The following is a 115,343-nucleotide window of genomic DNA, read 5'->3' on the forward strand; positions in this document are numbered from 1 at the left end:
ACTTTTCAAAATAGGCGAAGGAGGGAACAAGATGGCAAAACAAAAAATTCGTATCCGTTTAAAAGCGTATGAACACCGTATTTTAGATCAATCAGCGGATAAAATCGTGGAAACTGCAAAAAGAACTGGAGCTGGCGTTTCTGGTCCAATTCCATTACCAACTGAACGCAGTCTTTACACAGTTATTCGTGCGACCCACAAATACAAAGATTCACGCGAACAATTCGAAATGCGTACACACAAACGTCTTATCGACATTGTGAACCCAACACCAAAAACAGTTGATGCTTTAATGAAGCTTGACTTACCATCAGGTGTTAACATCGAAATCAAACTATAAAAACTAAACTAATAATAATGGAGGTGTACTCATGACCAAAGGAATCTTAGGGAAAAAAGTGGGAATGACACAAATCTTCACTGAATCTGGCGAATTAATTCCAGTTACTGTTGTAGAAGCTACGCCAAACGTAGTACTACAAGTAAAAACAATGGAAACTGATGGCTACGAAGCTATTCAAGTTGGTTACCAAGACAAACGTGAAGTTTTATCAAACAAACCTGCGAAAGGTCATGTTGCAAAAGCAAACACGGCTCCTAAGCGCTTCATTCGTGAATTCAAAAATGTTGAGCTAGGAGAATATGAAGTAGGAAAAGAAATTACAGTTGATGTTTTCCAAGCAGGAGACATTATTGATGTAACAGGTACTACGAAAGGTAAAGGATTCCAAGGGGTTATCAAACGTCACGGCCAAAGCCGCGGACCAATGGCTCACGGTTCTCGCTACCATCGTCGTCCTGGGTCAATGGGTCCAGTTGCACCTAACCGTGTATTCAAAAACAAACGTCTTGCTGGCCGTATGGGTGGCAACCGCGTAACTATCCAAAACTTGGAAGTTGTACGTGTAGATGCTGAAAGAAACGTAATCTTGATCAAAGGTAACGTTCCTGGAGCGAAAAAATCATTAATCACTATCAAATCAGCTGTGAAAGCTAAATAATAGTAGGAAGAAAGGAGGAACTAAGGAATGCCGAATGTAGCATTATTCAAACAAGATGGAAGCCAAAACGGTGAAATCACTCTTAACGAAGAAATCTTCGGAATTGAACCAAATGAAAGTGTTGTTTACGACGCAATCGTTATGCAACGCGCATCATTAAGACAAGGAACACATGCGGTTAAAAACCGTAGCGCTGTTCGAGGCGGTGGCCGTAAACCATGGCGTCAAAAAGGAACTGGTCGTGCTCGTCAAGGATCAATCCGTTCACCGCAATGGCGTGGAGGTGGCGTAGTCTTCGGACCAACACCACGTTCTTACAGCTACAAACTTCCTAAAAAAGTTCGTCGTTTAGCAATGAAATCTGTATTATCAGAAAAAGTTGCAGAAAACAACTTGGTAGCAATCGAAGGATTAAGCTTTGATGCACCAAAAACAAAAGAATTCAAAGAAGTTCTTGCTAAATTATCTATTGACTCTAAAGTATTGGTTGTACTAGAACCTGGTAACGACTTTGCAGCTTTATCTGCACGTAACTTATCAAACGTTTCTGTAGTAACTTCTGACAACGTTAGCGTTCTAGATGTTGTATCAAATACAAAAGTTTTAGCAACACAAACTGCTCTTACTCAAATTGAGGAGGTGCTTGCATAATGAACTTACTAGACGTAATCAAACGCCCAGTGATCACTGAGAAATCAATGCTTGCCATGGATGACAAGAAATATACTTTCGAAGTAGACACTCGCGCAAACAAAACTTTAGTAAAACAAGCGGTTGAAGCTGCTTTTGACGTGAAAGTCAAAAACGTGAACATCGTGAACGTACGTGCGAAATTCAAACGTATGGGCAAATATGCAGGATATACAAAAAAACGTCGCAAAGCGATCGTTACATTGACTGAAGATTCAAAAGAAATCCAATTATTCGAAGCTGCTGAATAAGCAACACTCGATAACTGATTAAATTAGGAGGGGAAAACGTGGCGATTAAAAAGTACAAACCTACCACAAATGGCCGTCGTAACATGACAGGTTCTGATTTTGCTGAAATCACAACATCAACACCTGAAAAAACATTGTTACAGCCATTGAAAAACCATGCTGGACGTAATAACAACGGCCGCATCACTGTACGTCATCAAGGTGGCGGACACAAACGCCAATACCGCGTGATCGATTTCAAACGTAACAAAGACAACGTTGTTGCTACTGTTCAAACGATCGAATATGATCCAAACCGTTCAGCTAACATCGCGTTAGTACATTATGAAGATGGAGTGAAAGCTTACATCTTAGCACCAAAAGGACTACAAGTTGGAATGAAACTTGTTTCAGGTCCTGAAGCAGATATCAAAGTCGGAAATGCTCTTCCTTTAGAAAACATTCCAGTTGGTACTGTGATCCACAATATTGAAATGAAACCTGGTAAAGGTGGACAATTGATCCGTTCTGCTGGTACAAGTGCTCAAGTACTTGGTAAAGAAGGCAAATACGTATTGATCCGCTTGAACTCTGGTGAAGTTCGCATGATCTTAGCTGCATGCCGTGCAACAATCGGTTCTGTAGGTAACGAACAACACGAACTTATCAATATTGGTAAAGCTGGCCGCTCTCGTTGGATGCGTAAACGCCCAACTGTACGTGGTAGCGTAATGAACCCTAACGATCACCCACACGGTGGTGGTGAAGGTAAAGCTCCAATCGGACGTAAAGCTCCAGTTTCTCCTTGGGGTCAACCAGCTCTTGGTTACAAAACTCGTAACAAGAAAGCTAAATCAGACAAACTTATCGTTCGTCGTAAAAATAAATAATTACTTTGACCATGTGTCGCACATTTTGAGAGGAGGTTCACCATGGGTCGTAGTTTAAAGAAAGGGCCTTTCGTTGATGAGCATTTAATGAGTAAAGTTGAAGCTCAAGCAGGGGCCGAAAAGAAAAAAGTAATCAAAACTTGGTCTCGTCGTTCGACAATTTTCCCAAGTTTTGTTGGATATACCATCGCAGTATACGATGGACGTAAACACGTACCAGTTTACATCCAAGAAGATATGGTAGGACACAAATTAGGTGAATTCGCACCAACTAGAACTTATCGTGGGCATGTCGCTGACGACAAGAAAACGAGACGCTAATTCGAGGGGAGGATAAAAGCAAATGGCAGAACAAATCACATCAGCTAAAGCAACTGCAAAAACAGTTCGCACTTCACCTCGTAAAGCGCGTCTAGTAATTGACCTTATCAGAGGTAAAAGTGTTGCGGATGCAATTTCAATTTTGAAATTCACACCAAACAAATCTGCTGGGATCATCGAGAAAGTATTGATGTCAGCAATTGCAAATGCAGAAAACAACTTTGACTTAGATGTTGAGAACTTGGTAGTATCTGAAGCATTTGTTAACGAAGGACCAACAATGAAACGTTTCCGTCCACGTGCAAAAGGTTCAGCTTCACCAATCAACAAACGTACAAGTCATATCACGGTAGTCGTATCAGAAAAATAAGGAGGGATAATCTGTGGGTCAAAAAGTACATCCAATTGGAATGCGTGTAGGCATCATCCGCGACTGGGATGCAAAATGGTTTGCTGAAAAAGAGTATGCAGAGTTCTTACACGAAGATTTAAGAATCCGTAAATTTATTTCAACTAGACTTGCTGATGCTGCTGTATCAACAATTGAAATCGAACGCGCAACTGGCCGCGTAAACATTTCAATCCACACAGCTAAACCAGGTATGGTTATTGGTAAAGGCGGATCTGAAGTCGAAAACCTAAGAAAAGAATTAAACAAATTAACTGGTAAAAGAATCCATATCAACATCGTGGAAATCAAAAAACCAGATTTAGATGCTAAATTAGTAGGTGAAGGAATTGCACGTCAATTAGAAAACCGTGTTGCATTCCGTCGCGCTCAAAAACAAGCGATCCAACGTTCAATGCGTTCTGGCGCTAAAGGGATCAAAACTCAAGTATCTGGACGTCTAAACGGTGCGGATATCGCTCGTTCAGAAGGATACTCAGAAGGAACAGTTCCTCTTCACACTTTGCGTGCGGATATTGATTACGCATGGGAAGAAGCAGATACAACATACGGAAAACTAGGAGTTAAAGTGTGGATCTATCGTGGAGAAATTCTTCCAACTAAAAAAAACACTGAGAAAGGAGGGAAATAAACATGTTAGTACCTAAACGTGTAAAACACCGTCGTGAATTCCGCGGAAAAATGCGCGGTGAAGCAAAAGGCGGAAAAGAAGTAGCATTCGGTGAATACGGCTTACAAGCTGTTGAATCACACTGGATCACAAACCGTCAGATCGAAGCTTCTCGTATTGCTATGACTCGTTACATGAAACGTGGCGGGAAAGTATGGATCAAAATTTTCCCTCATAAATCATATACATCTAAAGCGATCGGCGTTCGTATGGGTAAAGGTAAAGGGGCTCCTGAAGGATGGGTTGCACCAGTAAAACGTGGTAAAATCATGTTTGAAATTGCAGGCGTTTCTGAAGAAGTAGCTCGTGAAGCATTACGTTTAGCTTCCCACAAATTACCAATGAAAACTAAGATCGTAAAACGTGAGGAAATGGGTGGTGAATCGAATGAAGGTTAAAGAAATCAGAGAATTAACCACTGCCGAAATGCTTGATCAAGAAAAACAATTAAAAGAAGAATTGTTTAATCTTAGATTCCAATTAGCAACAGGTCAATTAGAAAACACTGCACGTATTAAAGAAGTACGTAAATCGATTGCACGCATCAAAACAGTTTTGCGTGAACAAGCTAAGTAATTATGGAAGGAGGCCATTAAGCGTATGACTGAAGAAAGAAATCAACGCAAAGTTTATCAAGGTCGCGTGGTATCAGACAAAATGGATAAAACAATTACCGTTGCTGTCGAAACAAAGAAAAACCACCCTATCTACGGTAAACGTATGAACTATTCTAAGAAGTACAAAGTACATGATGAAAACAACACAGCAAAAGTTGGCGACATCGTGAGAATTATGGAAACTCGTCCATTATCAGCTACAAAACGTTTCCGTTTGTTGGAAATAGTCGAAGAAGCAGTTATTATCTAATAACACGAGATTTTCCTATATAGATTGAATGCAAAATCTGAAAGGAGGATACACAACGTGATCCAAGCAGAAAGTCGTTTAAGAATCGCTGATAATTCAGGCGCACGTGAAATTTTGACGATCAAAGTCCTTGGCGGATCTGGTCGCAAAACTGCGAATATCGGTGATGTGATCGTTGCTACGGTTAAACAAGCAACGCCAGGTGGGGTTGTCAAAAAAGGTGACGTCGTTAAAGCCGTTATCGTTCGTACAAAATCAGGAGCTCGTCGTGCAGACGGTTCATATATCAAGTTTGATGAAAATGCTGCAGTGATTATTCGTGATGATAAAAGCCCTCGTGGAACACGTATCTTTGGGCCAGTTGCACGTGAACTACGTGAAAACAACTTCATGAAGATCGTTTCTCTAGCACCAGAAGTTTTATAATCTTGAGACACTTAACAAAGGAGGTGCGAAACAGTTATGTTTGTTAAAAAAGGCGATAAAGTTAAAGTGATCACCGGTAAAGACAAAAACAAAGAAGGCGTTGTATTAGCAGCGTTTCCTAAACAGGATAAAGTAGTTGTCGAAGGTGTGAACATGATCAAAAAACACCAAAAACCTTCTCAAGCTGCTCCTCAAGGTGGAATTGTTGAGATGGAAGCGCCACTTCACGTTTCTAACGTGATGGTCATCGACTCTACTGGTGTAGCTGGCCGAGTTGGCTACAAAGAAGTAGACGGAAAAAAAGTCCGTGTTTCTAAAAAAACCGGTGAAGTTTTAGATAAATAAAAAGTTTAAGGAAGGAGGGTCTTACTGAATGAACCGCCTAAAAGAAAAATATCTTAAAGAAGTAACTCCATCATTGATGGAAAAATTTGACTATAGCTCTGTTATGCAAACACCTAAAGTTGAAAAGATCGTCATCAACATGGGTGTTGGTGATGCGGTATCAAACGCTAAAAACTTAGACAAAGCAGTTGAAGAACTAACTTTGATCACTGGACAAAAACCAATGATCACAAAAGCTAAAAAATCAATCGCTGGATTCCGTTTACGTGAAGGAATGCCAATTGGAGCAAAAGTTACCTTACGCGGAGAAAGAATGTACGAATTTTTAGATAAATTAGTATCAGTTTCTCTACCACGTGTACGTGACTTCCATGGTGTAAGTAAAAAAGCCTTTGATGGTCGTGGAAACTACACTTTAGGTATTAAAGAACAATTGATCTTCCCAGAAGTAGATTATGATTTAGTAGATAAAGTACGTGGTATGGACATCGTCATTGTAACGACAGCGAACACAGATGAAGAATCTCGTGAGTTGTTGACACAATTAGGCATGCCATTCCAAAAATAATTAAAGGAGGCGAACTACGTGGCTAAAAAATCAATGATTGCTAAAAACAAACGTCCTGCAAAACATTCAACACAAGCTTACACTCGTTGCGAACGTTGCGGACGTCCACATTCAGTTTATCGTAAGTTCCATCTTTGCCGTATTTGCTTCCGCGAACTTGCCTATAAAGGTCAAATTCCCGGCGTGAAGAAAGCTAGCTGGTAAAAAAGTAAATTCGCATAAGAAGGAGGTAAAAGTTCAATGGTCATGACAGATCCAATTGCAGATTTTCTAACTCGTATCCGTAATGCAAACATGGTTAAACATGAGGCTTTAGAAGTTCCTGCATCAAAAATTAAACGTGACATCGCTGAAATCTTGAAACGTGAAGGTTTCGTCCGTGATGTTGAATATATCGAAGATGACAAGCAAGGCGTGATCCGCGTTTTCCTAAAATTTGGTAAAAGCGGCGAACGTGTTATTACAAACTTAAAACGTATTTCTAAACCAGGCTTACGTGTTTATGTTAAAGCTGGCGAAGTGCCAAAAGTTTTAAATGGCTTAGGTATCGCTATTATTTCGACTTCTGAAGGTGTTGTCACTGATAAAGAAGCTCGTGAGAAAAACATCGGCGGCGAAGTTATCGCTTACGTATGGTAATCAAGTAGAATCTACAAGGAGGTGTCTTTAAGTGAGCCGTATTGGAAATAAGATCGTTGTGATCCCTGAAGGTGTAACTATCACTCAAGATGGAAACAACGTTACAGTTAAAGGACCAAAAGGGGAATTGACTCGTACATTTTCTGCTGATATCAAAATGAATATCGAAGGAAATGAAGTGACATTCACTCGTCCAAATGACAGTAAAGAAATGAAAACTATCCATGGAACAACTCGTGCTAACTTCAACAACATGGTTGTAGGTGTTAGTGAAGGTTTCCAAAAAGGATTAGAATTAATCGGGGTTGGGTACCGTGCGCAAATGCAAGGAACAAAACTTGTATTGAACGTTGGTTACTCACATCCAGTAGAAATCACACCACCAGCTGGCGTGACTGTTGAAGTCCCATCTAACACACAAGTAATTGTGAAGGGTGCGAACAAAGAAGAAGTTGGCGAATTAGCTGCGAACATCCGTGGTACTCGTCCTCCAGAACCTTATAAAGGTAAAGGTATTCGTTATGTTGGCGAATTCGTGCGCCGTAAAGAAGGTAAAACTGGTAAATAATCGTTTCGAAAAATTTCATAGAAGCCAGCAGCAGGAAAAAAGGATTTTGCTGAAGTATTTCTTCATTAAGAGAGAGTTTACTTGTGCCGCAGCTTCTATTTTTTCAAAACTGATCATTTCTACTGTCTGACAGTAGAAAAAATAAAAATAAAGAGGTGACAATTGTGATTACAAAACCAGATAAGAACAAAACACGTCAAAAGAGACACCGTCGTGTACGTAACACTATCTCTGGTACTGCTGAGCGCCCACGCTTGAACGTTTTTCGTTCTAACAAAAACATCTACGCGCAACTTATTGATGACGTAGCGGGTGTAACGCTAGCAAGTGCCTCTACCTTGGATAAAGAAATTTCAGGTGGAACAAAAACAGAAGCAGCACAAGCTGTCGGTAAATTAGTTGCTGAACGCGCAACTGAAAAAGGCATTAAAGTCGTAGTCTTTGACCGTGGTGGATACCTTTACCATGGCCGTGTGCAAGCTTTAGCTGAAGCTGCTCGCGAAAATGGACTAGAATTTTAGAAGAAGGAGGAATACCATTCATGGTTTATATCGATCCAAAACATTTGGAATTAGAAGACCGCGTTGTTGCAATTAACCGTGTAACAAAAGTTGTTAAAGGTGGACGTCGTCTACGTTTTGCTGCTTTAGTTGTTGTCGGTGACAAAAACGGACACGTAGGATTTGGTACTGGTAAAGCACAAGAAGTACCTGAAGCGATCCGTAAAGCAATTGAAGATGCGAAGAAAAACTTAGTTGAAGTACCTATGGTTGGTTCAACAATCCCACACGAAGTAATCGGTGCTTTTAGTGGTGGTAGAATCCTAATGAAACCTGCTGTTGAAGGTTCTGGGGTTGCTGCTGGTGGACCAGTTCGTGCCGTATTAGAATTAGCAGGGGTAGCAGATATCACTTCTAAATCTTTAGGCTCAAACACACCAATCAACGTTGTTCGCGCAACTGTTGAAGGTTTGAAACAATTAAAACGTGCTGAAGAAGTTGCAGCTCTACGCGGCAAATCAGTGGAAGAATTAATCGGATAAGGAGGACAAACATAATGGCTGAATTAAAAGTAACTTTAAAACGCAGTATTATCGGACGTCCTCAAAACCAACGCGATACTGTTAAAGCGTTAGGTCTTACAAAGATTAACAGTTCTGTGGTTAAGCCTGCTAATGAAGCAATCAAAGGCATGATCAACACTGTTTCTCACTTAGTGGACGTTGAAGAAGTTTAATTAAACAAATAAAATAAGAACTAGGACAATTAAGGAGGTGCCAAACCTATGAAACTTCATGAATTAAAACCCGCTGAAGGTTCACGCCAAGTACGTAACCGTGTTGGTCGTGGTACTTCTTCAGGTAACGGAAAAACTGCCGGACGTGGTCAAAAAGGACAAAAAGCTCGTTCAGGCGGTGGTGTACGTCTAGGATTCGAAGGGGGACAAACACCATTATTCCGTCGTTTACCAAAACGTGGATTTACAAATGTTAACCGTAAGGACTACGCAGTCGTTAATTTAGATGTCTTGAATCGCTTTGAAGACGGAGCTGAAGTAACTCCTGTTGCTTTAGTAGAAGCTGGAATCGTGAAAAACGAAAAAGCTGGAATCAAAGTTTTAGCTAACGGAGAATTGAACAAAAAGTTAACTGTGAAAGCAGCTAAATTCTCAAAAGCAGCACAAGAAGCAATCGAAGCGGCTGGTGGCTCTGTTGAGGTGATCTAATGCTTAAACTATTAAAAGACGCTTTTAAGGTCAAAGATATTAGATCGAAAATCCTTTTTACTGTATTTGTTCTCTTTGTTTTTCGTTTAGGGGCACATATCACTGTTCCCGGCGTAAATGCAAGCTCATTACAAGACCTATCTAGCTTACCGTTTTTCAACATGTTGAACTTGGTAAGTGGTAGTGCAATGCAAAACTTCTCGATCTTTTCGATGGGGGTTTCGCCTTACATTACTGCTTCGATCGTTATCCAATTATTACAAATGGATATCGTGCCACGTTTTGTGGAATGGTCGAAACAAGGTGAAGTTGGTCGTAAAAAGTTGAATCAGGCAACAAGATATTTGACGTTAGTATTGGCATTTATCCAATCTGTCGGTATCACAGCAGGATTTAACCAATACGCTCAATTAGGTTTTGTCAACAATCCAAATGTCTCTACTTATGTAACGATCGGTTTGATCTTAACTGCAGGAACGATGTTTGTTACTTGGTTGGGTGAACAAATCACTGAAAAAGGTATCGGTAACGGTGTGTCAATGATCATCTTTGCAGGGATCATTTCAAGATTACCGGAAAGTGTACGTGAAATTTATGAAGATTACTTCGTAAATATCAATTCTTCCGATATCTGGAGATCTGCAATTTTCGTTGCCATCTTACTAGTTGCGGTTCTAGCAATCGTGACATTCGTAACATTTTTCCAACAAGCTGAACGTAAGATCCCGATTCAGTACACAAAACGTATAGCAGGTGCGCCAACAAGTAGTTATCTACCGTTGAAAGTAAATGCTGCTGGGGTAATTCCGGTTATCTTTGCAAGTTCATTTATTGCGACACCAAATGCTGTGTTACAAGCGTTAAGTGGCCGATTCGGATCTGAAAATTGGTATAAAATAATGATGGAGATCTTTAACTATAATACGGTGCCTGGCGCAACGATTTATACGGTATTGATCGTCGCATTTACATTCTTCTATGCCTTTGTTCAAGTAAACCCTGAGAAATTAGCGGAGAACTTACAAAAGCAAGGAAGCTATATACCAAGTGTACGCCCTGGTAAGGGAACTGAAGAGTATGTCTCAAGCTTATTGATGCGATTAAGTACAGTCGGAGCACTATTCCTTGGTTTAGTGGCGTTATTACCAATCATTGCACAAATGATTTGGGATCTGCCACAATCAATCGGGTTAGGTGGTACAAGTCTGTTGATCGTGATCGGTGTGGCTTTAGAAACTGCGAAACAGTTAGAAGGCTTAATGCTGAAACGTAAATATGTTGGCTTTATTGAGTAAGAAAGCGTGTTGAGGTTTTTCCTCAACACACGTTCTCACATTTATTAGGAGGGAAAGCAATGAACCTCATTTTAATGGGGCTGCCAGGTGCAGGTAAAGGAACACAAGCTGAAAAAATCATTGACGCTTATGGGATTCCTCACATCTCAACAGGAGATATGTTTCGTGCAGCTATCAAAAATGAAACAGCTCTTGGCTTGGAAGCAAAGTCTTATATGGATAAAGGTGCATTAGTTCCTGATGAAGTAACAAATGGAATCGTAAAAGAGCGTTTAGCAGAACCCGATACAGAGAAAGGCTTCTTATTAGATGGATTTCCTCGTACAATCGAGCAAGCAGAAGCTCTAAATGCAATGTTAAAAGATTTAAATAAACAAATTGATGCTGTCATCGATATCCACGTGGGTGAAGAAGTTTTGGTTGAGCGTTTAGCAGGCCGCTTCATTTGCCGTAACTGTGGAGCAACTTACCATAAAATTTTCAACCCTACAAAAGTTGAAGACACATGTGATCGTTGTGGTGGGCATGAATTCTATCAAAGAGAAGATGATAAACCTGAGACGGTTAAAAATCGTCTGGCTATCAACATCAAAAATAGTGAACCAATCTTGGCTTATTATAAAGAACAAGGTTTGCTACACACTATCGATGGTGATCGTGAAATCGATGCTGTATTTACTGATGTCCAAAAAATCATTGAAAAATAGCACGATTGCCCGTAGCCGACTTGCATTAAGCAGTTACTCTTGTCAAGTTCAATAAATTATGATAGAATATGTCAGTCCGACTTCTAGAGAATCCTCTAGATGATCCATTTTGAGAATTTTGAGGTGGGAACTGCAGTTTCCGCCATTTTATCGTGTGAAAATGCGAAACAAGTACAAGGAGGTACTGTGCGTGGCAAAAGAAGATATGATTGAAGTCGAAGGTACAGTCGTCGAAACTTTGCCGAATGCAATGTTTAAAGTTGAACTAGAAAACGGACACCAAGTTCTTGCTACTGTTTCAGGTAAAATTCGTATGCACTACATTCGTATTCTACCTGGTGACAAAGTGACGGTTGAATTGTCTCCATATGATTTAAACCGTGGCCGTATTACTTATCGCTTTAAATAATTGTACTCCGTAAAACTACAGGAGGTATTATCATGAAAGTAAGACCATCAGTAAAACCAATGTGTGAACATTGTAAAGTAATTCGTCGTAAAGGACGCGTTATGGTGATTTGCCCAGCAAATCCAAAACATAAACAACGTCAAGGATAAATGGAGGTGCACTAAATATGGCTCGTATTGCAGGAGTAGATATTCCTCGTGATAAACGTGTAGTAGTTTCACTTACTTATATCTATGGTATTGGTAACACTACTGCGAAACAAATCTTAGCTAATGCTGGCGTATCTGAAGATGTTCGCGTTCGTGAATTAACGAATGAACAAACAGATGCTATCCGTGCAGAAGTAGATAAATTAAAAGTTGAAGGGGATCTTCGTCGTGAAGTGAACTTAAACATCAAACGCTTGATGGAAATCGGTTCTTACCGTGGAATCCGTCACCGTCGTGGATTGCCTGTTCGTGGACAAAACACGAAAAACAATGCACGTACTCGTAAAGGCCCAGCTCGCGCTATCGCTGGCAAGAAAAAATAATTCTTAAGTGAAGGAGGTTAAATCTTCATGGTAGCAAAAAAAGTGAATCGTAAACGCCGTGTGAAAAAGAATATAGAAGCTGGGATTGCACATATCCACTCTACATTCAACAACACAATCATCATGATCACTGATACTCACGGAAATGCTTTAGCGTGGTCATCAGCTGGTTCATTAGGTTTCAAAGGAAGCAAAAAATCAACTCCTTTTGCCGCTCAAATGGCAGCAGAAACAGCTACAAAAGCAGCAATGGAACACGGATTAAAAACTGTTGAAGTAACAGTTAAGGGACCTGGTTCTGGACGTGAAGCAGCAATTCGTTCATTACAAGCAACAGGTTTAGAAGTGACTGCAATTCGTGACGTGACTCCAGTTCCTCATAATGGTGCCCGCCCTCCAAAACGCCGTCGTGTTTAATGAGTGCCTCTCATTTTGAGTTCTATTAGTAACGTCATTGAACAAGACACTTTTCGTTTTGAAAGGGGTAAAGATAAGAATGATTGAGTTCGAAAAACCAAGAATCGCAAAAATTGATGAAGAAAAAGATTATGGCAAGTTCATCGTTGAACCTCTTGAAAGAGGGTATGGGACTACTTTAGGGAATTCCCTACGTCGTATTTTATTATCTTCTTTGCCAGGTGCTGCCATCACTAATATTCAAATCGATGGTGTACTGCATGAATTCTCTACCATCAAAGGTGTTAGAGAAGACGTCACTCAAATCATCTTGAACATTAAAGGTTTAGCACTGAAAATGTATGGTCAAGAAGAAAAAACCCTTGAGATCGATATTACCGGACCTGCTACAGTAACTGCTGGCGATATTATCGTTGATAGTGAGGTAGAAATTCTTAACAAAGATATGTACATCTGCAGTGTATCTGAAGGTGCTACGTTCCATGCTCGCCTAACGGTGAAACCAGGACGTGGTTATGTTCAAGCAGATGAAAACAAAAAAGAAGATATGCCAATTGGTGTTCTTCCAGTCGATTCAATCTACACGCCTGTACGTCGTGTCAACTACCAAGTAGAAAACACACGTGTTGGACATCGTGAAGATTTTGATAAATTGACAATGGAGATCTGGACAGATGGTTCAATCGAACCATTGGAAGCAATGAGTTTATCTGCAAAAATCATGACTGAACATTTAGACATCTTTGTCAACCTAACTGATGAAGCGAAAAACGCTGAAATCATGGTCGAAAAAGAAGAAACACAAAAAGAAAAAATGTTAGAAATGACGATTGAAGAATTAGACTTATCTGTTCGCTCTTATAATTGCTTAAAACGTGCAGGAATCAATACTGTACAAGAACTTACGAATAAATCTGAGCCAGAAATGATCAAAGTCCGTAACTTAGGACGTAAATCATTGGAAGAAGTTAAAGCAAAATTGCATGACTTAGGTTTAGGTTTACGTAAAGAAGATTAAACCTTTTACGAAGGAGGGAAACCAACGTGAGTTATCGTAAACTAGGACGCACATCTAGCCAACGTAAAGCGATGTTGCGTGATTTAACAACTGACTTATTAATTAATGAACGTATTGTGACTACAGAAGCTCGTGCGAAAGAAGTTCGCTCAACTGCTGAAAAAATGATCACTTTAGGCAAACGCGGAGACTTACATGCACGTCGTCAAGCTGCGGCTTTCGTACGTAATGAAGTTGCTAGCGTGCGTGAAGAAAATGAGGAAATCGTTATCGAATCAGCTTTACAAAAGTTATTCAACGATATTGCACCTCGTTATGCTGAACGTCAAGGTGGCTACACTCGTATCTTGAAGACAGAACCAAGACGCGGAGACGGAGCACCAATGGTTGTCTTAGAACTTGTCTAAAATCACACTAATAACATCACTTTATGGATGATTCTTTTAGAGTGTTATGATGTTGGAAGTTACTTATTCCGAGTCTAGCTCAGCGCTGCTCCCCAAGCGATTCGTTTGGGGAGTATGCACTCATCATAAAGTGTTTTTTTGTACCTTCAATTAACTGTCAAGACAGTCTTGAAGGTATAAAAAAACATTTTAAAAATCAGAAATGATTGAAAACTAAGCAGTTTTTTGATAGGGTTAATAGGAACTTTAGGATGAAGAGGGAGTACTTATGGAGCCGATTATTGAATTAGGAAAGATTAATTACAAATACCAACCAGAAGATTTACGACCAGCATTGAAAGATGTTTCTTTCACGATCAATAAAGGAGAATGGATCGCGATTATCGGGCACAATGGTTCTGGTAAATCAACGCTTGCAAAAACGATCAATGGCTTACTCCTTCCTGAGTCTGGGACGGTCAAAGTTGGTAATCAAATACTAAATGAAGAGAATATATGGACGATCCGCCAAAAAGTCGGCATGGTCTTTCAAAATCCGGACAATCAATTTGTTGGATCAACAGTAGAGGATGATGTGGCCTTTGGTTTAGAGAATCAAGGAATTCCTCGAGAAGAAATGATCGTTCGAGTGAAAGATGCTCTTGAAAAAGTTCGAATGTCTGATTTTGCGACAAGAGAACCGGTTCGTCTTTCCGGTGGACAGAAACAACGTGTGGCGATTGCCGGTGTTGTAGCCCTCCGACCAGAAATCATCATCTTGGATGAAGCAACAAGTATGTTAGATCCTGAAGGTCGTGAAGAAGTCATCACAACGATCAAAGAAATCAAAGAGGAAAGTCAACTGACCGTTATTTCAATCACGCATGATATTGATGAAGCAGCTAATGCAAATCGTATTTTCGTGATGAAAGAAGGCGAACTAGTGAATGAAGGAACACCGAAGGAGATTTTCTCTGCCGGACCTGAACTAATCAATCTAGGGTTAGATTTGCCTTTTCCTGAAAAACTAAAAAGTGCCTTGAAAGAACGTGGCATTGAAGTGCCTAAAGAATACATGACAGAAGAAAGGATGGTGGATTGGTTATGGACATCCGTTTTGAAAAAGTAAACTTTACGTACCAACCGAACACACCATTCGAGCAACGAGCTTTATTTGATATTGACTTGTTGATCAAAGAAAACAGCTACACTGCATTAGTGGGTCATACTGGAAGTGGGAAATCCACCTTGCTTCAGCATTTGAATGCGTTGATCAAACCGACGGAAGGAACCGTCCAAATCGGCGATCGTCAGATCAAACCCGATACAGATAATAAAAATTTGAAACCGATTCGAAAAAAAGTCGGTATTGTTTTTCAATTTCCAGAGGCACAGTTGTTTGAAGAAACGGTCGCAAGAGATATTGCGTTTGGCCCAAAAAACTTTGGTGTAAGTGAGGAAGAGGCGACTCTACTGGCAAAGGAAACCTTAGAACAAGTCGGCTTAGATGAGACGTATTTAGAACGCTCGCCTTTCGAGCTGTCAGGTGGTCAAATGCGACGTGTAGCGATTGCCGGTGTTCTAGCTATGAAACCCGAAGTTCTCGTCTTAGATGAGCCAACAGCTGGGTTAGATCCACAAGGAAGAAAAGAAATGATGGATATGTTCTGGCGTTTGCATAAAGAACAGCAAATCACGATTGTATTAGTCACCCATTTGATGGATGATGTGGCAAACTATGCCGATTTTGTTTATGTATTGGAGAAAGGTCGCATTGTTAAGTGCGGAGAACCAAAAGAAGTCTTCCAACATCTTGAATGGTTAAAAGAACGGCAGTTAGGGGTACCAACAGCCACTGAGTTTGCAGAGGAACTACGTGTAAAAGGCATCCATTTTGATGAATTGCCGATTACTGCAGACGCATTAGCGGACCAATTGGTCAAAATGGTGGGAGGTACTGCTCATGATGAATAAATTGATTTTTGGTCGTTATATGCCTGGAGACTCATTTATCCATCGGTTAGATCCACGTGCAAAGTTATTGGCAAGTTTCTATTTTATCGGCATTATCTTCTTAGCCAATAACTGGCAGACATATGCCTTATTAGCGGCGTTTACCTTATTTGCTGTTTTCTTGTCAAAAGTAGATATCAAATTCTTTATTCGAGGTATCCGTCCATTGATCTGGTTGATCCTATTCACTGTAGGCTTACAAGTACTGTTTACAAGTGGTGGAGAAACGTATTGGAGTTGGGGGATTTTCAATATCACTCAATTTGGTGTCATGAACGGACTATTTATTTTTTGTCGGTTTGTTTTGATCATCTTTATGTCCACTTTATTGACACTGACAACGCCGCCTTTAGAATTATCCGATGCGATCGAATATTTGTTACGACCATTGAAAGTTGTTCGCTTTCCAGTACATGAAGTATCGTTGATGCTTTCGATCGCTTTACGTTTTGTGCCGACATTGATGGACGAAACCGAAAAAATCATGAATGCACAGCGCGCGCGTGGTGTTGACTTTGGCGAAGGAAGTCTAGTGCAAAAAATGAAAGCGGTGATTCCTTTACTGATTCCGCTATTTGTCAGCAGTTTCAATCGTGCGGAAGATCTAGCTACAGCGATGGAAGCAAGAGGCTACCAAGGTGGGGAAGGTCGGACAAAATACCGTATCCTTCACTGGCACTTACAAGATACTATTGTTATGGTTGCTTTTGGGCTTATGACCATCGTACTAGTGTTTATCCGTAGCTAAACTTATCAAAGATGAATGAGAACAGGGGAAGATGAATGGTACGCTATAAAGCAATCATTGCCTATGATGGTACCCAGTTCAATGGTTTTCAGAAACAACCTAACGGACGAACGGTCCAAGAAGAACTGGAAAAAACCTTAAAGAAGATGGCAAATGGAAAAGAAATCACGATTTTTGGATCTGGACGGACAGATGCAGGGGTTCATGCAATCGGTCAAGTCATCCACTTTGATTATCCAGAAGAGCGACCTTTGGAACGTATGCGTTTTGGGTTAGATACGCAGTCGCCAGAAGATATTGCTGTAAAAAGTGTGGAGATTGTGCCAGAAACTTTTCACGCACGCTATCTAGTGAAAGAAAAAACCTATCAATTCAAAGTAGATATCGGAAAACCACGTAGTCCCTTCCGTAGACATTATGCAAGCTATTTTCCTTATCCAATAGATGTAGCAAAGATTGAACGAGCATTGCCTGATTTACTTGGTACGCATGATTTCACTTCGTTTTGTGCTTCTGGAAGTTCTATTGAAGATAAAGTACGGACTATCTATGAAGCCAGTTTACAGGTCAATGAAGCAGGCGATGAGTTGACGTTTACGTTTCGTGGTGATGGCTTCCTTTATAAAATGATTCGCATTTTAGTTGGAACGTTGTTAAAAATAGGCAACGATCGTTTGCCAGAAGATTGTCTGCCGGAAATCATTGCAAAAAAAGACCGCAATGCAGCAGGTCCGACTGCTCATCCGGAAGGGTTATACCTATACGAAGTAAAATATGAATAGCATACAAGAAAAAAGCGTTTCGGCAATCACCGAAACGCTTTTTTTATCTTACGCGACGACGTTCACGTCTTGGACGGTGATCATCGTTTTCGTTTATAGGATCAATAACGCCGCGAAACGGCTGACGTTTACGAAGGTACCATAGATACAAGATAAACAAGGCAATACATCCAATAAAGAGAAGTAAGCCAGGAATGAATCCTTTTGGCATGTAACTAAAAGTAATCGTATGTTCACCTTCAGGAACTTCCACCATCAAAAAGGCATCTTGGAATTTCTTCACAGGAACTTTTTCGCCATCGATTTTAGCGGTCCAACCACCATCATAAGGGATAGTCGTGGCTATCATCGTTTTTTCAGTCGCGGTTACTTTTCCTGTAGCTGTTCGACCGGTAGTAGTCATCTCTACACCGTTATTTCTGATTTGGTTGATTGCGGCTTGATACGCTACGACATCAAGTCCGACCACTTGTGGTTCCATAAAGCTGACTTCTTTGGTCCCATAGAAGCTTGCAGTGAAGGTAACTGTTGTGTCTTGTGGGTAATAACCTAAATCATAATATTGGCCAGTAATGTTAATTTGAGATTTTCTAGATACGCCATTGACGGTAATAGTTGCTGTAGAGCTTTCTAACTGTGCGAAATTCGTTGGAAACAGGCTGAGATATGCTTGGGTATTCGCAGGTACTTGGACTTCCCAAGTCAATTCTTTTGGTTGATTATTCGCTGTTTCACTATAAGTGACCCCATTTGTCGTTGTTGTGATCTTCGTGTTCTGTTGACTTTTTAGGGTTGGTTTGTAAAACGTAAAGAATGATTGATTCAACCCAGAAAGAGCATTCATCAAATTTGTTTGACTAGTTAGATTATCACCTATCGGCTGTTCGATCTTATTGATCGTCAAAGGTGCTTTAAAGGCTAATGGCACAGCATTACTATTTTCGTACAAAGTATAGTTGTCCGTTTGTTCGACGGATTGGAAGCCGTATTTATTAAAGCTACTGTCGTTTTTAGCAATATTGTATTTGATTCCCGTAAATCCATCCATCAACAAGGTGTTATTATTGTAGCGAATGTTCAAATTTGTTCCTCTAGAACGGAAGCCTAAAGTATCCAAGTAAGAGGAAGAGTTACGATTTCTGATTGAGGAGAACATACTGATTCCACTATAACCATAATTGATCGAATCATTCGGTGAAACAGGATCAAGGTTTTCTAATCGATAAAACGTATCGGAATCCTTTTTCGAGGCATCAACTAACGTTTTGATTTCAGGATAAGGTTCGGTATACAAACTTCTTGAGGCATAATTCCAATCATCGAGAATGCCATGGATCATACTGTTGGTATTGACTGCGGCTTCTGCTGTCATCAATAGTAACAGAAGAATACTCAAACGTTTCAGATCAAATGGGTGTTGTTGGAATAAACCAATCGTCAATGCGTAGAGCGCTAAAAAGACTAACGTCAAAACAAAGGATGTGAGCGTGACATACGTGTAACTGCCATCTGGTTTGATTCCCCATGCTGTAGCAAAAGCAGTAGCTAGTACAATGATGACGCCTAGCAATCGCTTCTGATCCTTCTCCTGTAGCTGTTCCCAACTATGAGCCGCTAACAAGAGTACGAGAAATGAAAAGAGATAGGCATAACGGAATAAGAACATATTTGGTGCGTGCATCCCATGCCAGAATAAATTCAAAGGAACGAAATAGAAGCTAGCAATCAAGATCGCGAATAGCCCACCGAACAACAACTTATTTTTCAAGGGGAATTTGCGACTGACAAAATACAAGAGGCATAATGCTAAAGGAAACAACCCAGCATAGATAAATGGGATCGATCCATATTTCGTCGTGTCATAAACACCCACCATGTTTTTCATCAATAAATCTAAATAAGAAGTTGCTTCCGTCTTCAATGAAGTGATCTGCGTCAACGCTTCGCCATTGGCACGTAGATCGAGAATGGCAGGCAGGATGATCACCATCGATGCACCTCCTGCTAATAAAGAGGTGATCCCATAAGGTAAAATCGTTCCTTTGTACCTCCGCCAATTCGTCAGTAGTCGTGTAACAAAGTATAAAAAGGAGAAGACCCCGACCATGAAGCCCATATAAAAACTGGATAAGAACAAAAGCAAGTAACTAACAAACAATAAAATAGGTTTCTTTTGGTCCATCACACGATGGATACCTAAAATGATCAGAGGAAGATAGACGAAGGTGTCTAACCACATGATGATCTCTGAATGGGCAGTGATAAATGAAATCGACGCATAACTGACACTTAATGCGACTTGCCCCCAATGTGGAATGCGATAGGTACGCGCTAGAAACCAGAAGGATAAACCTGCTGAACCAACCTTTAGTAAGGTGATGAGATACAAGGCATCTGGCATCAATTGATTCGGGAACAATAAAACGAGTGGTGTGAAAAGTCCACCTAAATAATAAGAAATCAATGATAGATAATTTAAGCCAAGTGAGGCATTCCACGTGTAAAAAATGCTTTGTTTCCCTAACAACATATTACGGAAGCTTGCATGAAAGTTTGAAAATTGTGAGAAAGCATCACTAGCCAAGATGCTCCGATCACTTCCTGGATAAATACCGATACTTAAATAAACCAATAAAAGAATCAGCAAAGGGATAAAGAAGCTAGCAGCTGCATAGCGGCCGTTTTCTTTTAAGAATTTTTTCAATGTTGTTTTCATTACAATTCAGTCACCAAATTTCTATTTGAAGTTATCATTAGTTTATCACATTCATGATTTTACTTGCTGAAAATACAACCAAATTCATAAAAAAATTACATTTGAAATTAAATAACATTTGTGAGTTTAAATTACATTTACATTAAGAAAATAACACAAAATAAGAAAACACTTTCTACTTTAAAATAAAGTGTTGACAGGCGTTTGCAAATACGTTACGTTTTATTTGTAACAATTATAAAAAAACATATACTTATCACTATCTGAGGGATAGTGGCACATAAAAGAAGACTTAAAACAATTATCTGGGTGATTGATTGTTTTAAGCCTTTTTTATTTTTTCTTCTTAAGTTTCATGTAGTTGAGGAAATGTCTCTCATTTGATAATGATTCGCAAAAAATAAAAACCGTTCATTTTGTTGAACGGTTCAAATCATTTCATTCAATTATACGCGTTCAACTTTTCCTGATTTCAACGCACGAGTTGACACCCAAACTTTTTTAGGTTTGCCGTCAATCAATACGCGAACTTTTTGTAAGTTAGGTTTAACTGTACGTTTTGTTGAGTTCATCGCATGTGAACGGTTGTTTCCACTTTTTGTCTTGCGACCTGTAAAGTAACAAACTTTTGCCATGTAAATTTCCTCCTTTGCCTTGATTTGGAGCAATAGTAAATTCAGCTCATACCAGAATAACATATCATATGGCGTAGGAATTTGCAAGCATATTTTCATAGAATTGATTGACATTTTCAGTGATTAATTGTAACGTGAACAAAGTCTTTTCCTAATTTTTTTCAATGGTTTTTGAGTACTTTAAGGGAACAACCTTTTATTTCGGTTGACGCTATGATAAAATGTGATAGTAGAAAAATGGGAATATTTTACCCGTTAAGGAGGCTCATTCATGGCTGTAAAAATTCAAACGTCAGCTGGAACCATTGAAATTACCAATGATGTCATCGCAACAGTTGTTGGTGGTGCCGCAACAGATGTATTTGGTGTTGTAGGAATGGCTAGCAAGAATCAAATCAAAGATAATATCACTGAAATTTTGCGTAAAGAAAATTACTCAAGAGGAGTAGTTGTCCGCCAAGAAGCTAATGGGATCGCAGTAGATGTTTATACAATCATTAGTTATGGCACAAAAATTTCAGAAGTTTCTCGTAATGTCCAAGAAAAAGTGAAATATAACTTGGAGACTTTACTAGGTGTTACAGCCAATTCAGTAAATGTCTTCGTGCAAGGTGTTCGTGTACTGCCAGACTAGGCAGGAGACTTGCTGACTGTTCAGCAGTCGATCTGAAGGAGGATTATCTAGGTGAGTGTAACAGAAATTAGTGCAAGCCAATTCCAGGAAATGGTTCAGTCCGGTGCGAATCGGCTACAAAAAAATGCAGAATACGTCAATTCCCTAAATGTATTCCCGGTTCCCGATGGAGATACCGGTACCAATATGAATTTATCAATGACAAGTGGTGCAAAAGCCGTTGTTGATTCTACCTCTGAAAAGGTAGGAGAATTAGCAGCGCTGTTATCTAAAGGTTTATTGATGGGGGCAAGAGGAAACTCTGGGGTTATTTTATCTCAGTTGTTCCGTGGTTTTTCAAAACAAATCCCTGATGTGACTGTTTTGACAGCAACAGATTTAGCTGCAGCTTTTACTCATGGGGTCGAAACAGCTTATAAAGCAGTAATGAAACCTGTCGAAGGAACGATCCTGACAGTCGCAAGAGAAGCTGCCAAAGCTGGTGAGAAAAAAGCAAAATCAACAGATGATGTGATCGAAGTCATGACTGCGGTCGTTAAAGGTGGGAAACGTGCGTTAGCAAAAACACCTGATTTATTGCCTGTATTAAAAGAAGTAGGCGTTGTTGATAGTGGCGGTCAAGGACTATTATTCGTATACGAAGGTTTTTTAACTGCGTTGAATGGTGAATACCAAGCAGACGAGGTCTATGAACCATCTCCTGCTCAAATGGACGATATGGTAAATGCAGAGCATCATCGTAGTGTGCAAGGTCAGTTAGCAACTGAGGATATCCATTATGGTTACTGTACAGAAATCATGGTGAAGATCGGTGAAGGTCCAACTGTAGATAGTACATTTGATTATGAAGAGTTTCGTAACTATCTAGATGGCCTTGGGGATTCCCTGTTAGTGGTCAATGACGATGAAATCATCAAAGTACACGTTCATACAGAAAACCCTGGGGAAGTCATGAATTACGGACAGAAATTTGGTTCCCTAGTGAAAGTCAAAGTGGACAACATGCGTTTGCAACATGAAACGATCTTAGAACATGACCAAGCCCCTTCAGCGCCGGTCGCACAAACGAAGCCTCGTGTACCTTACGGGATCGTTGCCATCGCAGCCGGAAAAGGTGTGCAAGAGTTATTTGAAAGTCTAGGAGCAAACTACGTGATCAGTGGTGGACAGACGATGAATCCAAGTACGGAAGATATCGTGAAAGCGATCAATGAAGTGAATGCAGATAAAGTCATCATCTTACCGAATAACAAAAATATCTTTATGGCAGCTGATCAAGCGGCTGAAGTGGCTGAACTTCCAGTTGCTGTTGTTCCATCAAAAACAGTTTCTCAAGGATTGACAGCGATGTTGTCCTTCAATGAACAAGCAACGTTAGAAGAAAATAAAGAAACGATGACAGATGTGCTTTCAAGTGTTGTCAGTGGTCAAGTGACACATGCGATCCGCGACACGATGATCGACGGAGTGAAAATCACAGAAGGTGATTTCTTAGGGATGATCGATGGGAAAATCGTGATCTCTAATCCAGAAATCTTAGCGACATCACTTGCTACATTAGAGCAAATGATCAACGAGGATACTGAGATCGTCACGATATTAACCGGAGAAGACGGGTCTGCAGAGCAAGCACAAGCATTTGCGGCTCAACTGAGCGACAAATATCCTGAGTTAGAAATCGAGATCCATCAAGGAGATCAACCTGTCTATCCTTATTTATTTTCTGCTGAATAATACAGCCTGAAGCCGATAGATAAAGCAGAAAATCATTTGAAAGGATCTTCGGTCAACGATTTGCAAATCGTTGACCAAGTTCCTTTTTTTGTTAAAGGAGGGAAATCTTATGCGTTCGTTAGCTGATCCAGTCACAGTGCTGGCAGGTGTTGGTCAAAAAAGAGCGGATAGCTTGGCTAGTCTAGGCATCCATACAATCGAAGACTTATTAACTTACTATCCTTTTCGTTATGAAGATATCCAAGAAAGAAATCTAAACGAAATCCAAGACCAAGAAAAAGTTACATTAAAAGGGTTAGTTGTCTCTCCGCCAGTAATGAGTCGTTTTGGCTACAAAAAAAGCCGTCTGCAGTTTCGAATGATGCAAGAACATGAAGTATTCAATGTTTCTTTCTTCAATCAGCCCTATTTGAAAGATAAAGTCATTTTATCTGAAGAAATCGCAGTTTATGGGAAATGGGATGCGAAACGTAAAGCACTAAATGGGATGAAGATCCTTGGTTCGCAAAGTCCAGATGATTTCTCTCCGATCTATCATGTCAACAAATCCATTCGCCAAACGACACTGGTCGATCTGATCCGTCGAGGGTTTAGTGAGTATGGTGATTTGATTGAAGAAAATTTACCACTATCTTTAATTGAAAAATACCGTTTGCTTGATCGTCCAACTGCTGTAAGAAGTATGCATTTTCCGCAAAATCATGAGGAAAATCATCAAGCCAAACGACGGATTGTTTTTGAAGAATTCTTTTTTTTCCAGATGCAGTTACAAGGACTGAAAAAAGCCGAAAAGTCTGAAAAGAATGGCTTAGAGATCCTTTATGATGTGGAACGATTAAAACAATTTACGAAAAAGTTGCCGTTTGAATTAACGACGGCACAAAAACGTGTCACTAATGAAATTTGCCGTGATCTCCGTAATCCACACCATATGCAGCGTTTGTTGCAAGGGGATGTGGGAAGTGGAAAGACCGTTGTTGCTGCGATTGCTTTATATGCGACAGTGACTGCTGGCTTTCAAGGAGCGTTGATGGTCCCAACAGAAATATTGGCGCAACAACATGTGGAAAGTTTATCCCAATTATTTGACCCAAATGAAGTGACCGTTGCGTTATTGACCGGATCAACGAAAGCAAAAGAACGTCGCGAGCTATTAGAACGGTTAGAAAATGGGGAAATCGATATCGTTGTGGGAACACATGCACTGATTCAAGAAGGTGTCGCATTCCAAAATCTGGGTTTAGTGATCACCGATGAGCAACATCGTTTTGGCGTGAACCAACGAAAAGTATTGCGTGAGAAGGGTTGGCGTCCAGATGTGTTGTTTATGACTGCCACCCCTATCCCTCGAACTTTAGCAATTACAGCATACGGCGAAATGGATGTATCTGTAATCGACGAGCTTCCCGCTGGACGGATTCCGATCGAAACAAGATGGGTCCGAACACCTCAATTAGATAGCGTGCTAGAATGGACCTATAAAGAATTGCGCAGAGGGCATCAAATGTATGTGATTTGTCCATTGATTGAGGAGTCCGAAGCGTTAGATGTGAAAAATGCAGTGGAAATTTACGAAAAACTTCGTGAGTTATTTGCACCAGAATATGAAGTTGGCTTGTTGCATGGTAAAATGAAGAATCAAGAAAAAGATCAGATCATGGAAACATTCAAAGAAAATCAACTCCAGATCTTAGTGTCAACCACAGTGATCGAGGTCGGTGTCAATGTGCCGAATGCAACGGTCATGTTGATCATGGATGCGGATCGTTTTGGATTAGCTCAGCTGCATCAGTTGCGTGGGCGTGTCGGTCGAGGAAGTGAGGCTTCTTATTGTATCCTCGTGGCAAATCCGAAAAATGAACTGGGTGTCGAACGAATGAAAATCATGACAGAGACCACGAATGGCTTTATCTTGAGTGAAAAGGATTTAGAATTACGAGGGCCTGGAGAGGTATTTGGCTTCCGTCAATCCGGCTTGCCAGAATTTGCGATCGCAGATCTAGTAACAGATGGGAATGTCTTAGAGGTTGCCCGTGAAGAAGCTGCGGCAATCTGGCAAATCAAAGACTGGCAGTTATTACCTGAATATCAACCATTAACAGCCAAGTTGCAATTAGGCGAACAAGATAATCGTTATTTTGATTAACAGATTATCAATACTTTCAAAATGATGACAAGGAGTGGAAATAATAATGAGAATTGCAGTAGATGCAATGGGCGGAGATCACGCACCACAAGCCATTGTGGAAGGAATCGCTCTAGCACAAAAAGATTTCCCTGAGTTGGAATTTGTTCTTTACGGTAAAGAATCAGAGATCAAAAAATATTTGACAGACGAAAAAAATATCACAATCGTCCATACTGACGAAAAAATCAATAGTGATGACGAACCAGTTAAAGCGATCCGTCGCAAGAAAACTGCTTCAATGGTTTTAGCTGCCCAAGCAGTTAAAAATGGGGAAGCAGATGCGATTTTTTCAGCAGGAAATACAGGAGCCTTACTAGCAGCTGGCTTGTTTATTGTTGGACGCATCAAAAACATCGAACGCCCTGGACTAATGTCCACATTGCCAGTTATTGGCAAAGAAGGCGAAGGGTTTGATATGCTAGATTTAGGTGCAAATGCAGAAAACAAACCAGAGCATCTTTTACAATATGGTATTTTAGGGTCATTTTATGCAAGAAAAGTTCGTGGTATCGGACGACCTCGTGTCGCATTGCTCAATAATGGGACGGAAGAGACTAAGGGCAGTGAATTGACAAAACAAGCCTTTGAACTTTTGCAAAATGAAACAAGCTTGAACTTCATTGGCAATGTGGAAGCGCGTGACTTACTAAATGGTGTGGCAGACGTCGTAGTAACCGATGGTTTTACCGGAAATGCAGTGTTGAAATCCATTGAAGGCACAGCGATGAATATGATGACCTTATTGAAATCTGCCATCTTGAATGAAGGCATCAAAGGTAAAATGGGTGCATTACTGCTAAAAGACGGTTTGCGCTCTTTGAAATCTGAAATGGACTATTCAAAACATGGAGGAGCTGTTTTATTTGGATTGAAAGCACCAGTTATCAAAACGCATGGTGCAACTGGACCAGATGCAGTTCGCTATACGATCCGTCAAATCCATACAATGCTTGAAACCAATGTTGTAGGACAACTGGTGGAGCAATTTGAGAAAAAAGAGGACTAAATTTTCTACGAATTGACAAGCTGATGGAGAAAAAAGGGTGGACATTCCAAAAAATTGTCAGTAAAATTAGCTATGGTGAAGAAAACGTAGTAGTTCTAAGAATTGTGGGGGTGAAAAAATTGACGCGCGAAGAAGTATTTAATAAGGTAGCTAAAATCATTTCAAATCACTTTGAAATGGATACAGACAAAGTGACAGATGAATTGAACATTAAAGATGATCTGAAAGCTGATTCAATTAGTATCATGGAATTTGTTCTTGAACTGGAAGATGAATTCGGTACAGAGATCTCTGATGAAGATGCTGAACAAATCGAAACAGTCGGCGGTGCCGTGGATTATATCAGCAAACACTTGAAATAAATTGAATAAATACACATCAACTGATGAATGAATTGGCAAAAGCCAATTTCAACTCAAAGCCAAGAAGTCAGAAATAGTTTAGCTATTTCATGGTTTCTTGGCTTTTTCAGTCATAATTATTTAAAAAAAAGAGTTTTTTTAAAGAGAAGAAATATGTCACAACATTCGATAGAAAGAGGTAGTTTCACAACATATCTATTTCGTATGTATTGTATAATTATGCTTTTATAAAATATGACACCTCTTAGGTTAAAACTGTTTTTTATATAAAAAGTGATTTTTGCAGATTTTTATAATGATTCTTAATTTATAAAAATAGTAGGATAAAGAGAAGGTTAGCCACATACCTCATTTTTTTTTAATCTTCTTTAGGAGCTGACATAGCTACGTAAGATTTTTCAGACAATTCTGGCAACAGTGTGAAATAATCTTGCAATATAAAACGGTTTTCTATATAATTATTAATAATTAATTACACACTCCTTAGAATGCTACTTATTTAATTTTTTTTGCTAAGTTGTTATTCAGTGTAGGATTATTTTTTTTATTAAAAACTTCCATCGAGGGAGCAGAGAGGGGTATTCGATTGTCAGATAACCAATTATTAGATGTTCAGAACCTACACACAGGCTTCCGTCTAAAAGATGAATACTACGATGCAGTAGACGACGTTTCTTTTACTTTAGATAAAAACGAGATCTTAGCCATCGTTGGTGAGTCTGGTTGCGGGAAAAGTACGTTAGCTACAACGATTATGGGATTATTAGATCCTAACAATACAAAGATCACAGGGGAGATCATGTACAATGATTTAAATTTAATTGAATTAAATGAAACATTGTATAACAAGATCCGCGGAAATGATATTGGGATGATTTTTCAAGATCCATTATCTGCACTAAACCCTTTGATGAGAATTGAAGACCAAATCAAAGAAGGTTTGTCTTACCATACAAAAATGACTGCTGAGCAAAGACAAGCACGTGCATTAGAATTACTAGAACAAGTAGGGATTCCGAATCCTGCACGAGTTGGACGTCAGTATCCTCATGAGTTGTCAGGTGGGATGAGACAGCGGGTGATCATCGCGATTGCGATTGCATGTAAGCCACCGATCATTATCGCGGATGAACCAACGACTGCCTTGGACGTAACGATCCAAGCACAGATCCTTGACTTACTGAAAGATTTACAAGAAGAAACTAAAACTGGGATCATCTTGATCACACATGATTTAGGTGTCGTAGCTGAAATGGCGGATCGTGTTGCTGTGATGTATGGTGGACAATTTGTTGAAGTTGCAGGAGTCAAAGAGTTATTTGAAAATCCAAAACACCCATATACACAATCATTGCTAAATTCGATTCCACAAGAAGGAAATCACGAGGCAGAGTTACATGTGATTGAAGGCGTAGTCCCTTCATTAAAAAATATGCCACGAACAGGTTGCCGATTTGCGCCACGGATTCCTTGGATCCCAGCAAGCGCTCACGAAGAAAATCCAGTCTTGCATGAAATCGCACCGAATCATATGGTACGTTGCTCATGTTATAAACATTTCCACTTTAGAGACGAAAAAGGAGAGGTGTAGATGTCAGAATTAATTACAATCAAAGATTTGAAAGTTCACTATCCTATTCGCAGTGGGTTTTTCAACCGAGTAACAGACCATGTCTATGCAGTAGACGGTGTCGATTTTATTATTGAAAAAGGAAAAACATACGGACTAGTTGGAGAATCAGGTTCTGGGAAGTCCACAACCGGAAAAGCGGTTGTCGGCCTAGAAAAAGTGACTTCTGGCCAAATCATGTATGAAGGAAAAGACGTCACGAAAAGAAGTAACCGCAAAAAAATCGGCTACAACAAAGACGTCCAAATGATCTTTCAAGATTCAATGTCTAGTTTAAATCCTAAAAAACGAGTACTGGACATTATCGCTGAGCCGATCCGTAACTTTGAACGCTTGAGCGATCAGGAAGAAAAGAAAAAAGTCAAAGGCTTATTGGACATCGTTGGGATGCCAGAAGATGCGTTATACAAATATCCTCATGAATTTTCTGGTGGACAAAGACAGCGTTTAGGGGTTGCCCGAGCAGTAGCAACGAATCCTAAATTGATTGTTGCTGATGAACCTGTATCTGCCCTAGACTTATCTGTTCAGGCACAAGTATTGAACTTTATGAAACGCATCCAACAAGAATTTGGTTTGAGCTATTTATTCATCTCTCATGACTTGGGTGTCGTAAAACACATGTGTGACAACATCGCGATCATGTACAAAGGTCGATTTGTTGAAATCGGTACACGAGAAGATATCTATAATGATCCGCGCCACATCTACACAAAACGCTTACTATCTGCGATTCCACGAATTGATGTAGACAATCGGGAAATACAAAAACAAAACCGACGAAATGTTGAACGTGAGTATATCGAACATCAAAAAGATTACTACGATACAGCAGGGCGAGTGTATGATTTACGTACACTAACCACTACACACAAAGTAGCGTTGAAAGATGGAGGTGCTAGCTAATGTGGAAAACGATTCTACGAAGAGTTCTTTTGATGATCCCACAAGTGATCATTCTTAGTGTGTTGATCTTTATGCTAGCGCAAGCCATGCCTGGAGATCCGTTTACAGGATTGATCAACCCAAACCAAGATCCAGCTGTGATCGAGCAGATGCGTCAGGCAGCGGGCTTGAATGATCCTTGGTATGAACAATATTTCCGTTGGGTCGGAAATGCCTTACAAGGTGATTTTGGACAAAGTTTCTTGTATAAGCGTTCGGTTTCCTCTTTGATTGGAGAACGAATCGTCAATACTTTATATTTATCTATTTTAACTGTTATTATTACGTACTTGATTGCTGTACCACTAGGTATGTTAGCTGGTCGATACCAAAATTCGATTTTGGACAAAGCTGTTGTTATTTATAACTTCTTCAGTTTTGCTGTTCCATTATTCATTTTCGGATTGATCATGTTGTTTGTTTTTGGCTATCGTTTAGGTTGGTTCCCAACAAGTGGTTCTCAGACTTTAGGTTTCCAGGGAGGATTTTTCGCTCAATGGATGGATCGATTGCAATACATTTTATTACCATCGATCACACAGGCCTTTTTAGCCACAGCAGTAACGATCCAGTATTTACGAAGTGAAGTCATTGATTCGAAATCCTTAGACTTTGTACGTACAGCTCGTTCCAAAGGGGTGCCGACAAACAAAGTATTCAGTCGTCACATTTTCCGTAATGCAGCATTGCCGATGGCATCTCAAATGGGGTATGAAATCACTTCATTGATTGCTGGTTCTGTCGTTATCGAAAAAATCTTTGGTTATCCTGGTGTCGGAAAATTGTTTATTGACTCAATCGGTCAACGTGATTATACCGTAATCACAGCCTTAGTCTTGATTTTAGGAATCGCAACGCTCGTCGGAACACTGCTGTCAGATATTATCATGAGCATTGTTGATCCGCGTATACGAATCCAATAAAAAAATCAAACAGAAGGGAGAATCGATCATGAGTGATAAAAACAAAGAAGTTGCGCAAGAAAGTATCCCACCAATGGGTATACGAATGATTGCACGAGAATTCAAAAAAGATAAAGTAGCCATTTTTTCACTGGCTTTGTTAGTTGTTTTACTATTAGTTATTTTTATCGGGGCGATCTTTATTGACCAAGATAAAGTAATGTTTGTTAGTATTTTTGATAAGTATGCTGAACCTGGCGCCATCTCTTCTCAAGGATCAAAATTCCTTTTAGGAGCAGATGAAGGTGGACGTGATGTCTTCGGTCAATTGATCATCGGAGCAAGAAACTCTGTGATGATCGGTTTTGCGATTACGATCATTACGTCGATCATCGGAGTAGGACTTGGAATTCTTTCAGGGTTTTATGGTGGGATCATTGATAACGTATTGATGCGTATTGTTGATTTTATTATGATTTTACCGATCATGTTGATCATTATCGTGTTTGTTTCGATCATTTCGCGCTATAACGTTTGGTCATTTATTTTTATCATGAGTGCATTTTATTGGGTTGCTAAAGCCCGATTATTCAGAAGTAAGACGTTATCAGAAGCTAGACGTGATTATGTCAGTGCTTCAAAAACGATGGGAACAAGTGATTTCAAAATCATGTTCCGTGAAATCATGCCAAACCTTAGTTCATTGATCATCACCAACTTAACAATGAACTTTGCGGCAAATATTGGGATCGAGACCACTTTGACTTTCTTAGGCTTTGGATTGCCAGCTAATGTACCTAGTTTAGGAACATTGATCGGTTATGCAAGTAATGGTGAAGTTTTAGTGAATCGACAATGGATTTGGTTACCCGCGTCAATTCTAATTTTAGTGTTGATGTTGAGTATAAACTACGTTGGACAAGCATTTAAGCGCTCTGCAGATGCGCGACAACGTTTAGGATAAGAGAAGTGAAGGGGGAAAATAGGATATGAAGAAAACGATTTTTGGATTTGTCACACTGCTATCTGTGGGAGCATTAGCAGCGTGTGGAAATGGCGGCGGAACTAGCTCGTCAGGTAATAATTCAGCAGATAATGGGGATAAAAGTGAATTGACTTTCCCATTAGCTACAACGAATAATGATGAAGCAATCGAAGATGGACAGCTAGATGTGGCAGTAGCAACAGATAGTCAGTTCAAAGGATTATTCCAATGGGAATTTTACCAAGATGCCTTTGATGCAGCGTTTATGGCGCCTTCACATGAACCATTGTTTACAAATGATGATAACTTCACGATTACAAACGATGGAGCAGCCTCATTAGAATTAGATGAAGATGCAAAAACAGCAACAATCACACTTAAAGACAACGTAAAATGGTCTGATGGTGTCGATGTCACAGCAGATGATGTTATTTTCCCTTATGAAATCATCGGAAACTCTGAATACACTGGTATCCGTTACGATGATACATTCCGTAACATCGTTGGTATGGAAGAATATAACAGCGGTAGTGCAGATACGATTTCTGGAATTACAAAAGTAGATGATAAAACTGTTAAAATCGAATATAAAGAAATGAACCCAAGCATGCTTCAAGCAGGTGGTGGAATTTGGACATATGCAGCACCAAAACACACACTTGAAGGAATTGCTATCAAAGACATGGAATCAAGTGATCAAGTTCGTAAGAACCCTGTGACATTTGGTCCTTACTATATGAGTAACATCGTTGCTGGTGAATCAGTAGAATTCTTACCAAATGAATACTACTGGAATGGTACACCACAATTGAAGAAAATCACAATGAAATCATTACCAACAGCAAGTGCAACAGAAGCATTAAATTCAAAATTATATGACATGATTTTCCAAATGCCAACAGATACGTATGACACATACAAAGATATCGCTGGTTATACGAATCTAGGACGTCAGCAAACTTCATACACTTACTTAGGTTTCAAACTAGGTAAATGGGATGCTGAAAGTGGAAGTGTAGAATATGATCCAAACTCAAAAATGGCTGACAAAGCATTACGTCAAGCAATGGGCTATGCTTTAGACAATGCGGCAGTAGGTGAACGTTTCTATGCTGGTTTAAGAAGCAATGCAACTTCATTGATTCCACCAGTATTTGAAAGTTTCCACGATGCAGATCTAAAAGGCTTCACTCAAGATCTTGATAAAGCCAACAAATTATTGGATGATGCAGGATATAAAGATGTTGATGGCGATGGTATCCGTGAAGACAAAGATGGTAACAAGTTGACAATCAACTTTGCGTCAATGGCAGGTGGCGAAACAGCACAACCATTAGCAGATTACTACGTACAACAATGGAAAGAGATTGGTTTAGATGTTCAATATACAACAGGTCGTCTGATCGAATTCAACTCATTCTATGATCGTTTGGAAAATGATGATCCAGAAATCGATATCTACCAAGCAGCTTGGAGTACAGGAACAGATCCAAATCCAAGTGGACTATGGGGTGCAAATGCAGCGTTCAACTACACTCGTTTTGAGTCAGAAGAAAACACAAAATTGATCAATGATATCAATTCAAGTGCAGCATTTGATGCAGATTACCAAAAAGAAGCTTACAAAAAATGGCAAGAATACGCATTTGAAGAAGCTTTTGCTATTCCAACATTGTTCCGTAACGAAGTATTACCAGTAAACGACCGCGTCAAAGATTGGAACTGGGCATATGATGCTGTCAATCCATGGGCTGTTGTATCTGTAACTTCCGATTCACGTTCATAATCAACAAATGATAAAACCGAATCAGTTCGAGATAGGATTCTCCTATTCTCGGCTGGCTCGGTTTTTTTTAATAAGTAGGTCTGTGAAAGTTTTGTCACCATCAATCATTAATACATAACGAATAAACTATGGATGTTTTTTAATTAGGAAAAACAAGGAAATGTTTGTTTTTTAAGGATGAAAAATATATAATAAATATGAAAATAAATAAATTTAAAGAGAGTAGAGGGTATGTTTCATATATATACTTACTTTATCGACATTTTGAAATACTAAATCAAAAATAAAACATACAAAGGAGAATTTTATGAAAAACAAAAAATTAGTTGTTAGTGTTATTGGAACTGTTGCTGCTATAGGAGTATTTGTCTCAATCGATCAAGTAAGTGCGTCAGAAATGAATGAACCTTTGATTATATCAAGCTATGCAAATATATTTGATATGGATATTGTGCAAGAACAAGCAGTAATGATTCAGCCGAAAATCACAATGGATACATTTTATGGCGGAGTAACCGGTATTCCTGGATTTGGTACAGTATGGGGAGAATTTACGCCATCTAGTAGAAGAGTCACAGTTCAGGCGAAGGGAACAAAAACTGTTAATGTCACAGGAGGACCTAGAGTAGAAGTAAGAGCAGAAGCTCCACGTGCATTTACGGGAAATACCTCTGGATGGTGGTGGGCATAGAGATTTAAGAACCTAAGACAAATTTTTTATACAGTATTACCCGAGCTATATAGAGATTACTGCTACGGTCAGGTTGTTACTAGAAGTCAACAATCTCTTCAGTGATATCTCAAATACAGTTCGGGTATTTAAATATTTGAAAACATATTTTAGGTCCTTTTTTTCTTTCATTATGAAAAAAATCTATCGAGGGTTATTTATAGTTACAGTGTTAAGTTTCCTTTATGCCATTTCTTTTATCGGAAATGAAGGAATCAAGAGTGCTATCCCAAATGCTCATTCGGGCATTGTGATTGAAGAAGCGAGTGGGACGATTGAGGAAATCAATCAAAAAATTTCTGCTTATGCAAAAAAACATCAAATTGCTATACATAAACTGGTTTTTAGAATTGGCGCTTCTGGTGAGACGACAAAGGAAATTTATACCTTTGACAAGGTGGAACGTTCGGAATACTTTTTTCCACCTATAAAATCGGATGTTGCCACCTATTTTTATGATTACACAGAGATGCAACATCAAGATGCGCTGGGTACTTATATTGTAACAGAAGCCCCTCCATCTGGAATGATTGCTGATTTTCATGATCAAGGAATCAAATTGGAGATTGAGGAGATAAAATGGTTCCAGTTATTGACAGCGGGTTTATTAATGAGTATTGGACAACTCTTCTTTATTCTATTTTTCTTTGTGATCTTAGCTTTACTGTTTTACAAAGCTTCTCTTCGTAAGAAAATTGGTGTGATTGAGATGTTAGGACATCGTTGGCTGATAGTGTCCTTCAAGGATAGTTTCATTGATAGTGCGATTTTTACTCTCTTGATGGTTGCTTTTTCTTGGTGGTTTCCACAATTACAGTTTCTTTATCGACCGATTTTTTTGGGGGGGCATTTAATGATTTGGATTCTTCAATTATTTACGAGTGGGATTATTTTTTCGTTCGGTACGATTTCAGATAAAATAAAAGGAAGGAAACCTTACCGATTATTATTTAGTTTGAACCTTTTATTAAAGATCATCATCTTCACGTTTGTTACGGTGCAAGCCAGTACATTATCAAATAAAGTAATGGAGACGCGTGAACTTGAACAACAGCTCTCCCAATGGACAAGAATTCCTGACTATTATCAGTTAGCATTTAGTAGAGACACAAGTCTACTTGTAGACCCGGCAAAAAGTAAAGACGTGCGAAAGAAAGCACAAGCGTTGATCAATTCACGGTTACTTCCCTTGTTGGAAAAATCAGAACAGTCAGGTGGGATTTTTCTAAGAGACAATGAACTTGGTCATAGTAGTCCGACACTAAATTATATTGAAAATGACGCTTTTTGGTTAAGTAATCATCATGCCGTACAAGAATTGGCTATCAAGGATGCTGAAGGTCAATCGATACACTCATTAGATGATTCTTTTTTCTATCTGCTCATCCCTGAAAATAAGCGAATGTATACAGAAATGATCATTCAAGAAGCAGAGAATGAACTTGATTTTTATCAAAATTCTTTTGAGTACGAGACGAAAGCATATGAGGGGGAATTAAAAGTTCTCTATACGCAAGCAAACCAAGTCCTTTTTAACTATAACTTCCAACCCTATGAAAAAAATTTTTCTTCCAATCCAATTATCGTTTCCATGTCATTGCCATTGATCCAACCAAATATTGAAATATGGATACAGGATATTTCAAATGGGACTTACTTGTTTCGAGACCCTCAACTTGTCCAAGCATTTATTAAAGAAAATCATATGGAACATGATTTTTATGGATTGATTGCTGTAAAAGAAAGCATCAATCAATCTCTTATGGGTGTGAAACGTGAATATTATACAACCCTTAGTATTTTGTTCTTGATCCTTATTGGTTTTGTTTTTATTCAAGTTTATTTGAGTTTACTGTATGTGGAAATGAATAAGAAAAAACTGTTTCTCAAATATATTGCTGGTTGGGCTCTGCTACAGAGGCATCACAGATATTATAAAATAATATTAACCATTTCTACCGTTGTTGCGTTGATCTTACTACTCATCAATCATGCTTGGTGGCAGATTTTAATTCTATTACTATTATTTGAATTATGTATACTTTTATTCACTACGTATTTATCAGAAAAAAGAAAACGTCTGGAGGTGATCAAATATGATTGAAGCCAAAGAAATCACTAAAAAGTACAAAGGAAAAGTGATTTTTGAAAACGTATCTTTACATGTAGAGACTGGTTCAATAACTGTGATTACTGGAAGCAGTGGTGTAGGGAAAACGACGTTACTGAATTGCTTAGGACAACTGGAGCCCATAGATTCTGGTGAAATATGGATAGACAATCAATTCCTTCACCGTAAAAGTAAAAAACGTTTCTTTCGTGAGTATGCAGGATTTTTATTTCAGAACTTTGCATTGATCGATAATGAAACGGTCAAGCAAAATTTACAGTTAGTAGTAAAAAAAGAGGAAAAAATGATTGCTGCGCTCCGCAAGTTCCAAATGGAAGATTCATTGCACCAAAAAGTATTTCGTTTAAGCGGTGGTGAGCAACAACGAGTAGCTTTAGCTCGCTTGTTTTTGCAAATCCCTAAAATCGTTTTTGCAGATGAGCCCACTGCCTCTTTGGATAAAGGAAATCGGCAACTTGTGATCGAAGCATTGAAAGAATTGAATGAGCAAGGAGTGACGATCGTCTTAGTCACCCATGATTTAGATTTGGCAGAACAACTAGGTGGGCAAGTTGATATGAATGAACTGATAAATAGAAGGAAGTTAGTGTAGGTATAAGCATATAATGAATTGCGATACAGCCAATAAAAATCAAGGGAAAATATTAACGATCGTCTTTTTACACTTGTTTAGTGAGGAAGGATTTCCTGAGTTTCGCTCGATTTCCATCACATATTGTAAAGCTAACTTAGAGAACTTCTTCTCGGAGATTAACCAGCGAATGACTTAATGGCATAAGCTGAATTGTAAAAAAATAGGATTCAAAATTAGGGAAAGATAGTCCAATTAAGTATCGATTAACGGATAAATTTTACAAGTATTCATAATAAAATACGACGATCTCACTCTGATAGAAAAAGAGATGAGATCGTCGCTTAAGTTTCTATTGATCTTTTGAGAGGGAGTGGTTTAGTATTGTACTGTTTAAAAAATTTTGTGTCATAGTTTATCTGTTCTCTAAGGCTGTGCTACTTTAGCTAAGATAAATAGTAGCTAAAAATGATTCTTTTCTTTTATTGTTTTTATTGCTTCAATCAACTCAGTCTCGATTTTACTTTTTGAGCGTAGCAAGCCAATTATTTCATTTAACTGTGCAACGATTTTTATTATACCGACAAAAACAACAACAAAAGTAAAACTAGATATTGAAAAAATTGTAATCACCAGCTTGCATTATATTTTGACGACCATAATTCGTCAGTTAACGTCACTCGAACGGTTCCGGCATTTCCGTGACTAGACACAAGACCACGGGCGCTCGCCGTTTTTCTAACTAATTCACCTGCAATTAAGTTACAAATAGCAACAATCACTGCACCAGCAACTGTAATTCCACATGTAACAGCAAGAGCATCTAATATGGCACTATACAATACACTACCTCCAGCTCCCATGACAAGTCTATCATAGAAATTATAGACAGACGTTTTACCAGTGCTAGTATTATAGTACATATTCCAGCCACCATTTTGCAGTTTGCCACCTACGCCTGCTACTGCACGAGAACTATAACTAGCACCATCAAACTCTTTCAGCAAATCATTGATGTTGTTCTTTACATCTTTGACTGTCATATTCATTACTTTCTTTTCAAAAGCAGTAGCAACGCTATTTTGAGTTGATGGTGTATTAGGTAGAGAACTAGAATATCTTAACTGTGCATCGTTCATTAATTCAGCAATTGTTTTGTCTTCAAATTTTTTTACTTGGACCACTTTTTGATTCTCACTATCTGATGCGTAAACAACAGAACTTAGTGAAGGAACTAATGGTGTTGCTAATGTTACTATTGCTATAGAGGTAGTTAAGAGCACTTGGAATTTGTTTATTTTCATACTATTCGACCTTCCATTATATGTAATTTTTTGATATTACGGATAGATTTTGAAAAAATTTTGTTCAACTGCTACAAATTGACAACTTCCCAACCAAATAATATCATTAAAGATGAAATCATTTTTCCTCCTATTTATAGTAGATTTAAAGTTTTTATCTTCCGATTATTGTAGGGAAACTTTACAAACCTTTGTTCTTTTTATTAATGTTTTCTCAAGTAATGTTCCTTATTTGGATTAGGTCAATTTCTAGTTTATCAAGATATGTGATTACCAAATAAATATGATTATCAGTGTTATAGATTAGATGCTTACTGCGTTATTATTTAGTGTATTACTAAATGTGATAATGTATCTTAGTTGTATAATAAGGTTATTTGATAGTTTGTACCAAAGTTAGTCAAAAATAAGTAGAAAATTTGGTGATTTTATATGGAACATGGGGAATTGATTAAAAAATTAAGAACCGATAGAAAAATAACGCGAAGAGATTTGAGCGAAGGGGTACATTCGATAAGCGCATTACAGCGGTTTGAAAATGATACCGCTAGAATTGACATAGATACCATTTGGCAATACTTGGAAAGAATGAATATCCAAATAGATGACTACTATTTGGAGTATTATAACTATCAATTAAGTAAAAAAGAGCACTTACGAAAAAAATTTAGGAGTGCAATTATTTCTGAGTATCATGCAAAAGAGTATCTAGACAACTTACAAGAAGAATATAAAAAAAGTAACGACATTTTTTTTCTGTATCTAATTGTTCAAATAAAAGCAGTTGCTGAAAAATTACCAAATTATAAACTTGGTAAGATAGATGAAAATGAATCAAAAAAAATTTTGGATTATTTGAACAGGATAGAGGAGTGGGGATATTTCGAATTAGCAATGTATACTAATTGTTTAGGACTCTTTAAAAAGGAATACCGATTATTTCAATATAAGGATGTGCTCAATCAGTTTAGGAAATTTAAAGGTATACCTAAATATCAACATGCATTAATAAAATTTATTATAAATTCAATCATTTTAGAATTTTCTGATAAAAATTACGATAGAATTTTGGATTTGTTAGGAATTTTGTATGATGAAACAAAGGACTCAGATTACTTAAAAGGAAGAATTTATTGGAAATTTTTTTTCCGATTGTATCAGTCTGTCGTTGGGGATTTGGAATTTGATGGCTCGATAGCTATTGAGATGCTAAGGCTGCTTGGATATGAAGAAGAGGCAGTAAACTTTTTGGATATTGAAAGAACAATCTTGGACGATCATACATAAATTAGTTTGTCGAGTTAACAAGATGCATTAATCAGATCAGATATACTTTCACACCTATAAAATCTGATGTTGTTCCTTATTTTTTAAGATTACATAGAAATGAAAAAGAACAAGATTTGTTCAGTGCTTATATTGTAATGAAAGTACTCCTATTAAAATATTTGGACATTGTTTAAATATACGTGTGCTAAATTATACTGACTGAATAATCGCTGATTCCAACTACAATTAATATAACTTTAAACAGGCATTTTCTGTTTTTTGGAAAGTGCTTTTTTTGTTCTTTGATAAGTAATTAGCTGGATTTAGGAACATTACAAGGTTTAGTATACTTTTATGAAAAAGAATCTTCAACAAGGTTTATAAAGCTTTTCATACCTTTTGTCTCAACCATTTCATATTTTATAAAAAACCAGTATAATAAGGAAGTATTGAAAAAATAGCCATAAAGGAATGTGGGAAATGGACAATCAGCTAACAAAAGAATTGAAAGAAAAGTATAGCATCGTTTTTCACGATTTAAACTTACTTGAACAAGCTTTTACCCATTCATCCTATGTGAATGAGCATCGCAATTTGCAACTATCCGACAACGAACGTCTTGAGTTTTTAGGAGATGCTGTATTAGAGTTGATGGTTTCTGAATATCTGTATCGTTTGTATCCAGATATCCCAGAAGGAAAATTGACCAAAACTCGTGCAGCTATCGTACGTGAAGATAGTTTGTCCAAATTTGCCAAGGAATGTCGTTTTGATCAGTACATCCTGTTAGGAAAAGGTGAGGAGAACTCAGGCGGACGAACCCGTCCAGCGCTTCTTTGTGATCTGTTTGAAGCCTTTTTAGGAGCGTTGTACCTTGATCAAGGATTTGACGCAGCACATGCGTTTATTGAAACGGTGATTTTTCCGAAGGTGCGTGCCGGTGCTTTTTCCCATGAGATGGATCATAAAACAAGATTACAAGAAGTATTGCAAAAAGCTGGAGACGTGTTGATTGAATATCGTTTGATCAATGAAGAAGGTCCAGCACACGAACGTATTTTTTGGATCGAAGTATACGTGGATGATCGGTTGATTGGAACTGGACAAGGAAAATCGAAAAAACTAGCAGAACAAGCTGCTGCTGAGAATGCTTTAGCAGCACTAAGTAAGTGAGGGAAAGACTTCGTGTATTTAAAACGCATTGAAATAGCCGGCTTTAAATCATTTGCAGATAAAACAATCATTGAGTTTGAAAATAGTGTCACAGCGGTCGTTGGACCAAACGGTAGCGGAAAAAGTAATATTACTGAGGCTATCCGTTGGGTACTAGGAGAACAGTCTGCAAAAAGCCTTCGTGGTGGGAAAATGCCGGATATTATTTTTGCCGGTTCTGATTCCCGTAAACAATTGAATGTCGCTGAAGTAACCGTCGTATTAGACAACTCTGATCATTACTTGCCACTAGAGTATAGTGAGATCAGTGTAACACGTCGTTACCGTCGGACAGGTGAAAGCGACTTTTTCATCAATAAACAACCTTGTCGTTTGAAAGACATCCAAGAATTATTTATGGATTCTGGCTTAGGGAAAGAATCATTTTCGATCATCTCTCAAGGAAAAGTCGAAGCGATTTTTAGTAGTAAGCCAGAAGACCGACGAGGGATTTTTGAAGAAGCAGCTGGAGTCTTGAAATACAAACAGCGCAAGAAAAAGGCGGAGCAAAAGCTTTTTGAAACAGAGGATAATCTAAGCCGTGTCCAAGATATCATCTATGAACTTGAAGAGCAATTAACTCCTTTGGCCGCCCAGAGTGAGGCTGCGAAGGAGTTTTTACGATTAAAAGAAACATTGACTAACACAGATATCTCTTTGATGATTGCTGAAATCAAAGCGGCAAAAAAAGAGTGGGATGAACGACAACTACAATTAGATCAGTTCAACCAATCACTAACATCCTTAACGACACAGATCCAAACAAAGGAACAGTTATTAGCCGACAAACGCAAACAAAATAACCAGGCCGACCGTATGATCGAAAAAAATCAACAAACGTTATTAGCGTTGTCAGAAAAATTAAAGCAAACAGAAGGACAAAAAGAAGTATTACTTGAGCGAACGAAGCATACTCAAAAGAGCTCAAAAGAATACCAAGCTTCTTTAACTGAAGTGCAAGAAAAAGTGGCTCATTTTGAAGAATTACAAGCGACTTTGACCCAAGAAGTCAGTCAAAAAGAAGCAGAGATCCAACAGGCTGAAAAAGCACTGATGAGTACGCAACAAGAATTGGAAAAATACCAAAAATCAACCAAAGAATTGTTGGCAGAATTACGCGATCAGTATGTCGATCTGATGCAAGAACAAGCAACTGTCGGCAATGAATTGAAGTACTTGGAGCGTCAATATGTTCAAGAGACATCTAAAAGTCAGCAAACACTAGCCAAACAATCGGAAGTGGAAGCGAATGTTGCGGAAATGTCCGCCAAGCAAATCGAGTTGACAGAGCGACATGAAAAGCTACAGCAAGCATTGAATGAGGTCAAAGCGTCACTTGAAGTTGTGCAAACAAAAGGAAAACAAGCACAAGAGCGCTTGGCAAAAGAACAGCCCAAAATGTATCAACTGATGAACCAAGTCCAACAATTACGGGCACGTCAGAAAAGTTTACAAGAAATCCAAGAAAATTACTTTGGCTTCTATCAAGGTGTTCGTTTGATCTTGCAACAAAAGCAACGCCTCTCTGGGATCGTTGGTGCGGTTGCTGAATTGATCGATGTTCCAGCTGATTATACATTGGCAATCGAAACAGCTTTGGGTGGTTCAGCGCAACATGTCATTGTTGAAAATGAAGGCGATGCACGTCAAGCGATCACTTATTTGAAACAACAAAAAGGCGGACGAGCAACGTTTCTACCATTAACGACAATCAAACCTCGTCAATTACCTGCACATATTTTTGCACAAGCGCAAACAGTTGACGGGTTTATCGGGATCGCTAGCGAACAAGTGACTTATCCCGAACAGATCCAGACAATCGTTCACAATCTATTAGGGACGATTCTATTAGCAAAAGACTTAGCAAGTGCCAATGCCATTGCCCAACAGATTCGTTACCAGTATCGTGTGGTCTCACTAGAAGGTGATGTCATGAATGCCGGTGGTTCAATGACTGGTGGGGCGACGAAGCGAGGCAATCAAGGAAGTTTATTTGCACAAAATCAAGAATTAAAACAATTGACGAGTGAGTTTCAACAAGCGGATCAGGAGTTGCAAAGTCAAGAAAAGAAAGTCCAAGCATTGCAACAAGAAGTCACGGTTTTGGCAGAAGAACAAGAACTTCTGCGGACACAATGGGAACAGTTACGCTTTGAAGAACAAGAAGTAGCAAATCAACGACAAAATGTGGCCAACGAACTCACTCGTTTTGAAAAAGAACAGCAAATCTCAAGTTATGAAACGCGTGAACTGCAACAATTCATGGAGAATTACCAAAAACAACAGGCAGAGCTTTTGGCAAAACAGCAAGAACTAGAAGTACAACGCCAAGAGATCGATGCTGAAATCAGTTCATTGAGTCAAGAAAGTGACAAGATGGAAGAACGTCGCGCGCAGATCCAGGAAAAACAAGCACAGGAGCAAGCCTCATTAGCCGTATTGAAAGAGCAATACAATCACTTACAGATCCAACTACGTGGCGCACGCGTACAAAAAAATGAGGCATTAGCCAAACAAGAAGGACTAGAACAACAACTGCATGCATTGACTGCGGACTTCTCTGATCACGAACTGACAGAAGAAAGTTTAGATCAACGAATTGCTGATTTAGCGACAGAAAGAGATCGCTTAAAAGCTTCTCTAGAAGACGCCAAACAGTCACGTGAAGAAATGCAAACGACTATCGATGCGTTGGATGCCGACCTATTAGCTGAAAACCGTAAACAAAAAGAACTTTTGACAGAGCAGTCACAGTTAGAGGTCCAAAAGAATCGTGCGGAAATGATTTTGGACAATCATCTGAATTACCTGCAAACGGAGTATCAGATGAATTATGAAAAAGCCTGTGAATCTTATGAAGAAACAACGGATGTAGCGAATAGCCGGGTAGAAGTTGCTTCGTTGAAACAACAAATCGATCGTTTAGGCCCAGTAAATCTAAACGCCATTGAGCAGTATGAGCAAGTGAATGAACGTCATACCTTTTTGGCTGCGCAACGGGATGACTTATTATCGGCTAAGGATCAATTATTTGAAACAATGGATGAAATGGATGATGAGGTACGGACTCGTTTCAAAGAAGTTTTTGAAGCAATCCGCCAAGAATTCAAAATCGTTTTCCCAAATATGTTTGGTGGCGGTCGCGCAGAGCTTGTGTTGACTGATCCGACTGATTTGTTGCAGACAGGGATTGAAATCGAAGTTCAGCCTCCAGGTAAAAAACTACAAAGTTTAAGTTTACTTTCAGGAGGAGAACGTGCATTGACTGCGATTGCGTTGCTCTTTTCGATTATTCGTGTCTGCCCCGTACCGTTTTGTATCCTTGATGAGGTCGAAGCTGCGCTAGATGAAGCCAATGTCAAACGCTTTGGTCGCTATCTCAGCGAGTTCCAAGACGATATACAGTTTATTGTAGTGACGCATCGTAAAGGGACGATGGTTGCTGCGAATGTCTTATACGGTGTGACCATGCAAGAGTCTGGGGTTTCAAAAATCGTCTCTGTCCGTATGGAAGACATCAATGAAGAAGGAAGAATGAGTGAAACGAAAGTGTAGGGGACGAAATGATCAAATTAATCGCTATCGATTTAGACGGAACACTATTGAACGAAGAAAAGAAAATCTCATCTGAGAATAAACAAGCTTTGGCTCAAGCAAAAACACAAGGGGTAAAAATCGTTTTATGCACGGGGCGTCCGTTAGCAGCGATGGCTCACTATTTACAAGAATTAGGTTTAGTCGAAGAAGGCGATTATAGCATTACCTTCAACGGTGGCTTAGTCCAGAAAAATGATACTGGTGAAATCATCGAGAAAAAAGCGATGTCTGTGTCTGATATCCATCGTCTTTATGCGTTGGCACAAGAACTAGACTTACCGTTAGACGTCTTATCAGATAATGTCGTCTTGCAATTACCTAGTGCGCCTCAAAAGCAATCGATGTACAATGTATTAAACAACTTATTGCAATTCCAACCAGCAGTACTAGCTGATATCACAGATGAGTTTGTGTTGAACAAAGCAGTCATTGCCTATGAGCAAGAAGAACTAGATGCAAAAATCAAGGAGATTCCAAGCGCTTATTATGAGTCGTATGAAATTATCAAAACGCGCAATGTTTTATTAGAATTTATGCCAAAAGGTGTCACTAAGGCATATGGTATTTCTTTATTAGCAAAAGATTTAGGACTTGAACGTAGTGAGATCATGGCAATCGGAGATGAGGAAAATGATCTACCGATGATCGAATACGCAGGACTTGGTGTAGCCATGGAAAATGCGGTGCCTTTTGTCAAAGAAGCCGCTGATCATGTCACGGCAAGTAACATCGAACATGGGGTAGCAAAAGCGATCCAACAATTTGTTTTAGTGTAAAGGAGGTATACTATGGGATTTTTTGATAAGATCAAACGAGCCTTTACTGGTGAAGAAGCACCAGAAGAAGTAGAAGTACAAGAGAAATATGATAAGGGTCTAGAAAAGACCCGTAAAACGTTCGGTGAACGAATGAATGAACTGTTTGCGAATTTCCGTACGGTCGATGAAGATTTCTTCGAAGAATTGGAAGAAACATTGATCGGTGCAGATGTCGGCTTTGAAACAGCCATCAAGATCACTGAAGCGTTACGCCAAGAAGTGAAGCTAAGAAATGCCAAGAAACCAGCTGAGATCCAAAATGCGATCATCGAAAAATTAGTTGAGCTTTATGAGCAAGAAGGCATCGATGAAGTCAATACATTGAACCTCCAAGAAGAAGGATTGACAGTGATCCTCTTTGTTGGTGTCAATGGTGTAGGAAAGACGACGAGTATCGGTAAATTAGCACATCAATACAAAACGGAAGGCAAAAAGGTATTGTTAGCCGCAGCAGATACCTTCCGTGCGGGTGCGATCGATCAGTTAGTCGTTTGGGGAGAACGTGCAGAAGTTGAAGTGGTTCGAGGCAAAGCTGGTGGCGATCCTGCGGCAGTCGTTTACGATGCCATCGAAAAAGCCAAAGAACAACAAGCAGATATTTTACTTGTTGATACAGCTGGACGTCTGCAAAACAAAGTCAATTTGATGAACGAATTAGAGAAGATCAAACGTGTGATCCAACGAGAATTACCAGAAGCACCACATGAGATCTTACTTGTGTTAGATGCGACGACAGGGCAAAATGCCATGGTCCAAGCGAAACAGTTCAAAGAAACCTCTGATGTGACAGGGCTAGTTTTAACAAAATTAGACGGTACAGCTAAAGGTGGAATCGTCTTAGCCATTCGTAATGAATTGCACCTGCCGGTCAAACTTGTTGGTTTGGGTGAAGGCATCGATGATTTAGAAGCTTTTGATCCAAATGACTTTGTCATCGGTCTATTTAAAGGCTTATTGAAAGAAGAATAAACAGTATATGAGCATAAGTTCATCTAAAGAGCTTGTAACAAAGGTGTTCAACTTCAAGAAATAAAAAAGAAGCCACGGGAATCGTTCTTTAAATTTCCGTGGTTTTCCCTTTATTTTTGAAGAGGTTCCGTTTGTTTCAGGCTCTTTTTTCTCCTTCCAATGGACTAGCGATATTCAAGGAACAATATTTCGAGTATAAACCAAAAATGAACCAGCGATTTTTTTGACTGTGTCCTGTCTGGCTATGTGCTATCTTATTGTTCAGTTTGGAGTCATTTTCCTACAATATCAGCTGTTTTTTTAAAAAAACACCCCTTTTTTCTCATTTTCAAACAATTTCATTCTTTTTCTTGGCGGTTTTTACTATAATGAAACATATGAATTGGAGGACATTTAACCATGAACTATAAAGAATTATTACTGCATCCTCGTTCACTACCATTCATTAGTCAAGCCCGTTTTGGGGTTGAACGTGAAGGGCAACGTGTGAACTTCTCTGGAAAGTTGGCAACAACCGATCATCCTGAGGTTTTTGGGGATCGTACGTATCATCCATACATCCAGACAGATTTTAGTGAAACTCAAGTCGAATTGATTACTCCGGTCACGGATTCTATCAACGAACTTTTTAAATACTTGGAAGCAATCTACGACGTTGCTTCACGCTCAATGGCAGATGATGAAATGATCTGGCCTTTAAGTATGCCTCCGGCTTTACCTGAAAAAGACGAAGAGATCATGATTGCGAAGCTTTCTAATTTTGAAGATGTCTTGTATCGTCGTTATTTAGCAAAGGAATATGGCAAACGCAAGCAAATGGTCAGCGGCATCCATTTCAACTTTGAGTTTGGTGATGATCTTTTACAATCCTTGTTTGTACAACAAACAGAGTTTACCGACTTTGCAGCATTTAAAACAGAATTATATTTTAAAACAGCACAGAACTTCTTGCGTTATCGTTGGTTGATCACTTATTTGTTTGGGGCGTCACCTCTAAGTGAAGACCACTATTTTGTCGGCAAGCCAGCACCAGCAGAACCGGTACGCAGTATTCGTAATAGTTCCTATGGTTATACGAACCATCCGAATGTCAAAGTATCCTATGCGTCAATGCAACAATATTTAACCGATATTGAAAAAATGGTGGAAGAAGGCAAGTTATCCGAAGAAAAAGAATTCTATGCACCGATCCGTTTTCGTGGTGGAAAACGTGTAGCTGATTTAGCAAAATCAGGTATTCGCTATATTGAACTGAGAAATATTGATTTAAATCCTTACGCACGTGTAGGGATCAGTCAAGCACAAGTTCAGTTTTTACAATCGTTCTTAATGTATATGATATGGATGGAACATGACGTAGCAGTCGATGCATGGGTCGAAGAAGGCGAGCAGCGAAATGAACACGTGTCGTTAGAAAACCCTATGGATCAAACTGCTTTTTATGATGAAGGAATGCTGCTTCTTCAAGGCATGAAAGAGATGCTTGTAGCTTTAGGACAATCCGAATGCCTACCATTGATCGATGACATGATCGCACAATTGGATGAACCACGTGAAACATTGGCAGGCAAGATTTATCAGCAAGCACAACAAACAAGCCAGCATGACTTTGCTTATACTTTAGGAAAACAGTATGAAGAAGAAAGTCATGAACGTTCGTATCAATTAGCGGGATTTCGTGACATGGAGCTGTCGACACAGATTCTGATGTTTGATGCGATCCAAAAGGGCATCGAAGTAAAGGTCATAGATGAATCAGATCAATTTTTACGTCTACAGCATCAAGAGCATATCGAATATGTAAAAAATGCCAATATGACAAGTAAAGACAGCTACATTGTGCCACTGATCATGGAAAATAAAACAGTCACTAAAAAAGTGCTAAAAGAGGCCGGATTCCGTGTACCTGAAGGAGCCGAATTTACTTCAATCGAAGAGGCTTTGAACGCTTATCCACGATTTGCAGAACAAGCCTTTGTTATTAAACCTAAATCGACCAATTATGGGTTAGGGATCACGATCTTCAAAGAAGGAGCATCTTTAGAAGATTACCAGGCTGGTTTAGCAATCGCTTTTCGTGAAGATACTTCTATACTGGTTGAAGCATTCATGCCTGGAACAGAATATCGCTTCTTTGTGATCGATGGGCAAGTAAAAGCGATCTTACTTCGTGTTCCTGCCAATGTTGTGGGTGACGGAAAACGGACGGTGGAAGAACTTGTCGCTGAAAAAAACCTAGATCCATTAAGAGGCAGTCACCATCGTGCACCATTGGAATTGATCCAGTTAGGTGAACTTGAGCAGTTGATGTTAAAAGAGCAAGGACTAACCATCCATTCTGTACCTGAAAAAGATCAAATCGTGTATTTACGCGAAAATTCCAATATCAGTACAGGTGGCGATTCAATCGACGTAACAGATGAATTTTCAGACGCGTATAAACAAATTGCCCAACAAGCAGTGGAAGCCCTAGGAGCGAAAATCAGCGGCATCGATTTGATCATTCCTGATAAAGATATCGATCCTCAAACAGATGACCAAGCCTATGGCATCATTGAAGCAAACTTCAATCCAGCGATGCACATGCACGTTTACCCATTTGCTGGCCAAGGCAGAAGACTGACAATGAATGTCTTAGAGCTGTTGTATCCTGAAGTGATCAACAGACAAGAAGAGACTAAATAAATCATGAACCTGTAGGACAAAAAAATCATCCACATCACTAGATTTATCTAGTTTGTGAATGATTTTTTGTTTTGCCACAGGTACATACGAACGCTGACAAATTTTGATTAGAAACTCAAAGAATCGAGTGAACTTTTAGAAATTATTTGAATAATCGGTCCCAAAAGCTTTTTTTCTTTGGTTGTTCTTCTTCTTGTTTCGTTGGATATTTTTCTTCTACGTCAATAACGGGCTCATTCACCGCTTCTTTGGCCGCAATCAGTAGACCAATACTTTGCGGATCTTCAGAAACATGATCGTTTACAACCGTGAATTTCGTTTGATTTTTCGTTGCCAATTGGATGTATTGATTCTGGATATCCAGGGGTAAGGTCCCGTTTATCAGAATAAATGCTTCTGGTCGTTTCTCTAGTTCTTGTAGGAACTTTTCTTTATTTGTCGGCTCATTCATTTCAGCAACGGTCATACTGAGGTAGCAACGTTCACGAAAGGTACCTAGGTATTTATGCTGTTCTTCTGGGTTGACCAAGGGCGTGCCATACATTCCTTTGTCCAAATGATTTTTCAATTCATCTGATGCCATCCAATTTCCTCCTTTGTTGTTTTAAGTCATTATAACATAGAGGTTGTGACAGAAGCATTTTGACCTGATCAGTAAGATAGAAAATTGAAAAATAGTTTTTCATATTTTGTCATTTTCTAGCTTGGTGTTGAAGGTTAGCTTTTGGATCACCGTGTAGCCAGGTTGTGAGAAAGTCGTTTAGCTCCAAGCATTAAGGCAGAAATTGAGAAATAGCTTCCCACATTTTTAAGGTCAGAAACAAAAATGAATTTTATTTTTGTATCGTACACGTATTCTAAAATTTATAGGGATTGTTCTTATTTCATTAAAAAACGGTTGCTTTTGTTCAATGCTTCACTTAGAATAAGAATGAGAATCATTCTCAGTTAGCGAGGTAAAGGGAAATGCGCGTGGGTCGCTTGATGGTTTTGTTAGTTATTTTAAGTATATGTTCGCTATTTATTGGCGTGTCTCGAGTGGAATTCATGGAGATTATCCGATTTGAAGGACAGAGTATGCAATTGTTGTTGGCGACACGTTTTCCGCGAACGATCTGTTTAGTACTGGTAGGGGCAACGAGTAGTATTTGTGGGTTGATCATGCAACATCTGACTCAAAATAAATTTGTTTCACCAACGACAGCTGGCACGATGGATAGTGCGAGATTGGGTATCTTAGTGGTGATGCTCTTTTTACCGAATGCTTCTTTGTGGATTCGTTCAGCAACTGCATTTTTATTTGCGTTTGCAGGTACGCTCTTATTTTTATCTTTTGCACAATTTTTTCCACAAAAAAATCAGCTGATGTTACCATTGATCGGCGTGATGCTAGGAAATATTATCGGCTCTGCTGCAACATTTTTCGCCTATCAGTTTCAGTTAGTACAAAATATGTCTTCATGGCTACAAGGAAATTTTGCAACAGTCATACGGGGAAATTATGAATTATTGTATGTAACGATTCCTTTATTACTTATCTTATCTTTTTTTGCCTATCAATTTACGATCGTAGGCTTAGGTGAATCGTTCGCAGTGAATTTAGGGATGAATTATCGCAACATGCAACTACTAGGGATTGGCCTTGTTTCTTTAGCCAGTGCGATCACTTTAATCATGGTTGGGACGATTCCTTTCTTGGGAGTGATCATTCCAAATATCACAGCAAAGCTCTATGGGGATCAGGTACATAAAACGTTAGGAATTACCGCCATTTTTGGTAGTATCTTTTTGCTTATCTGTGACATGATCGCTCGTCTTGTGATTTTTCCTTATGAAATCCCAGTCAGCGTCATCGTAGGGATCATCGGTGGTTTGATTTTCCTTTACTTGTTAGTAAGGGGGCGCAAACATGGGTAAAAAGATCACTGGTCTATTTTTTATTTTGTCTCTACTCGTGATTGGCGTGACGATCGGCTATTTGACTATCAACACGTATGGTAATTGGGCTTTTGCATGGGCCTTACGAAGCAAAAAAATCATGGCGTTCATTTTAGTGGCACTCGCGACAAGCAGTGCGACCGTTAGTTTCCAAACGATTACCCAAAATCAATTTTTGACACCTTCTGTGTTAGGGCTCGATTCCCTCTATGTACTTGTTCAAACCCTCCTCTTTTTCTTGATTGGTGGGGTGACGATGCTTCAGCAAACAGGCACAGCCTTTTTCTTAGTCAACGTGGCATTGATGGTTGGCTTAAGCCAGTTATTGTTTTTCTTTTTATTACGAAAAGAAGCCCCTAACTTATTCTTATTATTGATGACGGGGATGATTTTAGGGACACTTTTCAATAGTATCAGTACGTTTTTACAAGTGGTGATGGACCCGAATGAATATGATTTGTTGCAAGGGAAGTTATTTGCTAGTTTCGGTAATGTCCAGACCGCCTACCTCCTACCTGCTGCATTGTTGATTGGCTGTTGTTGGGTGTTCCTTTTTTATAAAAGACATTTTCTGGATGTCTTTCATCTAGGGAAGGATCAAGCAACGAACCTTGGGATTGAGACAGAGCGTTTTCAATTTTCTATTCTTTGTTGTGTCAGCTGGTTGACAGGAACAGCCACTGCTTTGGTGGGACCAATCACCTTTCTTGGATTTATTGTCGCAAACGTCAGCTATCGTTTGTTTGCAACGTATCGTCATGGTGTTTTGCTACTAGGAAGTTTTTTGATTGCTTTCTTGTTTTTGACTGGGGGACAATTGATCGTTGAGCAAGTGTTTGGGTGGAACACGACGGTCAGTGTGGTTGTAGAGTTCACAGGGGGTATTTACTTTATTACAAAATTGATTCGAGAAAGGAAGGAACTGGGATGATCAATTTGAATAGTGTCGAGAAGTCTTACCAAGGAAAAACGGTCGTCGAGGCCTTGCAATTGGAAATCTCGGATCAACAATTGACAGCCTTCATCGGTCCAAACGGCGCAGGAAAGTCAACCGTTCTTTCTATGATCAGTCGTTTGATTCCTAAAGATGCAGGTGAGATCTACTTGGATCACAATGAAGTAAAAGCTTGGAAGTCCAAAGAGATGGCAAAAAAACTAGCTATTTTGAAACAATCTAATGAGATCAGTATGAAAATCACAGTCGAGGAGCTTGTATCGTTCGGGCGTTTTCCTTATTCGAAAGGAAAGCTGACAACGAAAGACCATCAGATCATCGAAGAATCACTCCAGCATCTAGGGTTGGAAGAACTGAAGGACCAAACGATCGACACGCTTTCTGGTGGTCAGTTGCAACGAGCGTATATTGCGATGGTTCTTGCGCAAGATACTGATTACATTTTGCTGGATGAACCACTCAATAATCTCGATATGAATTTTGCGGTACAAATCATGCAAATTTTAAAGCGCCTTGTACAAGAATTAGGAAAAACGATCATCATTGTGTTACACGATATCAACTTTGCAGCGAGTTACGCAGATGAAATCGTCGCAATGAAACAAGGGAAGTTATTTAGACAAGGCAAAACGAACGATATTATTAAAAAAGAAGTACTAGATCAATTATACGAAATGGACATTCGAATCTGTGAAATCGAAGGACGCAGATTTTGTCTTTATTTCTAAAAACTACGAAGGAGCGTCAAAATGAAGAAAACAGTTTTAGGATTTTTAGTCATAGCATCATTAGGATTAGCAGCATGTGGAAATAACGAAGCACAAACGAGTGAAACAAAAGCATCAAGTACTGTCACAACGGATACAATGTTGACAGTCAAAGATAGCAATGGTGAGTCTGTAGAAGTGCAACAAAACCCTGAGAAAGTTGTAGTGTTCGACAATGGATCATTAGATACGCTTGATGCATTAGGTGTTGGAGACAAAGTCATAGGAGCGGCAACTAAAAATTTACCTGCTTACTTAGAAAAATATCAAGAAGTTGAATCTGCTGGAGGAATCAAAGAACCAGATTTGGAAAAAATCAATGAGATGCAACCAGATTTGATTATTATTTCCGGTCGTCAAAGTGATTATCAGGAACAGTTGAGCCAAATTGCCCCAACACTATATTTAGCAATGGATGCAGAAAAGCCATGGGAATCGATGCAAGAAAATGTGACAACATTGGCAAAGATTTTTGATAAAGAAAAAGAAGCAGAAGAAAAATTAACAGATTTAACGAAACAAATCGATGAAGTGAAAGAGAAAGCCAGCGCGCTTGATCAAACAGCTTTAGTTACTTTAGTGAATGAAGGGCAACTTTCAGCATATGGTTCAGGTTCACGTTTCGGACTCGTTCATGATTTATTTGGCTTTAAACAAGCCGATGATCAAATCGAGGCGTCTACACATGGTCAAAGTGTTTCTTATGAATATGTTTTAGAGAAGAACCCAGGGATTTTATTTGTGATTGATCGTACCAAAGCAATTGGTGGAGATACAAGCAACGATAACGTAGCTGCCAATGAATTAGTGGCACAAACAGATGCCGGTAAAAATGATCAAGTAATTTCATTGCAACCAGATGTATGGTATTTGAGTGGTGGTGGACTTGAATCAATGAACTTGATGATTGAAGATGTCAATCAAGCGCTAAAATAATTTTTCAATGAATAACTAAGAAAATGAGCCTGGTACATCAGTCATCTTGCATCCTACAACTGAATAAACGGTGTTCCAGAAGTAGCACCTTCAAAAAATAAGCCGAGAAACCCAAAATTTGAAAAACAATTTTCGGGTTTCTCGGCTTATTTCTCGGAGCTAGGCACTTCTATCACAACCTCTGATTCAATGGGTGATTGTTTGATCGTTAGGAAAATCTAGTGTAAGGGTAAATTCATTATCGACTTCATAAGGATCGATTCGTGGGGTTGTATCATGGAAAAAGTGAGCAAGCCATTGTCGGAACATAAGATCGCCTCCTTTGATTTGATTAAAGGATACAAGGCGAACCTTAGAGAAAGCTTAAAGCATAGAATCAAGCATGTGTTTCGGCTAATGCTTGATAATTGACGATCTTGACTTGACGATAAAAGTCAGCTGGCAGTTTTGACCAACGTTTCAAAAGTTGATAAAAATAACTATCTTCCGCTTTGATTTTGTACTCACTTAAAATCAATCCGAAGTAGTTTGGTTTTTTCTTTGCTAATTTGTGATAGATCGACAATGCTTTTTCTTTGTCTTCATCAACAAATAGTGTTTTGACTTCAATATAAGATCCTTCAATGTTCTGCGTTTCTTCAATAAAGTAAATGCTTTTTATATACTCTGTCATAAGTAAGACCTCCAGCGCTTGTTTAGTTGTTAAGATAACAATAGCTAAAATTTGTTAATAAATCGTGAACAAATAATTATTCTTTTTCAGCAATTGTTTAAGTTTTTTCGCTTATCTATAGTTAATCTGTTATTTTAAGGAGATATTAAGTTTTGTCTTGCTTCTTTCCGTGAATTTCGATACAGTAATTTAAACTAAAGAAAAAAGTAGGGGATGCACATGGAATTATTGATCAATCGAAACTTAGTGTTTGCAGAAAATCGTGTCATAGAAACGGAACGTCTGATTTTAAGACCAATCACATTGGAAGACGTAGAAGATATATTTGAATATGCCCATGATGTAGAAACGACCCGCTTTGTTTTCCCTCGACATCAGTCGATCGAAGATACAAAAATCAGTGTTGCGAATTTTTTTATGGCATCACCGCTTGGAAAATATGCTATTGAATGGAAAGAAAACCGCAAGATGATTGGTACGATCGATTTGCGGATACAAGAAGGCGATGATACGGCTGAATTAGGTTACGCTTTAAATAAAAAGTATTGGGGAAAAGGAATCATGCCGGAAGCTGGAAAAGCGCTTCTGAAATTGGGCTTTGAAAAAATGGATCTCGTAAGGATCTTTGCTTATCATAATACGAAAAATAGTAAATCGGGACGAGTGATGGACAAGTTAGGAATGAGAGAAGAAGCTGTGATTCCTGATGCAAAACGAGAAAAAGGAGAAATTATTTCAATCGTTCTTAAAGGAATTACCAAAAAAGCTTGGTTGGAAGGTCACCCAAAAACAAGTTAGTTGCAACTTCGTACAAAAATCATTAAGCTAAAATTGAGGTGATTAAGATGGAATTTATCGTATCAAAAGAAGCGGAAGAACTGCTTCGTGGAAAAGTGAATGACAATGAACAATTATTGCTAGATGTAGAAGACGGAGATGGACCATTTGCGAATAGCCGGATCACTTGCCAAATCGATACTTCTTTTCGTCTGATTATTGTAGAAAAAGAAACATCGGCAGATCTAAGCTTATATTCTGAAGTAGTCGATACCCAAATGGGACCAATCAAAATCAAGAAAAGCGCACTCGTTTATTTGGATAATCCGACGACGTTAGCAGTAGAACCAACTTACAAGAGTCTGCAACTGAAAGGACCAGGAGGAATCATCAAAAATAACCTCCAAATCGTCACATCAACTATCTAAGATTTAGAAGGAAAAAGAATGGGAAATTTAGCGATCATCAGTGACTTACATGTGGACATCAATCAATTTGGCGAAGCTGAATTAATGCTCTTATGGGAAGTCTTACAACAAAAAAAGATTACTCGGCTTCATTTGGCTGGGGATACCGCCAATAAAGTCGATCGTTGTGTCGCAGTCGCTGAATTTTTTGCAGAGCGACTACCAACGACTTTCCATTTTGGCAATCATGAGTTAGCCGATGTTACTGGCGAAGCAATGATCAGTCATTTTCCAGACGTCCATTTTTTGAATGAGCGCTATATTCCATTAAATGAGAAAACCGTGTTATTAGGCATCAACGGTTGGTATGATTACCAATTCTCAGAAGAAAAAGACGTGAAGAAAATCGTTCGGATGAAGCGTTTGTACTGGTATGACCGCTTGATTGAGCGAGATGGAACGGATCTAGAAGTGAATGATCGAGTAGTAGAAGCAACACGATCATTATTGGATACGCTACACAAAAAGAAAATGAATGTGATCTTATCAACCCATTTTGTCCCAAAACAAGAATTCATTGTTTACCAAAACGCGCCTTATGAACGTTGGAACCAACTCAATGCGTTCTTAGGTTCAGCTTCATTTGGAAAACTACTCGATCAATACGATAATCTTCAACAAGTCGTCTTTGGGCATACACATCGACGGTTTGAGGATAAAGTACTCCAAGGAACGACGTATAGTTGTCGGCCGTTTGGCTATTATTACGAATGGCAATTGACACGAGATTTTATCGATGAATATCAATTGATTGATCGTTACAATCCAATGAAATTACGCGTATTATTACGAACGCATCGTCCAGAATTTAAAGAATACCAGTTACAACATTTAAAAAAAGAGTTTGAACAAGCAGTAACAGTGATTGCTTACTGAAAATTTGAAGACCACCAAGTATCGATTTAGATGACACTTGGTGGTTTTTCATATATTTTTTGGTTTTACTTCATCGATCGTGTAATCTAGCGTTACATCAGATAATAAGCTGCCAACTTCTTTTTTCAATTCACTTGTCTAAATGGATTCTTAATCGTTTTTTTGTCTTACTTGTGTCCATAATGATTAAATTCTCTCTTTGATGTACAAACTACGACCCTATCCTACCCTTATTTAGGGGGATATACGATAAGAATATTCTTTGTTACTCTATAGTAGAAACTGCTCCGAAGCGAATGGTTATACACTTCGGTTTTTTGTATTGATTTATCTAACCGAGATTTTATTCTTATTTTTGATAAAGATAAAACTTATCATGCCAATCACGAAGAGTACCAAGCCAAAAAGTAAAGTATGAGTGATGCCGATTGGCTAAGGTGCCACCTGTCCTTGATTAAAAAAAAGTATTGAAGATATCCGATAAACAAAGAAACTGGCATCAAGATGATTTAAAGGATATTAAGCCAATCAGAGGATGATTTTAGTTTTGAAATCAATAAAAAACGGAAATCTAAGGAATTGCTTCCAAAGATTTCCGTTTTTATAGTACTCATTAATTTTATGCCATAAATAATGCTTTGTAGACAAATACTGCTACAACACCGGCACAAATTGGTGCAATAACTGGAACCCAAGCGTAATCCCATTGTGAAGAACCTTTATGTTTCAATGGTAACAACGCATGAACCAAACGAGGTGCAAAGTCACGTGCTGGGTTCAATCCAGGGCCTGTAGGACCACCTAGTGAAGCGACCAATGTCCAAACTAAGAAACCAAGAGCTAAGTGAGCTGTTCCTAAGTTATCTTGGAAGAAAGGTGCTTTTGTGATACCTAACGCGCCAAAGAATAAAACGAATGAACCGAAGAATTCGTTGACGAAACCATTGAATTTAGAACCAACACTGTTGATAGTTGAGAAAGTTCCTAAGACATGGTTTACATCTTCAGTTTGATCATAGTAAGGTTTATAACAAGCGACCACGATCAATTGTCCAAGAGCTGCTCCAAGTAATTGTGCAACGATATAAGGCACGACTTCTGCCCAAGGGAATAAACCATTAGAGGCTAAAGCGATCGTAAATGCCGGATTGATATGATTTCCGCTAATGCCACCAAAAATCATTGCTGGCATCATCACACCAAAACCATAACCAACAGCAATCAGCATCCAGTCACTGCCATATCCTTTTGTTCCTTTTAAATCTACGTTTGCGACAGCACCATTACCTAAAACGATCAATAATGCTGTACCAAGTAGTTCCGCCGCTAGACGGGTCATAAGTGAATAATCCATAATACCCTCCATTAATTTATTGAAATATAAAAAAGAAACAACAACACAGCGGGTGAAGTGTTCCGTAAGAGGTGTACTTCTGTTGTCGTGATAAGTGCAAAATAAAAAACGACTTCTTTATAGAAAGAAATCCGAGCAACAGTCGACACATTGATAAAACCCTATGACACAAAACACCAACCCTAACTATAAATATATCAAAAATAAATAGTGAATTTTATCAAATATTGTTGCTATCAACAAACATTTTTTGAAAATTTCAGAAAAAATGAAACTGAAATGGAACGAATAATCGCACTATGCACGATGAGTGAATCGTCTACAAAAAGAAGGGGATTACTGTAATTGAATGCCTCCTTAGCTTGTCTGTTTTGGTGTTTCAATAAGGATTATATGCTACAATGAGGAAAATAGTCGATAAGGGGTGAAGTCGTTGTATTTGTCTTCTGAGTACTTAAAACGTTTTGACAAAGACTTATATTACAAGGTGCTCTTACTCGAAAGCTTTGAGGATCAGGTAGGGCACACAGCGGCACAACTTGCACAAAAGGTTCAACTAGACGCACGAAGTGTAACCAGATATTTAGTTGAATTGATCAAAAATTATCAATTATTCAGTGGAAAAGAGCAATCTTTATTTACGAAGAATCATCGATCGGGTTATCATTTCTATGATTCTCTGGATCCTATTGAACGTGAACGCTTTTTGATTTACCTCGTGCAAAGTACGCTTAAATACCAGCTATTGCACGACATTTTTTTTGAAGAATTTCATACGCTCTATCAATTCTCACAAAAGCATTATATTAGTGAGTCAACTGCTCATCGGAAAATCAATGATTGGAAAGAACAATTTTCGAGGTATGGTATCCAACTCAAAAGAGGAAGCTATATTGCGTGTGGGGAAGAAGAAATCATTCGATTATACCTACATATGACTTTTTGGCAGTTATTTCGTGGTAAAGTTTGGCCCTTCGAAACTATTCCACAACAGGACGTCAAACAAATTGCTGACCAGATTTTACAGTTTTTTGATGTTCGGTTGAATGAGATCAAGAAACGGCGATTAGAGTATATGTTAGGTGCATTTTTCTTACGTAAATCACAAAAACATTTCGTGGTTTTAAATAATAAAAAACGACAGTTGATTGAAAAAAATCCACTCTTTGAAGCATTCAGTCAGTGGATGGCGCCTTTTTTTCCAAACTATTTCCAAGGGAAAGAAGAATTAGGTGCACTATTTCTAGTGCTGATGACCAGAGAAGAATACTATCAATCGTCAGGAATCCGTAAGCAGATTTTTGCTTTTCACCGAAAACAACAAACCGCTCCTTTTATAGCTCTATTAGAAATGAAGAATGCGTTAGCAGCATACTGTGAAGAAAAGCAGTTGACCGAGGAATCATTCACCAAAGAAGCAGAGAACTATTTGCTAAGTAGTCATCTGTTCGCGTACTTGTTTCCTCATGCGAAGGAAATGGTTGATGGGGAAGGTAGCAATTTTTCTAGACACTTCGTTAGTGAAAATGAGTCATTGAAACAATGGTTGCTGAATTTTTTCAATCGTGCAACACAACGTGCAGACGAGTGGGTCTATGAGAATGCGACTTTCTTGATGCGAAGGTATCTAACCGTGTTAAAAACGATGCGTGTTTTTGATCGACAATTACCAAAAGTCACTATTTTACTGATGACAGACTTTCCTCTTTTTGAAGAAGAATTACTAAAAGAAAACCTAAGGTACTTTTTCAGAGAGGAGTATCAGTTGTACTTTTTACCAGCGGATTATCGAGGAAGAGAGGTCGATCTATTACTATCCACAAGCAAGATCCATCGCAAACCTTGGGCGGATCTAGACTATTTCATCGTCACAGATGAACTTGAACTCTCGGATTATATCCGTTTATTTGATAAAATCAAAGAAATCCAAATAAAGAAAGAGAGAAAAAATCATGACATTTGAAGAAGTATTGCCACAGTTAAAAACAGGTGCAAAGGTTATTAGAAAAGGTTGGAGTGGATTTGAATTATATGTTGTTCTAGTATCCGATGATGAATTTGATGGTTGTCCAGTAACGCCTTATTTTCTGATCAAAACGAGCGACGAAGGATTTTCTAGCTTTGCGCCAACCGTTTGCGATATTCTAGCAGAAGATTGGATGATCGTTGAATGACGAATCATTATCCGGACTTAGCGAGTCAAGTCGTCTTTGTGACAGGTGCCGCTCAAGGAATCGGTGCTGCACAAGCAGAAGCTTTTTTAAATCAAGGAGCGAAAGTATTTGGTGTGGATTTGAAATTAGGTAAGATGGAAGAACTAGCCATAAAATATCCTACGCATTTTATCTCATTTCTCGGTGATATTTCACAAAAAGAAGTGATTGAACAAGCGGTCACTACGTGTCATGAAAAAGTCGGCGATATTTCAATCTTATTGAATACCGCAGGGATTCTTGATGGCTACAAGCCTTTATTAGACACAGACGAAACACTTTGGAATCGGATCTATGAGGTCAACGTAAGAAGTCTCTTTCGATTAACAAAACAAGTGTTGCCTGATATGCTCGAACAGCAAACGGGAACGATCATCAATATGGCCTCCATTGCAGGTATGGTGGCTGGCGGTGGTGGGATCGCGTATACGAGTGCCAAACATGCCATTATTGGGTTCACAAAGCAATTAGCCCTTGATTATGCTGCGCAAGGGATACGTGTAAAAGCCATCGCACCAGGCGCCATCCAAACACCGATGAATGCAGCTGATTTTGCAGGTGACGGAGAGATGGCCAAATGGGTCGCAGAAGAAACGCCTGTTAAGCGTTGGGCACAGCCGGAAGAAGTGGCAGAATTGACGTTATTTCTTGCGACGCCTCAAGCGAGTTATATCCATGGAGCAATCGTTCCAATCGATGGTGGATGGTTGCTTAAATAGCTGAAAGAAGAATAAGTGGGGGAAACGTATGAAAGTGATCGATTGGTTGATGCCTCTTGGAATGGTTAGTGTAGTTGCTTATTTTGTACATGTGTTTCTTGGGCAATACCTTTGGGAATCATATGATCCAATCACGACAGACATCAGTTCTTTAACCGCCGTTGGTGCGCCAAATGCGAATTTATTGAATATGATCCTGCTTATCTATGGTATAGGCTTTTTACTGTTTGTCATTGGAATGGTCGTGAACGCCTTTGAAAAGTATCATGGGATGACTCGGATCGGTTATCTGATTTTTCTTGTGATGGCAAGCACTACAGTGGTAGGCTATAAACTATTTCCATTGACAGGCGATAAGGCGGATATGAATTCCCAAAATACGATGCATATTGTTGTGACGATCATTGTCGTATTTACTACTATATCGTCTTTATTCCTTATTGGATTTGGTTATCTTAAACAAGAAAAACTACGTACGTTAGGAAAAATATGTATTGCTACCGCCATATTGATCACTTTTTTTGGCGCATTGAATCCAATTGGAATGGCACAAGGATGGAATATTTTAGGGTTGACGGAGCGAATGGTGATCTTCCCACTGCAAGCCTTTGTTTTCTTTCTGTCCTTCATCTATACGACGAATAATAAGCTGATAGTGAAAAATGAAATGGTATAACTGGATGATTATAGAAGTGTCTGGCTATGAGAATAAGCGATATCCGCCAAAAAATAGTTGCTCTATTTAGCGGATATCGCTTATTTTTAAAGTTTTTCTTTTTTTATCCTATTAATTTTTTAAACTAATTTTTGAATGTTGAATCGTAATCTTTTTCTTAAAGTAGTGCCAACATAAGCTGCTCCCGTACTTTTGAGCAACTCTGGTAACAAGAAGGGGAAGAACCCACTCAATAGAGCAGTTTGAATAGACAAATGACTACTAAACGATAACCAAAGAGTTCCTACAGATAAAGCAAGAAGAGAGCCAAATAGATTGGCACACCAAGCATGGAAAAAGCGAGAATTAGTCTTCTCAATCCACCAACCAATTACGAAAGACTGAAGAATAAAACCAAAAAGGTAGCCACCAGATGGTCCGAATAAGATGCCCATTCCCCCAGTCATGCCAGAAAAGACGGGAAGTCCGATCAAGCCTAATAAGAGGTACATACAAACTGCGAGAGTACCAGCACGTTTCCCAAGAAACGTGGCGGTCAAGCCAATCGCAAAAGTCTGACCAGTAAGTGGAATCAATCCTAATGGAATAACAAATTGTGAGAGAACTGCAATGATTGCAGCAAATTCGGCAACGAGTATAAGTTCTTTTAATGATTTTGTCATCCGTTCTCCTTTCGTTAACCTTATTTATTTTTGTAGTTAACGAAATTATAGAGGAAGAGAAAATAAATGTAAAGTCTCTTTATGATATATTTTGAAAAAGCACATAAGAAGTAAGAGTACAAAAATATTTCCAAATGTGAGAAAAAGTATGAATAGCAAGTGTTTTGATACGTGATATAATTTTTATATAACATAATCAACTATATTTTGGCACATAGAAAAATGAGGATGATCATTCATGATCTTTCTACAGATAGGTGCCCAACCTAGTCAATGAACTGGTTTGTTGGTTGAAACGGCCAGTGAACATTCATCGATTTGCCATGGGTAACAAAAAGCTGTTTGACGAATGAATGTGCCAATAATCAGCAACTGTGAAAGTGACAAGTTAACATGTCTATCCACCATTGATAAAGGGAGAAATTAAGCAGTTGCTTGCTTAAAGGAGACATTTCATTGGAAAAACAATGATGCGAGACAGTTTATGAAATTTGAAGCATCACACTGTAGAGGACATGTTCTTTTCCTCGTCTAAATCAAGTGGGAAGTGGCAGTTAAAAGCTGTATCTTCAGAGAACAATTGAGAATATCAAAAACTTCGCTGTTTTATCACCCAAGTAGCGAATACAAATTGATTTCTCTTGCTATTGTTCGAGTCATGGATGCACCTGAACCTGCTAAAGCCAACATAAAAAGATAACACTCGACTCAACGAAATACGTACGTTGTTTTGAGGTCTATCTTTTTATGTGTGTCCGAGCGAAGAAAAGACACGGGGACATTATTTCTTATTACTTGGAGCTAATCGGATTTTTTGCAACCTTGATAAACGGTGTTCAAAAAGCAACACTTCGGACATAAGCCAAAAAAATCAAAAATGAAACAGCCATTTTCGATTTTTCTGGCTTATGCCTTAGTGTTGAGCGCTTCTTTCGCAACCTAAAAAAAACCAGCTATCCAAAAGATAGCCGGTTTTTTTGTACCAAAGTTTTTTGAATTATAGGCTTTGGTTGTAGTATTCAACGACAAGTGCTTCGTCGATTTCTGGGTACAATTCGTCACGTTCTGGTAAACGAGTCAATGAACCTTCTAATTTTTCAGCGTCAAAGCTTACGAATGCTGGACGTCCAACAGTTGCTTCAACTGCTTCTTTTACAGTTGAGATGTTTTGTGATTTTTCACGAACTGAAATCACTTGACCAACTGCAACGTGGTATGAAGGGATATCAACACGTTTGCCATCAACCATGATATGACCATGGTTAACTAATTGACGTGCTTGACGACGAGTAGTTGCAAGACCTAAACGATAAACAACATTGTCTAAACGTTGTTCTAGTAAGATCATGAAGTTAACCCCGTGTTTACCTTCTTTGATTTTGCTTGCTTTAACGAACAAGTTACGGAATTGACGTTCGTTCATACCGTACATATGACGTAATTTTTGTTTTTCAGTTAATTGCATACCGTATTCTGATTGTTTGCCACGGCTGTTTGGTCCATGTTGACCTGGAGCGTAAGGGCGACGTGCTAATTCTTTTCCTGTGCCAGATAATGAAATACCTAGGCGACGAGAAATTTTCCATGATGGTCCTGTATAACGAGACATTAAAATTTCCTCCAATAGATAACTATATTTTTTGGAGTAAAATAATCCGTTAAAAAATTCATAATCGTATAGTTTGTTCTTCAATCTTCACCTTTGCAGCCGCGGTTACACAATTGAACCCGAAGCGGGGCAACAAACTAGGGACGAGTTATTATTTTTCTGCTGCATTATTTTACACGAACTACAGTATAAGCGATATGACCTATCAATGTCAAGAGAATAAGTAGCAAAAAAGCTTTACAAACCCCAGTTCTGTCTATAGAATAAGAGGGTATATGCCAAAAGCATGAAAATAATTGAACAAATCTTAAAGGAGAAAAGAGATGAACCCAGTATCACCGTTGTTTGAAAAGATTGAGGCATCAATCGAAAAGAAAGTTGATTTGATCGGAAATAGTTACGCCCGGTATGCCGTGCGTGCTTTATTAGCCAGTTTGTTCTTGACACTTGGAACTGCTGTTGCTTTTTCGATTGCGATCAAAGGTGAGCATATTGCTCATGGATTTGGAAAGATACTTTATGCGTTTATGTTTAGTTGGTCGTTAGTCATGATTTTATACATGAATGCTGAACTTGGTACCTCAAATATGCTTTATATGTCGGTCGGGGTCCAACGTAAGCGGTTAAAATTAGGTCTAGCTGCAAAAATTCTGTTTACTTGTATTTTATTTAACTTGATTGGTGGGGTATTATTTGGCTTTTTAATTTCCTTGACAACACCATTCCAAGATCTGCCCATGGATAATTATATGTTAGAGTCGATTGCAGTCAAATTGACGAAACCGACAACAACTATTTTGGTGGAGGCAATGTTTGCCAACATTGTAGTAAATACAGCGGTATTGATTAGTATGCGAATGAAAGATGATGCAGGGAAAGTCTTAGCGATTGTTTTCATTATTTTCATTTTTGCTTTTTTAGGCTATGAACACGTTATTGCCAACTTCCCGGCATTTACATTAGCTTATTTTGTTTCAGGTGGGCAGATGGATGCGATGACTGTTGGTAATGTGATCCACAATCTATCCTTTGCGTTGATTGGGAATTACGTTGGTGGTGGTTTAGTCATTGGTTTAGGTTATGCATGGTTGAATCAATCAAAATCATCCTATGTTGACTAGTTCGTTCCTTTAAAAATCGAAGGAGGCCATCCCTTGGAGACAATTGTTTTCCCGAATAATAAAGAAAAAGCTCAGCAGATGGAAGCTTACATGAAGCATCATTTCCGATTTGCTGGAGTTCCTAAGCCAGAAAGAGCGTTACTACAAAAGGCTCTTTTAAAAGAAAGCCAGAAGATACCTATTTCAGACTTACTTTTATTAGTAAAAGATTATTATATGCAGGAAGAACGTGAGTATCAGTATTTAGCGATCGATTTAGTCCAAAAGAACGTCAAACGTCTTTCTTTTGATAACTTAGTATGGTTACTTGAGCTTGTCTCACAGAAGGAATGGTGGGACAGTATCGATTCTTGGCAAAAAGCCTACAGCACGTGGGGAAAACTTCACCAAGAAGTTGAGGCGGTTTTCAAATTATTTGAAGGTCAAGAAGACTTTTGGTTAAGACGAATTGCGATCACCTTGCAACTAGGGTTTAAAGAACAGACAGATGTCGCTCTACTCGAACGAGCGATTGATGCAGATCGTTCAACAAAGGAATTTTTTATTCAAAAGGCTATTGGTTGGGCGTTGCGGGACTATAGCAAAACAAATCCACTTTGGGTAAAAGAACAATTGACAAAAGAATTAAGCAAGCTTGCAACGAGAGAAGCAAGTAAGTATTTATAGAGAGGCGAGATAGAATGACACGCAAATTAATTGCTTTTGATATCGACGGCACGTTGTTAGATTCCAACAAACAGGCGTTGGATAGTACAAGGGAAGCCTTGGAAAAACTACGTAAAGATGGACATTTAGTGACGATTGCTACAGGGCGTAGTCGCTTTCACGCACAAGAAGTTATCCGTGATCTAGCATTTAGCAATTATATTCTATGTAACGGTGCAGCCGGATTTTTGGATCATGAACAAGTCTATAAAAATTTGCTGGATCAAGAACAATTACACAAATTTATTCAAGAAGCACAAGAAAAGGCTATTGATACCGCATTTGTTAGTTTAGATTCAATCAAACGCTTTTCATCTAATCGTATCGATATGATGGAAGATGCGATGCATTCATTTGGTGCACACTTACCAGAATTGGACGAATACTTTGTTGAAAAACAGGATGTGTATCAAGCGTTAGCTTTCTTTGATCACTCTTATGACCAACAATTCAGCGCTTACGATCGTATCCGTTTTGTTCGCTGGCACGAAAATAGTGTCGATGTGGTGCCACACGATGGTTCCAAAGCGGTAACGATCATGAACCTAGCCAATCGAGTAGGGATTGCGCCAGAAGACGTCATCAGTTTTGGTGACGGACAAAATGATCGCGAAATGCTTCGTATGTCTGGCATTGGGGTGGCAATGGGGAATGCCGTACCAGAAGTCCAAGCGGAAGCAAAAATGGTGACAGATACGAATGATCAAGATGGTATTTGGAAGGCATTGAAAGAGTTAGCTTTGATTTAGGTCATAAACATCATACAACAATAATTTTAGTTAAAAAGAGGGCATGCAACAGGATTTTTCTGATGGAATGCCCTCTCTTCTTATGGTTTTTGTATGATACATAAACGATACGCCATCATCGTACACGTCGTTTTGGTTTTGAAATTGCTGTTTTGGTTCATGTTCTTCATAGGTTTAGCCCTGTCTATTGTTTACTTAGTAAAAAGAATTAAAAAATAAATTTTGATCAATTTACATAGTTAGAGAATAAAGTTATAAAAAGCTGATGCTAGTTAGTTCAAAATACCCTTTCTTGATATTCTAGAAAAGAGCTTCTTTTACAACCTCTTTCCTTTCTTTACTAAAACACTTATAATATAAGATACGTTAGAAGAGAAGAGGAAATCGTGTGCGGGTATTGTTTATTGGTGATGTAGTAGGTGCGATGGGTAGAGAAATGATCACAGAATATCTCCCTCGCTTGAAGAAAAAATATCGTCCACAAATGACGATCGTGAATGGTGAGAATGCGGCTTCAGGTCGTGGGATCACAGAGAAAATCTATAAAAAGTTTCTGCAAGATGGCGTAGATGTCGTGACGATGGGGAATCATACGTGGGACAATCGTGATATTTTTGAATTTATCGATGATGCGAAAAAAATGGTTCGTCCAGCAAATTTTCCAGAAGGAACGCCTGGACAAGGAATCGTTTTTGTCAAAGTCAATCAATTGGAACTGGCGGTCATCAATATGCAAGCTCGTTCATTTATGGTTGATTTAGATGATCCATTTCGTAAAATGACCGAGTTAGTCGAAGAAGCTCGGAAAAGAACACCGATCATTTTTGTTGATTTTCATGGAGAAACGACGAGTGAAAAACAAGCAATGGGCTGGTTTTTAGATGGAAAAGTATCTGCTGTAGTCGGTACACACACGCACGTTCAAACGAACGATGCGCGAATCTTGCCACAAGGAACGGCGTATTTGACGGATGTCGGTATGACGGGTCCATATGATGGAATTTTAGGGATGCGCCGTGAACCAGTGATTGAAAAATTTTTAACGGCTTTACCAAAGCGTTTTGAAGTGGTGGAACAAGGTCGAGGGCTTTTAAGTGGTTGTATCTTGGACATCGACGACCAGACGGGACAGGCAAAAGATATCCAATTGATCCAAATCAACGATGACCGCCCTTACAGAGAATAGAAAGCGAGAGAGAATGTGCAGGACAAAACGACGATCCAATTAGAAGTCGACCAATTGGCGACTCTTTTAAAGAAGAATGAAACGATCACACGTTATCAGGAATTGGAACATAAAGTGAAACATAGTCGTTACTTGAATCAACAAACAGAAGCATTGAAGCAAGCGCAAAAAGATGCCGCACAATATGCGCATTATGGACAAAAAGAAGCAGAAAAAGAAGCGATCAAACGGATCGAAGTCTTGACGCAATCTATCGACGAATATCCTTTAGTGATCGCTTACCGCCGTCAATTGATGGAAGCAAATGAGTTATTGCAACACTTGACTCAAATGATCCAAAATGAAATCAATGAGTATGTAGAGGAGGAGCATAATGCCTCAAAAAACTAAGAACACTCCAATGATGGAACAATATCTAAGCATCAAGGCACAATACCAAGATGCTTTTTTGTTCTATCGTCTCGGAGATTTTTATGAATTATTTTATGAAGATGCTGTCAAAGCAGCACAAATCTTAGAACTGACATTAACTAGTCGAAATCGTAATGCGGATGATCCAATTCCGATGTGTGGGGTACCGCATCATTCTGCACAAGGATATATCGACAGTTTGATCGAAAAAGGATACAAAGTAGCGATTTGTGAACAAGTCGAAGATCCAAAGACGACCAAAGGCATGGTCAAACGAGAAGTCGTGCAATTAGTGACTCCTGGAACAGTGATGGATAGTAAAGGATTATCAGCCAAAGACAACAACTTTCTGACGGCAGTAGTTAATCAAGGTTCCGCTTTTGGGTTTGCTTATGCTGATTTGAGTACAGGTGAATTAAAAACAGCCCGCTTACTTGATGAAGAAGCTGTCTTGAACGAAACTTCCGCGTTACAAACAAAAGAATTGATTCTAGGAACAGAGATCAGTGAAACGTTATATGAACAACTAAGCACAAGACTTGGCTTAGTCTTCTCAAAACAAGAAAGTGTAGAAGAAAATGCAGAATTCAATTTTCTAACGAGTGAGTTGACGGATGAATTAGAAAAGGAAGCGACTGGAAAGTTACTTACTTATTTAGCAGTCACCCAAAAAAGAAGTTTGGCACATATCCAAAAAGCGGTCGAATACCAACCAGATCATTTCTTGAAGATGGATTATTATTCTAAATTCAATTTAGAATTAAGCCAGTCGATCCGTACTGGAAAAAAACATGGCACGCTTCTGTGGTTATTAGATGAAACCAAAACAGCAATGGGGGGACGTTTGCTAAAACAATGGCTTGATCGTCCGCTGATCCAATCCCATCAAATCAATGCTCGGCAAGAAATGGTGGCATCGCTGATCAATAGTTATTTTGAACGTCTTGATTTACAGAGTGCGTTGACGAAAGTCTATGATTTAGAACGTTTAGCTGGACGTGTCGCATTTGGTAACGTCAATGGTCGAGATTTGATCCAGTTAAAAACATCATTGCAGCAAGTACCGATGATTCGCGGGTTGATTGAAGGCATCGATCAAGGACAATGGTCAGAGTTATTAACAGATATGCAGCCAATGGATTCATTAGTGGAACTGATCGAACAAGCGATCCAAGAGGATGCACCTTTACAAATCACTGAAGGAAACGTCATCAAAGATGGCTTCAATGAACAGCTAGACACCTATCGTTCTGCGATGAGAAATGGCAAACAGTGGTTAGCAGAATTAGAAGCGCGCGAACGCCAAAGTACAGGGATCAAAAATTTAAAAGTTGGGTTTAATCGAGTGTTTGGTTACTATATTGAAATCACGAAAGCGAATTTGATGAATGCTGAACTGGAAAAATATGAACGTAAACAAACCTTAGCCAATGCAGAACGATTTATCACACCTGAATTAAAAGAATTAGAAACACAGATTCTAGAAGCGGAAGAAAAATCAGTAGATCTAGAATACCAACTCTTTTTAGCTGTTAGAGAAGAAGTGAAAAAAGCAATCCAGCCATTGCAAACCTTAGCAAAATCATTGAGTACTGTAGACGTCTTACAAAGTTTTGCAACGATCAGTGAACGTTATCAATATGTTCGTCCAGAATTAACGAACAAAAAAACATTGGTGATCGAAGAAGGACGTCATCCGGTGGTAGAAAAAGTATTAGGACATCAAGAATACATTCCAAATAGTGTGATCATGTCGGAAGAAGAAATGATCTTGTTGATCACTGGGCCAAATATGTCTGGTAAAAGTACGTATATGCGACAGTTGGCATTGACGGTATTGATGGCACAGATGGGCTGTTTTGTTCCGGCGCAAAAAGCAGTGCTGCCGATTTTTGATCGAATCTTTACTCGAATCGGTGCAAGTGATGATTTGATTGCAGGACAAAGTACCTTTATGGTAGAAATGATGGAAGCCAACCAAGCGTTGCGCCATGCGACACCGAACAGTTTGATTTTATTTGATGAACTCGGTCGAGGAACAGCCACTTACGATGGTATGGCATTAGCACAAGCTATCATTGAGTATATCCATCAACACGTTGAAGCCAAGACATTGTTTTCTACGCACTATCATGAGTTGACAGTGCTTGATACGGAATTGCCGCAATTGAAAAATGTCCATGTTGGTGCAGTCGAAAAAGATGGCGATGTGGTATTTTTACACAAGATGATGGACGGTCCAGCAGATAAAAGCTACGGGATCCATGTAGCTAAGATTGCGGGTCTACCAGATGAATTATTGTCACGTGCCTCTGCGATCTTAGCCTTTTTAGAATCAGGAGAAACGACACACCATGTCTCGGCACTTGAAGCATCTGTCACGAAAAAAAGCGACTACCCTAAGTCACAAACCAACCAACCAAGCCATCAGGTCAATGAAGAGAGTCAACAACTATCTTTATTTGGTGAAGCAACGGAAGCTGAAACGCAAATCATTGCTGCATTGAAACAGTTGAACCTACTAGAAATGACGCCAATGGATGCGTTGAATAAATTGTACGAACTGCAAAAACAATTATAGGAAGAAGGTGCTGATCGATGGCGAAGATCCAAGAATTATCCGAACGCTTGGCCAATCAAATCGCCGCAGGAGAAGTCGTTGAACGACCTGCTTCTGTGGTGAAAGAACTTGTTGAAAATGCCATTGATGCCCATAGCTCTCAAATCGATATTCTCGTAGAAGAAGCCGGTTTACGAAAAATCCAAATCATCGATAACGGTGAAGGAATCTTAGCAGAAGACGTTGAAAATGCGTTCAAACGTCACGCGACGAGTAAAATCCATAACCGTGATGACTTGTTCCGCATTCGGACATTAGGGTTCCGAGGGGAAGCTCTTCCTAGTATTGCTTCTGTCTCTGAATTGACGATCGAGACAGCCAATCAAGATGAAACACAAGGGACCTATCTTGAATTAAAAGGTGGGGAAGTGTTGACACATCGCCCTGCTCCATTGAGACAAGGTACGAAAATCACAGTGAGCAATTTGTTTTTTAACACGCCTGCACGGTTAAAATACGTCAAGACATTACAAACGGAATTGGCAAATATAGGCGATATCGTCAATCGACTAGCATTGAGCCATCCCGACATCGCTTTTCGCTTAGTCCATGATGGCAACAAGATGTTAGCAACAGCTGGTAACGGAGATTTGAAACAAACGATTGCCGGAATCTATGGTTTGGCGACAGCGAAAAAAATGTTGAAGGTTGAAGCAAAAGATCTAGATTTTGAAGTTTCTGGTTACATTTCTTTACCAGAAGTCACTCGTGCGAGTCGTAATTATCTTTCAACGATCATCAATGGTCGTTTTATCAAGAACTTTTCCTTGAACAAAGCAATCGTGGCAGGTTATGGTTCTAAACTGATGGTTGGTCGTTTTCCAATCGCTGTTTTAGAAGTCAAAATGGACCCGTTGCTTGTCGATGTGAATGTTCATCCAACGAAGCAAGAAGTTCGTCTATCGAAGGAAAAAGAATTGACTGAATTGATTGCACAAGCGATTCAACAAGCACTAAGTCAAGAAAATCTGATTCCTAGTGCAGCAGACAATTTACGTTTCAAGAAAAAAATCGCCGATCAACCTAAAACGGAACAAATCGAAATCGATCTTTCTTATGCGTTTGAGGAACCACCAAAGAAACCCCAAAGTTTAAATTTCGATCGCCAGACAGGTACATTTTACGTTGAAGAAAATCCACAAAAATCAACCTATCCTGTTGATAAGTCTGTGGAAAATGTTGAAAACTCTTCTGTTTTTTCTGAAGATACACTGAATTATCCAGAAAAAGAGGAAAAAACGGTGGATAACTCTGGTGAAAGTGTTGATAACTTTGTAGAAAAACTAGTGGATAACTTTCAACAAAATCATTTATCCACTGTTGATAACTACTCAGTACAAGAAGAACGAACAGCATCAGTAGAAGAGAAAAGCATAGAGGAAGAACCAAGATTTGAGCAAGAAGAAACCAAGTTGCATCCCGAGTTTGACATGAGTCAAGATAGCCGAATGTTGGAGAAAGCAATCAGTAAAGTCGAGCAGGAAGTACCAACACAACGCTTCCCACATCTTGAATATTTTGGCCAAATGCATGGAACCTATTTATTTGCTCAAAGCAATGAAGGCTTATACATCATTGACCAACATGCTGCGCAAGAGCGGATCAAATATGAATATTTCCGTGAAAAAATCGGCGATGTTTCAGATGATTTGCAAGAATTACTCGTGCCTTTTGTTTTAGACTATCCTAATAGTGATGCAATCAAGCTAAAAGAGAAGAAAGAACTATTGGAAGAGGCAGGCATTTATCTGGAAGAATTTGGTCAGAATAGTTTTATCGTGCGAGCGCATCCGACATGGTATCCAAGTGGGGAAGAAGAATCGATCATTCAAGGGATGATCGACATGTTATTGACAACGGGTGAAGTAAGTGTGAAGAAATTCAGAGAAGCCACAGCAATCATGATGAGCTGTAAACGCTCGATCAAAGCGAATCACTACTTGAACGAAGCACAAGCGAGGGTCTTATTAAAAGACTTAGCAAAATGTGAGAATCCATTCAACTGCCCTCATGGTCGTCCGGTATTGATCCACTTTACGAATTCCGACATGGAACGAATGTTTAAACGAATCCAAGATCCGCATTGATCCGCGAGATTCGGAAAGGAAGTTTTTGATGAAAATAGTATTGGCTTCACAGTCGCCTAGAAGAAAAGAATTACTCGGAAGATTAGTGCCAGCATTTTCGATCCAACCGGCAGATATTGATGAAACGCCTAAGCTAAAAGAAGACCCAGTTGCTTATGTCCAACGAATGGCAGCAGAAAAAGCAGCTGTTGTACAAAATAATGAAGAAACGTTAGTCATTGCTAGTGATACTACCGTAGTTCTAGGAAACGAAATCCTTGGTAAACCGGAGGATGATGAAGAGGCAAAACGGATGTTACGCAAATTCAGTGGTACGACACACGACGTCTACACAGCCGTCGTAATAACTGATGGGACGCAAGAAGAGTGCATCCTTTCCCAAGCATCAGTCACTTTTTATGAATTGACCGATGAAGAGATCGAGCGCTATCTAGCAACTGGCGATCACCGTGATAAAGCTGGGGCGTACGGCATTCAAAGTTACGCAGGGGCTTTCGTAGAGTCGATTTCTGGCGATTACTATAGTATTGTCGGCTTTCCGATTGGCGCAGTCAATCAGGCGTTGAAAAAATGGCCAGATCTTTTGTCCTAAAATCGTGGACAACTGTATTTAGGTGAATAAAATTAAAAACACATGATCCGAGTAGCAAGAAACGGATCATGTGTTTTTTCTGGTTACATTAGTTCATGACCTAGAGTCAAGCGTATCTGCTAGAAGCTATAAAAAAACATGGTAAACTTAATCTAGTTGAAGGGAGTGGACGAAGTGATTACAACGGATAAGTTTTATCATGGTGAAACGAAAAAAGCGCCGTTCTTTGAAGGTTGGTATTTTAAGCATCAAATCGGCGATGAAGTCTACGCATTTATTCCGGGTTACTCCATTGGAGAACAAGGAGAAAAGTGCCCGTTTATCCAAGTGATCAATCATGAGTCTTCGGAAGTCTTTCATTTTGATCGTGAAGTCTTCATGGCAAGCGAAGATCGTTTATTTGTGAAAATCGGTGAGAATACATTTAGTGAGGAAGGAATCACACTAGCTTTACGTAGCCCCTCATTGACGATTGAAGGAACGATTTCTTATGGAGAGTTTACTCCGTTAAAAAGGAGTCGCTATGCCCCGAGTATCATGGGACCTTTCTCTTATTTATCTTTTATGGAATGCTATCACGGAATTTTAAGCATGAAGCATTCGTTAGAAGGAACGTTGAGTTGGAACGGTCAATTGATTGATTTTACAAATGGAATCGGATATTTAGAAAAGGACTGGGGAAGTTCCTTTCCCGCAACCTATTTATGGGTCCAATGCAATCAGTTTAGCGATTCGGATGCTCGCTTTTTCTTTTCCGCAGCAGAGATCCCGTTTTTAGGTTTTCGTTTTTTAGGAATCATTTCGATTTTGCAAGTCGGTGGGGAAGAATATCGCTTATCCACGTATGATGGAGCTAAAATTTCGGAGATTTTCCGTGAAGAGGAGCATCTGATCATTCGAATACAGCAAAAAAATATTGAACTAGAAATGCAAGTGTTAGCAAAAGAAGGGCATGCGTTGATGGCGCCACAACAAGGTCAAATGAGTCGGATCATCCGTGAAAAAGCGAGTACAGAGATGACCTTGATTGTCCGAGAAAACAAGCAAGAAATCTTTCATCAAAAGGGGAAGGCTGCTGGTTTTGAAGAAGTGGGCAATCTCCATGGGCACGAGTATTAAGGATCTTGATCATATAAAAGTTATAGCGCACCTTCAAAAATAAGCCTGAACCTCCAGAAATTAGAACAATTTCGGCTCTTTGTCAATAAGGACTGATGAGTTGTGCAAAATCAAATCTGGGTCAGAATGAACCTCATTCTGGCTCAGATTTTTTGTTATCTTACTTTGATTAATTGATTGATCAAAAAGATTCTAATTCTCATGTTCTCGAATGATTTAAATCCGTAGGATACTCGTTTCATTGTCTTTATGTGGGTATTCTTCGCTTCTATTTTTCCATTGGAATAAGGATAGATCATTGCGTTGGTGATGCCTTCTTCATAGGTCAGAAGGTTTTGAAGCTTTTCCCGAAAGCTGTCATCCAACGTTTCGGGAAGTTCTGCTAATAAGGAGAAAAATAAGTCAGGGTCTTTGTCTCGAAAGGCTTCAACTAATTCATGAAAAAAGGGATACGCCTCCTTTAGGGGCGTAGAAAACTCAAGCAATCGATCAATCATCATTGCTTCAGTAAGAAATGGGTATTTTGGTGCTCGGAAACTTTTCCATGTTTTGTATTCATAATGGTTGATGTTTGCACGATTTTTTAGCAAAAAGCGCCAGTTCTTTTTCAGTTTTTCTGCCTGGCTTTTCTGTCCTGCTTTACGAAGTTCATTCATTTCACGGATACGCAACTCATTGAACGCTTGATTCATGTGTTTGACAATATGAAACCGATCAATCACTATTTTCGCATTTGGCAGAACACGTTTGGTGAGCTGGAAGTAGGCGGCGTTCATGTCTGTCACCAAGAATTCTACTTCTTCTGGATTGGTACACTTTAAGAAATAGCTTGTTAATCGAGGTAATTTACGCGTAGGCAAAACATCTATTAATTTTCCTGTTTCGCCATCTGCGCAAATAAAGCTCATTTTATCTTCTATGGAAGCATGCGAACGAAATTCATCAACCATCAATACTCTTGGGAGAATCTTCTTAGATTGCTTTGGTAAATAGCTTTTAAACTCTTTCAATGTACGAATAACAGTGGTCAAAGATACCTGACAGCTTTTCGCAATAAAAGATAAAGATACTTTTTCAGTCAGTAAAGAAGCAATTTTATATCTAACATGATTTGCGATTGAATGTCTGGATTGGACAAAATAACTTTGAGCAGTCCAATGGGTTCGGCAGTTTTTACAGGTATAGCGCTGCTTTTTTAGGCGCATAACCAAAGGCATATGATTGTATTGTTCAAAACGGACAATCGTTTCTTTTTTTCCATTTTTCACTATAATTGCTTTCCCGTTTCCATCTACCACAGTAGAACCACAACTTCTACAAGCACGAGGAGTAGGTGAGAGAACAGCATCGACGACCAACGTCTTTTTCTTCTGAAGGGTCTCGTAAGAGACCTCTGTAATCATCAAATCTTTCTCTATTATTCTCAGCATTTTTTTGATAGAATCATTCATATAGCATATCGTCCTCTCAGTTGTTTATTTTGTGGTGATTTAATCATACTAGAGAACGATATGTTTTTTAATACCTAAAATGAAAATGGGACTGAAGAATCAATTCTGATTCATCAGTCCCATAAATTATAGAGCCACAATTTCCGGAGGTTCAGGCTTATTTTTCGGAGCGATGTGATTTTATCACATTCGACTTATTCGACAATTGATTTATATTCACTGTAACCAGCAGCATCCATTTCTTCATAAGGGATAAACTTCAAGGCAGCAGAGTTGATGCAATAGCGTAAGCCACCTTTATCTGCGGGTCCATCATTAAAAACATGTCCAAGATGGGAGTCGGCTTCATTACTTCTTACTTCGACTCGGTGCATCCCGTGAGAAAAATCCGCTTTTTCTTTGACGTCTTTTCTGCTGATGGGTTGGCTGAAAGCTGGCCAGCCACAGCCTGCATCATATTTCTCTGCAGAACTGAAAAGCGGTTCGCCGCTGACAATATCGACATAGATCCCTTTTTCATAAAAATCGTCGTATTCTCCAGTAAATGGACGTTCTGTGGCGTTTTCTTGTGTCACTGCATAAGAAATCGGAGATAATGTTTCTTTTAAGTCCTCTTTGTTTGTGTCGGTTGGTTTACTCATTGATACAGCCCCCTTTGTCTCCTAATCATACTGCCATCTGAAATAGAAGCAAACAATCTGCTTTAAGTAGGGAGGATAGCCTAGCAATTTAGCGGAAATTTAACGAACAGGTTTTACTTGCTACCTAATTACGTTGAGCTACTGGGCTTTTTCACAACCTTGATAAACGGTGTTCGAAAAGCTGACCTTCAATATTAAGCTAAAAAATTTGAAAAATATGAGAAGCTATTTTTCAATTTCCTATCTTACTGTTCAGGTCAGGACGCTTTTCTTACAACCTTGATAAACGGTGTTCAAGAAGCAACACTTCGGTCACAAGCCAAAAAAATCAAAAATGAAACAGCCATTTTCGATTTTTCTGTCTTCTGCCTTAGTGTTAATCGCTTCTTTCACAACCTAGATAAACGGTGTTCGAAAGCCAACTCCTTCAATAGTAAGTCAAAACGTGAAAAAATATGAGAAGCTATTTTCTCACGTTCCGTCTTACTACTCGGAGCTGAACGGCTTTCTCACAACCTTCTTCTTCGTGCAAATTCCACGAACCGGAATTTGTCGAGGCGGTGGATCGATTCAGTGTATTCGAAGCATTCAGTATTTTCTAAATAAACGAGGCCACGGACAATTACGACATAAGGATCGTCATGGAGGTCCATCGACTCTGAAATACTGGCATCGATTGGTTCGACAGTGATTTCTTTTTGGGCATAGGCAATGGAGAGATCTAGCTCATTTTCAAAGTATTCATAAATCGAATTGGCTGCTTGTTCCTTGGTTAAAGTAGGTACGGTTTCTTTTAATAAATAATCCCGATCTAAAATCACGACTTCGCCATTGATTTTTCTTTGGCGGACTAAATGCCAGACAGGTGTATTGACTGCCCAGCCAGTTACTTTGTGTAATTCGTTGTCGACTACAGTTTCTTCAAGTGTTTTTACGATCGTTTCACTCGGGATATGTTGATTTTCTTGGAGTTCCTTATAACTTGTTAGTCCAGCAATCGGGAAATCAAAACGATTTCGGTCTAAAACGATCGATCCTTTTCCTTGTTTCTTTTGAATATATCCTTCTGTCGTCAATAGATTAAGTGCTTTACGAATTGTTTCCCGTGAAACACCATAAATTTTGATCAATTGATTTTCACTGGGTAGTAAAGTATGAGGAGGATACTCTTTGTCTAAGATTTTCTTTTCTAAGTCTAAAAAAATTTCATTGAATTTGTTCATCGTTCCTCTGCTACACAAAATATAGACAAAAATACCTATATCGAGATTTCTCTACCACTCACGTAGGTAGAATTACTGTTTCACCGAACGCCGCCTCGTCACTTCGACACTACTACGGTTTGTCTCGTTCTCCACAGTCGTTGATTCCCGACTAAGCCATCGGTACATATACAAAGTTGCGTGCTTATGCAATCACATTGTATTCCTTCACATCTTTCAAATTCATGCTTGCGTTATAATCTCTATCTGCTACGTACCCACAGTTCTCACAACGATAGGTACGCTCTGATAGCTTTAAAGCTACTTTCTTATGCCCACATTCATGACATAATTTCGAGCTAGGATAGAATCGATCGGCCAGTCTTAACTCAATAGTAGAGACTTTACATTTGTCTGCTAATTTTTTACGAAAAGCATAGAAAGATTGCTCTCTCACAGCTTTTGAAAGATGCCGGTTTTTCATCATCCCCTTGACATTCAAATCTTCAATTGTGATATAAGCTGGTTTGGTTTTTACTAGCTCTAACACAATTTTATTCACTCTGTCCCTACGGATATCTGTCAACCGTTTATGAAGTTTTTGTACTTTCAAGACTTGTTTTTCAATATTTTTGCGAGTAGCTTCTCCTCTCTTTGATTGTTTTTCGTTGACACGCTTTTTTTCGCTTTCGTATTTCCTCGACAGCTTGCGTTGTTGTCGTTTTAATTGTTTTTCGATTTTACGAATTTTTCCTGATTTATTGATATTTTTATAGGTTTTCCCCGTGGAAAGAATCGCAAAATCTTTTAATCCTAAGTCGATACCCACGCCTTCGGTAGGAGTATCGTTCAGTACTTGAGCGGTACAGTCCTGTTCCACGATGACCGACAGGTAGTACCGGTTTGCTTGTTGGCTGATTGTGCCACTCTTTATGCTATGTTTGTCATCGTGTTTAGGAATATAGCCTTTTTCGTTCAGTTTTACCCAATTCAAAGAGGGAACTTTTATCCGATGACGCTCACAACGGATGATTGTCTTTTTATCGTTCTTCACGAAATACATCGATACATCTTGGTGCTTCTTCTTTTTAAATTTAGGAAAATTAGCTTTTCCTTGAAAAAAATTTCTAAAGGCTTTTTCTGTCTCCATAATCGCGTGTTTCGTTGACTTCGCATAAACAGCTTTGATCCACAGCTTGTCTGGATGGTTGGGAATGTAGTCGTTATTCAACCACTTTGAAAAATCTATACCTGAGACAAATTTCCCACCTGATTTATAGACTTCTTGGTTGTGGTAAATATAAAAGTTCTTTACAAAACGAGCAACACCAATGGTTCGATTAATGATTTTTTTTGTTCTTCTGTTGGAAGAATTTCTGTTTTGTACGCCACTAACATCTTTATCACCTTCAATCTCTTTATTATACTTATCTATCTTTAAATGTGACATAAATGGCGTCTACATTCTTCGCCATTACTTCGTCTAACAACAGATTCCATGTTTTACACTTGTAATTAAGACCACTGCCAATATCCACGATTACATCATCTAAAATTATGCCTTTTACATTTGCATATTTTCTCAAAAACTCAACTTGATTTTTCAAGTCATCTGTTTGTCCGACATTAGACACTCGAGCGTAAGCAATGTGCTTTTTGCCACTTGTATTATCGCCTTTGATGTAAGTTAAATAGTGATCTTCCGTGTAATATTTTCGATTTTTTGGTGTCCGATGTGCGTTTAACGTGCAATCGTTCGTTCTTCGCTTATAAACTATACTACAGCTATATGGAGATTTCAAACTGGACTTGGATAGAAGGAAGATGTTTCTACGACAAAGATAATAACGATTACAAGTTATTTATGTTTTTAGCATAAAACGCTTGCAATTTGTTGAGAAAAACATTATAGTGTGAGTACAAAGTAACTTGTATAAACAAGTCAAATGAAAGGGGTTTATGTTATGGGGAAATATCAAGCAGATGCCGAGAAGCTGTTAAAGGGAGTCGGCGGGAAAGAAAATATTGCTGCGGTCAGCCATTGTGCGACACGTATGCGCTTTGTTTTAAATGACCCTGCAAAAGCAAATGAAGCTGAGATCGAAGACATCGACAGTGTAAAAGGAATGTTTACCAATGCCGGTCAATTCCAAGTGATCATCGGAAATGATGTCTCAACATTTTATAACGACTTTGTTGCGGTATCAGGAGTTGAAGGCGTTTCAAAAGAACAAAGTAAAGCTGCTGCAAAACAGAATCTTAATCCGTTGCAACGAGCAATTGCAGTTCTAGCTGAAATCTTCACACCATTGATTCCAGCAATCATTGTTGGGGGATTGATTTTAGGGTTCCGTAACGTGTTGGAAGGCATTCAGTTCGAGAGTTTAGGTGGAACGATTGCAGAAAGTTCAACATTCTGGAATGGTGTGAATTCATTCTTATGGCTACCTGGGGAAGCGATTTTCCATTTCCTACCTGTAGGGATCACTTGGAGTATTGCAAAGAAAATGGGAACGACACAGATTTTAGGAATTGTTTTAGGGATTACTTTGGTTTCACCGCAATTATTAAATGCCTATAGTGTCGCTTCAACTGCCGCTGCAGATATCCCATTTTGGGACTTTGGCTTTGCACAAGTACAAATGATTGGTTACCAAGCGCAAGTCATTCCAGCGATGCTTGCCGGGTTCTTACTTGCCTATTTAGAGATTTTCTTCCGTAAGTATATCCCACAATCGATCTCAATGATTTTTGTCCCACTGTTTTCACTATTACCAACTGTTATCGCGGCTAATGTAGTGTTAGGTCCAGTCGGTTGGGCAATTGGTAACTGGATCTCATCAATCGTGAATACTGGCTTGACTTCATCGATCAGCTGGTTATTCAGTGCGTTATTTGGTTTCTTATATGCACCACTAGTTATTACAGGATTACACCATATGACAAATGCCATCGATATGCAGTTGATTGCTGACTTTGGTTCAACCAATTTATGGCCAATGATCGCATTGTCAAATATTGCGCAAGGATCTGCTGTACTTGCAATCATCTTCTTGCATCGTGGCAATAAAAAAGAAGAACAAGTTTCTATCCCAGCGATGATTTCTTGTTATCTAGGGGTAACGGAACCCGCAATGTTTGGGATCAACTTGAAATATGTATATCCATTTGTAGCTGCAATGATCGGTTCTGGTGTAGCAGGAATGTTTGCGAACTTGATGGATGTTCGAGCAAATGCGATCGGTGTCGGTGGTTTGCCAGGAATCTTAGCAATCCAAGCACAAACGTGGTTACCATTCACGATTGCAATGATCATCGCAATCATCGTACCATTTGGTTTAACTGTAGTATTTAGACGTAAAGGGATCTTGAACAAATTAGATCCAGTCAATCCAGAAGAAGTAAGTGTATTACAAACTGCAGAAGGCGTATCTATTCCTACACAAAACTTTGAAGCCGCAGGAACAACTGCTGTAGCCACTGCCAATGAAGAGTTATTCGCCGTTGCAGACGGAAAAATCAAAGCAATTACAGAAGTGAATGATCCAGTTTTCTCACAAAAAATGATGGGTGAGGGCTATGCGATCGTTCCGGACAATCAAAAAATCTATTCGCCAGTAAATGGTAAAGTAACTAGTGTATTTGAAACAAAACATGCCATCGGTATTCTAAGTGAAACCGGTGTGGAAGTTCTTGTTCACATGGGACTTGATACTGTCGAATTAAAGGGTGCACCGTTCAACGTTCTTGTGAAAGAAGGCGATCAGGTCTCGCCAACGACACAACTAGCAGAGATGGATCTCAGTGCCGTTGAACAAGCAGGTAAACAAACAGATGTCTTAGTTGTTCTAACGAATACGGACAAAGTGGCTGATTTCTCATTAAGTAAATCAGGCCAAGTACAACATGAAGAAATGATTGGTCAAGCGTCTATCAATCGCTAATACACAGAGAAAATATGCTACGAGTTTGGGTCTTTATCAAAGACCTAAGCTCGTAGTTCTGTTTTTGGGAACACTTTTTTTAAATCGCAAAGTATGCTACAATGGATAGAAATATGGGAACGTATGTGTGCGAAAGAAAGAGGAAATTTCAATGTATGAATATCTAAGAGGCATGGTGACTTTTATCAGTCCGTATTATATCGTTGTAGAAACGCAAGGGGTGGGCTATCAAATTGCGTTAGGTAACCCTTATCGCTATAGTAGTAAGTTAGATAAAGAAGTAAAAATCTATGTCCATCAAGTCATCCGTGAAGATGCACATTTACTATACGGTTTTGATTCACTCGAAGAGAAACAATTGTTTTTACGATTAGTCAGTGTTTCAGGGATCGGACCGAAAAGTGCATTAGCGATCATGGCGAGTGACGATCATTCTGGCTTGATCCAAGCGGTGGAAACTGGCGATGTCACTTACTTGACGAAGTTCCCAGGTGTAGGTAAAAAAACAGCACAACAAATGATCTTGGATCTAAAAGGCAAGTTTGGCGAGTTGAGTATCGATATGCCATTTTCTTTATTTGATGAAGCAACGGTTCAAGATGCAAGTGCCTTATCAGAGGCAATGGAAGCTCTATCTGCTCTTGGTTACAGTGAGCGTGAAATCAAACGTGTAGAGAAACAACTTAAAGAAATCGACAATCAAACAACGGATGAGTATTTAAGGCAAGCATTGAAATTGATGATGAAAAAGTAAGGAGGACGCTTGATGACAGATGAACATCTTCTTTCACCAGAACCTGGTGAGAATGAATTAAGTTTAGAAAAATCTTTGCGCCCTCAATTGCTTGCGCAATATATCGGTCAACATAAAGTAAAACAAGAATTGAGTATCTACATCGAAGCGGCATGTAATCGTGAAGAACCGCTAGACCACGTCTTGTTATACGGTCCTCCGGGATTGGGGAAAACAACGATGGCTATGGTCATCGCAAACGAGATGCAAGTCAATATCCGTACGACAAGTGGACCAGCCATTGAGCGACCAGGAGATCTGGTGGCAATTTTGAATGAACTAGAAGCAGGGGATGTCTTGTTTATTGATGAGATCCATCGCTTACCTCGCGTGGCAGAAGAAATGCTTTATTCGGCGATGGAAGATTTCTATGTAGATATCATGGTAGGGCAAGGGCCGACCGCTCACCCCGTTCATTTTCCGTTACCACCTTTCACGTTGATCGGTGCAACGACTCGAGCAGGGATGCTGTCTGCACCTTTACGTGACCGTTTTGGAATCATTGCTCACATGGAATACTATGAAGAAGAAGATTTAAGAGAAATCGTTTTACGATCTGCCGATATTTTTCAAACGGAGATCATCACCGAAGGGGCTTTAGAAATCGCACGACGTTCCCGTGGGACCCCGCGGATCGCTAATCGCTTGTTAAAACGAGTGCGTGATTTTGCCCAAGTACAAGGAGATGGCAAGATCGATCAGTTGATTGCTGACCGCGCATTGACACTCTTACAGGTCGATCAAGCGGGATTGGATTATGTCGATCAGAAATTGCTACGTACGATGATCGAGCTGTATGGTGGGGGTCCAGTAGGTCTAAGCACTTTATCCGTTAATATTGGAGAAGAGCGAGAAACAGTCGAAGATATGTATGAACCTTTTTTGATCCAAAAAGGCTTTTTGAAACGGACTCCTCGTGGGCGGATCGCTACCGCCTATGCGTATGAACACTTTGGCTATGACTACCAAGTGTGATCACTCTTTTCTATTGAAAGAGCAAATAGTAGAATAATGATTGAAGAGATGGGAGGGATCATTGTGGGAGACGCTTCACATACGAAACAAATGATCAAAAAAGTCTTGGTGTCGCTTTGCGAAACACAGCCTTTTCGCAAAATCAGTGTGCAACAGATCGCACACGAAGCAGGCATCAACCGACAAACATTTTATTATCATTTCACCGATAAGTATGATTTATTGCGTTGGGTGTACTATGAAGATTCATTGCATTACCTAAAAACAGAATCGCTTTCTCTCGACAATTGGGAAGAGCAAGCATTGCTGATGTTAAAAGCCATTGCCGAAAATAAACAGTTCTATTCAAGTACCGTTAGTTCAGAACAGGAGATTCTGCAAAAGCAATTTTCTGCGTTGATCCAACCCTCATTTATTAAAATATTTGAGCAAATGGATGAAGAAAAACAACTAACTTCCAAAGATAAATTATTTTATGCTCGTTTTTTCTCTTATGGCTGTAGTGGAGTCTTAGTCAATTGGATCACACAAGGTTATACAGAAACACCCTTAGAAGTTGCAATGCAGTTCTTTCGTTTAGCCAAAGATACTGAATTGTATTCGTATCGGTTGTACGCATTGGAAGAAGAACAGGAAATAAAAGACGAATGACCTTTTTTCATTGATTCCAAAAATAGGAATACAAAAGGAGAGAATGCTATGACGAAAGTATTATTTGTTTGTTTAGGAAACATTTGTCGTTCACCTATGGCAGAAGGGTTATTAAAAAAGAAAGTAGCAGAACAGGATCTGTTGGATTCCTTCGTCATTGATTCGGCTGCAACAAGTACCTATGAGGTAGGTAGTGCCCCTCATCCAGGTACACAAGCGATCTTGGCAAAAGAACATGTTGATACGCAAGAAATGATTGCTCGCCAAATACGTCAAGAAGACTTCCAAAAATTTGATTGGATCATCGGTATGGATCAGTCAAATGTGGCTGACTTAAAGCAACTTGCGCCGATTGAAGCGCAAGAGAAAATCCAACTATTTTTGAGTCCAGTCATTGGCAAAAAAGCACAAAATGTACCTGATCCATATTACACGAATAACTTTGAAGAAACCTATCGATTGATCAATGAAGGCTTAGAAAAATGGCTTGAATTATGGATGGAAAACGACTTAAAATAACACATGTGTTGTTTGACGGTTTTAGGTAAAAGTTGGTATAAAATAAACTATATTCTTGTTTTTTTAAGAAAAATTGGATAAAATAGGAGTAATTAAGTAACATATTCTTAGCTAGGGGAGGGGTACATTCAATGGATGAAGAAACAGTATCACCAATGAAGAAACTGACAAAGTTAGTGACTAATACTTCGTTTCAACTTTTTGATTCATTTGTGAATGACACAGAAGAAAAAGCTGAGAATGTACGGTTACAAGGGGAGTTCATTCTCGAACTCCAGAAAGCTGCAGCTCAGAATAGTTTAGTGATTCTACAAGTGCGCGAGAATCCACTAAGCAATAAGTACGAAACCTTTTCCGGTTGGGTGGCAACGAAAACAGTTGAGCATGACCGAGTGATGATTCGCTTGCAAAACCAAGAGCAACAAATCCGAATCGTCCCAATTGAACAAATCGAAAAAATCACTAGTCTTTCACCTACGGGAGACCAAGAGCGATTATCTAAATAAGAATAAAAGCTATGAAAAAGTAGATTGCTTTTTCATAGCTTTTTTATATGTTTTTTTTACTAAAGAGAGAATCTAAAGATTCTCAAAGAACTTGATTTGTTGGATCGGTATGAATAAAAAAAAAGGACCTGCTAGCCGGGGAGCTAGCAGGAAAGGAGTTAAAAATGAAAAAGTGTTGTTAGGGTTGTTTGTTGGTATACTTATATATTAAAGGTGAGTTGTGAATATTTTGTGACGAAAGTTTACCAAAGTTGTTAATTTTTTTATACAAAAAGTTAAACATCTCTTTTTTTTGTTAGCTAACAATCAAGTCAGACTTTTCTTCATTTTTAAAGAAACTCCAGAGTAATCCGATGATAAAGCCAATCAATGCTGGTGTGATCCAGCCCATTCCCAATGAGAAGAATGGGAGATAGGAATCAGCGAATATTAAAATTCCTTTGACGAAACTTGTTTGCTTAATTGAATCAGGACAAGCATTCAGTCCATCCACGATGGAAGCGAGTAATGTGAAATATGTGGTCATTCGATAAACAGAAGTACGTTGTTTAAATAATGGGCCAAACAATACAAGTAAGATCAAGGTCATTGCCAATGGATAAATAAACATCAAGACCGGTAAAGAGATCTGAATAATATTCGTTAAGCCCACGTTTGCAACTAAACATGCTAATAAACTTGTTCCGGTTACAAAGAATAGATAGCTTCTTTTAGGAAACAATTCAGTGAATGTTTCTGCGAATGCAGTAATCAGTCCGATACCTGTTTTTAAACAAGCAAGAATCACGATAAAGGCTAATAGGATACTCCCGTAAGTTCCTAAATAGTGATCAGCAATTTGTGCCAAGGCGATACCACCATTCGCACTCATTGGGAATGTTCCTAGACTCATTGTTCCTGCATAAGAAAGTAGGGTATAGATGATCCCCATCAAAACGATGCTGATCGCGCCTGATTTGATCGTATCTCTTGCAATATCAGAAGGCTTTGTGACACCCATGCCACGAATCGTCGTGACGATAATGATCCCAAAAGCTAAGGCAGCTAACGCATCCAACGTGTTGTATCCTTGTGTAAAACCAGTGAAGAATGCTTGGTTTTGGTAGTGAGGTTGGACAGGCGCATCCGATACTGAGCCAAGTGGGTTGATAAAAGCAAGTAATAACAAGATACCTAGTAATACTAAAAATGCGGGATTCAAAAATTTACCAACATAATCCAAGATTTTAGTTGGACGTTTGGATAACCACCAAGCAGCTAAAAAGAATAAGAAACTAAAAATAGCTAAAAATAATGTTTGATTTTCTGCTGGAATAAAAGGTGCTAAGCCAATTTCAAAAGAAGTAGTTGCCAAACGTGGTAAGGCAAAAAATGGACCAATGACTAAATAAAGTAAGACAGTAAAAATAAGTGCATAAGTTTTATTGATTCGTTGTGCTAATTCGTAGACACCAGAGGTCTTTGAAACACCGATCGCAATGACACCTAAGAATGGTAAACCGATCCCTGTAACTAAAAAGCCAAGATTTGCCCAGAAGATATCCGCACCAGCTTCTTGCCCCATATGGACAGGAAATATAAGATTACCAGCTCCAAAAAATAGGCCAAATAGCATGGAACCGATGAATAGATTTTCTTTGAATGATAATTTTTTTGACATAGAAAACTCCTTTACTTTTTTGTATTTTGTTAAAAGTAACAAATTATGTGATGAATTGCAACAATTTTCTGAAAATTATCGAATTCTCTAGAATGATGCTACACATTGACGAAACGACTGCTAACCCTGTGAGAGGAATAAGTAGCGTGTTTTCACTGCCTCGAAAAAATGTTAGTCAAAAGATCACTCCAATATCTGAATCTTCTTAATTTGAAGAGGTTTCTCACAACCACATGTTACGTGAGGTTGCGCAAAAGTTCAACTGATAAAGCGATCGGAACAAAAACAATAAATAAAAAGAAGAACCGCAACTTTTTGAGTAGGATGACCTTGCTCAATCAAGTTGCGGTAGTTTGAATACTAAGGGTGATTTGATACTTTATTAGTTATTCAAAATGCGTGACAAGAACTCTTTCGTACGTGTTTCTTTTGGATGAACGAAGATATCTTCAGGACTTCCTTCTTCCGCGATCACACCTTTATCCATGAAGATCACTCGGTCAGATACCTCTTTCGCAAATTCCATTTCATGGGTTACGATGATCATTGTCAGTCCAGTATGGGCTAGATCTTTGATCGTATTCAATACTTCACCGACCATTTCAGGATCAAGGGCAGAAGTTGGCTCATCGAAGAGCATCACATCAGGGTTCATTGATAGAGCACGAGCGATAGCGACCCGTTGTTTTTGACCACCGGATAGTTGAGAAGGACGAGCTTCGATGTATTGTCTCATACCGACTTTTTCTAAGTTTTCGATTGCCACTTTACGGGCATGCTCTTTCTCTCTTTTTAAGACAGTGGTTTGTCCAGAAATACAATTTTCTAAAACATTCATATTATTGAAAAGATTGAAAGATTGGAAAACCATACCGACATTTGTCCGATACTTTGGTAAATTATATTTTGGTGCTAAGACGTTTTCGTTGTTGTAAATGATCTCGCCGCCTGATGGTTTTTCTAGTAAATTGATACAACGTAAGAATGTTGATTTACCTGAACCAGAGGAACCGATGATGGTCACGACTTCCCCTTTATTGACGGTCATGCTAATATCTTTCAGCACTTCATTGTCGCCGAATTTTTTACTTAAATGATTGATTTCGATGATATTCTCACTCATAGGACTGCCTCCTTATTCCTGTAGGTTCGCGTTGTTGACTTCTTCAATTTTTGTATACGCAGTAGGTCCGTCGATTTTCTTCTCAATCACACGTAGGATTCTTGTGATCGTGAAGGTCATGATCAAGTAGATGATCCCAACGATCGTGAATGTTTGGAAGAATTGGAAGTTGGCACCAGAGGCAGAGTTTCCTTGGAAGAATAGATCTGCTACACCAATGACACTTAATACGGCGGTGTCTTTGATATTGATGACAAACTCATTTCCAGTAGCCGGCAAAATATTTCTCAATACTTGCGGAATCACTACTTTACGCATCGTTTGACTGTGGGTCATGCCGATCGCTTGGGCTGCTTCAAATTGTCCGCCATCTACTGCAAAAATCCCACCACGTACAATCTCAGTCATATACGCACCGGTGTTGATCGAAACGATGAACAACGCAGCAATCGTGCGATCCAGAGAAATACCAAAGGCTAGAGCCAATCCATAGAAGATGACCATGGCTTGAACCATCATTGGTGTACCACGGAAGACTTCGATATAAACAGATAATAAGAAATTAGCTATTTTTTGGAAGAAGCGTGTCACTTTATTATCAGATTCTGGAATTGAGCGAAAGACGCCAATCAATAAACCCAATGTTGTTCCTACAACTGTACCGATCAATGCGATAAATAGTGTCAAACCAGCTCCGCGTAAGAACATGTTGCCATATTGATCCCAAATCGTCTTGAAATCATGGAGCAAGCCAGTTTCTTCTGCATCTCCATCCGTTGACGCAGGTTGGTCTTCAATGGCTTGGTCCATGATAGCAATACGATCATCATGAGAAATGCCGCTTAATATTTGGTTGACTTGTTGAAGATCAGGATCACCTTTACGCATCCCTACAGCAATCTGGACATCTTCGGGATTTGTTTGAAAGCCATTTGCTTCATCTAGTTCGAGCATTTTCAAGGCTGGGTTGACGCTTGTGGCGGTTACCCCTTCTGGACGTTCACTAACATAACCGTCAATCATGCCAGAAGCTAGTGCTGTTCGCATAGCTGAAAAGTTATCCATTGCTTGTTGCTTGTCCACTCCTGGGATCTGATCGATCACGTTATAGTGGAATGTATTCAATTGTGCAGTGATTTTTGCGCCAGAAAGATCTTCTAAGCTAGTCGCATTCGCAAACTTACCATCTTTTTGTACGACAATCACAAGTTCTGATTCATAGTATGGATCAGTAAAGTCGATTTCTTTTTGACGTTCTGCTGTCGGACTCATGCCGGCAATGATTGCATCGATCTTTCCAGATTGAAGGGCAGGCGGTAAACCGTCCCATTTCGTTTGGACAATGACTAGTTCTCTTCCTAAACCTTCAGCTACCTTTTTGGCAATTTGTACATCATATCCGCCAGCAAAGCTGTTTTGTCCTTGAATTGGATAGGCATTGTTTGCATCTGTTTGTTGAGACCAGTTAAAGGGCGCATAACCAGCTTCCATTCCGACACGAAATTGATCGCTCGGTGTTTTATCATCTGCATGAGCCAAAGTGGTCAAGCTAAAGATCGATAGAATAAACGTAAAAATTAGAGTGAGTGTAACTGAATTTTTTTTCATCTGTCTTCTCCTTTTTGTTTGTTCACGTACGTGGTCCTTCAGGCATATACTGATAAGACCAACGTTCGCTCAGCTTCTTTGGCTGATAACCAAAGCGCCTTGACACGAGTGGTCGAATACATGCATTGCAGTTGCTTATCAAGGAGAAATAAAAAACGACCGCTTTGTAGGTACAAAAGGGCCGCTAAATTTCACAGAGTGATAAACCTCTCACAAAACATAGCGCAACTTAGCATCACTGCTAAGACAGTCCGTAAGCTGTTAACTTACGTCCCAACATACTTTTTAAGCAAAAAAAAGTACATTTCGGCGATCCTCCCTAGCCCTGCTTCCACATGTTTGCTTCACTCCACAGGTTTAATGATTCTCGCGACCTCTACCTCATTGATTGAGGCATCTCGTATTCAGTTATTTATACAAAAAATAGTCTACGATAGAGTAGCCACTTTGTCAATGAGAAACTACATTTTTGCAGAAAAAAGTTGATAAATAAAGAGATATCCTGTTTATTTAATTTCTTTCATGAAAAAAGGAAAAGAGAATGTTTTCAAAAAAAGAATAATTATACATTTTATGCAACACTTAAATGATAGTAAAATAACGAAAAACAGACTGCAAAATCACGCAGTCTGTTTCCTTTTTTATCTAAAAGTATTTTAAGCTGTAGCTTTCTTAGGTTCACGACCAAGAATGGCTTGTAAAATAACTGTTACCCCATAAATAGCTAAAACGAGATAGATCAAACTAGAGTATTGTGTGATCCCCCAGCCCCATGTGCGATAAACAACTAATGTAATTGCTAGAACAATTGCTGCCAATACATTGAAAAAGGCAAACGCCCATAGATTTCCATTTTCTTTACGTACTAGATAGAAGATAGAGAAATAAATACTTAATGCTAACCAAGCGATACATGCTAAAATAACGCCCCAATAAATTAAGAATGCAACCATATTGATTCACCTCATTTCATACTCAAAATATACAGATCATTGGTATTGTAGCACGTTTTCATTGTTTTGTCAGTGATGTTTGTGAGTATTTTCTCAAAAAAAATCTCTGAATTTTCATTCGATTGAGGGTATGTTTCATTTTATTTCGATTATAATAGAAGAGAGGTGAGTGATAAATGTTGGAACAAACAATTGAAGAAGCAGCGACAGCGATAATTGAAAGTCAAAAACTGACCTTTCTAACAGGGGCAGGTGTGTCCACACCTTCTGGAATACCCGATTATCGTTCACTAACAGGTGTTTACCAAGGGATGGATCGTCCAGAATATTTGTTGAGTCATCAAGCGATGGATGAAGAACCACAAAAATTTTATTCGTTTCTCAAACATCTTTATCATCCCGAAGCACGCCCGAATATCATCCATCGAGAAATCGTAGAGTTGGCTAAAGAAAAAGAGGTATGGGTCGTTTCGCAAAATATCGATGGGTTACATGAAAAAGCTGGAAGTAAAAAACTAGTTAATTTTCATGGGAATCTGTATCATTGTTATTGTCGAAACTGCCATCAACCTGTTGACTGGCAAGATTATCTGACCAGTGACAAGCATCAACTGTGTGGTGGACAGATCCGCCCAGATATTGTGTTATATGGAGAAGGGTTCCAGGATGAAGTATTAGAGCAAGCAGCTTTTGCTGTCAGTCAGGCCGACTTGATTGTGATTGTAGGGACAAGTTTCCAAGTCCATCCTTTTTGTGATTTGATCCAGTTTCGCTCACCACAAGCGAAGCTATTAGTCATCAATCAGACCCCTGTCTATCTATCAGAGGCGTACCGATTTGTCCAAACAGATGGAACGAAGGTGTTCAAAAAAGTACAGGAGAGTGTAAAATGACAGCTAAAACAGAAAAAGAAAAAATGATTGCCGGTGAACTTTATTTTGCGGGTGATCCAGAATTATCAGCCGATAGAAAATTTGCTCGAAGTCAAAGCCAGATCATCAACCAAGCGGAAACAAGTGAACTTCGCAGTCAATTACTTAAAGAGACATTTGGTGCTACCGGTGAGAAGATTTATATGGAACCAACGATCAATTTTGATTACGGCTATAATATTTACGTAGGTGAGAATTTTTATGCGAACTTTAATTGTACATTCTTAGATGCCAGTACGATCAAAATTGGTGATAACTGCATGTTTGCCCCTAATGTTCAGCTTTATACTGCCACACATCCACTACATCCAGTGAAGCGAAATAGTGGGTTAGAATTTGCTAAACCAATCGAAATCGGCAATAATGTGTGGCTAGGTGGTGGAGTGATCATCACTCCTGGAGTGACTTTAGGAGACAATGTCGTGGTCGGGGCGGGAGCAGTCGTGACCAAATCGTTCCCAGATAATGTAGTGATCGCAGGGAATCCGGCACGGATCATCAAACGCATCGATGAACCAATGCCTGAAGAGTCATTGGAAGAGTTGAGACAATCGATTGATCAAATCGATCACCAATTAGTAGAACTACTTGAAAAAAGAATGGCTACCGTCACGAAGATCGGTGATGTCAAACGAGCAACTAACCAAGCGGTTTACGATGGAAAAAGAGAACAACAAGTGTTGGATAAAGTTGCCAGTTGGTTGAAAACACCAGAATACAGTGAGACGATCTTAGCTACTTATGCAGATATCATGAAGCACTCACGAAACTATCAAAAGAAACGAATGGAGTAGATAAATGATTGAAGGAGAAACTCGCCGAAAAGAAATTATTGAAACGCTAGTTGATGCAGAGAAACCTGTCAGTGCCAGTAAGTTTGCTACTCGTTTTGGTGTCAGCCGCCAAATCATTGTAGGAGACATTGCGTTGCTACGAGCGGCAGGAGAAGCGATCGTGGCGACGGCCAGAGGATATCTTTTGGAAGATGAACAAGACAAAAATGGGTTCATCAGTAAAATTGCGGTACAACATCAGAGAGAACAAACAGAGGAAGAACTACAGTTGATCGTTGCTCATGGTGGCGAGATACTAGACGTCATCGTTGAGCATCCCTTGTACGGCGAACTGACAGGAATGCTTCATATCAAGACAGCAGAAGATATTCGTTCATTTATGAAACGTTATCGGAAAAGTCAGGCTTCGTTATTGTCTGAATTAACGGATGGGATCCATCTGCATACGATCCGTTACTCACATAAGGAAGTATTGCAACAAATCAAACAAGGCTTGGCAGAAGCAGGTATCTTGTTCGAAGGGAATCAATAATTTACTTTATGAGATTGAGATAGGAGTGTTTTTACTTCTATCTCAATCTCATTTTTCTTTATTTATAAAATAATTGATTGATGCTATGGCAAAACTTTAACTATAATGAACAGAAATGCTACAAATACTTTTATTGAAAGAGGGAGAAAAATGCTTCGAGGAACAAATCAAAAAACAATTCTTTGCTTTGGAGCAGCTGAAAGCACTTTGGAACAACAGTTGAATGATAGAGAACTCAGGAAAAAAACAAATCCATATGACCCATTGGTTTATATGGAAGAGTTAGTCGACTATCTCATTCAACAACCTTTTGAGAATTTCTCTCTTCAACCCAAAGAGTTGATTGACCAAATAAAAGCAGGCAGCAAATACCCACTCTGGGAAGATATTCAAGCCATCATGATGGAGGACCCAAGGTTTCAATTGCACAGGATCTACTCGGAGCCGTTTCTTGAAGAGTATCAACAATACAAGGAAACAGGACAATTTGCCAATCATTCAATGAGAGATACTTTGATTTACAGTATACGAATGCAACTGTTAAAAAAAACAGAATTATTGATGCTTGAAGTTGCGAAAAAGCGAAGTGATCTTGCGATCTGGATACCTTTGGATTCTTATGGAGAGGATTTTGTTTCGACGATCAGAGGGGAGCAAAACGAGTATGCCGATTTTACTTTGCGTAGTTTATATCATGAAAAAGACAACCTAAAAGCTTCAATTGTCTTTTGGGAGAATGGACAAGTCGTTGCAGCTCCTTGGGAAAGAAATGCTAGATTATGGAGAAATTGTGTGGAAAATGATTTGAGAAAATCAGCGGCTATTTTCCCGTCAGAGAGACATCTTCTAATCTACGGATTATGGGTAGCACGTATCCACTTTAACTATGAAGATCAAGTTTTGTTAAAGCATTTCCAATATAAGGACATAAATGATTTTAATATCGATAAGTATAATGATATTTTAATGAACAGTACTTTTGAATATATAAAACATTGTCCTACAGAAAAAAGTAGAGAAGAATTTTTTAGTCATTGGATTGATTACCTCCCCGAAAAGGAACGCTATTTACCATTGTGGGAAACATATTATCATGTCACACAAACGATTGAAAAATTTCAATTGAAAAACATCTTTAAAGAGGTCATTTCAGAAGACTATACCCAATTTGATCGTCCAGAGATCAAACAACACTTCATAAAAAAAGGCTGTAAAATCGGGCTAGAACTTACTTTGTTGTCTCAACATGTAACAGTAGTCTTTCTATTAGACGAACTTTGTGATTTAAGAGTAGTAAAAAAAGTCCCCGGCATTACTGGAAGTGAACTACGCTATCTATATCGAAACTGGGAGCGGTTCAAGCAGCGAGTCGTTTTTATTGAAAAGAAAAAATTTGTTTCTCCACCTTGGGAGTCTGATCCTGAGTTTTGGGCGACCTATCAGCCTAAGTCAAAGAGCCTGGCACAACCAGAAGTGTCTATGCTTACTGAGAAAAAAGAATTTAAACAATTGAAAACATATGCAAAGACGAACAGTCAATCACAAAGCAAGCAAACGTTACGTGTCAAGGAGCGTTTGCGCTGACTGAGAAAAAAATACGTATTTGAAAACGAAAGAGTAAAAAATAATAATTATATGGAGGTCAACGATGTTAAATCAAACAACAACTGACTCAACGAATGAATTTAGAAAAAAGTTGGATTTGTTAGCTTTGTCTTTATCACTACAAGAAAATATCAATCATTTTGGTTTAAATAAAGATTATCAATTACTATTCTCAACGTATATCCAAATGATTCATGAGGATCAAGACGAATTTTTTATTAAACAAAGTCAAAAAGAAAACATCATTGAATCGCTAAAACGGACCAAAGATTTTTATGATTTTGAGAAAAAAGAACAAGTTCAAATGATTTTTGAAAAATTGAGAAATAATGATCCAACAGATTTCATGTTGATTCCTTCTTCTTTTTATCCAGGAGAGTATGGAGAAGTTTCACCTCATGCATGTGGATTAACAGTCTATAAAAAGAATGACTCTTTTGTAGTGATGAAGGTGGATAAAGAGAAAGAATTCGATGATCACACTGTTTCTTATTTTGAGATTCCTCCAACAAATATTTTGAAATTAAGTCAACTATTTCTTGAGGAGCGATTTCATGAAGTTCGCAAACCATATTATGTATTGAAAAGGTTAACAGCTCTTTCCACCCAAAACGAATCGATCGGTATACCAACCATCGTCATGAAAGGACAAAAGACTGGAAATTGTTCAGTTAACGAGGTTGATGCTGCGCTAAAAACAATTTTATTTCATTGTAGGAAAGATATCTTTTCTTTAGATACGAATGAGCAAGTGACACCTAAATGGCATTCAGAACATGCGGAATCGATTTTAGAAATGCGTAAGCGATTTCTGATTGCTTTGAAAGGCAAGAATCCAGAGCTAAATCGGCAGCTTGATTATATATATTTTCATTATTTATATAAAAAAGGGCAGCTCAAAAGTGAATTTTTAGAAAACATTGATACTAAAAAGCGTCGATGGCATCTACAAATCCATTTTCTTTTTAAGGAAGATCCTTATATTTCAGCAATATTCGATCATCCTGGAGAACTTCCAACTATAGATGAGAACCTGATCCAAGAAAAATCCAACAATATCATTAAGTCACTGGGCATTTATCCGACGAGTAAGCTTGCAGAGATTTCGTCTGATGATTTAACAGAATATCTTGATCAACAAAAGTACATAACCAATATAATTAATGGTCGTTTACCATTTATCCAGGTTCCGATAGCTAAGGAAATGACCCAACGAATGATAGCTAGCTTAGAAAAGAAAGAACAGGAAGTACAAGAGGAATCACACCAACGCCAAGTACCAAAAGAAACAAAGATGGAGCAGAAACTGAGCGAACCTGCCTTGATTCATGTCCCACAGAAAACGATCTCTCCAATAGAAAAAAATGTCGAGAAGTTAAAACACGTATTGGTTTTTGGTGACGAACAGGATAGAAAAGGCTTAATGGAAAAATTGGATCATTTAGATCCTAGACAAAAAAAATACCCCATGATGCGAAAGTTTACATAGAAATGATTTTTCACGCCTTAAGAAAACGTTCATTTAATTCCAAGAATTTAGAAAGAGCAATACAGAACAATCCTCTACTTAAAGAAATCACTCAAGTAATAAGAGATAGCATAGATTTGAACACAAACGCTGTTTATCCAATGCAATCACTGGGAGAGAGGCAAGAGTATACACAAACAATAGAATATACTAATCAAGTCTTTGAAGAGATTGCAGATGCGGGGAGCAAAAACCCCTTGATCCACCGTTCTGAATTGATCCTGATTGAAGCTGTTAAAAAAAGAGAAGATGTTGAGCTATGGATACCATTAGATTCGCTTCGCCATCAAATGGATCAAACAATTGACGTTTTAGAAATGAGGTGTTCGATCATGCGCTGCGAGTCTTGTATCTTCAAAGAAATAAACTACAAGGTAGATTGGTTTTTTGGGAAAATGAGCAAAGAGTAGTTGCGCCATGGGAGCGTGATCCGGAATTATGGGCAAATCGTGTGCCAAAATCAGTTATCAAAAATGAACACTTTCCTATAGAGGATCTACATATAGGGGTGACCAAAAAAGCAACTATCGATGTACTTCTACCGTTAAACGAAGAGACCAAGAAATGTGAACGGACATTCACTTCGCTAGATCAGATCGAACCACAAAAAGCTAAAGTAGTAGTCACTGATAACCTTAAAGATTTCAAGAGGGTCGTTACCCAATTAACCACGGTAGTAAAAAAAGGTCAAGTTGTAGTTGCCAAAATGCGTTCAAATGAACAAAAAAATGAATTAGATAGTTTCAAAAGCAGCTTATTTGGAAAAGAAACTTCACAAAACAAGGAAAGTGTAATAGAAGAATCCTTAGATGAGTTGAAGCTGTACAAAAATGTAAGTACACTATTTGGAAGAATAGCACCTAATATCAGAGGCGAAGTGAGGCTAGATCCACTACACAAACCAATAAAACGATTGATTGATCAAGCTACCGATCAATCAATTCAAAGAAAAAGTCAATCGTATCAAATAAAAGTGGTGGGGATGAATGATCAAAGCACGAACACTAGAGAGGAAGTTAAAAGTAAAACCCATTGCTTTAGTAGTATTGTGACTCGGTTCAATAATCTATTTGAAAAAGGGAGAAGCACTCCAGCAGAAAAAAATGAGACTACCAAACAAATCAATTCAGAAAAAGTTAGGATGGCTACATTGTTAACTGATTTTCGGCAAACTAGATTTGGAAAGAATCTCGGGATGCACCAGAAAACAACATACCAACATAAAAAAATGTCGGAACGTTGATTCGCTAAGCTTTTTAACTTTAAAAGAAGATGTAAGAGTATTCGATACAAGGAACAAGTGTCTCCGTTTCTCCATTTCTTAAAAATGATGGAACAAGGCTAAGATGATTTTCTACGGTAGAAAAAATGAACAGAGAAAAGCAGATGCAACTGCCACTCTCTGTTCATTTTTGTGATTCTCCATTATTACTCGATCACCAAGACGCCTTCTTTTAAGGCAAAAGGATTTTGGTCGTTGATATGGTCATAGAACATTACGCCATTGATATGGTCAATTTCATGTTGCACCACGATGGATTCATAATTTTTTAAACGGATTTTTTGTTTCTCACCGTTTTTGTCATAATACGAAAGCGTGATTTTTGCATGGCGCACAACATACCCAGGAACTTCACGATCGACTGATAAACAGCCTTCACCTTCGCCTAAGCAAGCATTCTGGACGGAATGGCTCAAGATTTTTGGGTTATACATGACCGTACTCAACGTTGGTTCTGTGATTTCTGGATGTGGATTTGGTACGTGGACCGCAATGATCCGTTTTGAAATATCAAGCTGGGGCGCAGCTAGGCCGACACCACCACGTAAATTTAATTCTTCTGCTTTGATTGGATCTTGGCTATTTTTAAGAAATTCCAACATTTCTTCTCCTAATAAAAGATCTTCCTCACTGAGTGGAAGAGCGACTTCTTGCGCTACTTCACGTAATGTTGGATTGCCTTCTCGAATAATATCATCCATTGTGATCATGGAATATGTACCCCTTTCTTATCAAACACTCTCTTTTCGGTTAATAGTTTACCATAAATTTGAAAAAGTAGTAGCCTGATTGTTTAATCAACTAGATTTTCTTAAGGATTCTACACTTGATTTATTAGAAAGATTCAGGTAAAGTATAGCTGTATGTTTAAAGCATATGTCCTGTTACTTGGTTAAACGAATCACCAACGTTTTACTCAGTCACAGGGGAATAATTAAACGAGGTGAAAGAAATGGCAATTTCAAAAGAACGTAAAAACGAAATCATCAAAGATTACGCACGTCATGAAGGAGATACTGGTTCTCCAGAAGTACAAATCGCTGTATTAACTGAAGAAATCAACCACTTGAACGAACATGCACGTGTTCACAAAAAAGATCATCATTCATACCGTGGTTTGATGAAAAAAGTTGGTCATCGTCGTAACTTGTTAGCTTACTTACGTAAAACTGACGTTCAACGTTACCGTGAATTGATCCAACGTCTAGGCTTACGCCGTTAATTTTTAACAGAAAGTGGGGTTCGCGTGAATCTCACTTTTTTACTTTAAACTATCAAACATTTCTGTGAATCAGCTTGATGGACTCCTACTAACCAAATGAAAGGTGCAAAAGGTCGCTTTCGCGGTTTTCATTTGTTTAGTAGCGTCTAGCGTTCACGAGAAAGAAAAGGAGTATTTATGTCAGAAAAACAAGTTTTTAAAACGACATGGGGCGGACGTCCCTTAGAGATCGAAGTTGGCCAATTAGCCAAACAAGCCAATGGAGCAGTATTAGTTCGTTATGGGGATACGGTCGTATTAAGTGCGGCAGTTGCTTCAAAAGAAGCGAAAGATACAGATTTCTTCCCATTGACGATCAATTATGAAGAAAAAATGTATGCAGCTGGTAAGATCCCAGGAGGATTTATCAAACGTGAAGGTCGTCCAAGTACGGAAGCAACCTTGACTGCTCGTTTGATCGACCGTCCGATCCGTCCAATGTTTGCGGAAGGTTTCCGTAATGAAGTCCAAGTCACAAATATCGTGATGAGTGTAGAAACAGATTGTTCTCCAGCAATGGCAGCAATGTTAGGTTCTTCACTAGCTTTATCGATTTCAGATATCCCATTCGATGGACCGATCGCAGGTGTTGAAGTTGGCCGTGTCAATGGCGAATATGTCTTGAACCCAACAGTTGAACAAGCAGAGACTACCGATATCGAATTAAGCGTAGCTGGTACAAAACAAGCAATCAACATGGTTGAAAGTGGCGCAAAAGAAGTTTCAGAAGAAGATATGTTGGGCGCATTATTATTTGGATTTGACGCAATCAAAAAATTAGTCGCATTCCAAGAAGAAATCGTTCAAGCTGTCGGCAAAGAAAAAATGGAAGTTTCTTTATTACAAGTCGATGCTGACTTGAAAAAAGAAATTTTTGATGCATCGTATGGCACGATGAAAGAAGCGGTCATGACAGAAGAAAAATTAGCTCGTGAAGATAATATCGACCAAGTGAAAATCGATATTCGCGAAGCTTATGCAGAGAAATTTGCGGGTCATGAAGAGGAAGCACAATTACTAAAAGAAGTGAAACAAATTACGGAAGATCTTGAAAAAGACGTCGTTCGTGAGTTGATCACGATTGACAAAATCCGTCCTGATGGTCGTAAATTAGATGAGATCCGTCCTTTAGCATCAGAAGTTGGCTTGTTGCCACGTGTTCATGGTTCTGGATTATTTACTCGTGGACAAACACAAGCACTATCATCATGTACATTGGCACCTTTAGGGGAACACCAAATCATTGATGGCTTAGGTGTAGAAGTCAGCAAACGATTCATCCATCACTATAACTTCCCACAATTTTCTGTGGGTTCAACTGGTCGTGCCGGATCACCAGGTCGTCGAGAAATCGGTCATGGTGCATTAGGTGAACGTGCATTGGCACAAGTGATTCCTTCAGAAGAAGAGTTTCCTTACACGATCCGTCTAGTGGCAGAAGTACTTGAATCGAATGGTTCATCTTCTCAAGCAAGTATCTGTGCAGGTACTTTAGCATTGATGGACGCAGGTGTGCCAATCAAAGCACCTGTTGCTGGTATTGCTATGGGATTAGTATCTGATGGTGAAAACTACACGATTTTAACAGACATCCAAGGTCTAGAAGACCATTTAGGCGACATGGACTTCAAAGTTGCCGGAACAAAAGATGGAATCACAGCACTACAAATGGATATCAAGATCCAAGGTATCACGGAACAAATCTTAAAAGAAGCATTGGCACAAGCAAAACAAGCACGTATGGAAATCTTAGAAGAATTGACTTCAACGATTGCTACACCACGTGAAGAGCTTAGCCAATATGCACCGAAAATCGAAATGATCCAAATCGATCCTGCGAAAATCAAAGATGTCATCGGTAAAGGTGGCGATACGATCAATGGAATCATTGATGAAACAGGCGTGAAGATCGATATCGATCAAGACGGTAAAGTAAGTATTGCTTCTTCTGATAAAGAAATGATCCAAAAAGCAATCAAGATCATCGAAGATTTGACAAAAGAAGTCAAAGTTGGCGAAGTCTACCTTGGTAAAGTTGTTCGTATCGAAAAATTCGGTGCATTTGTCAACTTGATCAAAGGGAAAGACGGCTTAGTCCATATTTCTCAATTAGCGAATGAACGTGTAAACAATGTAGAAGACGTTGTGAAACTAGGCGATGAAGTGTTGGTGAAAGTGACAGAGATCGACAAACAAGGTCGTGTGAATCTTTCAAGAAAAGCAATGTTGAACGAAGAGGACAAGAAGTAATTCCATCGTTTTAAGATAAAAGTTTTTTAATAAGCGTACTACCACGAAAATAATTTTATATTTTCAAAAGTAGTACGCTTATTTTTTAAAATCGATAAAGAAAAGACATAAAGGGTCAATTTAAATTTTCTTAAAAAACACTTAGTTATTTAAAGTGCAAAAGGAGGAATGGAAATGATCCATTTTTTATTCTCATTGATAGTAGGTGGCATATTAGGATTCGTTGCTGGAGCTGTTCTTAATGAAGATGTACCAGGAGGCGTCACTGGAAATATTATCATTGGTTTCTTTGGAAGTTGGTTAGGTGAATTTGTGTTAGGCGATCTAGGTCCATCTATCAGTGGCTTTTATCTTATCCCATCCTTAATCGGGGCACTCGTTTGTTTAGCTCTCTACTCATTTACTGCTGATTATTTAAGAAGGCATCGTTGACTTAGTTATTTTTATCGAATTTATTGACACCAAGGTTGAATCCTTGGATAATTAGGTGAAATTTAGGTCAATCATAGGATTGGAGAAATGAGGGGGAACAGTGACAACAAAGCATAACACAAAAAAAATCTCGATGGCAGGGTTACTCGTAGCCATGGGAGTTGTTTATGGAGATATCGGTACGAGTCCGCTTTATGTAATGAAAGCAATCGTAGAAGACAATGGCGGCTTGCGAGGGATTAACCCAGATTTTGTTATCGGAGCAGTCTCCTTGATTTTTTGGACTTTGACATTATTAACGACGATCAAATATGTCGTGATTGCATTAAATGCAGATAACCATGGGGAAGGTGGTATCTTTTCTTTATATACTTTGGTTAGAAAAGGCGGTAAATATCTGATCATACCTGCAATGATCGGTGGCGCAGCATTGTTAGCAGATGGCGTACTGACACCTGCTGTAACGGTTACGACCGCTATTGAAGGGTTACGTGGGATTCCACAATTCTTTGACCGTTTCGGCAATGACCAGAACATCATCGTCATTATTACTTTAGTTATTATTTTTGTTTTATTCATGGTCCAACGATTTGGTACAGAAGTCGTCGGGAAAGCATTTGGCCCGATTATGTTTTTATGGTTCACCTTTTTAGGCGCTATGGGCTTGTTTAATTTCAGTCAAGACTGGACAGTAATCCGTGCCTTAAATCCTTATTATGCGATCCAGTTGCTATTTAGTCCTGATAATAAGCTAGGTTTATTCATTCTAGGAAATATCTTTTTGGCAACTACTGGGGCAGAGGCGCTTTATTCTGACTTAGGACATGTCGGAAAACGAAACATCCGTTTAAGCTGGCCATACGTTAAAGTATGTTTGGTATTGAATTATTTTGGGCAGGCAGCATGGCTGTTGAATGTCTATCAAAATCCAGAAACACAAGCGATCGAAAACTTGAATCCATTTTTCCAAATGATGCCGGCTAGTTTTACTGTCATTGGGGTCATATTTGCAACGATTGCGGCTGTTATCGCTTCGCAAGCGCTAATTACTGGATCATTTACTCTAGTTTCAGAAGCAATCAAATTGAAATTATTGCCTCGATTGAAAATCATGTATCCTGGAAGCAGTATCGGACAGATGTATATTCCGGCAGTGAATTTGATTCTATGGATTGCTTGTTCACTTGTTGTTGTTACCTTTAGAACCTCACATCATATGGAAGCTGCGTACGGGCTGTCCATTACCGTAACGATGTTGATGACGACTGCCTTACTTTATTTCTATTTGCTCCAAACTGGCTATCCGAAGTGGTTGGCTCATACAATTACCTTTTTCTTTGGGGCAATCGAAGTCGTCTTCTTTATTTCAAGTATCGTGAAGTTCTTCCATGGCGGTTTTGTCGCTGTGCTGATTGCTTTAGTCATTCTAGCAGTCATGTTTGTTTGGGAACAAGGAAATATCATTCGTGAATCGGTCGCAGAAGAAGTGGCATTAAAAGAATATATTCCACAACTTCAAGCATTGAAAGAGGACAAATCCTTACCAATGTATCAAACAAATGTGGTTTTCTTAGTGCCAGATATGGCAGATGGGAAGGTCGGTCGTCAGTTCGTGTATTCTATTTTAGATAAACGACCAAAGCGGGCGAAGGCCTATTGGTTTGTCCATGTAGAAGTAACCGATGAACCTTATACGAAAGAATATCAAGTGGATATGATGGGGACCGATTTCGTTGTTCAAGTGAACCTGTTCTTAGGATTCCGCGTGCAACAAGAAATCAATGTCTACGTTCGACAAATCATCCACGATTTAATGAAACAAGGACGTCTACCAAAACAACCACAGACGTATTCATTGACTCCCGGAAGAGAAGTCGGCGATTTCCAATTCATCTTGATCGACGAAGTAGTTTCCAATGTAACAACTCTTGGGAAATGGGAACGACAAATCATGCAAGCTAAACTTGCCATCAAGAAAATCGCTACGACGCCAGAAACATGGTTTGGTTTAGAATACAGTGAAGTCAAACATGAAACAGTACCTTTGCTGATTGGTGGAACAAGAAAAACGTGGTTGAAAGAACGAAAAAATAAGTAGATAAAAAATTAGTTTATGCTATACTAAATCTGAAAAGAGGAGTTGCGTCAACAACTCCCCTTTGACAGTACCGCTTAATTAACAGCGGCATATTTCAACTTATTTTTTACAAAATAACCGTCCTAAGCCGAGGACGGTTATTTCTTTTTGTCGTCGCTAAGCAATGCTACAACCAATGTGACCAGAGCGATGGTAAACATGCCAAAGCTGAGCATCAATTGGACTGTATCGAGTGCCGACAAAAGGCGTCTCCTTTCGTAAGATTTAGAAAGTATGTGCATACGCACCACCTCGTTTTCGAAGGATAGCCACCGTCATTAAACTGTACTGTCACGTAATAGCATAGCACATGCGCACATTTTAAACCTTAATTTATAAATTTTCTTGTTATTGAATAGCTGTTGAATGCTAGTGATACAAGTGAATAAATCCTCCCATTATTTAGAGTGATCTAGTGGAGAAGCAGAAATCAAAAGCCTCCTAGTTATACTCTTTTTACGAAAAGTTGTACAATTGAAATGGAAAAGTGAGGCGAAACAAATGGTATTAAATTTTGTCATATTATTTTTGATGATAGCAATCACTGCTTTTTTTGTTGCGAGTGAATTTGCTTTGGTAAAAATCAGACGTTCCCGTTTAGAGCAATTGGAAAAAGACGACGTGAAGAACGCCAAACTAGCGCTTCATGTGACCCATCATTTAGACGATTATTTATCTGCAAGTCAGTTGGGTATCACATTGACAGGCTTGATCATTGGTTGGGTTGGCGAAGGTTCTGTGGCAGCATTGTTGGAACCTTGGATCGGTCAACTTCCGATCGGACGGGGAATAAGTGCAACGATCTCTGTCGCATTAGGGTTCATTCTGGTGACGTATGTCGACGTTGTGGTGGGGGAACTTTTGCCGAAAAGTTATAGTATCGTCAATACGGAACAAGTGGTGTTATTCGTAGTCAGACCCTTGCATTATTTTTATCTGGCGATGTTTCCTTTCATCTGGGTATTGAATCATTCGGCAGCAAGCTTAGGTAAATTGCTAGGCGTGAAACTAGTATCAGAAGGTGAAGAGACACTCTCGCAAGAAGAATTGACTTTAGTTGCCCTCAATTCTTACCAGCAAGGTGAGTTGACAAAGGATGAATACCAGTACTTAGAAAATGTCTTTGAATTTGATGACACGCTGGCAAAAGACATTCAAGTAGATCGGACATCGATGCAAGTTTTTGATGCGTCAGATACAGTCAAACAAGCCATCAAGGAATCGATTGAACGTGGGCATACGAGATATCCTGTCATACTGGAATCCAAAGATAATGTGTTAGGATACGTGACATTACCTGCGTTGATCAAACAATCTTTAGAAGATGACCAGATAACGGTGGAGTCTCTGATTGAAGAACCAATCGTGACAGCAGAAACTATCCCCATCAAAAAACTATTGACGATCATGCGAAGAAAAGGAAAACATATAGCGATCTTAAAGGATGAATATGGTGGGACAAGTGGACTTGTCACGATCGAAGATATTTTAGAAGAGATCGTCGGTGAGATTCGAGATGAAACAGATGTGGACCAAGCGTTGATTGCGAAACAAGAAGATGGTAGCTATATTGTTTCAGGTAAGTTGACGCTTGATGATTTTGAGCGCTACTTCAATGAAGATGTGCCAGAATTTGAAGAAACAAATTTCATCACTCTGGCTGGTTTTATGTCGAGCTATCAAAAAGATATCGAGGCAGGTACAGTGATTACGATCGATCAATTTCAATTCACCGTTTTAGAATATGATCATGCACATATCGACTATTTCAGCTTGGTGATTTTACCAACGAATCCATAAAAAAAAGTGTTCTTCCCATAATATAGGAGGAACACTTTTTTTGAATCTAATAACTGATTTCAGCATCTTCAATTGAAAATTGCTGTTGTTCGGCATCTAACTGTTTCAAATGTTTCACAGCGCGGATATAAGAGTAGAGTAAGACAATGACAGAACCAGCCCAAGCAAGTGGTGAAGCAAGAGCAGCACCTGGATAGCCCCAGATCCCAGTCAGAATGATCGCAGCGAAAGAACGCATGATCAGCTCCATCATCCCTGCAATTGTCGGTACTTTACTTTGACCAAGCCCTTGTAAAGTGTAACGTAAGATAAATAGGATAGCTAAGATCCAGTAAAGGGAGCCGTTGATGTTGAAATACGTTTGCGCCAAATCAAAGACGACAGTTTCATTTGGGCTGACAAACAAGCTCACCAATGGTCGGCCAAGGAAAATGACAATTGCTCCGGCTAAGAAACTAAAGCCAATACTCATGACTAATGTTTGACGAACGCCTTTTAAGATACGTCCATATTGTTTCGCTCCATAGTTTTGTGCTGCAAAAGTTGCCATCGCAATCCCAAAGGACATCATAGGTTGAACAGCAAATTGATCGATTCGACCAGCTGCGGCTTGGGCAGCTACGACATCTGTACCTAAGCTGTTTAATGCAGATTGCAAGACGATTGCACCAATCGCAATGATCGAAGATTGGAAAGCCATTGGTAACGCAACATTTAAATGTGTGCGGATCTCTTGTTTATCGAACGAAAAATCTTTTTTACGTAATTGAAGCATCGGAATCTTTTTCTTGATATAGACGATACATAATAGACTAGAAGCAATTTGCGCAATCACTGTTGCAATAGCAGCACCTTCTACTCCCATACCGAAGTTGATAATAAAGATCAAATCCAAGACAACATTGATAATTACCGCAACGATCAAAAAGAGTAAAGGCGTTCGACTATCACCAAGTGCGCGAATAACATTTGACAATAAATTGAAGCTGACGGCAGCAAAGATTCCCCATAGGATGATGACGATGAATGTTTGTGCTTCATCGATGATATCTGCAGGTGTTTGCATCAACTGGAGCATCGGACGAATAAATACTAAGCTAAGAACGGTTAAAATCACAGTAACAATGACACTAATCATGACACTTGTAGCAAAACTTTTTTTCAAACCACGGAAGTCTTTCGCACCATATCGTTGTGCTGTAATAATGGCTAAACCAGCGGTTAGACCTTGAGCAAAGCCAATAATCAAGAAAGTTAATCCACCAGTAGCTCCTACAGCTGCTAGTGAGTTTTTCCCTAATGTCTGCCCAACGATGATCATATCGACCATGTTGTAAAACTGCTGAAAAACATTGCCTATCAATAAAGGGACAGTAAATAGCAAAATCAGTTTGGCTGGGCTTCCTTTTGTTAAATCGCGCATCTTGTAAACTCCTTATTTCTTTTAAAATTTAGTTAGTAGTATATAGTGTTTACCCTTGGAATATCAATTAGAATCTCATGATAAATAAATAGCTAAAATGCTTTATGTTTTCTGAAAATTTTCAGAGAAGGTCATCATAAAAGTAGCCAAGAAGTGAGTCTGCGATGAAAATCAAAGAGTCAACTACTTGGCTATCGTGCAAAACAAAGGGTTTATTTTAGTACTGTTTAATTTCACTTGGGAGAAGAATGGTTTCTCTGGTCCCATCATCATAGGCAAATACTTGCGCCGGATACTGTGGAGAATAAGGGAATGGCAAATCGATCCCCATCTCAACGGTACTGCCCGCTTGAGAAAAATGCAAGGTTACTTTTCCATGATTGTTCATTAAATCAAAAGCTAAAATATTATCTAACGGAATAACACCCTTAAGGTCTAAATCAATAATGAACCAGATACTATCGATCAGTTCATCTGGTAAACTTGATACCACACCTAATGATGCGTATCGATTACGGTTATTATCAAAACTTTCAAACATCGGCTTAGCCTCCTTTGTCTAAAAAACCGAAATGACGAGAACAACATATTATTATCAGGATAAACGAGTTATACTTTTTTAACGTTGGTTCATTCTAATAAACATTTATACAAAATGCAACAATATTTGCATACTTTTTTTAAAAGTATAAGAAACTTTTAAGAGGACTTCAAGAAACCTTATTATATAAGGGTTTTTGCGCTTATCAAAAAAACAAATAAGGGTTGATAAATAGGAATATACCATTCTTAAAACAATTTTTTTTTAAGTGGGAATTAAAAAAAAACGAAGCAATGACACAAGTCACTGCTTCGTTGATCAAAAGACGTTTATTCTTCAGTTGAACCAATCACTTCTGGTTCTGCTGCTTCACCAGTTGATTCTTCTTCTTCTGTTGGTGCAACAACTGCGGCGATTTGTTCTTCTCCATCAGTAATGATCGTGTATGCGTCATTTTTCGGTAGATCCGCTACAGTGATCGAATCACCTAATGCTAAATCAGTGATATCCACTTCGATGTTTTCTGGTAATTGATCTGGCGTAGCAGAAACAATCACAGTATATAGGTTTTGAGCCAATACACCACCAGATTTTACACCAGTAGATTCGCCGACAAGGACAACTTCTGTTTCGACTTCTGTTTCTTCTGTCATATTAACAGATAGGAATTCCACGTGTTCTAATTGGTTGGTAAATGTGTTTGATTGGATTTTATGAACAAGTGTGTTGACTTTTTTTCCTTCAATGTTCATTGTGATAACTGTGTTTGCGGCATTCTCACGCAATACTTTACTAAATGTCGCACTATCAAATGAAATTGGCGTGCTTTCTACATTGTAGCCATAAACGATTGCAGGAACTTTTCCTTCATGACGCAATTTGTTTCTCAATGAACGGGGACGTACTTCTCTTTTACTTACTTCTAATGATACTGACATAACCAAAATTCCTCCTTAAAATGTGACTGTCTGCTTTGGTGTCAGACAGATTTTATTTAAGTGAATGTCACATGGTCTCTTGCACATTATCAGGTAGCGCGAAAAAACGCAAAAAGACAGATGCGCGCATCTGCCCTTAAAAAGTCAGGATTCAACTTTTCTCCACCAGGTCATTACGCTGTGTATGAGAAATCCAATTCACTTTACTCTTTAACCGTAACGCGATTCACTGAGTAAGTCAAGGAAACAACTTAGCGTTTCCATTTTGCATGGTGTATGATTCAGGTTATAATGCTTATGTAGCTAGGAAAGGAAGCAGTTATGCGGTTAGATAAATTAATAGAAAAAGAATTAGAAACATCACGTAAAGAGATGAAACGACTTTTTGCGATGAAACTCGTACGTATCGATGGTAAAGTGGAACAGAAACAGAATCGTAATGTGGATAGTTTGCTCCACTGTATCGAAGTGGATGGCGTAAAGCTACATACAAATGAAGTATACTTTATACTGAATAAACCGAAAAGAGCAGTAACAGCGGTGACGGACATTCACAAAACGACTGTTATCGATTTGTTGGCTTCAGCCGATCGCACACAACCTTTGTATCCAGTTGGGCGATTAGACCGAGATACAACAGGTTTATCGTTGATCACTTCCAATGGCCAATTAGGTTATGAAATGTTGTTGCCTGATAAAAAAGTACAGAAAACATATGTAGCAGTTGTCAATGAACAAGTGACAGAAGCTGATCGAATTGCTTTTGAAAAAGGAATTGTTTTTGATGGTGGTTACCAATGCTTACCTGCACATTTAGAGATTCTTGTCGCGCAACATAAAAAAAGTATCGTACGACTGACGATCGAAGAGGGGAAATTCCATCAAGTGAAAAAGATGTTTTTAGCTTGTGGAAAAAAAGTCACTGCATTGCAACGAATCAGCATGGGCCCATTACAACTAGATCCGCATTTGACTGAAGGATCTTATCGCTCATTGACGTTAGACGAACTAAAAAAATTAAAAAAATATTTTAAATAGTAATAATCATGAATTGATCGTTCATTCAATGAGTTTGTTTTACACTCCTATTAGGAGTAAAATAGGAGTGAGAGGTGATGTTCTATGTCTGAAATCAAAGAAAAAGATAAAACCAACGAAAAAAAGAAAGTCCAAGTGAATATCAATAAGAATCTAGCTACTGACGTCGAAAGCATTTTAGATTCATTAGGAGTAAATCCATCAATCTTAATCACTGCTTTATATAAAAGGGTAGCTGCCAGAGGAGAAATTCCATTTGAGTTATCTTTAACAAGTAAAGAGAAGGCTGAACTGCAGTTAATGAGAGTTGCGGAAGAGTCTGTTGAAACTAATCCGCCAGAAAATAGCGGTGACCACGAAGATCTAGTGTCATGGATGAGAGATCTAGATGAATAGTCATGACGTGTTCTTGATCTATATTCCCTTTAACGATGGCAGTGGAGGGAAAACTCGTCCTGCTATTGCTATCCGTGTTCGAAGCAGAGGTTCATTCTTGATTCTTCCTATTACAAGTAAATATGAGAATAAATCAAAGGCGATCAAAAAGCGATATTATGAAATAAAAGACTTAGATTCTGCAGGATTAAACAAGAAATCTTGGGTAGGTACAGGAAACCGATTTGAATTGAAGAGTAATTTCAATCCCTACAGAGTCATTGGACATTTCTCAGAAGAAGATATTATTGGACTTTCTAAAATGATTTAGTGTCATTTAATAAGCAAGTGCACAGCCGGCGGTTCTAAGGCACTTGTTTATTTCTTTTATAGATAAACAATCAACAACCCACGAAAATGCAAATAAACGAAATATCAAATATAGAAGAAATAGGAGAATCAGATGAAATATCATACATTATTATTCGACGTAGATGATACGTTGTTAGATTTTCAACAAACAGAAACAGAAGCCTTGCACCAATTGTTTGCGGAACAAGGCATTGAACTGACACCAGAGATCAGAACAAGTTATAAAGCATTGAATCATCATTTATGGCGAGAATTTGAAAAGGGGCAGATGACAAGAGATGAAGTGACAGGCAACCGCTTTGGTCTGTTGTTCCAACAGTTTGGCAAGACCGTAGATAGCCAAGCAATGGATCAACGTTATCGACATTATTTGAATCAGGGCCATCATTGGATTCCTGGAAGCCATGAATTACTGGAAGCAGTGTCAAGTGAAGCAGAACTTTATATAGTGACGAATGGGGTTTCTCAAACCCAACATCAACGATTAACAGATGCTCGGATGATTCATTATTTTCGAGAAATTTTTGTCTCAGAAGCGATTGGCGCACAAAAGCCAATGAAGGCTTTTTTTGATCACGTGTTTGCTAATATTCCTGAGTTGGACAAAGAACGAACGGTGATTATCGGTGATTCACTGACTTCTGATATCAAAGGTGGAAATGAAGCAGGGATCGATACGATCTGGTTCAATAAAAATAAGTTGCCTGAAATACCAGAGATCCAACCAACCTATCGGATTGATTCTTTAGAAGAACTTTACCCGCTCTTGGAAATCTCACCTCATTAATTTTCAGAAAAATAGTGCATTTTCCTTTTTTTTCGCTATAATAGATTAGAATGAAAAAACGGATATGAAAGAGGTTTTAGTCAATGACAAAAAGCAAGCCAATTATCATTGGTGTGACGGGCGGATCGGGAAGCGGAAAGACAAGCGTCAGCCGAGGGATTTTTAGTCACTTTCCAGACCACTCCATCATGATGCTTGAACAAGATTCTTATTATAAAGATCAAAGTCATCTTAGCTTTGAAGAACGGTTGAATACAAACTACGATCATCCTTTTGCCTTTGATAATGAACTGCTGATCCAGCACGTTGAAAAACTACTGAACTATGAAGCCATTGAAAAACCAGTCTATGATTATGTTGCTCATACGAGAAGTCAAGCAACAATCATCCAAGAACCAAAAGAAGTGATTATTTTGGAAGGTATCTTGATTTTAGAAGACGAGCGTTTACGTGATTTGATGGATATCAAGATCTATGTAGATACAGACGATGACATTCGGATCATTCGCCGGATCAAACGTGATATGGAAGAGCGCGGCCGTACCTTAGATTCTGTGATCGAACAATATTTAACAGTCGTTAAGCCGATGTATCATCAGTTTATTGAACCAACAAAACGTTACGCTGATATTATCGTTCCAGAAGGTGGCGAAAATCACGTAGCTATTGACTTGATCACAACGAAAGTAGCAAGTTATCTCGGAGAACGCGCTGTATAAAGGTTTTTATGATTGATTAATTCATGGTTTTCTTTGCTTGCCCCGCTTTTGCCCCGCCATCAAATTTTTTTAGCATTAGATCAAATTGTTCTATAGTTTCTTTACGTTTGTCTCCTGTTATGTGAGCGTAGATATTTAATGTAGTTTGAACATTTGAATGACCTAATAGTAATTGCAAAGATTTTGGATCAATTCCAGCCTGAATTTGCAAGGCGGTGTAAGTATGACGTAAGCCATGTAAAGTAATTTTAGGTAGATCGTTTTTTTGAATGATTACATTAAATTTAGTTCGGACATCTCTGGGTGTTAGAGGTGTTCCGTCTTTTTTGCAAAATAGAAACGAAGATTTTTTGTAGATATTTGGAAAAAGAGATGTATAAGTATCTCTTAAGCCAATCCATTTTTCTATTTGCTTATAAGCTATTTCTGGTAACGGGACTGATCGATAAGCACTTTTTGTTTTGGGTGGGAATATTTTGTAGCTATTCTTCACTTGATTTCCTTCAGATGATCCTAATGTTTTAGATATGTTAATTTCTTTTGTTAGTGGGTAGTAGTCATTGACGTACAGAGAACAGGCTTCACCAATACGAAGGCCACCATAAATTAATAAATAATACAAAGCTAGATCACGTTGCTTTTCTAATGAAATATAAGCATTACAAGGCTTTCTTTTCTTAGTTATTTCAGATTTTACATACTTATCAAATTTATTTATATCTATTAAATCCCAATGTTTTATTTTTTCTTCACTATCTTCATAGTGAGGGATTTTTACATTGGCAATAGGATTATATTTAAAATAGCGATCTTTAACAGCTTGTTTTGCAACCATTTGTGCGATTTGATTAATGCTTAGCAAACTATTTTTCTTATATTTTTTTGAAAGTTCATTTAATTTTTTTTGATATAAATTATCTGTGAGATCTTTAAGCTTTAATTGCCCCATTGTGCTTTTTAGTGTTTTTAAATATTGTTTACGTGACCTTAAGGATGTTTCTTTTACAGTCCTTTTATACAGTTCAAACCAATGATCGGCATAGTCTTTAAACAGAATGTTAGGGTTATTTTTGACATTTCCATCTTTTACATCGATAAAAGCGACAGAAGCAGCATACTCTGCCTCAGCCTTAGTTTTAAACCCACTTTTGCTATGCTCTGCTTTTTTACCTGTAAAGGGGTCAACATATCTAATTCGATATTCCCATTGTTTGCCTCTTTTTCTGAATGTAGCCACCAAAATACCTCCTTTATCCTAATTCCAATTCGTTCATTCCCTCGTCAAACATTTCTATGAAATTATGTTGGTTCATAAATTCCGTCCATATTTCCTGGCCGTTGTATATGGGAACACCTTTCTCTGACTTAATGACGTTATAGGCATTTAAAACAACATCTTTCCACATACCTTCAACTTGCCGTTGAATTTTAACATCCGTCCATTTTTTTGTTTTTCCAGTCCTTTTTTTATTTTTTTCGTTTTGCATATTAGTTGCTTTGATTAAAAAAATTTCATATCCAGATGAATGCTCTTCTAAATATTTTTTGAATTCCGGAAACAACATAATTAATCCCTCGTTCCTTTAGAACTTACGTTCTTTTTTGGAAAAAAATAATTGTGCACAACTTCTTTACATATATCTATATAATTCATAAGGTAGTCCCATGTAGTCTAGCAGTTCATATTTATTTAAATCTCCTATAATAGATTGGTCTTGCAAGTGTAAAATCAATTGTACAGCGAGATAATTAGCCTCATACTCCATTTTAGAGATAAATTTATCTAAACCTAAGGTACGATAAAATGGAGTACTGGCTCCACCGTGTAGTTGTATGTGACTAAATTCGTGTAATATGACAAACTGCTGATAATGTTCTGGCCAGTTCCTGTTGACAATTATTGTATGACATCGATTATTGGTTTGTGTACATCCACCTGTTTCGAAATCAAGGTCAGCATATAGTAGCTTGCATTTTGCATCTTTTACCAGCTGATAGACATTAGAGGGTTGGTACTTTCTTATGATTTTTTCAAACTCGCTATTTAGATACACGCTCATAAAATCCACCAACCTAGTCTCTATAGTCTTTTCTAGTAAATTTCTGTTTTGCCTCTTCCTTATTCATTTCCATTGCAGTTTTAATAGCAATTAATAGCCGATCTTTTTGATCTTTTGTTGCTGGTTCGCCATAAAAATTAAGGTTTTCTCCGTTAGTAATTCCTTCAATTAATTCTTCCGCTTGAATAGCAATATCATTCTTTTCCTTTTTGGAGAGTTCATAGTAACGACGTTTGTCTGAACGTCCTAACAGATAATCAGTACTTACATCAAAGTAATCTGCTACTTTTTGAATTTTGTCACCAGAAGGTATACTTTTGTTCCAGTTTCTAAGACTACCGTGACTGAAGTTAAGTTTCCTTTCTAATTCTGCACGTGTCATTTTATTCTCACTTATCAATAAATCTATCCGTTCTAAAAGCAACATGTTGTCCTCCTATAATTGCTCCCAAATACAAAAAAACGAATATTTTCGATAAAACTATTTACAAATGGAAAATATTCGATTATACTATGTCTGTAAGCAAGTTATTTACGGCATACAAAAAGTCAAAGCAATATGTGAATAGTCTCCCCAGACATCAACAAAGCTTATGTTTTGTGTGCTGTATTTCTTATGCTTACATTATGCAATATTTTCTACTTAGTGTCAATGTAAATGTAAAAAAACAGGTGAAAATAATCGATTTGAGGTGAGAGGAATGGAAGAAAAGGAAAAATATCTCAAGAAATACCAGCGTCAACAAGATCTTAATGAATATGGCTTTAAGGAAGAAATTGAGGAAATCGGAAAAGAAATTGTAATTCTATTAAAAAATAGAGACCTAACGTATGAGGAAGCATACGCAAGTCTCCAGTTTGCTTATAACGATTTGAAATTTCAATCAAACTTTATTTCTATTAAATAAATTATACCAAAGAGAAGAGGAAGAAAAATGAAAATCACGATCGAAGCAACGCCAGAAGAAGTAAAAGAATTGCTCCAAGCTACTGAGATTAGCGAGGAGCAAAAAAATGGTGCTAAAGAACTTTGGATTTCTGGTATTAAGGTTTAATCTTCATTTTTAAAATCAGTAGATACCGAAGACAGGAAATGATTATAAAGTTTTTTGTATTCTATATAAGCATCAAATCTGACTTGTTCGCCATTTTTAATCTTTGTTTGAATTTGTTCACGCATAAATGGCAATGAAGCTACCGCTAAATCGTGAGCTCTCTGTTCGTTAGTTAAAGACATAGATATACCCCCTTACTAATTATTTCGGCGGACCACTCGCCGATATCTAATTATAGCAAAAAAAACTGCACTAGTTTCCGCTAGTACAGGTAAGTGACTATAGTAAAAAACAGTTTACAAAAAAATAGCGTTAATATCTAACAGGATCCTTGTTAAAAGGTAGTAAAAACAAAGGAAAGAAAGGAGGTGGCGGAATGTCATTGAAGCAACAAGTGAAAATTGCTCTTATTGGAAAAGGGTGGAGTCAACGAGAACTAGCTCGACAGATGGGTATTTCGATGGCGTACTTACAAGATATCTTACTTGAAAATCGCAAGCCAGTTGATCGACTTAAGCAAATTGAAGCACTTTTAGACATCAAATTGGAAGGGGTGGACGCAAATGTTCCAACAGCCTAATTTATTTGATCCAGTTGAATATGCGAAAAATTGTATTGAGGATCAAGTAGAAAAGTTAATGCCGAAAGAAATCTTATTTGCGACAATCGACATAAAAAAATTGGTACAGCTAACTAGTCACAGCGTAACATACTTGGAAAAGAATTTTATTAATACAGCTGAAGCTAAAGAACTCGAGTGTTCTCCAACCACTAAAAGACTTTGGAAATATCCAGAGATTAGAGATTGTTGGTTAGAATTCTGCAAACAAAATAACAAAATATAAACTAATAGTATCACTACTAAAAAATGCATTAGTAAGCAGTGTATGACAGGTGGCGAATTGATCCCATTGTATGTTCAAAAAAGCAGTGCTGAATGTTAAGAAAATATCAAAGAAAGGGATGGTAAAAATGGACTCACCACAAATTTTCAACTTCGAAAAACAGGAAATAAGAACAATAAAAATCAACGATGAACCATTCTTTGTTAGTAAAGATGTAGCTGAAATTTTAGGTTATTCAAATACGAGAAAAGCAATTAAAGATCATGTAGATGATGAAGATAGAAGGGCGGAACGAATCGTTACCCCCTTAGGAGGAATACAAACACTAACTTTGATAAACGAATCCGGGTTATATAGCCTTATCTTAAAATCGAAACTTCCAAATACCAAAAAATTTAAACGATGGGTAACTAGCGAAGTACTTCCGTCAATTAGAAAACATGGTATTTACGCAACGGATGAATTGCTAGACAATCCAGATTTGCTGATCGAAGTAGCTACAAAATTAAAAGAAGAGAGAACCCTTCGCTTAGTCGCTGAACAACGAGTGAATGAGTTACAACCAAAGGCAGATTACTATGACAGCATCTTAAAAAATAAAAGTCTTATGACAATCAGTATAATAGCGAAAAATTATGGTATGAGCGCAACCAAAATGAATAATCTTTTACATGAATTAGGTGTCCAATATCGCCAAGGAAAAGCTTGGTTACTATACCGTAAACATCAAGACAAGGGATATACACATACAGAGATGATCCCAGTACAAGGGAGCGATAATTTAAAACCTAGCACCAAGTGGACGCAAAAAGGGCATATTTTCATCTATCAGCTTCTGAAGAATGACGGGATACTTCCTTTGATTGAACAAAAAACAACAGCATAGGAGGTTTACAGATGCCAACTATTGAAGTGACGGAAAATGAAAAAATGA

At 38.6% G+C, this 115,343-nt stretch carries 127 protein-coding genes, 1 pseudogene and 1 riboswitch (1 of these 129 running past the window's edge); of the genes and pseudogenes, 100 read left to right on the forward strand and 28 right to left on the reverse strand.

The window, feature by feature from the left end; genetic code table 11:
• Positions 1–31: 31 nt before the first annotated feature.
• The 33 genes from rpsJ (at position 32) to truA (ending at position 17,656) form a co-directional block, all read left to right on the forward strand.
• Positions 32–340 carry a 30S ribosomal protein S10 gene (gene rpsJ, locus HZ311_RS07925; RefSeq protein ID WP_010734471.1) on the forward strand — a complete coding sequence of 103 codons (309 nt, stop codon included), beginning with the start codon at positions 32–34 and terminating at the stop codon, positions 338–340.
• 31 nt (positions 341–371) lie between these two features.
• Complete coding sequence (gene rplC / locus HZ311_RS07930; RefSeq protein ID WP_010734470.1) at positions 372–1,001, forward strand: 50S ribosomal protein L3; 630 nt, start codon at positions 372–374, stop codon at positions 999–1,001.
• Positions 1,002–1,028: 27 nt separating this feature from the next.
• Positions 1,029–1,652, forward strand: a complete 624-nt coding sequence (gene rplD, locus HZ311_RS07935) for a 50S ribosomal protein L4 (RefSeq protein WP_010734469.1) — start codon at positions 1,029–1,031, stop codon at positions 1,650–1,652.
• A complete protein-coding gene (gene rplW / locus HZ311_RS07940) occupies positions 1,652–1,942 on the forward strand; it encodes a 50S ribosomal protein L23 (RefSeq protein ID WP_002290449.1) in 291 nt (96 codons plus the stop codon). The genes rplD and rplW overlap by 1 nt, the downstream gene beginning before the upstream one ends.
• A 38-nt stretch (positions 1,943–1,980) precedes the next feature.
• Complete coding sequence (gene rplB, locus HZ311_RS07945; RefSeq protein ID WP_010734468.1) at positions 1,981–2,811, forward strand: 50S ribosomal protein L2; 831 nt, start codon at positions 1,981–1,983, stop codon at positions 2,809–2,811.
• Positions 2,812–2,853: 42 nt separating this feature from the next.
• On the forward strand, positions 2,854–3,132 hold the full coding sequence (gene rpsS / locus HZ311_RS07950) for a 30S ribosomal protein S19 (protein WP_010734467.1): 279 nt from the start codon (positions 2,854–2,856) through the stop codon (positions 3,130–3,132).
• A gap of 22 nt (positions 3,133–3,154) precedes the next feature.
• Positions 3,155–3,502 (forward strand): 50S ribosomal protein L22, encoded by a 348-nt coding sequence (gene rplV / locus HZ311_RS07955; protein ID WP_010734466.1) that lies wholly within the window; start codon positions 3,155–3,157, stop codon positions 3,500–3,502.
• Between the two features lie 13 nt (positions 3,503–3,515).
• Positions 3,516–4,172: a 30S ribosomal protein S3 gene (gene rpsC, locus HZ311_RS07960; protein ID WP_010734465.1), complete on the forward strand. Its 657-nt coding sequence runs from the start codon at positions 3,516–3,518 to the stop codon at positions 4,170–4,172.
• Between the two features lie 2 nt (positions 4,173–4,174).
• Positions 4,175–4,609, forward strand: coding sequence for a 50S ribosomal protein L16 (gene rplP / locus HZ311_RS07965; RefSeq protein WP_010734464.1), 435 nt, complete (start codon positions 4,175–4,177; stop codon positions 4,607–4,609).
• Complete coding sequence (rpmC, locus tag HZ311_RS07970; RefSeq protein WP_002288664.1) at positions 4,599–4,787, forward strand: 50S ribosomal protein L29; 189 nt, start codon at positions 4,599–4,601, stop codon at positions 4,785–4,787. Before rplP ends, rpmC begins: the two co-directional genes overlap by 11 nt.
• A 24-nt stretch (positions 4,788–4,811) precedes the next feature.
• Positions 4,812–5,078, forward strand: a complete 267-nt coding sequence (gene rpsQ, locus HZ311_RS07975) for a 30S ribosomal protein S17 (protein WP_010734463.1) — start codon at positions 4,812–4,814, stop codon at positions 5,076–5,078.
• 57 nt (positions 5,079–5,135) lie between these two features.
• Positions 5,136–5,504 (forward strand): 50S ribosomal protein L14, encoded by a 369-nt coding sequence (gene rplN, locus HZ311_RS07980; RefSeq protein ID WP_010734462.1) that lies wholly within the window; start codon positions 5,136–5,138, stop codon positions 5,502–5,504.
• Positions 5,505–5,540: 36 nt separating this feature from the next.
• Entirely contained in the window at positions 5,541–5,849 is a 309-nt protein-coding gene (gene rplX / locus HZ311_RS07985; RefSeq protein WP_010734461.1) for a 50S ribosomal protein L24, read from the forward strand.
• 28 nt (positions 5,850–5,877) lie between these two features.
• Positions 5,878–6,417 carry a 50S ribosomal protein L5 gene (gene rplE, locus HZ311_RS07990; RefSeq protein ID WP_010734460.1) on the forward strand — a complete coding sequence of 180 codons (540 nt, stop codon included), beginning with the start codon at positions 5,878–5,880 and terminating at the stop codon, positions 6,415–6,417.
• Between the two features lie 18 nt (positions 6,418–6,435).
• On the forward strand, positions 6,436–6,621 hold the full coding sequence (locus HZ311_RS07995) for a type Z 30S ribosomal protein S14 (RefSeq protein WP_002356214.1): 186 nt from the start codon (positions 6,436–6,438) through the stop codon (positions 6,619–6,621).
• A 36-nt stretch (positions 6,622–6,657) separates the two neighbouring features.
• Positions 6,658–7,056: a 30S ribosomal protein S8 gene (gene rpsH, locus HZ311_RS08000; protein ID WP_010734459.1), complete on the forward strand. Its 399-nt coding sequence runs from the start codon at positions 6,658–6,660 to the stop codon at positions 7,054–7,056.
• A 31-nt stretch (positions 7,057–7,087) separates the two neighbouring features.
• Entirely contained in the window at positions 7,088–7,624 is a 537-nt protein-coding gene (gene rplF / locus HZ311_RS08005) for a 50S ribosomal protein L6 (RefSeq protein WP_010734458.1), read from the forward strand.
• 164 nt (positions 7,625–7,788) lie between these two features.
• Entirely contained in the window at positions 7,789–8,145 is a 357-nt protein-coding gene (gene rplR, locus HZ311_RS08010; RefSeq protein ID WP_010734457.1) for a 50S ribosomal protein L18, read from the forward strand.
• A gap of 20 nt (positions 8,146–8,165) precedes the next feature.
• On the forward strand, positions 8,166–8,666 hold the full coding sequence (gene rpsE / locus HZ311_RS08015) for a 30S ribosomal protein S5 (RefSeq protein ID WP_010734456.1): 501 nt from the start codon (positions 8,166–8,168) through the stop codon (positions 8,664–8,666).
• Positions 8,667–8,680: 14 nt separating this feature from the next.
• Positions 8,681–8,860: a 50S ribosomal protein L30 gene (gene rpmD / locus HZ311_RS08020; RefSeq protein WP_010734455.1), complete on the forward strand. Its 180-nt coding sequence runs from the start codon at positions 8,681–8,683 to the stop codon at positions 8,858–8,860.
• Positions 8,861–8,908: 48 nt separating this feature from the next.
• Entirely contained in the window at positions 8,909–9,349 is a 441-nt protein-coding gene (gene rplO / locus HZ311_RS08025; RefSeq protein WP_010734454.1) for a 50S ribosomal protein L15, read from the forward strand.
• Positions 9,349–10,644 (forward strand): preprotein translocase subunit SecY, encoded by a 1,296-nt coding sequence (secY, locus tag HZ311_RS08030; protein ID WP_023518901.1) that lies wholly within the window; start codon positions 9,349–9,351, stop codon positions 10,642–10,644. The genes rplO and secY overlap by 1 nt, the downstream gene beginning before the upstream one ends.
• Positions 10,645–10,703: 59 nt before the next feature.
• Positions 10,704–11,351 (forward strand): adenylate kinase, encoded by a 648-nt coding sequence (locus tag HZ311_RS08035; RefSeq protein WP_023518902.1) that lies wholly within the window; start codon positions 10,704–10,706, stop codon positions 11,349–11,351.
• Between the two features lie 190 nt (positions 11,352–11,541).
• Entirely contained in the window at positions 11,542–11,760 is a 219-nt protein-coding gene (gene infA, locus HZ311_RS08040; protein WP_002288695.1) for a translation initiation factor IF-1, read from the forward strand.
• 32 nt (positions 11,761–11,792) lie between these two features.
• Positions 11,793–11,909: a 50S ribosomal protein L36 gene (gene rpmJ, locus HZ311_RS08045; RefSeq protein ID WP_002288710.1), complete on the forward strand. Its 117-nt coding sequence runs from the start codon at positions 11,793–11,795 to the stop codon at positions 11,907–11,909.
• A 17-nt stretch (positions 11,910–11,926) separates the two neighbouring features.
• Positions 11,927–12,292, forward strand: a complete 366-nt coding sequence (rpsM, locus tag HZ311_RS08050) for a 30S ribosomal protein S13 (RefSeq protein WP_010734451.1) — start codon at positions 11,927–11,929, stop codon at positions 12,290–12,292.
• A gap of 27 nt (positions 12,293–12,319) precedes the next feature.
• Positions 12,320–12,709 carry a 30S ribosomal protein S11 gene (gene rpsK, locus HZ311_RS08055; protein WP_010734450.1) on the forward strand — a complete coding sequence of 130 codons (390 nt, stop codon included), beginning with the start codon at positions 12,320–12,322 and terminating at the stop codon, positions 12,707–12,709.
• A 79-nt stretch (positions 12,710–12,788) separates the two neighbouring features.
• Positions 12,789–13,727, forward strand: coding sequence for a DNA-directed RNA polymerase subunit alpha (locus tag HZ311_RS08060; protein WP_005880735.1), 939 nt, complete (start codon positions 12,789–12,791; stop codon positions 13,725–13,727).
• A gap of 26 nt (positions 13,728–13,753) precedes the next feature.
• Positions 13,754–14,134 carry a 50S ribosomal protein L17 gene (gene rplQ / locus HZ311_RS08065; RefSeq protein WP_010734449.1) on the forward strand — a complete coding sequence of 127 codons (381 nt, stop codon included), beginning with the start codon at positions 13,754–13,756 and terminating at the stop codon, positions 14,132–14,134.
• Between the two features lie 268 nt (positions 14,135–14,402).
• Entirely contained in the window at positions 14,403–15,242 is an 840-nt protein-coding gene (locus tag HZ311_RS08070) for an energy-coupling factor ABC transporter ATP-binding protein (protein ID WP_010734448.1), read from the forward strand.
• On the forward strand, positions 15,218–16,087 hold the full coding sequence (locus HZ311_RS08075) for an energy-coupling factor ABC transporter ATP-binding protein (RefSeq protein WP_023518903.1): 870 nt from the start codon (positions 15,218–15,220) through the stop codon (positions 16,085–16,087). Before HZ311_RS08070 ends, HZ311_RS08075 begins: the two co-directional genes overlap by 25 nt.
• Positions 16,077–16,874: an energy-coupling factor transporter transmembrane component T family protein gene (locus HZ311_RS08080; protein WP_010734446.1), complete on the forward strand. Its 798-nt coding sequence runs from the start codon at positions 16,077–16,079 to the stop codon at positions 16,872–16,874. Before HZ311_RS08075 ends, HZ311_RS08080 begins: the two co-directional genes overlap by 11 nt.
• Before the next feature lie 35 nt (positions 16,875–16,909).
• Positions 16,910–17,656: a tRNA pseudouridine(38-40) synthase TruA gene (truA, locus tag HZ311_RS08085; RefSeq protein ID WP_010734445.1), complete on the forward strand. Its 747-nt coding sequence runs from the start codon at positions 16,910–16,912 to the stop codon at positions 17,654–17,656.
• Positions 17,657–17,699: 43 nt separating this feature from the next.
• Here truA and HZ311_RS08090 read toward each other — a convergent pair whose 3' ends face one another.
• Together HZ311_RS08090 and rpmB are read right to left on the reverse strand one after the other, a co-directional pair.
• On the reverse strand, positions 17,700–20,372 hold the full coding sequence (locus HZ311_RS08090) for a YfhO family protein (RefSeq protein ID WP_137071905.1): 2,673 nt from the start codon (positions 20,370–20,372) through the stop codon (positions 17,700–17,702).
• Between the two features lie 446 nt (positions 20,373–20,818).
• Positions 20,819–21,007 carry a 50S ribosomal protein L28 gene (rpmB, locus tag HZ311_RS08095; RefSeq protein WP_010734442.1) on the reverse strand — a complete coding sequence of 63 codons (189 nt, stop codon included), beginning with the start codon at positions 21,005–21,007 and terminating at the stop codon, positions 20,819–20,821.
• Between the two features lie 271 nt (positions 21,008–21,278).
• Between rpmB and HZ311_RS08100 the strand changes: the two genes are divergently transcribed.
• The 13 genes from HZ311_RS08100 (at position 21,279) to HZ311_RS08160 (ending at position 36,632) form a co-directional block, all read left to right on the forward strand.
• Positions 21,279–21,641 carry an Asp23/Gls24 family envelope stress response protein gene (locus tag HZ311_RS08100; protein ID WP_010720424.1) on the forward strand — a complete coding sequence of 121 codons (363 nt, stop codon included), beginning with the start codon at positions 21,279–21,281 and terminating at the stop codon, positions 21,639–21,641.
• Positions 21,642–21,692: 51 nt separating this feature from the next.
• A complete protein-coding gene (locus tag HZ311_RS08105) occupies positions 21,693–23,375 on the forward strand; it encodes a DAK2 domain-containing protein (RefSeq protein ID WP_023518905.1) in 1,683 nt (560 codons plus the stop codon).
• 109 nt (positions 23,376–23,484) lie between these two features.
• On the forward strand, positions 23,485–25,521 hold the full coding sequence (gene recG, locus HZ311_RS08110; protein ID WP_023518906.1) for an ATP-dependent DNA helicase RecG: 2,037 nt from the start codon (positions 23,485–23,487) through the stop codon (positions 25,519–25,521).
• A gap of 46 nt (positions 25,522–25,567) precedes the next feature.
• Positions 25,568–26,569 carry a phosphate acyltransferase PlsX gene (gene plsX, locus HZ311_RS08115; protein ID WP_010734439.1) on the forward strand — a complete coding sequence of 334 codons (1,002 nt, stop codon included), beginning with the start codon at positions 25,568–25,570 and terminating at the stop codon, positions 26,567–26,569.
• Positions 26,570–26,688: 119 nt separating this feature from the next.
• On the forward strand, positions 26,689–26,931 hold the full coding sequence (acpP, locus tag HZ311_RS08120; RefSeq protein WP_023518907.1) for an acyl carrier protein: 243 nt from the start codon (positions 26,689–26,691) through the stop codon (positions 26,929–26,931).
• A gap of 586 nt (positions 26,932–27,517) precedes the next feature.
• A complete protein-coding gene (locus HZ311_RS08125; RefSeq protein WP_010734437.1) occupies positions 27,518–28,522 on the forward strand; it encodes an ABC transporter ATP-binding protein in 1,005 nt (334 codons plus the stop codon).
• Complete coding sequence (locus HZ311_RS08130) at positions 28,523–29,467, forward strand: ABC transporter ATP-binding protein (RefSeq protein ID WP_010734436.1); 945 nt, start codon at positions 28,523–28,525, stop codon at positions 29,465–29,467.
• Positions 29,467–30,429, forward strand: coding sequence for an oligopeptide ABC transporter permease (opp4B, locus tag HZ311_RS08135; RefSeq protein ID WP_010734435.1), 963 nt, complete (start codon positions 29,467–29,469; stop codon positions 30,427–30,429). Before HZ311_RS08130 ends, opp4B begins: the two co-directional genes overlap by 1 nt.
• A 28-nt stretch (positions 30,430–30,457) precedes the next feature.
• Positions 30,458–31,372 (forward strand): ABC transporter permease, encoded by a 915-nt coding sequence (locus tag HZ311_RS08140; protein WP_010734434.1) that lies wholly within the window; start codon positions 30,458–30,460, stop codon positions 31,370–31,372.
• Between the two features lie 25 nt (positions 31,373–31,397).
• Positions 31,398–33,179 carry an oligopeptide ABC transporter substrate-binding protein gene (locus HZ311_RS08145; protein WP_023518908.1) on the forward strand — a complete coding sequence of 594 codons (1,782 nt, stop codon included), beginning with the start codon at positions 31,398–31,400 and terminating at the stop codon, positions 33,177–33,179.
• A gap of 307 nt (positions 33,180–33,486) precedes the next feature.
• The gene (locus tag HZ311_RS08150) at positions 33,487–33,870 is read left to right on the forward strand and encodes a hypothetical protein (protein WP_010734432.1); all 384 of its coding nucleotides are present in this window, start codon (positions 33,487–33,489) and stop codon (positions 33,868–33,870) included.
• Between the two features lie 208 nt (positions 33,871–34,078).
• Entirely contained in the window at positions 34,079–36,013 is a 1,935-nt protein-coding gene (locus HZ311_RS08155; protein WP_331251497.1) for a DUF1430 domain-containing protein, read from the forward strand.
• Positions 36,006–36,632, forward strand: a complete 627-nt coding sequence (locus HZ311_RS08160) for an ATP-binding cassette domain-containing protein (RefSeq protein ID WP_023518910.1) — start codon at positions 36,006–36,008, stop codon at positions 36,630–36,632. The genes HZ311_RS08155 and HZ311_RS08160 overlap by 8 nt, the downstream gene beginning before the upstream one ends.
• A 608-nt stretch (positions 36,633–37,240) precedes the next feature.
• Here HZ311_RS08160 and HZ311_RS08165 read toward each other — a convergent pair.
• The gene (locus HZ311_RS08165) at positions 37,241–37,915 is read right to left on the reverse strand and encodes a hypothetical protein (RefSeq protein WP_023518912.1); all 675 of its coding nucleotides are present in this window, start codon (positions 37,913–37,915) and stop codon (positions 37,241–37,243) included.
• A gap of 432 nt (positions 37,916–38,347) precedes the next feature.
• Here HZ311_RS08165 and HZ311_RS08170 point away from each other — a divergent pair, with 432 nt between their 5' ends.
• The 6 genes from HZ311_RS08170 to gshAB all read left to right on the forward strand — a co-directional run bounded on the left by HZ311_RS08170 (position 38,348) and on the right by gshAB (position 48,465).
• Complete coding sequence (locus HZ311_RS08170) at positions 38,348–39,202, forward strand: Rgg family transcriptional regulator (protein ID WP_023518913.1); 855 nt, start codon at positions 38,348–38,350, stop codon at positions 39,200–39,202.
• A 462-nt stretch (positions 39,203–39,664) separates the two neighbouring features.
• Positions 39,665–40,357: a ribonuclease III gene (gene rnc, locus HZ311_RS08175; RefSeq protein ID WP_010734427.1), complete on the forward strand. Its 693-nt coding sequence runs from the start codon at positions 39,665–39,667 to the stop codon at positions 40,355–40,357.
• Positions 40,358–40,369: 12 nt separating this feature from the next.
• A complete protein-coding gene (gene smc / locus HZ311_RS08180; protein ID WP_178946570.1) occupies positions 40,370–43,951 on the forward strand; it encodes a chromosome segregation protein SMC in 3,582 nt (1,193 codons plus the stop codon).
• An 8-nt stretch (positions 43,952–43,959) separates the two neighbouring features.
• Positions 43,960–44,769 (forward strand): Cof-type HAD-IIB family hydrolase, encoded by an 810-nt coding sequence (locus tag HZ311_RS08185; protein ID WP_178946571.1) that lies wholly within the window; start codon positions 43,960–43,962, stop codon positions 44,767–44,769.
• 12 nt (positions 44,770–44,781) lie between these two features.
• The gene (ftsY, locus tag HZ311_RS08190; protein WP_010734424.1) at positions 44,782–45,780 is read left to right on the forward strand and encodes a signal recognition particle-docking protein FtsY; all 999 of its coding nucleotides are present in this window, start codon (positions 44,782–44,784) and stop codon (positions 45,778–45,780) included.
• A gap of 399 nt (positions 45,781–46,179) precedes the next feature.
• Entirely contained in the window at positions 46,180–48,465 is a 2,286-nt protein-coding gene (gene gshAB / locus HZ311_RS08195) for a bifunctional glutamate--cysteine ligase GshA/glutathione synthetase GshB (protein ID WP_023518914.1), read from the forward strand.
• 142 nt (positions 48,466–48,607) lie between these two features.
• Here the strand turns inward: gshAB and HZ311_RS08200 are convergent, their stop codons facing one another.
• Positions 48,608–49,048, reverse strand: coding sequence for a YueI family protein (locus tag HZ311_RS08200; RefSeq protein WP_023518915.1), 441 nt, complete (start codon positions 49,046–49,048; stop codon positions 48,608–48,610).
• A gap of 383 nt (positions 49,049–49,431) precedes the next feature.
• Here HZ311_RS08200 and HZ311_RS08205 point away from each other — a divergent pair, with 383 nt between their 5' ends.
• Genes HZ311_RS08205 through HZ311_RS08220 form a run of 4 tightly spaced genes read left to right on the forward strand, consistent with a single transcriptional unit; the run spans position 49,432 to position 53,061 of the window.
• Positions 49,432–50,382 carry an ABC transporter permease gene (locus HZ311_RS08205; protein ID WP_023518916.1) on the forward strand — a complete coding sequence of 317 codons (951 nt, stop codon included), beginning with the start codon at positions 49,432–49,434 and terminating at the stop codon, positions 50,380–50,382.
• Positions 50,375–51,334 (forward strand): iron chelate uptake ABC transporter family permease subunit, encoded by a 960-nt coding sequence (locus tag HZ311_RS08210; protein ID WP_178946572.1) that lies wholly within the window; start codon positions 50,375–50,377, stop codon positions 51,332–51,334. Before HZ311_RS08205 ends, HZ311_RS08210 begins: the two co-directional genes overlap by 8 nt.
• The gene (locus HZ311_RS08215) at positions 51,331–52,086 is read left to right on the forward strand and encodes an iron ABC transporter ATP-binding protein (RefSeq protein ID WP_023518917.1); all 756 of its coding nucleotides are present in this window, start codon (positions 51,331–51,333) and stop codon (positions 52,084–52,086) included. The genes HZ311_RS08210 and HZ311_RS08215 overlap by 4 nt, the downstream gene beginning before the upstream one ends.
• A gap of 21 nt (positions 52,087–52,107) precedes the next feature.
• Positions 52,108–53,061: a siderophore ABC transporter substrate-binding protein gene (locus HZ311_RS08220; protein WP_023518918.1), complete on the forward strand. Its 954-nt coding sequence runs from the start codon at positions 52,108–52,110 to the stop codon at positions 53,059–53,061.
• Positions 53,062–53,247: 186 nt separating this feature from the next.
• On the opposite strand, the gene HZ311_RS15920 is transcribed toward HZ311_RS08220, so the two are convergent.
• On the reverse strand, positions 53,248–53,370 hold the full coding sequence (locus HZ311_RS15920; RefSeq protein ID WP_010734417.1) for a hypothetical protein: 123 nt from the start codon (positions 53,368–53,370) through the stop codon (positions 53,248–53,250).
• A 67-nt stretch (positions 53,371–53,437) separates the two neighbouring features.
• On the reverse strand, positions 53,438–53,734 hold the full coding sequence (locus tag HZ311_RS08225; RefSeq protein ID WP_010734416.1) for a hypothetical protein: 297 nt from the start codon (positions 53,732–53,734) through the stop codon (positions 53,438–53,440).
• 219 nt (positions 53,735–53,953) lie between these two features.
• Between HZ311_RS08225 and HZ311_RS08230 the strand changes: the two genes are divergently transcribed.
• The 3 genes from HZ311_RS08230 to HZ311_RS08240 are packed head-to-tail and all read left to right on the forward strand — an operon-like array spanning position 53,954 to position 55,854.
• Entirely contained in the window at positions 53,954–54,532 is a 579-nt protein-coding gene (locus HZ311_RS08230) for a GNAT family N-acetyltransferase (RefSeq protein ID WP_010734415.1), read from the forward strand.
• Between the two features lie 47 nt (positions 54,533–54,579).
• Positions 54,580–54,939, forward strand: coding sequence for an iron-sulfur cluster biosynthesis family protein (locus HZ311_RS08235; protein ID WP_010734414.1), 360 nt, complete (start codon positions 54,580–54,582; stop codon positions 54,937–54,939).
• Positions 54,940–54,957: 18 nt separating this feature from the next.
• Positions 54,958–55,854: a metallophosphoesterase gene (locus HZ311_RS08240; protein WP_023518919.1), complete on the forward strand. Its 897-nt coding sequence runs from the start codon at positions 54,958–54,960 to the stop codon at positions 55,852–55,854.
• A 619-nt stretch (positions 55,855–56,473) separates the two neighbouring features.
• On the opposite strand, the gene HZ311_RS08245 is transcribed toward HZ311_RS08240, so the two are convergent.
• Positions 56,474–57,208, reverse strand: a complete 735-nt coding sequence (locus HZ311_RS08245; protein ID WP_010734412.1) for an MIP/aquaporin family protein — start codon at positions 57,206–57,208, stop codon at positions 56,474–56,476.
• Between the two features lie 433 nt (positions 57,209–57,641).
• Between HZ311_RS08245 and HZ311_RS08250 the strand changes: the two genes are divergently transcribed.
• From HZ311_RS08250 to HZ311_RS08265, 4 genes are read left to right on the forward strand one after another with little or no spacing between them, the layout of a single operon-like run.
• On the forward strand, positions 57,642–59,171 hold the full coding sequence (locus HZ311_RS08250; RefSeq protein WP_023518920.1) for a helix-turn-helix domain-containing protein: 1,530 nt from the start codon (positions 57,642–57,644) through the stop codon (positions 59,169–59,171).
• Positions 59,161–59,382 (forward strand): DUF2829 domain-containing protein, encoded by a 222-nt coding sequence (locus tag HZ311_RS08255; RefSeq protein WP_010734410.1) that lies wholly within the window; start codon positions 59,161–59,163, stop codon positions 59,380–59,382. Before HZ311_RS08250 ends, HZ311_RS08255 begins: the two co-directional genes overlap by 11 nt.
• Positions 59,379–60,140 (forward strand): 3-oxoacyl-ACP reductase, encoded by a 762-nt coding sequence (locus HZ311_RS08260; RefSeq protein ID WP_023518921.1) that lies wholly within the window; start codon positions 59,379–59,381, stop codon positions 60,138–60,140. Before HZ311_RS08255 ends, HZ311_RS08260 begins: the two co-directional genes overlap by 4 nt.
• A gap of 28 nt (positions 60,141–60,168) precedes the next feature.
• Complete coding sequence (locus tag HZ311_RS08265) at positions 60,169–60,816, forward strand: DUF998 domain-containing protein (RefSeq protein WP_096081307.1); 648 nt, start codon at positions 60,169–60,171, stop codon at positions 60,814–60,816.
• A 119-nt stretch (positions 60,817–60,935) separates the two neighbouring features.
• On the opposite strand, the gene HZ311_RS08270 is transcribed toward HZ311_RS08265, so the two are convergent.
• Both HZ311_RS08270 and rpsD read right to left on the reverse strand, forming a co-directional pair.
• Positions 60,936–61,478: a biotin transporter BioY gene (locus HZ311_RS08270; RefSeq protein ID WP_010734407.1), complete on the reverse strand. Its 543-nt coding sequence runs from the start codon at positions 61,476–61,478 to the stop codon at positions 60,936–60,938.
• 997 nt (positions 61,479–62,475) lie between these two features.
• Positions 62,476–63,087 (reverse strand): 30S ribosomal protein S4, encoded by a 612-nt coding sequence (gene rpsD / locus HZ311_RS08275; RefSeq protein WP_010734406.1) that lies wholly within the window; start codon positions 63,085–63,087, stop codon positions 62,476–62,478.
• 323 nt (positions 63,088–63,410) lie between these two features.
• Here rpsD and HZ311_RS08280 point away from each other — a divergent pair, with 323 nt between their 5' ends.
• The 9 genes from HZ311_RS08280 (at position 63,411) to HZ311_RS08320 (ending at position 73,677) form a co-directional block, all read left to right on the forward strand.
• Positions 63,411–64,208 carry a formate/nitrite transporter family protein gene (locus HZ311_RS08280; protein ID WP_010734405.1) on the forward strand — a complete coding sequence of 266 codons (798 nt, stop codon included), beginning with the start codon at positions 63,411–63,413 and terminating at the stop codon, positions 64,206–64,208.
• 33 nt (positions 64,209–64,241) lie between these two features.
• A complete protein-coding gene (locus tag HZ311_RS08285; RefSeq protein WP_023518923.1) occupies positions 64,242–64,874 on the forward strand; it encodes a DNA alkylation repair protein in 633 nt (210 codons plus the stop codon).
• Between the two features lie 14 nt (positions 64,875–64,888).
• The gene (locus HZ311_RS08290) at positions 64,889–65,662 is read left to right on the forward strand and encodes an HAD family hydrolase (RefSeq protein ID WP_023518924.1); all 774 of its coding nucleotides are present in this window, start codon (positions 64,889–64,891) and stop codon (positions 65,660–65,662) included.
• A gap of 388 nt (positions 65,663–66,050) precedes the next feature.
• Positions 66,051–66,848 carry a TIGR00282 family metallophosphoesterase gene (locus HZ311_RS08295; protein WP_023518925.1) on the forward strand — a complete coding sequence of 266 codons (798 nt, stop codon included), beginning with the start codon at positions 66,051–66,053 and terminating at the stop codon, positions 66,846–66,848.
• Between the two features lie 15 nt (positions 66,849–66,863).
• Positions 66,864–67,238, forward strand: coding sequence for a YlbF family regulator (locus HZ311_RS08300; RefSeq protein WP_023518926.1), 375 nt, complete (start codon positions 66,864–66,866; stop codon positions 67,236–67,238).
• A gap of 13 nt (positions 67,239–67,251) precedes the next feature.
• On the forward strand, positions 67,252–69,840 hold the full coding sequence (gene mutS / locus HZ311_RS08305; protein WP_414099150.1) for a DNA mismatch repair protein MutS: 2,589 nt from the start codon (positions 67,252–67,254) through the stop codon (positions 69,838–69,840).
• Between the two features lie 17 nt (positions 69,841–69,857).
• Positions 69,858–71,966: a DNA mismatch repair endonuclease MutL gene (gene mutL / locus HZ311_RS08310; RefSeq protein WP_023518928.1), complete on the forward strand. Its 2,109-nt coding sequence runs from the start codon at positions 69,858–69,860 to the stop codon at positions 71,964–71,966.
• Between the two features lie 28 nt (positions 71,967–71,994).
• Positions 71,995–72,558 carry a Maf family protein gene (locus HZ311_RS08315; RefSeq protein ID WP_137071913.1) on the forward strand — a complete coding sequence of 188 codons (564 nt, stop codon included), beginning with the start codon at positions 71,995–71,997 and terminating at the stop codon, positions 72,556–72,558.
• A 174-nt stretch (positions 72,559–72,732) separates the two neighbouring features.
• Positions 72,733–73,677, forward strand: coding sequence for a tocopherol cyclase family protein (locus HZ311_RS08320; protein ID WP_010734396.1), 945 nt, complete (start codon positions 72,733–72,735; stop codon positions 73,675–73,677).
• Positions 73,678–73,832: 155 nt separating this feature from the next.
• Here the strand turns inward: HZ311_RS08320 and HZ311_RS08325 are convergent, their stop codons facing one another.
• From HZ311_RS08325 to HZ311_RS08345, 5 genes and pseudogenes are all read right to left on the reverse strand, one after another.
• Positions 73,833–75,128, reverse strand: a complete 1,296-nt coding sequence (locus HZ311_RS08325) for an ISL3-like element ISEfa11 family transposase (RefSeq protein WP_010734358.1) — start codon at positions 75,126–75,128, stop codon at positions 73,833–73,835.
• A gap of 194 nt (positions 75,129–75,322) precedes the next feature.
• Positions 75,323–75,769: a peptide-methionine (R)-S-oxide reductase MsrB gene (gene msrB, locus HZ311_RS08330; RefSeq protein ID WP_010734395.1), complete on the reverse strand. Its 447-nt coding sequence runs from the start codon at positions 75,767–75,769 to the stop codon at positions 75,323–75,325.
• A gap of 509 nt (positions 75,770–76,278) precedes the next feature.
• Entirely contained in the window at positions 76,279–76,992 is a 714-nt protein-coding gene (gene treR / locus HZ311_RS08335; protein WP_010734394.1) for a trehalose operon repressor, read from the reverse strand.
• A gap of 184 nt (positions 76,993–77,176) precedes the next feature.
• Positions 77,177–78,421: an RNA-guided endonuclease InsQ/TnpB family protein gene (locus tag HZ311_RS08340; protein WP_023518930.1), complete on the reverse strand. Its 1,245-nt coding sequence runs from the start codon at positions 78,419–78,421 to the stop codon at positions 77,177–77,179.
• Positions 78,402–78,713: pseudogene (locus tag HZ311_RS08345) on the reverse strand (recombinase family protein); the annotation flags it as partial. The pseudogene HZ311_RS08345 and the gene HZ311_RS08340, both read right to left, overlap by 20 nt.
• A gap of 222 nt (positions 78,714–78,935) precedes the next feature.
• Between HZ311_RS08345 and treP the strand changes: the two are divergent.
• The 6 genes from treP (at position 78,936) to HZ311_RS08375 (ending at position 84,359) form a co-directional block, all read left to right on the forward strand.
• The gene (gene treP / locus HZ311_RS08350; protein WP_023518932.1) at positions 78,936–80,915 is read left to right on the forward strand and encodes a PTS system trehalose-specific EIIBC component; all 1,980 of its coding nucleotides are present in this window, start codon (positions 78,936–78,938) and stop codon (positions 80,913–80,915) included.
• 151 nt (positions 80,916–81,066) lie between these two features.
• Complete coding sequence (gene ruvA / locus HZ311_RS08355; protein WP_010734391.1) at positions 81,067–81,669, forward strand: Holliday junction branch migration protein RuvA; 603 nt, start codon at positions 81,067–81,069, stop codon at positions 81,667–81,669.
• Between the two features lie 12 nt (positions 81,670–81,681).
• Positions 81,682–82,683, forward strand: coding sequence for a Holliday junction branch migration DNA helicase RuvB (gene ruvB, locus HZ311_RS08360; RefSeq protein WP_023518933.1), 1,002 nt, complete (start codon positions 81,682–81,684; stop codon positions 82,681–82,683).
• A gap of 36 nt (positions 82,684–82,719) precedes the next feature.
• The gene (locus HZ311_RS08365) at positions 82,720–83,334 is read left to right on the forward strand and encodes a TetR/AcrR family transcriptional regulator (RefSeq protein ID WP_010734389.1); all 615 of its coding nucleotides are present in this window, start codon (positions 82,720–82,722) and stop codon (positions 83,332–83,334) included.
• Between the two features lie 48 nt (positions 83,335–83,382).
• The gene (locus HZ311_RS08370; RefSeq protein WP_010734388.1) at positions 83,383–83,853 is read left to right on the forward strand and encodes a low molecular weight protein-tyrosine-phosphatase; all 471 of its coding nucleotides are present in this window, start codon (positions 83,383–83,385) and stop codon (positions 83,851–83,853) included.
• A 131-nt stretch (positions 83,854–83,984) separates the two neighbouring features.
• A complete protein-coding gene (locus tag HZ311_RS08375; RefSeq protein WP_019724219.1) occupies positions 83,985–84,359 on the forward strand; it encodes a hypothetical protein in 375 nt (124 codons plus the stop codon).
• A gap of 295 nt (positions 84,360–84,654) precedes the next feature.
• On the opposite strand, the gene brnQ is transcribed toward HZ311_RS08375, so the two are convergent.
• The 4 genes from brnQ to HZ311_RS08395 form a co-directional block, all read right to left on the reverse strand.
• A complete protein-coding gene (gene brnQ, locus HZ311_RS08380) occupies positions 84,655–86,019 on the reverse strand; it encodes a branched-chain amino acid transport system II carrier protein (RefSeq protein ID WP_023518935.1) in 1,365 nt (454 codons plus the stop codon).
• 382 nt (positions 86,020–86,401) lie between these two features.
• Entirely contained in the window at positions 86,402–87,142 is a 741-nt protein-coding gene (locus HZ311_RS08385) for an amino acid ABC transporter ATP-binding protein (protein ID WP_010734385.1), read from the reverse strand.
• Positions 87,143–87,154: 12 nt separating this feature from the next.
• Complete coding sequence (locus HZ311_RS08390) at positions 87,155–88,750, reverse strand: ABC transporter permease subunit (protein ID WP_023518936.1); 1,596 nt, start codon at positions 88,748–88,750, stop codon at positions 87,155–87,157.
• Positions 88,751–88,962: 212 nt separating this feature from the next.
• A riboswitch (Lysine riboswitch) is annotated at positions 88,963–89,137 on the reverse strand.
• Between the two features lie 269 nt (positions 89,138–89,406).
• Positions 89,407–89,703 (reverse strand): hypothetical protein, encoded by a 297-nt coding sequence (locus HZ311_RS08395; protein WP_010734383.1) that lies wholly within the window; start codon positions 89,701–89,703, stop codon positions 89,407–89,409.
• A gap of 176 nt (positions 89,704–89,879) precedes the next feature.
• Between HZ311_RS08395 and HZ311_RS08400 the strand changes: the two genes are divergently transcribed.
• The 7 genes from HZ311_RS08400 (at position 89,880) to HZ311_RS08430 (ending at position 96,337) form a co-directional block, all read left to right on the forward strand.
• Positions 89,880–90,596, forward strand: a complete 717-nt coding sequence (locus HZ311_RS08400) for an NAD-dependent protein deacylase (protein ID WP_023518937.1) — start codon at positions 89,880–89,882, stop codon at positions 90,594–90,596.
• The gene (locus tag HZ311_RS08405; RefSeq protein ID WP_023518938.1) at positions 90,593–91,429 is read left to right on the forward strand and encodes a chorismate mutase; all 837 of its coding nucleotides are present in this window, start codon (positions 90,593–90,595) and stop codon (positions 91,427–91,429) included. The genes HZ311_RS08400 and HZ311_RS08405 overlap by 4 nt, the downstream gene beginning before the upstream one ends.
• A 4-nt stretch (positions 91,430–91,433) precedes the next feature.
• The gene (locus HZ311_RS08410; RefSeq protein ID WP_010734380.1) at positions 91,434–91,961 is read left to right on the forward strand and encodes a transcription repressor NadR; all 528 of its coding nucleotides are present in this window, start codon (positions 91,434–91,436) and stop codon (positions 91,959–91,961) included.
• A 150-nt stretch (positions 91,962–92,111) separates the two neighbouring features.
• Entirely contained in the window at positions 92,112–93,545 is a 1,434-nt protein-coding gene (locus HZ311_RS08415; protein ID WP_137071918.1) for a hypothetical protein, read from the forward strand.
• Between the two features lie 64 nt (positions 93,546–93,609).
• Positions 93,610–95,055, forward strand: coding sequence for a hypothetical protein (locus HZ311_RS08420; RefSeq protein WP_178946573.1), 1,446 nt, complete (start codon positions 93,610–93,612; stop codon positions 95,053–95,055).
• A gap of 2 nt (positions 95,056–95,057) precedes the next feature.
• Positions 95,058–95,504, forward strand: coding sequence for a hypothetical protein (locus HZ311_RS08425; protein WP_178946574.1), 447 nt, complete (start codon positions 95,058–95,060; stop codon positions 95,502–95,504).
• On the forward strand, positions 95,474–96,337 hold the full coding sequence (locus HZ311_RS08430) for a hypothetical protein (protein ID WP_178946575.1): 864 nt from the start codon (positions 95,474–95,476) through the stop codon (positions 96,335–96,337). The genes HZ311_RS08425 and HZ311_RS08430 overlap by 31 nt, the downstream gene beginning before the upstream one ends.
• A 185-nt stretch (positions 96,338–96,522) precedes the next feature.
• On the opposite strand, the gene def is transcribed toward HZ311_RS08430, so the two are convergent.
• Entirely contained in the window at positions 96,523–97,086 is a 564-nt protein-coding gene (gene def, locus HZ311_RS08435) for a peptide deformylase (RefSeq protein ID WP_178946576.1), read from the reverse strand.
• Positions 97,087–97,328: 242 nt separating this feature from the next.
• Here def and rpsO point away from each other — a divergent pair, with 242 nt between their 5' ends.
• The 4 genes from rpsO to HZ311_RS08455 all read left to right on the forward strand — a co-directional run bounded on the left by rpsO (position 97,329) and on the right by HZ311_RS08455 (position 102,417).
• Positions 97,329–97,598 (forward strand): 30S ribosomal protein S15, encoded by a 270-nt coding sequence (gene rpsO / locus HZ311_RS08440; protein ID WP_010734375.1) that lies wholly within the window; start codon positions 97,329–97,331, stop codon positions 97,596–97,598.
• A 177-nt stretch (positions 97,599–97,775) separates the two neighbouring features.
• On the forward strand, positions 97,776–99,887 hold the full coding sequence (gene pnp / locus HZ311_RS08445) for a polyribonucleotide nucleotidyltransferase (protein WP_023518942.1): 2,112 nt from the start codon (positions 97,776–97,778) through the stop codon (positions 99,885–99,887).
• 174 nt (positions 99,888–100,061) lie between these two features.
• Complete coding sequence (locus tag HZ311_RS08450; RefSeq protein WP_010734373.1) at positions 100,062–100,319, forward strand: GlsB/YeaQ/YmgE family stress response membrane protein; 258 nt, start codon at positions 100,062–100,064, stop codon at positions 100,317–100,319.
• A 100-nt stretch (positions 100,320–100,419) separates the two neighbouring features.
• Positions 100,420–102,417: a KUP/HAK/KT family potassium transporter gene (locus tag HZ311_RS08455; RefSeq protein WP_010734372.1), complete on the forward strand. Its 1,998-nt coding sequence runs from the start codon at positions 100,420–100,422 to the stop codon at positions 102,415–102,417.
• A 137-nt stretch (positions 102,418–102,554) separates the two neighbouring features.
• Here HZ311_RS08455 and pepG1 read toward each other — a convergent pair whose 3' ends face one another.
• Positions 102,555–102,698 (reverse strand): type I toxin-antitoxin system toxin PepG1, encoded by a 144-nt coding sequence (pepG1, locus tag HZ311_RS08460; protein ID WP_080674301.1) that lies wholly within the window; start codon positions 102,696–102,698, stop codon positions 102,555–102,557.
• Positions 102,699–102,957: 259 nt separating this feature from the next.
• Between pepG1 and HZ311_RS08465 the strand changes: the two genes are divergently transcribed.
• Positions 102,958–104,256 carry a hemolysin family protein gene (locus HZ311_RS08465; RefSeq protein ID WP_010734371.1) on the forward strand — a complete coding sequence of 433 codons (1,299 nt, stop codon included), beginning with the start codon at positions 102,958–102,960 and terminating at the stop codon, positions 104,254–104,256.
• 46 nt (positions 104,257–104,302) lie between these two features.
• Here HZ311_RS08465 and HZ311_RS08470 read toward each other — a convergent pair whose 3' ends face one another.
• From HZ311_RS08470 to HZ311_RS08480, 3 genes are all read right to left on the reverse strand, one after another.
• Positions 104,303–105,679, reverse strand: a complete 1,377-nt coding sequence (locus HZ311_RS08470; protein ID WP_010734370.1) for an MATE family efflux transporter — start codon at positions 105,677–105,679, stop codon at positions 104,303–104,305.
• Between the two features lie 217 nt (positions 105,680–105,896).
• Entirely contained in the window at positions 105,897–106,220 is a 324-nt protein-coding gene (locus HZ311_RS08475; protein ID WP_019722687.1) for a DUF960 domain-containing protein, read from the reverse strand.
• 329 nt (positions 106,221–106,549) lie between these two features.
• Positions 106,550–107,158: a 50S ribosomal protein L25/general stress protein Ctc gene (locus HZ311_RS08480; protein ID WP_023518943.1), complete on the reverse strand. Its 609-nt coding sequence runs from the start codon at positions 107,156–107,158 to the stop codon at positions 106,550–106,552.
• Between the two features lie 321 nt (positions 107,159–107,479).
• Between HZ311_RS08480 and HZ311_RS08485 the strand changes: the two genes are divergently transcribed.
• The 5 genes from HZ311_RS08485 to udk all read left to right on the forward strand — a co-directional run bounded on the left by HZ311_RS08485 (position 107,480) and on the right by udk (position 110,449).
• Positions 107,480–108,196 (forward strand): 16S rRNA pseudouridine(516) synthase, encoded by a 717-nt coding sequence (locus tag HZ311_RS08485; RefSeq protein WP_023518944.1) that lies wholly within the window; start codon positions 107,480–107,482, stop codon positions 108,194–108,196.
• A gap of 84 nt (positions 108,197–108,280) precedes the next feature.
• A complete protein-coding gene (locus HZ311_RS08490) occupies positions 108,281–108,592 on the forward strand; it encodes a type II toxin-antitoxin system RelB/DinJ family antitoxin (RefSeq protein ID WP_010734366.1) in 312 nt (103 codons plus the stop codon).
• Entirely contained in the window at positions 108,585–108,902 is a 318-nt protein-coding gene (locus tag HZ311_RS08495; protein ID WP_010734365.1) for a hypothetical protein, read from the forward strand. The genes HZ311_RS08490 and HZ311_RS08495 overlap by 8 nt, the downstream gene beginning before the upstream one ends.
• A gap of 132 nt (positions 108,903–109,034) precedes the next feature.
• Positions 109,035–109,730 (forward strand): YjjG family noncanonical pyrimidine nucleotidase, encoded by a 696-nt coding sequence (locus tag HZ311_RS08500; RefSeq protein WP_010734364.1) that lies wholly within the window; start codon positions 109,035–109,037, stop codon positions 109,728–109,730.
• 83 nt (positions 109,731–109,813) lie between these two features.
• On the forward strand, positions 109,814–110,449 hold the full coding sequence (gene udk, locus HZ311_RS08505; protein ID WP_178946577.1) for a uridine kinase: 636 nt from the start codon (positions 109,814–109,816) through the stop codon (positions 110,447–110,449).
• Positions 110,450–110,465: 16 nt separating this feature from the next.
• On the opposite strand, the gene HZ311_RS08510 is transcribed toward udk, so the two are convergent.
• The 4 genes from HZ311_RS08510 to HZ311_RS08525 form a co-directional block, all read right to left on the reverse strand.
• On the reverse strand, positions 110,466–111,686 hold the full coding sequence (locus HZ311_RS08510) for a tyrosine-type recombinase/integrase (RefSeq protein ID WP_178946578.1): 1,221 nt from the start codon (positions 111,684–111,686) through the stop codon (positions 110,466–110,468).
• A 13-nt stretch (positions 111,687–111,699) separates the two neighbouring features.
• Complete coding sequence (locus tag HZ311_RS08515) at positions 111,700–112,014, reverse strand: hypothetical protein (RefSeq protein WP_178946579.1); 315 nt, start codon at positions 112,012–112,014, stop codon at positions 111,700–111,702.
• A gap of 66 nt (positions 112,015–112,080) precedes the next feature.
• Positions 112,081–112,509, reverse strand: a complete 429-nt coding sequence (locus HZ311_RS08520; RefSeq protein WP_178946580.1) for an ImmA/IrrE family metallo-endopeptidase — start codon at positions 112,507–112,509, stop codon at positions 112,081–112,083.
• A 13-nt stretch (positions 112,510–112,522) separates the two neighbouring features.
• A complete protein-coding gene (locus HZ311_RS08525; RefSeq protein ID WP_178946808.1) occupies positions 112,523–112,933 on the reverse strand; it encodes a helix-turn-helix domain-containing protein in 411 nt (136 codons plus the stop codon).
• 277 nt (positions 112,934–113,210) lie between these two features.
• Between HZ311_RS08525 and HZ311_RS08530 the strand changes: the two genes are divergently transcribed.
• Positions 113,211–113,417, forward strand: a complete 207-nt coding sequence (locus HZ311_RS08530; protein WP_178946581.1) for a hypothetical protein — start codon at positions 113,211–113,213, stop codon at positions 113,415–113,417.
• 143 nt (positions 113,418–113,560) lie between these two features.
• Here HZ311_RS08530 and HZ311_RS08535 read toward each other — a convergent pair whose 3' ends face one another.
• The gene (locus HZ311_RS08535) at positions 113,561–113,746 is read right to left on the reverse strand and encodes a hypothetical protein (RefSeq protein WP_178946582.1); all 186 of its coding nucleotides are present in this window, start codon (positions 113,744–113,746) and stop codon (positions 113,561–113,563) included.
• A 194-nt stretch (positions 113,747–113,940) separates the two neighbouring features.
• On the opposite strand from HZ311_RS08535, the gene HZ311_RS08540 reads away from it, so the two are divergent.
• The 4 genes from HZ311_RS08540 to HZ311_RS08555 form a co-directional block, all read left to right on the forward strand.
• Positions 113,941–114,144 carry a helix-turn-helix domain-containing protein gene (locus HZ311_RS08540; protein ID WP_178946583.1) on the forward strand — a complete coding sequence of 68 codons (204 nt, stop codon included), beginning with the start codon at positions 113,941–113,943 and terminating at the stop codon, positions 114,142–114,144.
• A complete protein-coding gene (locus tag HZ311_RS08545) occupies positions 114,128–114,409 on the forward strand; it encodes a hypothetical protein (RefSeq protein WP_178946584.1) in 282 nt (93 codons plus the stop codon). The genes HZ311_RS08540 and HZ311_RS08545 overlap by 17 nt, the downstream gene beginning before the upstream one ends.
• Positions 114,410–114,536: 127 nt before the next feature.
• Complete coding sequence (locus tag HZ311_RS08550; RefSeq protein WP_178946809.1) at positions 114,537–115,295, forward strand: phage antirepressor; 759 nt, start codon at positions 114,537–114,539, stop codon at positions 115,293–115,295.
• An 11-nt stretch (positions 115,296–115,306) separates the two neighbouring features.
• Positions 115,307–115,343: the 5' end (the start) of a MarR family transcriptional regulator gene (locus HZ311_RS08555; protein ID WP_178946585.1), read on the forward strand. Its footprint extends 299 nt past the window's final position; only the first 37 of its 336 coding nucleotides appear in the window; it begins with the start codon at positions 115,307–115,309; its stop codon lies off the right edge, out of view.

The organism is Enterococcus mundtii (assembly GCF_013394305.1).
In the GTDB taxonomy this organism is placed as follows: Bacteria; Bacillota; Bacilli; order Lactobacillales; family Enterococcaceae; genus Enterococcus_B; species Enterococcus_B pernyi.

Excerpts from the sequence above, each read along its gene's own strand:
- rpsJ (WP_010734471.1), top strand. The coding sequence starts at position 32 with ATGGCAAAACAAAAAATTCGTATCCGTTTAAAAGCGTATGAACACCGT.
- rplC (WP_010734470.1), top strand. The coding sequence starts at position 372 with ATGACCAAAGGAATCTTAGGGAAAAAAGTGGGAATGACACAAATCTTC.
- rplD (WP_010734469.1), top strand. The coding sequence starts at position 1,029 with ATGCCGAATGTAGCATTATTCAAACAAGATGGAAGCCAAAACGGTGAA.
- rplW (WP_002290449.1), top strand. The coding sequence starts at position 1,652 with ATGAACTTACTAGACGTAATCAAACGCCCAGTGATCACTGAGAAATCA.
- rpsS (WP_010734467.1), top strand. The coding sequence starts at position 2,854 with ATGGGTCGTAGTTTAAAGAAAGGGCCTTTCGTTGATGAGCATTTAATG.
- rplV (WP_010734466.1), top strand. The coding sequence starts at position 3,155 with ATGGCAGAACAAATCACATCAGCTAAAGCAACTGCAAAAACAGTTCGC.
- rplP (WP_010734464.1), top strand. The coding sequence starts at position 4,175 with ATGTTAGTACCTAAACGTGTAAAACACCGTCGTGAATTCCGCGGAAAA.
- rpmC (WP_002288664.1), top strand. The coding sequence starts at position 4,599 with ATGAAGGTTAAAGAAATCAGAGAATTAACCACTGCCGAAATGCTTGAT.
- rpsQ (WP_010734463.1), top strand. The coding sequence starts at position 4,812 with ATGACTGAAGAAAGAAATCAACGCAAAGTTTATCAAGGTCGCGTGGTA.
- rplX (WP_010734461.1), top strand. The coding sequence starts at position 5,541 with ATGTTTGTTAAAAAAGGCGATAAAGTTAAAGTGATCACCGGTAAAGAC.
- rplE (WP_010734460.1), top strand. The coding sequence starts at position 5,878 with ATGAACCGCCTAAAAGAAAAATATCTTAAAGAAGTAACTCCATCATTG.
- rpsH (WP_010734459.1), top strand. The coding sequence starts at position 6,658 with ATGGTCATGACAGATCCAATTGCAGATTTTCTAACTCGTATCCGTAAT.
- rpsE (WP_010734456.1), top strand. The coding sequence starts at position 8,166 with ATGGTTTATATCGATCCAAAACATTTGGAATTAGAAGACCGCGTTGTT.
- rpmD (WP_010734455.1), top strand. The coding sequence starts at position 8,681 with ATGGCTGAATTAAAAGTAACTTTAAAACGCAGTATTATCGGACGTCCT.
- rplO (WP_010734454.1), top strand. The coding sequence starts at position 8,909 with ATGAAACTTCATGAATTAAAACCCGCTGAAGGTTCACGCCAAGTACGT.
- secY (WP_023518901.1), top strand. The coding sequence starts at position 9,349 with ATGCTTAAACTATTAAAAGACGCTTTTAAGGTCAAAGATATTAGATCG.
- HZ311_RS08035 (WP_023518902.1), top strand. The coding sequence starts at position 10,704 with ATGAACCTCATTTTAATGGGGCTGCCAGGTGCAGGTAAAGGAACACAA.
- rpmJ (WP_002288710.1), top strand. The coding sequence starts at position 11,793 with ATGAAAGTAAGACCATCAGTAAAACCAATGTGTGAACATTGTAAAGTA.
- rpsM (WP_010734451.1), top strand. The coding sequence starts at position 11,927 with ATGGCTCGTATTGCAGGAGTAGATATTCCTCGTGATAAACGTGTAGTA.
- rpsK (WP_010734450.1), top strand. The coding sequence starts at position 12,320 with ATGGTAGCAAAAAAAGTGAATCGTAAACGCCGTGTGAAAAAGAATATA.
- HZ311_RS08060 (WP_005880735.1), top strand. The coding sequence starts at position 12,789 with ATGATTGAGTTCGAAAAACCAAGAATCGCAAAAATTGATGAAGAAAAA.
- HZ311_RS08070 (WP_010734448.1), top strand. The coding sequence starts at position 14,403 with ATGGAGCCGATTATTGAATTAGGAAAGATTAATTACAAATACCAACCA.
- HZ311_RS08075 (WP_023518903.1), top strand. The coding sequence starts at position 15,218 with ATGGACATCCGTTTTGAAAAAGTAAACTTTACGTACCAACCGAACACA.
- HZ311_RS08080 (WP_010734446.1), top strand. The coding sequence starts at position 16,077 with ATGATGAATAAATTGATTTTTGGTCGTTATATGCCTGGAGACTCATTT.
- truA (WP_010734445.1), top strand. The coding sequence starts at position 16,910 with ATGGTACGCTATAAAGCAATCATTGCCTATGATGGTACCCAGTTCAAT.
- HZ311_RS08090 (WP_137071905.1), bottom strand. The coding sequence starts at position 20,372 with ATGAAAACAACATTGAAAAAATTCTTAAAAGAAAACGGCCGCTATGCA.
- rpmB (WP_010734442.1), bottom strand. The coding sequence starts at position 21,007 with ATGGCAAAAGTTTGTTACTTTACAGGTCGCAAGACAAAAAGTGGAAAC.
- HZ311_RS08100 (WP_010720424.1), top strand. The coding sequence starts at position 21,279 with ATGGCTGTAAAAATTCAAACGTCAGCTGGAACCATTGAAATTACCAAT.
- recG (WP_023518906.1), top strand. The coding sequence starts at position 23,485 with ATGCGTTCGTTAGCTGATCCAGTCACAGTGCTGGCAGGTGTTGGTCAA.
- plsX (WP_010734439.1), top strand. The coding sequence starts at position 25,568 with ATGAGAATTGCAGTAGATGCAATGGGCGGAGATCACGCACCACAAGCC.
- HZ311_RS08130 (WP_010734436.1), top strand. The coding sequence starts at position 28,523 with ATGTCAGAATTAATTACAATCAAAGATTTGAAAGTTCACTATCCTATT.
- opp4B (WP_010734435.1), top strand. The coding sequence starts at position 29,467 with ATGTGGAAAACGATTCTACGAAGAGTTCTTTTGATGATCCCACAAGTG.
- HZ311_RS08140 (WP_010734434.1), top strand. The coding sequence starts at position 30,458 with ATGAGTGATAAAAACAAAGAAGTTGCGCAAGAAAGTATCCCACCAATG.
- HZ311_RS08145 (WP_023518908.1), top strand. The coding sequence starts at position 31,398 with ATGAAGAAAACGATTTTTGGATTTGTCACACTGCTATCTGTGGGAGCA.
- HZ311_RS08150 (WP_010734432.1), top strand. The coding sequence starts at position 33,487 with ATGAAAAACAAAAAATTAGTTGTTAGTGTTATTGGAACTGTTGCTGCT.
- HZ311_RS08160 (WP_023518910.1), top strand. The coding sequence starts at position 36,006 with ATGATTGAAGCCAAAGAAATCACTAAAAAGTACAAAGGAAAAGTGATT.
- HZ311_RS08165 (WP_023518912.1), bottom strand. The coding sequence starts at position 37,915 with ATGAAAATAAACAAATTCCAAGTGCTCTTAACTACCTCTATAGCAATA.
- HZ311_RS08170 (WP_023518913.1), top strand. The coding sequence starts at position 38,348 with ATGGAACATGGGGAATTGATTAAAAAATTAAGAACCGATAGAAAAATA.
- rnc (WP_010734427.1), top strand. The coding sequence starts at position 39,665 with ATGGACAATCAGCTAACAAAAGAATTGAAAGAAAAGTATAGCATCGTT.
- HZ311_RS08185 (WP_178946571.1), top strand. The coding sequence starts at position 43,960 with ATGATCAAATTAATCGCTATCGATTTAGACGGAACACTATTGAACGAA.
- ftsY (WP_010734424.1), top strand. The coding sequence starts at position 44,782 with ATGGGATTTTTTGATAAGATCAAACGAGCCTTTACTGGTGAAGAAGCA.
- gshAB (WP_023518914.1), top strand. The coding sequence starts at position 46,180 with ATGAACTATAAAGAATTATTACTGCATCCTCGTTCACTACCATTCATT.
- HZ311_RS08200 (WP_023518915.1), bottom strand. The coding sequence starts at position 49,048 with ATGGCATCAGATGAATTGAAAAATCATTTGGACAAAGGAATGTATGGC.
- HZ311_RS08205 (WP_023518916.1), top strand. The coding sequence starts at position 49,432 with ATGCGCGTGGGTCGCTTGATGGTTTTGTTAGTTATTTTAAGTATATGT.
- HZ311_RS08210 (WP_178946572.1), top strand. The coding sequence starts at position 50,375 with ATGGGTAAAAAGATCACTGGTCTATTTTTTATTTTGTCTCTACTCGTG.
- HZ311_RS08215 (WP_023518917.1), top strand. The coding sequence starts at position 51,331 with ATGATCAATTTGAATAGTGTCGAGAAGTCTTACCAAGGAAAAACGGTC.
- HZ311_RS08220 (WP_023518918.1), top strand. The coding sequence starts at position 52,108 with ATGAAGAAAACAGTTTTAGGATTTTTAGTCATAGCATCATTAGGATTA.
- HZ311_RS15920 (WP_010734417.1), bottom strand. The coding sequence starts at position 53,370 with ATGTTCCGACAATGGCTTGCTCACTTTTTCCATGATACAACCCCACGA.
- HZ311_RS08225 (WP_010734416.1), bottom strand. The coding sequence starts at position 53,734 with ATGACAGAGTATATAAAAAGCATTTACTTTATTGAAGAAACGCAGAAC.
- HZ311_RS08230 (WP_010734415.1), top strand. The coding sequence starts at position 53,954 with ATGGAATTATTGATCAATCGAAACTTAGTGTTTGCAGAAAATCGTGTC.
- HZ311_RS08235 (WP_010734414.1), top strand. The coding sequence starts at position 54,580 with ATGGAATTTATCGTATCAAAAGAAGCGGAAGAACTGCTTCGTGGAAAA.
- HZ311_RS08240 (WP_023518919.1), top strand. The coding sequence starts at position 54,958 with ATGGGAAATTTAGCGATCATCAGTGACTTACATGTGGACATCAATCAA.
- HZ311_RS08245 (WP_010734412.1), bottom strand. The coding sequence starts at position 57,208 with ATGGATTATTCACTTATGACCCGTCTAGCGGCGGAACTACTTGGTACA.
- HZ311_RS08255 (WP_010734410.1), top strand. The coding sequence starts at position 59,161 with ATGACATTTGAAGAAGTATTGCCACAGTTAAAAACAGGTGCAAAGGTT.
- HZ311_RS08260 (WP_023518921.1), top strand. The coding sequence starts at position 59,379 with ATGACGAATCATTATCCGGACTTAGCGAGTCAAGTCGTCTTTGTGACA.
- HZ311_RS08265 (WP_096081307.1), top strand. The coding sequence starts at position 60,169 with ATGAAAGTGATCGATTGGTTGATGCCTCTTGGAATGGTTAGTGTAGTT.
- HZ311_RS08270 (WP_010734407.1), bottom strand. The coding sequence starts at position 61,478 with ATGACAAAATCATTAAAAGAACTTATACTCGTTGCCGAATTTGCTGCA.
- rpsD (WP_010734406.1), bottom strand. The coding sequence starts at position 63,087 with ATGTCTCGTTATACAGGACCATCATGGAAAATTTCTCGTCGCCTAGGT.
- HZ311_RS08280 (WP_010734405.1), top strand. The coding sequence starts at position 63,411 with ATGAACCCAGTATCACCGTTGTTTGAAAAGATTGAGGCATCAATCGAA.
- HZ311_RS08290 (WP_023518924.1), top strand. The coding sequence starts at position 64,889 with ATGACACGCAAATTAATTGCTTTTGATATCGACGGCACGTTGTTAGAT.
- mutS (WP_414099150.1), top strand. The coding sequence starts at position 67,252 with ATGGAACAATATCTAAGCATCAAGGCACAATACCAAGATGCTTTTTTG.
- mutL (WP_023518928.1), top strand. The coding sequence starts at position 69,858 with ATGGCGAAGATCCAAGAATTATCCGAACGCTTGGCCAATCAAATCGCC.
- HZ311_RS08315 (WP_137071913.1), top strand. The coding sequence starts at position 71,995 with ATGAAAATAGTATTGGCTTCACAGTCGCCTAGAAGAAAAGAATTACTC.
- HZ311_RS08325 (WP_010734358.1), bottom strand. The coding sequence starts at position 75,128 with ATGAATGATTCTATCAAAAAAATGCTGAGAATAATAGAGAAAGATTTG.
- msrB (WP_010734395.1), bottom strand. The coding sequence starts at position 75,769 with ATGAGTAAACCAACCGACACAAACAAAGAGGACTTAAAAGAAACATTA.
- treR (WP_010734394.1), bottom strand. The coding sequence starts at position 76,992 with ATGAACAAATTCAATGAAATTTTTTTAGACTTAGAAAAGAAAATCTTA.
- HZ311_RS08340 (WP_023518930.1), bottom strand. The coding sequence starts at position 78,421 with ATGTCACATTTAAAGATAGATAAGTATAATAAAGAGATTGAAGGTGAT.
- treP (WP_023518932.1), top strand. The coding sequence starts at position 78,936 with ATGGGGAAATATCAAGCAGATGCCGAGAAGCTGTTAAAGGGAGTCGGC.
- ruvA (WP_010734391.1), top strand. The coding sequence starts at position 81,067 with ATGTATGAATATCTAAGAGGCATGGTGACTTTTATCAGTCCGTATTAT.
- ruvB (WP_023518933.1), top strand. The coding sequence starts at position 81,682 with ATGACAGATGAACATCTTCTTTCACCAGAACCTGGTGAGAATGAATTA.
- HZ311_RS08365 (WP_010734389.1), top strand. The coding sequence starts at position 82,720 with ATGATTGAAGAGATGGGAGGGATCATTGTGGGAGACGCTTCACATACG.
- HZ311_RS08370 (WP_010734388.1), top strand. The coding sequence starts at position 83,383 with ATGACGAAAGTATTATTTGTTTGTTTAGGAAACATTTGTCGTTCACCT.
- HZ311_RS08375 (WP_019724219.1), top strand. The coding sequence starts at position 83,985 with ATGGATGAAGAAACAGTATCACCAATGAAGAAACTGACAAAGTTAGTG.
- brnQ (WP_023518935.1), bottom strand. The coding sequence starts at position 86,019 with ATGTCAAAAAAATTATCATTCAAAGAAAATCTATTCATCGGTTCCATG.
- HZ311_RS08385 (WP_010734385.1), bottom strand. The coding sequence starts at position 87,142 with ATGAGTGAGAATATCATCGAAATCAATCATTTAAGTAAAAAATTCGGC.
- HZ311_RS08390 (WP_023518936.1), bottom strand. The coding sequence starts at position 88,750 with ATGAAAAAAAATTCAGTTACACTCACTCTAATTTTTACGTTTATTCTA.
- HZ311_RS08395 (WP_010734383.1), bottom strand. The coding sequence starts at position 89,703 with ATGGTTGCATTCTTAATTTATTGGGGCGTTATTTTAGCATGTATCGCT.
- HZ311_RS08400 (WP_023518937.1), top strand. The coding sequence starts at position 89,880 with ATGTTGGAACAAACAATTGAAGAAGCAGCGACAGCGATAATTGAAAGT.
- HZ311_RS08405 (WP_023518938.1), top strand. The coding sequence starts at position 90,593 with ATGACAGCTAAAACAGAAAAAGAAAAAATGATTGCCGGTGAACTTTAT.
- HZ311_RS08410 (WP_010734380.1), top strand. The coding sequence starts at position 91,434 with ATGATTGAAGGAGAAACTCGCCGAAAAGAAATTATTGAAACGCTAGTT.
- HZ311_RS08415 (WP_137071918.1), top strand. The coding sequence starts at position 92,112 with ATGCTTCGAGGAACAAATCAAAAAACAATTCTTTGCTTTGGAGCAGCT.
- HZ311_RS08420 (WP_178946573.1), top strand. The coding sequence starts at position 93,610 with ATGTTAAATCAAACAACAACTGACTCAACGAATGAATTTAGAAAAAAG.
- HZ311_RS08425 (WP_178946574.1), top strand. The coding sequence starts at position 95,058 with ATGATTTTTCACGCCTTAAGAAAACGTTCATTTAATTCCAAGAATTTA.
- def (WP_178946576.1), bottom strand. The coding sequence starts at position 97,086 with ATGATCACAATGGATGATATTATTCGAGAAGGCAATCCAACATTACGT.
- rpsO (WP_010734375.1), top strand. The coding sequence starts at position 97,329 with ATGGCAATTTCAAAAGAACGTAAAAACGAAATCATCAAAGATTACGCA.
- pnp (WP_023518942.1), top strand. The coding sequence starts at position 97,776 with ATGTCAGAAAAACAAGTTTTTAAAACGACATGGGGCGGACGTCCCTTA.
- HZ311_RS08450 (WP_010734373.1), top strand. The coding sequence starts at position 100,062 with ATGATCCATTTTTTATTCTCATTGATAGTAGGTGGCATATTAGGATTC.
- pepG1 (WP_080674301.1), bottom strand. The coding sequence starts at position 102,698 with ATGCACATACTTTCTAAATCTTACGAAAGGAGACGCCTTTTGTCGGCA.
- HZ311_RS08465 (WP_010734371.1), top strand. The coding sequence starts at position 102,958 with ATGGTATTAAATTTTGTCATATTATTTTTGATGATAGCAATCACTGCT.
- HZ311_RS08470 (WP_010734370.1), bottom strand. The coding sequence starts at position 105,679 with ATGCGCGATTTAACAAAAGGAAGCCCAGCCAAACTGATTTTGCTATTT.
- HZ311_RS08475 (WP_019722687.1), bottom strand. The coding sequence starts at position 106,220 with ATGTTTGAAAGTTTTGATAATAACCGTAATCGATACGCATCATTAGGT.
- HZ311_RS08480 (WP_023518943.1), bottom strand. The coding sequence starts at position 107,158 with ATGTCAGTATCATTAGAAGTAAGTAAAAGAGAAGTACGTCCCCGTTCA.
- HZ311_RS08485 (WP_023518944.1), top strand. The coding sequence starts at position 107,480 with ATGCGGTTAGATAAATTAATAGAAAAAGAATTAGAAACATCACGTAAA.
- HZ311_RS08490 (WP_010734366.1), top strand. The coding sequence starts at position 108,281 with ATGTCTGAAATCAAAGAAAAAGATAAAACCAACGAAAAAAAGAAAGTC.
- HZ311_RS08495 (WP_010734365.1), top strand. The coding sequence starts at position 108,585 with ATGAATAGTCATGACGTGTTCTTGATCTATATTCCCTTTAACGATGGC.
- HZ311_RS08500 (WP_010734364.1), top strand. The coding sequence starts at position 109,035 with ATGAAATATCATACATTATTATTCGACGTAGATGATACGTTGTTAGAT.
- udk (WP_178946577.1), top strand. The coding sequence starts at position 109,814 with ATGACAAAAAGCAAGCCAATTATCATTGGTGTGACGGGCGGATCGGGA.
- HZ311_RS08515 (WP_178946579.1), bottom strand. The coding sequence starts at position 112,014 with ATGTTGTTTCCGGAATTCAAAAAATATTTAGAAGAGCATTCATCTGGA.
- HZ311_RS08520 (WP_178946580.1), bottom strand. The coding sequence starts at position 112,509 with ATGAGCGTGTATCTAAATAGCGAGTTTGAAAAAATCATAAGAAAGTAC.
- HZ311_RS08530 (WP_178946581.1), top strand. The coding sequence starts at position 113,211 with ATGGAAGAAAAGGAAAAATATCTCAAGAAATACCAGCGTCAACAAGAT.
- HZ311_RS08535 (WP_178946582.1), bottom strand. The coding sequence starts at position 113,746 with ATGTCTTTAACTAACGAACAGAGAGCTCACGATTTAGCGGTAGCTTCA.
- HZ311_RS08540 (WP_178946583.1), top strand. The coding sequence starts at position 113,941 with ATGTCATTGAAGCAACAAGTGAAAATTGCTCTTATTGGAAAAGGGTGG.
- HZ311_RS08545 (WP_178946584.1), top strand. The coding sequence starts at position 114,128 with ATGTTCCAACAGCCTAATTTATTTGATCCAGTTGAATATGCGAAAAAT.
- HZ311_RS08550 (WP_178946809.1), top strand. The coding sequence starts at position 114,537 with ATGGACTCACCACAAATTTTCAACTTCGAAAAACAGGAAATAAGAACA.